Below are 114,543 nucleotides of genomic sequence, written 5' to 3'. Positions count from 1 at the left end.
ACCCAGCCAACGCGCTCACGGGCACCGGCGACGCCGTATCCGCGACGGTCACCGTCGTCGGCGCACCCCCCGCCTGGTCGCGCGTCTGCGTGACGATGAGCGGCTCGGCGCCCGGCGCGAAGCCGCCGTAGCCGGCGCCGCTCGTGTTGATCGCCACGCCCAGCACCGAGTGAAAGCGGCGCGAGTCACCGGGTCCGAAGTTCGGCCGCCGGCTGTTCGAGACCGTCAGGTTGCCCGTCGCGCCCGGCTCGTAGAACCACAGCGCGTTGCCGATGAGGTCCCCACCATGCGCCACGTACAGCCGCCCGTTGTGAAAGTCCATGCCCCGCGGCGTGCCCGAGACCCCCCCGGCGCTCCCCGCATCCACCGGGTCCGCGAAGACGTTCCAACTCGTGTACGGACTGCTGCGCCCCCACAGGCTCACCGCCCCGGTCTGTTCGATCACACCGGCCTCGGCGACCGCCGCGAGAACCCCGACGCCGCCCACCACGACCGACCTCCACGTCTTCCGGCGCATCACGTGCCTCCCATGCGGATTGCAGCCCCGCACACCTACCGGTTCAACTCTGACACGGGTTGCAGCCCACGCCATCAAGACCTCGTGAAGATCCCCCCCAACCTCGCCGCCACCGCGCCAGCGCGGCCTCCCGCCCGGCGCGAGCGTGCGCCGGGCCCCCGCCGCTACTATGCGGCCCATGAAGATCTACGAGTATCAGGCCCGCGATCTCCTCGCCCATTACGCCATCCCCGTCCCCGCCGGGCAGATGATCACATCCATCGAGGCCGCCCCGGGCGCGTTCAAGAGCGTCACCGACGCCCAGACGCCCCCCCTGGCCGTCGTCAAGGCCCAGGTGCACGCCGGCGGGCGCGGCAAGGCCGGGTTCGTCAAGCTCGTCAAGACCCCCGCCGAGGCCGAGGCCGCCGCACGCTTCATGCTCACCAACCGCATGCACAGCCCCCAGACCCCGCCCGAGGGCCTGGAGGTCAAGAAGCTCCTCGTCGCCCGCGCGGTCGACATCGCCCCCCGCGCCGGCGGCGGCACCGAAGAGTTCTACCTCGCCATCACCACCGATCGTCGCACCCGGCGCAACATCCTCATCGCCTCGCGCGAGGGCGGCGTCGAGATCGAGCAGGTCGCCCACGACCGCCCCGACGCCATCATCAAGGTCCCGCTCCACCCCGTCGCCGGCCTCGAGGGCTTCCAGGCGCGCACCGTCGCCTTTCGCCTCGGCTTCACCGGCAAACTCGCCGGCCAGGCGGCCGACATCATGCTCAAGCTCTCGCGCCTCTTCATCGAGAAGGACTGCACGCTCGCCGAGATCAACCCGCTGGTCATCACCGAAGGCCCGGCCGGCGCCGTCGTCGCCATCGACGCCAAGTTCTCCTTCGACGAGAACGGGATGTTCCGCCACAAGGACATCGCCGCCCTGCACGATCCCTCCGAGCAGAACGCCGCCGAACTCCGCGCCCAGAAGTTCGGGCTCTCCTATGTCGCGCTCGACGGCAACATCGGCTGCCTCGTCAACGGCGCGGGCCTTGCCATGGCCACCATGGACGTCATCAAGCTCCACGGGGGCGAGCCCGCGAACTTCCTCGACGTCGGGGGCGGCGCCAGCGAAGAAGCCGTCACCGAGGCCTTCGGCATCATCCTCTCCGACCCCGCCGTCAAGGGCATCATGGTCAACATCTTCGGCGGGATCATGAAGTGCGACATCATCGCGCAGGGGATCGTGAACGCCGCGACGAACTTCAAGAACCCCGACGGCACCACCGGCTTCAAGGTCCCCCTCGTCGTGCGCTTGGAGGGCACGAACGTCGACGCCGGCCGCACGCTGCTCGAGAACGCCCGCGCGAAGCTCCCCACGCTCCAGGCCGCCACCGACCTTACCGACGCCGCCAAGAAGGTCTGCGCCGCCGTCGCCTGAGCCCCCCTCCACGACCTGTGGGTTTGCGTCGGTCGGCTCCGCCGCCCCGGCGCACGCGCGGTACGGTCCCGCGGTGCTCGTGAAGACCGCAGTCGCGCTGCGGGCCCTTCGATCACAGCCGCTCCGCATAGCCTCGGCGCCGCGCGCCACCCGAAGACGATGACACAACAGATTGAGTTCCTGGACATGGCGGCAATGGCCGGGGCCATGCTCCTCGCCGGGCACGGGCAAGCCCACCGGGCGTGGATGCAAGCTCGCCGCGCGCGGGTCCCGCAAAACGAGAACGGGCCCGTCCTTCGGAGGACAGGCCCGGGTCTTGATCTGCGAACACGCGTTCAGTTCATCGACAGGCTGTCGAGGAACCGCTGCACCTCGGCCGGGTCGGGCTTGGGCGCGTGGTGCGCGTCGTGCTGGGCCATCTCGGCCTCCATGGCCTCCTGCTTGGCGAGCGCCTCGCGGTTGCCCAGGAAGTGCGCCTCGAGCTGCAGGCGGATCTTCTCCATCGCCTTGTTCTGGATCTGGCGCACGCGCTCCTTCGTGACGCCGATGATCTGCCCGACCTGCTCGAGCGTCATCGGCTTCTCGATCTCGCCGGCCTCCAGCCCGAAGCGATGCTCGATCACCGTGCGCTCGACGTCCGACAGGTCGGCGCGGTTCTCGAGCACGATCCGCTTCACCTCTTCGGCCGCGTCCTTCTCGAACGTCGACCGCTTCACCTCGAGGAAGTTGCTCCGCTCGAGCTTGGGGTCAAAGTCCGTGGGGAAGCGCTGGCGGTACTTGCTCAGCTTCATGCCCTGGCGCGAGAAGGCCTTGAGGATCGCCCGGCAGGCGTACGTGCTGAACTTGTACCCGCGCCCCGCGTCGAACTTGTCGACCGCGCGGAGCAGGGCCATGTTCCCCTCGGAGACCAGGTCGGCGAAGTCCACCTCGCTCATGCGCGTGCGCTTGGCCATCGCCAGCACCAGCGCCAGGTTCGTCTCCGCGATCTGCTCGCGGATGCGATCCGAGATGCGGTACCACTTGAGCATCTCGTGCGCCTGCTCGGGGTCCGGCACGCGCGATTCGCTCTTCCAGACGTCCTGCTGGATCGCCCAGATGCGGTACCGCGCGTAGTTGAACTGGTGGAACAGCACCTTCTCCTGCGCGCCCGTGAGGATCACCTGCTGGGCCGACTTCACCGTCCGCCCGCGGGCCGCCGAAAGATCGTCCATGACGGGGTGGTACCACGTCGTGTCCGGCTTGGGCACGTCGGGGGCCTCGTCGTAGATCTTCTTCTCCGCCTCATCCTCGTAGAACGCCGGGGAGTCGATGAAGTCCTGCTCGCAGGACATCACCTGCTGCAGGAGCTTCTCGTCCTCGGTGCTCAGCCGACGGCGAATGGGAGCCTTGGACCCGCCCTTGGAGGTCTCGATAGTTTCCGAGCCGACACCGACGCGCGTCCTGCGCCGGACCTGCTCGAGCGGGCTCAAAGTTCGTTTCGACATCGCCTGCCTCATCGTACGATCCTCATACCCTCGCGCCGTCCTGGACTGCCCTCACCCGGCGAGAGCCGCGAGCCTGCCGTCCCTTCTACGAACACCGAACACGCTCGGGTCAGTGGTTCAAGCGCGCCGGAGAGCATTCCCAAGGAAATTACGTACTTCATCACCGCCCAATCCGTGCGCCCATCCTTCCACCAAGCCATCCTACTGAAACCTTGCCAGCACCGCACCCCGCAAGGCGGACTACTCTGCTTTTCTTCCCGTCGCAGATGCCAGTCTTCCCACACGACCAAACATTTACCGTTTACCGCGGGTCGACTGCGATCCAAGAGAGAGTCATACGCTCCCAAGCCGTCGCAGTTTCATTGTCTAGAACGAATCTAAAGGAAATGAAAGGCGATACGACCACGGCACCGGATCCATCCGGCGGTTGAACGACAAACCATCAACCAGTACCGTACCCCACGCCGGGCTCCGCGCCCCGGACTCCGACTGTACCAGAAGTCTCCGTTCCAGCCAAGTCGCAGTTCACCTTTTCGCCGCGGGGGCCAGCCTATAGGGCCTTCCCTGAGGAAACACGCCATGCCGATCACCTTGCCCAACCTGCCGTACCCCACGGATGCCCTGGAGCCCCACATCGACGCCGCCACCATGACCGTGCACCACGGCAAGCACCATGCGGCGTATGTCACCAACGGCGCTAAGGCCCTCGAAGGAACGCCCCTCGCCGACGCCGACCCGGTCGACGTCATCCGCGATCTGTCCCGGGTTCCCGAGGACAAGCGCGGGGCGGCCCGGAACAACGTCGGCGGACACGTCAACCACGCCATGTTCTGGGAGATCATGGCCCCGGCCGGAAAGGGCGGCGGCGGGGCCCCCACGGGCGATCTCGCCGCGGCCATCTCCGACGCCTTCGGCTCGTTCGACGCCTTCAAGGAGAAGTTCGCCGCCGCCTGCACCGGACGCTTCGGCAGCGGCTGGGCCTGGCTCGTGGTCGACCCCTCCCGACGCCTCGCTATCTGCTCGACGCCCAACCAGGACAACCCGCTGATGGGAAAAAGCGTGGCCGGGTGCGAAGGCACGCCGATTCTCGGGCTGGACGTCTGGGAGCATGCGTACTACCTGAAGTACCAGAACCGCCGGGCGGACTACGTCGCCGCGTGGTGGAACGTCGTGAACTGGAACGCGGTGAGCGAGCGGTTCGCGCGGGCAAAGTAGCGGCACGATCGGGGTTCGCCCCCGACGCGGGGAGAATCCATGAAACGCAAACAAATCGCCCTCGTCGTCTGGCTCGCGCTGCCCGTGCTGGTTGTCGCGTTGCTGTGCTACGCCATCGCGGTGTCGCTCGACAGCCGCGACGAGCAGCGCGACCTCTTCCCGCCCAAGGGCGCGGGCGCGGGAGACACCGGGGGCGTGAACGCCGCGGGCGAGCTGCTCGCGGGGAACCCCGCGAACCACGGCACGCGCGAAGGGCGTGAGGCCGACGCGGCTGCGCCGGCATCCGAGCCCGATCTGGTGCACCCCGAGACGCTGCCGCAGGGGTTCGTCCTGATCGTCGAGGACGTATCGAAGCGCGCGACCGAATCGTCGCCGGTGTTCCTGGCCGGAACCATGAACGCGTGGAATCCCGGAGACGCGAAGTGGAAGTTGCAGGCGCAGAGCGACGGCCGCTGGCGGATCGTGGTCCCGGCTCTTGCCGACCAGAAACCCATCGAGTTCAAGTTCACGCGCGGCTCGTGGGCACTGGAGGAGCTGACCGAGGGCCTCACACCACCCGCGAACCGCACGCTTCCGAAGATCGACGCGTCCAAGCTCGCGCCCGGCGAGCGCCCGACCTTCGACTTCCGCGTGCCGGCGTGGGGCGATCAGAAGCCCGGCGCGGCGGCGAGCGCGCCGGAGGAGCCGGTGCGCGTCAAGGGCACGGTCCGCCGACTGCCGCTCGCCGGCGGGGTGGCGTCCGGCACGCGCGAGCTGCTGGTCTGGCTTCCCCCGGGCTACGACGATCCGCGGAACGCGGCGGTGAAGTACCCGGTGCTCTACCTGCACGACGGGCAGAATCTCTTCGAGAAGCCGGCGTCGGCCCCGGACGAGTGGCACGCGGACGAGACCGCGGACGAGTTGATCCGGCTCGGGCGGATGCGCCCGGTCATCATCGTCGGCGTGCCGCACGCGGGTGCGCAGCGCGTCTCGGAGTACCTGCCCGTAGCGGCGTTGGACGCCGGGACGCCCGCGCGGGGCGACGAGCATGTCGAATGGTTGGTGCGTGAGGTGCTCCCCCTGGTTGAACGGACGTTCCGGGTGAAGCCGGGAGCCGACGAGACGGGGATCGGGGGATCGTCCTTGGGCGCGGTGATCGCGCTGCACGCCGCCAGCAAGCATCCGGATCGGTTCGGCCTGGTGCTCGCCGAAAGCCCCTCGCTGGTCCTCGGCGCGCCCGGCGTCATGCGCGCCTGGGCCGAGTCGGTCGCGCCGCCGCGACGGGTGTTCCTCGGCGTGGGCACGGCGGAGACGGGCGACGCGCCGGCGTCCGCGGACCGCAACCGGGCGTACGTCCAGGCGGTGGAAGACCTGGACGCGCGATTCAAGAGGGCGGGGCTTGGGCCCGATCGGCGGCTGCTGATCGTGGCGCCGGGCGCGACACACACGGAGAGCGCCTGGGCCGCACGCCTGCCGATGGCGCTGTCGTTCCTGTTCCCCCCGCCGCTCGATTCGACGAAGTAGCCGCGCGCGGGGGCGTTCGTGCGACTGCCGACACTCAAGCCGTACCGCATGTTCGAGCAGTTCGACGGGCTGTCGGACGCCGAATGCGCCCGGATGATGATGGACGCGCGGATCAACTGGCCGTGGCTCACGGTGCGCTGGCCGATGGTTATCGGGCTGGCGTTCGTGGTGGGGTGGCCGACGCTGATCGGGCTGCTGTCATGGCCCGGCACGGCGGCGTACGCGCCGGGCCTGATGAAATGGGTGCCCCTTCCCCGCACCGCGGAGTGGATGATCGTGTTCCTGGTCGTGACCGGGGTGGGCGGGGCGGGGCTGGCGTGGGCGCTGTCGCGCGACGCGGGGATGTGGCTGGCGCTGAAGCGGACGCTGGAGCGGAGTTCGTGCCGCAAGTGCGGGCAGAGCCTGACCGGCGTCCCGGTGCAGACGATCGGGGCCGAACCCGACCCGGCGAAGCAGTTCGTGCGGTGCCCGGAGTGCGGGAAGAAGTGGGTGCTGCTGGACATCGGGCTGACGCCGCGCGATCTGGTCCCGTTCGAGCAGCGGGGCGTGCCGACGGACTTTGCGCGCAAGCGTCCGCGCGAGGCGTGGCGCGCGGGCGCCCGGTGAGGCAACCGCGCCGGGGGCGGGTGCGTACCGTGGATGCCGCCCGGATCGCGCGCGGGGGAACCGCAGGCCCCCGGGCGCGGCGAAGGGCGGACGGCGTTGGGATCAGGTCGCGGAAAGTCGGGTCGTCCCTCGCGGACGCCCCGGCGGGAGGTTACGCTTGTCGCAGACCGACACGGTCGTTTCAACAGGCTTGGCACCGGGGCCACGCGGAGCGGGCCCGGCGCCGCAGAGCGGGGGCGTCGCACCGATGAGCGTTGAAGCCGAGATTCAGACGTCCGCCCGGGATGTCGGGCACATCCAGATGGGGCGGAAGAAGAAGAGCGATCCGCACGCGACGCGCTGGGGCAAGTTCCTGCAGGCGTGCATCAAGTTCGAGGCCTCCGACCTCATCATGAAGTCGGACCAGCAGCCGAAGGTGCGGATGCGCGGCGCGCTGAAGGCCATGGACACCGAGCCGGTGTCGACCGAGGAGTTCTGGGGCATCGCGCAGGCGATCCTGAGCCAGGAGCAGGTCGACGACCTGCACAAGTTCGGCTCGGTCGACTTCGCGTACGACTACGACGACCACAACCGCTTCCGCGTGAACCTGTTCCAGGCGCGCGGACGCCTCAGCGTCGCGGCCCGCCTCATCACCAGCAAGATCCGCAAGTTCGAGGACCTGTACCTCCCGCCCATCATGAGCGAGATCGCGATGCAGCCCCAGGGCATCGTGCTGCTCAGCGGCGTGACCGGCTCGGGCAAGTCCACGACCATCGCCGCGATGCTCGACTACGTGAACGAGCGCAAGCCCGTGCACATCGTGACGATCGAGGACCCGATCGAGTACATCTTCACGGACAAGAAGGCGACGATCAACCAGCGCGAGATCGGCATCGACTGCCTCGACTTCAAGATCGCGCTGCGGGCACTCGTGCGAGAGAACCCCGACATCGTGCTCGTCGGCGAGATGCGCGACAACGAGACCTTCGAGGCCGCCCTCCACGCCGCCGAGACCGGGCACCTGGTCTACGGCACCATCCACGCCAGCAGCACGACGCAGACCTTCAGCCGCATCTACGGCCTGTTCGAGCAGGAGGAGGTCGAGGGCGTGCGCCGCATCCTGGGGTACCAGATGCGCGCGTTCGTGTACCAGAAGCTGCTCCCCACGCTGCGCCCGGAGATCGCCCGCATCCCGGGGCTCGAGATCCTCATCAACAACACCGTCGTGCGCAAGCACATCCTCGAGGCGCGCGAGGGCGAACTCCGCGAGTACCTCAAGAGCGTCGAAGCGCGACAGACGGGCATGAAGGACTTCAACCAGAGCCTGGTGGAACTGGTCGAGCAGGAGTACATCCACGTCCGCACGGCGATGGAGGCAACCCCCAACGCCGACGAACTGATGATGCGCCTCAAGAAGCTCGGCTGAGCACACGGCCACGCCTCGCGCTATCGGACGAACTTGCCGCGCACCGACCAGCCCGGGCGGCGGCGTCACACCGTCGCCCAACGGCGGCACGTGTCACGTACGCCACTCTTGCCGAAACCACGGGAATGTGCGATGCTTCACGCTATCGCCGGGGGTCGGGCCGCGCGGGATCGCGGATGGAGGCAGGCATGAACAGTGGTCGCATGATCGGGTGCGTGGCCGGGACGATGCTGGCGCTGGCGACGGCGGGCGCCGAGCCCGTGGGGCTGCTGTACAAGGCCGTCGTCGGGCACGCGCGAACGCAGGACACGCCCGCGCGTCGTGAACGCTCGATCGGGGTCGACGTGACGGGAGCGGCCCGCCTGGCCGTGGGCGACCAGGTCCGGTTCGATCTCTTCCCCGGCACGACGCTCACCGGCACGGTGCGCTCGGCGCGCGACGCGCACGGCTTTCGCGAGATCCACGGGCATCTGTCGGGCGACCCCGACGGGACGTTCCTGATCATCGCCGGGCGGGGCGTCGCGACCATGGAAGTGCGTTCGACGACGGCCGGCTCGTTCGAGGTGCGCCACACCAGCACGGGCGGGTACGTGGTGCGTGAACTGGACGACGCCGGCTGGAAGCCCTGCGGGTGCGGGCGCGAGCACGAGGTGGGGGGCGGGCCCGCGCCGGGCGGCCATCAGGGCCCGGGCGGGTACGAGGAGCGCGGGACGCCGGTGATCCGCGTGCTGGTCATGTACACGCCCCTGGCGCGCGACGACGAGGGCGGGGACGCGGCGATCGAGAGCCGCGTGGCGTTCGCGCTGAGCCAGGCGAACGCGGCGTACATCGCGAGCCAGGCGGACGTGCAGCTCGAACTCGCGTACACGGGCGTGATCGACTACGTGGAATCGGGGAGCGCGAGCACCGACCTGGGGCGCTGGCGGAGCACGACCGACGGGATCATGGACCGCGTGCACTGCATCCGCGACGCGGTGGGCGCCGACATGTGCGCGCTGCTGGTGAACAACTTCAACGCGTGCGGCATCGCGTACATCATGACGAACGTGGGGCCGGGCTTCCAGAGCAGCGCCTTCTCGGTGACGGACAAGGACTGCATCGGCGGGTACACGTTCGCGCACGAACTCGGGCACAACATGGGGTGCGCGCACGACCGGGACAACGCCGGGAATGCGGCGTACTCGTACGCGTACGGGTACCGCACGCCCGACGCGGTGTACCGGACGATCCTCGCCTACTCGCCCGGGACGCGCATCGGGCGGTTCTCGAACCCGAACATCTCGTTCAACGGGTACGTGTTGGGCAACCCGCTGGGGCAGGCCGATGAGACGTACAACGCGTTGGGGATCACGAACACGGCGCCCGTGATCGCCGCGTTCCGCACCGGCGGGGCGCTCTCGCCGGACTACAACGACGACGGGAACGTGGACCAGGACGACATTCTCTGCCTGGTGCAGGCGGTGGCCGGCGACCCGTCCTGCTCGGGCGGGGGCGATCCGGACTACACCCGGGACGGGAACGTGGACCAGGACGACGTTGCCCAGTTGACGCAGCTCGTAGCGGGCGCGTTCTGCCCCTAAGTCGGGCGGCGACGAGGAAGTCCGAACCCCCGGCGATTGGTCCGGGGGCGTCGGATCTGGTAGACTTTCACGCATTCTCCGGGGGGGTCCTCTCGGAACCGGTCGCATCCGCACGCGCGGGGGATCGGTAACGCTCCGACGGGCGCGAGCGGCGTCGGCGGAGCGGGGCCCACCGATGTGCCGACTTCACCCCGGCGCCACCCGCGCCGACAGGAACCGCCGATGTCCGTGCCGCTGCTGAGTCTCGCCGAGGCCTACACGCTCGTCTCGCCGTGGAAGCCCTTCCTGCTGCTGATCCCCTTCATTCCCTGGGCGATCGTGGTGTCGAAGGTGCTCGACAAGCACGCCGCCCGGTTCATCCTCCCGCGCCAGCAGTGGGGCGCGACGCACGTGATCGCCGGTCTGGTGGCGGTGATCGTGGCCATCAGCATCCCGATGAAGAGCGAGGCCGCCTTCTGGATCGGCTGGGGCAGCATGGTGCTCATCCTCATCGCCGATGTCGTGGCGTTCGCGCTGATCACGAACAAGGACGATCGAGTTCCCGAGCAGCACCGGCTGACGATCGACTTCTCGAAGTGGTCGGCGGCCCGCGAGGAAGCCGCGAAGAAGAAGCTGGCCGGTCGCGTCGAGCTGGTCATCAAGGGGCCCGACAAGCAGCTGGTGTCGGCGCCGCAGGCCGGCACGCCCGAGTTCGACACGCGCGTGCTGGCCGAGACCGCGCTGATCCGCGCGATCGACGCCCGCGCGTCGCAGGTGGACTTCGTGCCCGGGGGCGGCAAGGACAACGCGTACGCCGCCTCCCTGCTGGTCGACGCGGTCCGCACGCCCGCGGTGCTGATCGAGGCGCCGCAGACGAAGGACGGCCCGCCGCCGCCGCCGCCGGGCGTGCTGCCGGGCGCCGAGGCGGTCAAGATCATGGACTTCTGGCGCACCGCCGCCAAGTTCGACGTGAACGACCGTCGCAAGAAGCAGATGGCCGACGTGATGGTCGAGCGCGGGATGCAGAAACTGAAGGTCCGCGTGTCGTCGATCGGCGCGCAGGCCGGGCTGCGCACGACGCTGGTGCTCGACCCCGAGGGCCAGGTGCGGCGCAAGGTGGAGGCGCTGGGGCTGCTCGAGCCGCAGGTGGCGGCGCTCAAGGAACTGGTCGAGCAGGCGCAGGGGCTGGTGCTGATCACGAGCCCGCCGGACTCGGGGCGCACGACCACGCTGTACTCGGTGCTGAAGATGCACGACGCCTACACGCGGAACGTGCAGACGCTGGAGATCGAGCTGCAGGACACGCTCGAGGGCATCCGCCAGAACAAGTTCGAGCCGGCGGCCGACGGGCCGGATTTCGCCACGACCGTCCGCTCGATCCTGCGTCGTGATCCGGACGTGGTGGGCGTGGCGGAGATGCCCGACGCCGCGACGGCGAAGGAGGCCGCGAAGGTCGACGCCGAGCGCTGCCGCGTCTACCTCGCGTTCAAGGCGGACAACGCCCTGGCGGGCGTGCAGACGTACGTCAAGGCCGTGGGCGACCCGGAGGCGGCGTCGAAGACGCTGCGGGGCGTGATCGCGCAGCGCCTCGTGCGAAAGCTGTGCCAGAACTGCCGGGTGCCCTACACCCCGTCGGCCGACATGCTCAAGAAGCTCGGACTGCCCGCGGACAAGGTGAAGCAGTTGTTCAAGAAGGGCGGGCAGGTGCTGGTGAAGAACAAGCCCGAGGTCTGCCCCGCGTGCGCCGGGGTCGGGTACATCGGGCTCGAGGGCGCCTTCGAGATCTTCCCCATCGGCGAGGGCGAGCGGGCGCTCATCAAGGCGCAGGACTGGAACGGCCTTCGGATGGAGATGCGCAAGCGCAACCTGCCGACGGCCCAGCAGGCCGCGCTCCGCAAGGCGCTCGACGGGATCACCAGCGTCGAGGAAATCACGCGGGCCATGGCGGACGAAGCGAGCGCGCCGGCGCCCAAGCCCCCGCCGCCCGCGACGGGCGGCCCGCGCGTGCCGGCGGCGCCGGCGAAGTCATAGCGGGCGATTCGCGGGAGTCGGAACGGGCGGGTGCTTGGGACGGGGTCGGTCGGGTCGGTGTGCCGGGGAACAAGACGTATGGTCATCAGTCTTCTCAGCGTCGGGATTGTCCTGCTGATCGCGTACCTGTGGATGACGCGCGGGTTCTTCTCGGCGCTCATTCACTTCCTGAGCGTCATCATCGCCGGGGCGGTCGCCTTCGGGGTGTGGGAGCCGCTGGCGCAGTTCTTCCTCGGCATGGGCAGCGCCACGGGCTTCATCGCCGGCTCGGCGTGGGCGCTGGGCCTGGCGATCCCCTTCGCCGTCACGCTCGCGCTGACGCGGTTCATCCTCGACAAGATCATCCGCGCGAACGTCGACGTGCCCGGCGCGCTCAACATGGCCGGGGGCGGGCTGCTCGGCCTGGCGTCGGGCGTCATCTCGGCGGGCGTCTTCGTGATCGCATCGTCGAATCTGCGGTACGACATGCTCGGCAACCGCTCGTTCGCGTCCGACCCCTCGGGCAACGTGATCCGCGAGGGCGGGCTCTGGGTGCCGTTCGACGCCATGACCGTCGCCTTCTACTCGCACCTCTCCGAGACGGCGTTCCGCACGCCCCAGCCCATGGCGCAGTGGCGCCCCACGGCCCATGAGATCGGCAACGCCGCGCGCATGTCGCCCTTCGAGGGCAGCGGCCGCAACACCTTCCGCGAGGGCGATTTCGAGGTCAAGGCCCGCTTCACCGTCGGCAAGGGCGGGTCCAACTTCTCCTCCCTCCTCTCCGATCGCTGGAACACCACGCCCCAGAGCGTGACCGACCCCAGCGGCAACCCGTACCCCGCGGGCACGCACGTCGAGGGGTACGTCGTCAGCTTCCAGGCCGGCTCCAAGGAGAAGGACGGCCAGACCGCCGTCGGCAACGCCCAGGTCTCGCTCCTGCTGCGCAACGCGACCGGCGAGCACATGATGGTGTTCCCGTTCGCGGTGTCCGCCTCGGCCGACCCGCGCACGCCCGGGGCCGCCCGCTTCCGCTTCGACGGCGCGGACGTGTTCATCGCGTCCGTCGGCGGCGCGTCCGAGTCGCTCTTCGCGTTCGAGTTCCCCTGCCCGCCGGGCTACGAGCCCGTCGCGCTCTTCGCCAAGGGCATCCGCGTTCGGGTCGATTCGGGCCCGCTGGCGCAGGCCCGGTTCACCTTCAGCGGCCCGACCGACCGCGACGCGGGGCTGGGCTCGCTGGGCCTGGGCGACCTGGCGGAAGTAACGCAGACCACGGCGAGCAGCGGATCGACAACGCCCGCCCCCTCGCAAGGGCAGCAGATCGCCGGGCTCGACACCAGCGCGGTCGTCGCGGTGGGCGACGGGCGGGCGTACCAGGAAGGCCGCCTGCCCGAGGGCGTGTCCGCCTCGCTGCGCCTGCCGTGGAACCTGCTCATCCAGAAGGGGCAGCACGGCGGGCTGGAACTGAACGAAGACAACAACAAGAACCTGATCGTGGGCGGGGAGGCGCGCATCATCCTGAAGGAGATGCCGACGACTCTCACCGAGAAGCCCTTGAAGGTCGAGAACTTCCCGGCCGATGCCACGACAGTCCTGGTGCAGGTCGAGGTGAGCCCGAGCAGCCGCACGAGCATATTGGGCGGGGCCATCACCGCGGCCGAGAACATCCTGCCCCCGGTGCTCGTCGACACGCAGGGCGAGAAGTACCAGCCGATCGGGTACGTCTACACCGACGAGACCGAACTGCGGATGAAGTTCGAGCCCGGCGATCCGATCCGGTCGATGTCGCAGTTGCCCTCGCTCTCGCGCAGCCGCCCGGCCCAGCGGATGGTCCTGCTCTTCCGCGTCAGCCTGGGGCGCGAGGTGCGGTTCTTCGCGAAGGGCAACAAGGTCATCTACGAGTACAACCCGCCCTTCAAACTGAACCAGCGCCAGGAAAACCGCTGATCGGTTCCGGCCAGGCTTGAGTCCCCGTTCAAGGAGGAGGAGCGATGCGAATCCGGAAGCACGTGATCGCTGCGCTCGCCCTCGGCGGCCTGGCGTCTACCCACGCCTGGTCACAGCCGGCCTTCGACCCCGCCGTCGTCGTCGGCTCGCTCAACTCCGACCAGATCACCGAGGCCTCGGGCCTGGGCGCCTCGCAGCGCAACCCCGGCGTGCTCTGGACGCACAACGACTCGGGCGACTCGGCCCGGGTCTTCGCGATCGACACGATGGGCCGCCTCCTCGCGACGTACAACCTGCCGGGCGTGCTCGCGCTCGACTTCGAGGACATGTGCATGGGCCCGGCGCCCGGCGGCGCGTGGTACGTCTACGTCGGCGACATCGGCGACAACCTCGCCTTCCGCCCCAGCATCGCCGTGCACCGGTTCGTCGAGCCCGCCGTCTCGCTCTCGCAGTGGACGGCCCCTACCACGCAGGACGCGGTCGGGCGCGAGTCCATCACGCTGCTGTACCCGGACGGGGCCAAGAACGCCGAGGGGCTCGCGATCGACCCGGCAACGGGCGATCTGTTCGTCTTTACGAAGCAGTCGGGCACCACGCGGGTGTACCGGGGCGAGGCCGCCGCGCTCGTGAACGGCGCCACCGTCACGATGTCGCTCGTCGCGACGTTCCCGCTGAACCTCGCGACCGCCGCCGACATCGCGCCCGACGGCTCGTTGATCATCGCCAAGAACCTGACGTCCGCTCTGGTGTGGTCGAGGTCTCCCGGGCAGACCGTGGGCCAGGCGATGAGCATCGCCGGCACGCCCGCGCCCGTGCTCGTAGGAGAGCGCCAGGGCGAGGCCGTCACGTTCGCGCACGACCTTTCGGGGTACTACGGCGTGGGCGAACGCCTGAACGCGCAGGTCTGGTTCTGCGCGCGGGTCATCTCGTGCGACCCGGACATGAACGGCGACGGCAACGTCGATCAGGACGACATCGAGTGCCTCGTGCAGGCCATCTCGGGCACCCCCGCCTGCCTCGCCCCCGGCGCAGATGCCGACTTCACCGGCGACGGCAACGTCGATCAGGGCGACGTCGAGGCGCTCCAGCAGGTCGTCGGCGGCCAGCCCTGCCCGTAAACGAACGGCACTGGGCACTGGGGCGGAGTTCGGGACGGCGAACGAGAACGAGAACGGGAAGCCGATTCCCCTCACGCGCCGATGTACTTCGCGTATGTCGCCCGGGCCTTGGCCGCGTCGCGCGTACCCCGCACGATCGCCCGCGCATCCTCGAACAGCGTGAACTCGACGCCCTCGATCCTCGCACGCACCATGAACGGCGTCGCCCGCACCTCGCCCAGGGGCGAAAGACGGCGTGCGATCGCGGCGAGGTCGATACGTCCCGCGCTGCGGGGTGAGATCTGCACGCTGTCCTGGCCGCAGAGCACCGCGTCGTCCGCGACGGCGCTGTCGAGGAACTCGAACCGCCCGTGCACGCACGTCTCGCACTCGGGATCACGCTCGGGCAGGCGCATGGTGCGCACCTCGCCCGTCCACACGTCGAGGCTCCGCACGAGCGGGGGTGGCGGCACCGCACCGGCCAGCACGCGGATCGCGTCGCCCGCCTGCATCGCGCCCGCGACCGCCGCGGCCGGGCCGAGCACGCCCGCCGTCTCGCACGTGGGCTGCGAGCCCGGGGCCGGCGCCGGGCCAAAGACGCATCGCAGGCACGCGCCGCCGGGCGCGAACGTCGCCACGCGCGCCCCCGTGCCGATGACGCCCGCGTAGCACAGCGCGATCCCCTCTCGCACGCACAGGTCGTTCAGCAGGTACCGCGTCTCGAAGTTGTCGGTGCAGTCGAGCACCACGCCCGGCCGCGTCGGGGCGAGCAGCAGTTCCGCCGCGTTCGCGGGCGTCACATCCCCCACCACGGCCCGCACGCGCACCTCGGCGTTCACCTCGCGCAGGCGCCGCTCGGCGGCGATCGCCTTGGGCAGCCCTTCGGACGCGTCGCGCTCGGTGAAGAGCGTCTGGCGGTGCAGGTTGCCTCGCTCGACGAGATCGCGGTCGATGAGCGTGACCGTGCCGACCCCGGCCCGCGCGAGCAGATCGGCCGCGGTGCAGCCGAGCGCGCCCACCCCCACCACCGCGGCGTGGGCGCCGAGCAGCCGCTCCTGCCCGGCGTCGCCGAACTCGGGGAGAATCCGCTGGCGTGCGTAGCGGTCGGTCACGCGGCAACGGTAGGGGCGGCCATGAAAAAACCCCCGCCGGAGGCGGGGGTCGAGAGTCGAGCGTGAATAAGCCGCAGAACGGCGCTTGGGTCCGTCAGTTCGCGAAGTGGGCGAACGCGCGGTTGGCCTCGGCCATGCGGTGGGTCTGGTCGCGGGTGGCCATCGCCTTGCCCTCGCCCCGGGCGGCGCCGTAGAGCTCGTCGGCGAGGCGCTGCGAGATCGGACGCCCGCGCTCGCTGCGCACCGCCTCGAGCAGCCAGCGGAACGCGAGCGACTGCTGACGCGTGCGGCTCACCTGCATCGGCACCTGGTAGTTGGCGCCGCCGATGCGCTTGCTGCGCACCTCGACGAAGGGCTTCACGTTGTCGATCGCGCGGTGGAAGACCTCGATGGCCTCCTTCGGCGCGTTCGGGTCGGTTTCCTTGGCCAGGCGTCCCTGGATGATCTCGAACGCGTCGTACACCACGCGCTGCGCCACGGACTTCTTGCCGTCCTGCATCACGCAGTTCACGAAGCGGGACAGCGTGCGATCTCCGAACCGGGGGTCCGGGCGGAGCTGTTCTTCGGCGGCGGTGAAACGCTTGCGACCCATGGGAACTCCTTCGGCTGGCGCGGCGTCGCCGCGTGTCGTTCACCCATCGGGCCCGGTCAAGGCCCGAAGGGTTACTGCCGGTGCTATGCGCCGGGCGGCGACGGTGCCGCCCGCGACGCGGGGAAAGACTCAGGACTTCTTGGAGCGCTTCGCGCCGTACTTCGACCGGCCCTGCTTGCGTCCTTCGACGCCCAGGCAGTCGAGCGTGCCGCGAACGATGTGGTAGCGCACGCCCGGGAGGTCGCGCACGCGTCCGCCGCGGACGAGGACGATCGAGTGCTCCTGCAGGTTGTGCCCTTCGCCGCCGATGTACGCCGTCACTTCACGCCCGTTCGAGAGGCGGACGCGGGCGATCTTGCGCAGCGCCGAGTTGGGCTTCTTGGGCGTGGTCGTGCGCACGATGAGGCACACCCCGCGCCGCGAGGGGCTGCCCGTCAGGTCCTTGACCTTCGACTTGCGCGGCAGGGGGCGGCGGGGGTTTCGGACCAGTTGGTTGATCGTCGGCATGCGCAGTTCGTTCCGCGGGCAAAGGGACCCGTCCCGGGAACGCCCGGACACGGGAGGGAAGTGTAGACCTCGCCCGACGCGGGGCAAGTGCGCCGAGCGCCCGGCGCCGTCCCGCCGGCCCCTATCCTCCGCCATGACCCCCAGCACGACCCCCGAGACCCCCCCGCTCTCGTTCCGCGCCTTCCAGAGCCTCATCCGCGACCGCTACTACCCCACGGACTCGGCCCGCGGCACGCCCGGCACGTTCATGTGGTTCATCGAGGAAGTCGGCGAGCTGGCGACCGCCCTGCAAGACAACGCCCCCGGGCGCACCCCCACCCCCGCCCAGCGGGCCAACCTCGACGAGGAGTTCGCCGATGTCATCGCCTGGCTCACCACGCTGGCGAACGTGAACGGCGTCGACCTGGAGCACGCCCTGCGCAAGTACACGCAGGCGGGCGTCGAGGGCGTGAAGCACTAATCGCGGGGTGCGCGGGGCGCCGTCGCCCGCTCCGGCCCGGACGCGTTGGGTGCCGGGGTCGGCTCGGGATGGGCGCGCTTCTCGGTGGGGTCGGCGTACGCGGTTCGCGGCACGCCGGTCACGACGCGGAGCTTGAGCCAGATGAGCAGCGCGAAGCCGCCCATGAGCATCACGGAGAGCAGGATCGTCTGACGGCGTCGGGCGAACTTCATGGATGCCTCCGGCTTAGCCGCCCTCGCCGGCCGTCTCGTTGCCAGCGCCGCCGCCACCACCACCGCCACCACCACCGCCACCACCACCGCCACCACCGCCGCCCGCACCACCGCCGCCGCTGCCGCCTTCGGCGATGAGTTGCACGGTGACGCGCCCGGTGTAGGCCTCGATACGGATGCGGAACGTCTGGCGCGAGCCGGTGATGTCGACCCAGCCCTCGTCGGCGGGAACGCCCGTGCCGGCGCCGGTGACGGGCCCGCCGAGGGTGTCGAAGACGAGCGTGTTGCCCGGGAGGTTGATCTCCGAGAACTCGGCCATGCCGAAGGTGTCGATGTTGATGCGCCGTTCGTCGATGCGGTTGAGGTCTTCGTCGATGGTCGAGCCGACGACGTCCACGATGGTGTAGCGCTGGTCGGTCGTGGACGAGTGGAAGACCATCGCGCGTTCACGCTGGAAGGCGATGGCGTCCGACTGCGCGACGGTGATGTCCGAGATGACGGTGCGGACGGCGCCCTGCACGCGCAGCACGTCCGTCGAGGCGAACGAGGGGACGATGAGCGCCCCCGCGATGCCCAGCACGGTCACGACCACCAGCACCTCGACGAGCGTGTAGCCAGGGCGTGGACGGGCGAACATCGCGACTCCTCTCCTCCCACGCCGGTCAGGGCTTCTCGCCCGATTCCTGCACGCGCACGGGGGGCATCTCGACGACCTTCACGTTCAGCACGCGCGACATCGCCGCGTCCAGCCGGTCCAGACGCGCGGATATGCCGCGCAGTTCGGCGATCATGATCTTGCGCTGCTCGGCGGCGTTGGTGAGCCCGGTCGCTTCTTCCGGGGGCAACGCCGAGGCCGCCCCCGGCTGCGCGTGCGCGTCGGCGACGAGGTCGGACGGGCCCCGCCCCAGCGTGATCGCGCCCAGCAGCACGACGATCAGCGTGAGCATGATGTTGGTGTAGGTCCGAGCGCCGCCGGAAGCCGCCTGCCGCGTGGTCATGTGATTCCTCCGCAATGGGGACGGCTGGTACATCGGCGGTCGGGCGGGGCGTGAATAGTCGCACGCGCGGAAAGGAGTGTCCGAGAACCCCGGGTGACGGATCAGGGGCGGGGGAAGGCGGCGTCGCTCGCGTCGTACCCGCCGGCCCAGACCTGCCCGCTCGTGGGGTCCCAGATCCAGCCGTAGGTCGTCTGGAAGGCCGTGTCGGCGGAGTTGCGGATGATGATGGTCCGGGCGTTGGCCCCGCCCACCCACATGTTCGCGGGCGGCTGGGCGAAGTAGGGCGGGGTGGTCGTGAGCAGTTCGCCCCACGTCCCGTTGCCCGCGGTGATGGACGGGTACACGTTGCCGGCACGCACGTAGTAGATCGCCAGCGCCTTGCGGATCCGGTTGAGCTGTTCCTTCGTGCTGGTTTCCTGGGCCTGCCCGGTGGCGTTCGCGAACTGCGGCACGACGATCGCCGCGAGGATGCCCAGGATCACGACCACGATGAGGATCTCGACGAGCGTGAAGGCGCGTCGGCGACGAATGACAGCGAGCATCGGATCCTCCCCAGGGCACGCGAGACCACCTTCCGCGCGCCGACCGTCGAAGCGCCCGCGCCGCCTCTCGGCGGCGGGGGCGATGATCAAGCAGAGACAACGTCCCGGGTGTTACGGCGTGCCGGGGGTGATGACGTCGTTGACTTCGTCGTAGTACGTGGCGCCGAGCTCGCCGTTGGTGATGTCGTAGTGCCAGCCGGCGTTCGCCGTGGCGGTCGCGCTGAGGGTCGTCTGGAAGCCGTTCGGCGCGGCGGGGTTGCGCGGGGCCTGCTTGATGTACCCGTCGCTGAGGTCGCCGTCGCCGTTCGGGTCGATGAGCTGGTCCCAGCCGTTGGCCACGAGATCGGGGTAGGCGTTCGTGCGAGCCTTGTAGAGCTCGATCTGGTTCTGCAGGCTCTTGATCTGAGCGCGCAGGTTGCCCTGCTGGGCGTCCTCGGTCGCGTTGGTGAACTGGGGCACCACGATCGCCGCCAGGATGCCGAGGATCACGACCACGATCAGGATTTCCACGAGCGTAAAGGCCTTCTTCGTCCGCTTGCGCATGCGCACACACTCCTTGCCGGAACAACCGTGACCGCCGGAGCGACGTTGCGCCGGCTCACCTGACACAGGCCCGCTCTCCGAGCGTCCCACGCCGCCACCCCGGTTCCTGGCGGTGGTGACGGGATCAAGCATCGGATTGGCCGGCGCCGGAGCGCACCGCGAGCGCTCGCGCCGACCGCGCGAGCGCACGTCTGCGCGGGCGGCACGGCTCTTCCGGACGCCATCCGGACGTTCGCCACGGAAGGACGCCGGTTATCAGCAGCGCTTCGCCCGCAGCGCACCGCGCGCAACGAACACCGCCCCGCGAGAACGCGGGGCGGGTGGATGGTGCGGCGTGTCGGTGTTCCGATAAAGGGTGGCGGCTAGCGCCCGCCGAGGATCAGCGGGCGGATCTGCGTGTTCGAGACGCCCAGCGACCCGAGCAGGGCCGCCGCGGCGACCGCCTCGTCCTCGGCGCCCGACGATGCCACCTCGAGGATGCGCGTCAGATGACGCTGCTCGAGCAGGTTACCGAACTGGCGCGCCGACTGCGAGGTCTTCTCGAGCAGGGCGACCCGCTCGGACCCGGAGGCGTCGAGCGCCGCGTCCGCGAGCGCGCGCTGGCAGCGCTCCTGCCCGATGCGCGAGAGGATCTCGGCGACGTCGAGGCGCGACTCGCCCCCGTCGGCGAGCGCGCCGACGAGCGGCAACGCCGCGTCCGCGACGTTCAGCACCGGGTTGTTCGAGACCGCCAGGTCGCGCAGCACGCCAAGGCTCCGGGCCCGATACGCCCGGGCTTCCTCGTCGGTGATCGGGCCGCCGGTGCTGATGTTCGCGAGTTCCGTGATCGCCGCGGCGACCGCGTCATCGCCCCGCCCGCTCACGCGGACCGCCACGCCCGAGTTCACGTCGTACCGGTTCCGCAGGGCGCTGTAGGCGTCCGCGCCGGTGATGCCCAGCACGGGCGTCGCTGCCAGCTTCGTCGTGCCCTTCACCGCCTCGACCAACTGCGGGAACCGCTCGGCGTTGAGCCCGACGCTCACCACCATGTCCACGGCCGGGGCCTCGGCGATCGGCGCCTCGAGATCGGCCAGCGACCGCCCCTGGGGCATGACGGAATAGCCGAGGCGCTCGAGCACGCGCCGGACATTCTGGTACGACTCGGCGTCCTGCGCGATCACCGCGGCGTGCCGCACCGCCGCCTCGCGCACCGTGGAAGCCAGCACCGGCACCACCCGATCCGAGCCCGCGAAGACCGCGTCGGGCTGGCTGGCGCCGATGGCCAGCGCCGCCTCGTACTGCACGCGGCGGTTGGGGTACGTCAGCGCCTCGATGAGCGGGGTGCGCCCGGCGAGGCCGGCGCCCGCCGACTTTCCGCCGGCCGTGCGTTCCACCGCCGCCAGCGCCCGGCGCGCCAGCGGGGTATCACGATCGTCGATCGCCCGGGCCAGCACGCGCGTCGCGACGTCAGCGCCGCCCGCCACGCCGTAGTACTCGGCCCCGCGCCGCGCGTTCGTGCCGCTCGTGGCGTACGCCGGGTTCACGTACCCCTCGGGCGAGTCGATCTCGCGCGAGAAGTTCGCCGCCACCCACAGCGCCAGCGTGTCCGCCGAGCCGGGGTCCGCCTCCAGGCGCATGGCCCGCTCGGCCAGGCGCATCGCGACGGCCTCGTGGTACACGGGCGTCACGATCGCGGTCATCGCCAGCCCGCCCTCGCCGTCGAACGACCACAGCAGCTGGTGCGACTCGCCGGGGAAGCTCACGGTCTCGGGCTTCTCGTCGTAGTAGGCCTCGCCCAACTCGGTGTAGAGCTGCGCGACGCTCAGCCCGTTCGTCCCGCCCAGGCGCTCGATCGCGCGGTTGCACGCGCTCCGCACCGGCTCGGACTGCGTGGTCGACGCCACGTCCGCCAGCACCGGCAGGCTGCTGCGCCACGGGATCACCCCCAGCACGTCCGCGATCTGCTCCTGGTGCACCGGGGGCAGTTCGGGCAGCACCGCGCTCAGCGGCATGATCGCCTGACGACCCAGCTCGATCATCACCTGGCGCACCTCGGCCCGGCGCGCGGGGTTCTCGCGGCTCAGCAACGCCGCCAGCAACTGCGGCATGGCGTACTCCCCCGCCGCCAGCAGGCGCTGACGCGCCAGCAGCTTCCCGCGCAGCGTGCTGTCCGTCAGGTCCTTGATGCTCGTCTCGATCTCCTGCGGGTCGCGCGCCCGGGCCACGCGCCCGCTCTGGTACGCCTGCATCATCCGGGCGGCGACGTCCTGCAACTGCTGCACGCGGATCGCCCGCTGCCACGCGTCCTCGGCCCGCGACGGGTCCTCGCTGCGCTCGACGAAGTCGACGAACGCCCGATCGTCGAGGTTCAGGTCCAGGATCTGGCGGGCCATCGCCTCCGCCAGGTCGTACCGCTGGATCCGCACATAGTGGATGAAGTCCGCCAGCAGACGCTGACGATCCGCCTCCTGCGCGCGGGCCTCGGCGCCCGACGCCGCCTGCCCGCCCGGCTGCGCGTGCGCAACGCCGGCGGCGAGGAGCAGCGACAGAATCGCGACCCGATAATGACTACGGACCAGCCCGCCCGCGCGGGCACGGAGACCTTCGGCGTGCTTCACAGAACGACTCCTCGGTCACGCGTGCCGCGACCGTTGCGCCGGACGAACACCCGCCGGGCCTCTCCGCCCTGACGGACACCGCCCGTTGTAGTGCAGCGAACACTGTACCGGGGCGGGGCGGGGGGCGTCAACCGGGCGCCCCCGAACCGCTCCGCCCTCCCCGGGCCCGTCCTTCGCGCGCCGGCTCCGCCCGCCTGCCCGAACAGGCCCCGCGTCCGAACAACGCCCCGCGCCCGGTCCCGTAACGCGAACTACGCGCGTCATCGCCCGCACGGCTGAACCACCCGGGCGGAGACGCCGATCCCTCAGTCGCGAGTGGCCCCCTGGCCTGGGCGACCGGGGACCATGCTTCGGCCCACCCCCCATGCGTTCCGAGAGGTGAGACATGCCGTTCGACAAGGAAGTCCTGACCACCGGCGAGGTCGCGAAGATCTGCAACGTCGCGCCCCGGACGGTGTCCAAGTGGTTCGACTCGGGCGCGCTCAAGGGCTACCGCATCCCGGGCTCACGCGATCGGCGTATCCCCTCGGGCGAGCTCATGAAGTTCATGCGCGCCCACGGCATCCCGCTGGAGGGAGTCAACTCCGGACGCACCCGCGTCCTCATCGTCGACGGCGAGCGAGAGGTCGTCGACACCCTTGAGAAGATCCTCACCGACCAGACCAGCTACGACATCCACACCGCCACCTCCGCCTTCGCCGCCGGCATGGAGTGCGAGAAGTTCAAGCCCCACGTCCTGCTCCTCGACCTCCACCTCGGCTCGGACAGCGACGCCAAGGCCTTCGCCGACAACGTCCGGCGCAACGAGCACCTGCAGTTCACCAAGATCGTCGCCATGAGCGGACGCCTCACCGACGGGCAGAGCCAGTCGCTCCGCTCCAGCGGCTTCGACGGGTTCCTCAAGAAGCCCTTCCAAGTCCGCCAGGTGGTCGAGGCGATCGAGGCCGCGACGAACCTGGTGGCGTGAACGCATGCCGCCGACATCGGGCTTCCCGATGTCGACGCGTGGAACACGACGATTCTGAGAACACCAAGATCACTGACTTCCGAAGACGGAAGTCAGTGGCACGGTATCTCAACCCGCGAACGCGATCATGTTACTATTATGTATGGCAGATCGGTGCCACCTGCCGGCTCCGATGCGAGTTCGCATGACGAGTTCCCTCCGCGTAGTTGGCGAGATTGCCAACACGCAGAGAATGCAGAAATCGGAACTTGCGTGCAAGGGCAATTCGGGTCGCAGAAAAATTGTGGATAACTTACTTCGCGCGAGTATTCGCAGTGCGTAACCGTCTGTGCAACAGGAGTATAGATACAATTGCAGTCGTCAGAACGCCGGAGCTCGGCACGACTGCGGCAATCCTAATTGATGAAAACTCAATATTGCTGCCCGGCGAACCTGCGGAAATTCCGTACATGCGGTCGGATTCACTGGCTGCGGCAAGGGTACCACCCGCAGCCGAGCCGTCAGCGTATCGAAACCATCCCACCTGTGGAATCTGCAGGACACTCTCCGTCCACTCCCTCGCCCCGCCCGCGACGTCGGTGAGCCCCCAGGGGGACTGCACGCCGGGGTAGGTGAGGAGCGGGATGTCGTACTGCGCGAAGTTCGGCAGCGAGAACCCCGCGTTGGCCGTATTACTTTCGCTGCCGCCCGGCCAGCCGGCCGGCGGGCCGTACTGGTACGGCGTGTCGCTTGCGTTGCTGTACTGCCACCAGCCGCCGTTGTTAGGATTGGCCGGGTCCCAGTGCGCGGCCTTCATCCACTCGTCCAGCGTCGGGATCCAATAGCGCGCGTCCGGGTGGCGCGTGAGCTGATCGGTGAACGTGCCGTCCGGGTTGTCGCCGAAGGTGCTGGTGTCGTACGCGCCGTCGGCCAGTGCCGCCACGGACGTGGACATGTTGTTGTGCATCCAGTTGGCGAAGCGGGCGGCGGTGCGCCACTCGATGCCGTAGACCGGGCGGTTGCCCGCGTCGGGCGCGTTCGCGACTCGGTACCTGGTTCCCGGGCCTGTGTACGAGGTGTCGACGACCGCGCCCCAGACCACGGGCAGCGGGAGGATCGAGTTCGGCACGGGGTCGGGCCGCGCTTTGAAGGTGTTGATGAACGCGACCCACTGCGCGGTGGTGAGCTCGCCCTTGGCGATGCGGTACTCGTAGCCGACCGAGCCGCGTCCTGTAACGTGGCCGAACGGGTCGGGGCCGTTGTACGCCGGGTTGCCTGGCGAGCCGATGGTGACGAACTCGATGCCCGAGGGGTCGGGCTGGGCCGCGGCAGGGGCAGCGCACAGCGCCGCGAGAACCCGACCAAAGACCGAAATCCAGCACGTCGCGCGCAGCGTCATCGGCAGACCTCCCGGGGGGACACTCCGAGTGTGACACGATCTGCGGGCGCGGCAAGGGGAACGCGGCCTATGTGCCACCGACATCGGCTGCCGATGTCGGTGCTCCGGGCGTGACGAGTGCGGACCGGACAGGAGCACTGACTTCCGAAGACGGAAGTCAGTGGCACGGCCAGCGAAGTGGAAGTAGCCCCCTCCGGCTCGAAGGCTCGCCGGCACCGCCGTGGGCGAGGACCGGTGCGGGCTGTCGGTGGCGCTTCGGGCTCGTCGGGCTTCGGAATTGTTACAGCAGCGGGTTCTTCGCGCCGTGCACGTACTCGCGCGTCGGGCTCAGGTTCGGCATCGGGTTGAAGAACACGTCGCTGTAGAGTTCGGCCTCGAGGTCGGGGATCGGGCTGTTCTCCGCGAACTCGATCGCCGCCCGCACCTGCTCCTTCACGTCGGCCTGCAGGTCCATGAACCCCTGCTCGGTCAGCACGGGCGAGCCGTCGGCGTTCTTGCGGACGCTCATGAGCACGTGCGCCATGCGGTCGATCGAGTCCTTGCTCTTGAACTGGTCGACCTCGTCCTTCGTGCGGTACTTCTGCGGGTCCGACATCGAGTGCCCGAGGTAGCGGTACGTCTTGAGGTCGACGAAGGCCGGCTTCTGGTTCTCGCGGCACCAATCCGCGAGGGGCTTGAACTCGTCGTAGAGGTCGATGACGTCGAAGCCGTCGATGATCTCGCCCCGCATGCCGTACGCCGCGGCCTTCTTGGTGAGGTCTTCGGCCATCGTTGTGCCGCGAGCGATGGCGGTGCCCATCGAGTAGCCGTTGTTCTCGACGATGTAGATGACGGGCAGGTTCCACAGGGCGGCCAGGTTCATGGACTCGTGCAGCACGCCCTGGTTCAGCGCGCCGTCGCCCAGGTACGTGAGGCACACCTTCTTCTTCGGGGCCTGGTCGGGCGTCACGCCCGGGTTCGGCAGCGGGCGCCTCAGCACTTCCCACTCATAGCGAGCGGCGAAGGCCAGGCCCGTGCCCAGCGCGGTCTGCGCACCCACGATGCCGTGCCCGCCGAAGAGCCAGTTCGGCTTGTCGAACATGTGCATCGACCCGCCCTTGCCCTTGGCGCAGCCCGTCGCCTTGCCGTACATCTCGGCCATGCACGCGCCGGCGTCCATGCCCCGGGCCAGCGCGTGCCCGTGGTCGCGGTACGCGGTGACGACCGGGTCGTCGTGGTTCACGCTCGCGATGGTGCCGACGGCGAGCGCCTCCTGCCCGATGTACAGGTGGCAGAACCCGCCGATCTTCGCCTGCTGGTAGGCCTGCGCGCAGCGGTTCTCGAACTCGCGGATCAGGATCATGTCGCGCAGCCACTTCACGAGCGTCGCCGCGGGCAGCGCGTCGCTCGGGCGCCCGCCCGACTCCGGGCGGGTGCGGGGCGCGTGGTTCGTGGTCATGGACTTCTCCGCGGCTGCATGGGACATGCGTGCTCTCGGGGGCGCCGGGCCAAGAGCCCGGGCGGGTGTGTTCGGACGACGGTCGGTGCCGAGTACCGGTCATGCTAGGCGTCGGCTGTTCGCACCGGCAGGTCGAGTGCGCCCGGGCGTCACGTCAGCCAGCGCCCGCCGTCCACCCGCACGATCTCGCCCGTGACGTACGTCGCCTCGAGCGCCAGCCAGCGCACCACGCGGGCGGCGTCCTCGGGCGTGCCCGCCCGCCCCAGCGGGATCCGGCGCAGGTACTTCGCCTGCGTGTCCGGGTCGGCGTCTGCCCCGCCCTCGGGCCACGCCACGACGCCCGGCGCCACGCCGTTCACGCGCACGTCGGGCGCCAGGTCCCGGGCGAGGCTGTAGATCATCTCGGCGAGGGCGGCCTTGGACATCGAGTACGCCGAGAAGTTGCGCCGAGGGCGCCCCATCGAGTGGATATCCGCGAACGCGATGACGCTGCCCCCGCCGTTCAGGCCCGACGCGCGCAGGAGCGGCGCGAACCCCGCCGTCAGGATGAGCGGGGCCGCCGCGTTCACCCGGTACTGGCGCGTGATGCCCTCCGGGGTGAGTTCGTCGATGGGCGAAGGCTCGTACACCGACGCGTTGTGCACGAGAATGTCGAGCGCGTGCATCATCTCCGCGCGCTCGGCGGCGAACGCCCCCACCGCCGTGAGGTCCGACAGATCGAGGCGGTGGAACGAGACGACGGTTCCCATCGCGGCCAGTTCGCGGGCGAGTTCGCGCGCGTCGTCCTCGCTGGAGTGGTACGTGAACACGATGTCGCACCCGGCCCGGGCGAGTTCGAGCGCGCACGCGCGCCCGACGCGACGGGCCGCGCCGGTGATGAGCGCCACGGGCCGGCGCGCCGCGCCCGCACTCGCCTGCGGCTCGGGGGCGACCCGCGTCGGGCTCTCGGGCTCGTCGGGAGGGGGCGAGCCCGCTCGGCGCCCGGCCTCGGCCCAGGGGTCCGGGCGGGGCTTCTTCGCGTCCTCGCGTCGACGCTGCGCCTCGCGCTTGAGCTCGCGTTCGCGCGACCGTCGGCGCTGCAACGCCACGCTCAGCAGCGCCACCACCGCCAGCAGCCCCACCAGCGCCACGACCATCGACCAGAACGCGACGGTCTGGGCGTCCTGACGCGAGAGCGCGGGCGGCGGGGTGCCGGGTTGAACGGTCGTCGCGAGCACGGAGCGCCACTATACCGGGTACCCCGGCGCGGGCGCCCCAGGCTACCGACGCCGGGTCAGTCGAATGCTCACGTCGTGCGACGCGTCGCGCGTGCCGTTCGCGATGGACCGCCATTCCTGGAGCACGGTATCCGGCCCCGTGAAGACGAGCGTCATCTCGCCCATGTACGCCGTCTCCGGCGAATCAAGGTTGGTGACCGAGTCATGCGCGAAGGCGATCTGGTCGGCGCGCAGCTCGCGCGCCCGCATCCGGGGCTGGTTGCCCATGGCGCAGTAGTGGGTCAGCAACAGCGTGGGGCCGTCCATGTGGTAAATGTTCGTCATCTCGTGCGCCCCGCCCGGGAACATCACCTCGCGCACGATGGTCCCGTTCGAACTCACGGTAAAGGTCGCGGCGACGTGACGCTCGCCCTTCTCGTCGACCATTTCCCACGTGCCCTCGAGCGTCTTGACGCGCTCGAACATGGCCTTCGCGGCGTGAGACGGCGCGCCGACGGCCGCCGAACGGTCCGACCGGGTCCCCGCGGCACACCCAACGCCGACCAACGCCGCCGCACTCACCGCCACAACACCGAAACACACGCTGCGCATCTGGGAGTTCCTCCGCTGGCGCGCCGGGCGCCGGCACGAGCGTACCTCGCCGCGCTACTCGCCGCCATTCGGGGCGGGCGGCGCCGGCTCGCCCGGCGCAGCGCCCGGGCCGGTCGCGGGCGGCAGGAGCGGGCCATTGGGTGCGATCAGTTCGACCGGCGTCCCGTTCTGGGGCTCGAAGCGCATGGACTGGACCAGCCATTGCCCGCCCGCGACGCGCGTGGCGGAGTACACCAGCTTCCCCTTCCCCAGGGGACCGCGCAGCGCGATGCTCAGGTTGGCCGTCTGCGTCGCTCCGGAGAACGCGACGTTGCCCGTCGCCATGAACCCCTGCTCGACCGGCGTTCCCAGCACGGCGGTGACGCGCGGGTCGGAGCTGGCCTGCGCCAGCGCGGGCTGCACCGACGAGTGCGATCGCAGGGCCGCGATCCCCACGTACACCATGCCCCCGATGCACCCCCCGAGCAGCACGACCAGCAGCACCACTGCCCCGGCGATGAGCGCCACGATGTGGCGCATCACCCAACTCTGACCGGGGGCGCGCGGGTCGGCGGGGTTCGTCGGGGTCGGGGTCGTGATGGCGTGTCCTCCGGCGTCGCGCGCGGCGCGCGGGGGGAGCGTACCGCATCCGGAGGCTTCGGTACACTGGCGCCGCACGCCGCCGACGGCGGCACAGGGGAACGCGCATGGACACGGACTTTGACGCGCTCGTGGAGGCCTCGCGCCAGGGCCAGAACAAGATGCACGAGCAGGCGCTCTGGAAGGCCGCCATGAACCTGCCGACGTGGTACTTCGTTGCGCGGGGCGCGGGCGAAGACGCCGAGCCGCTGCTGGGAGCCCTGGAGGGGAAGGGCTCGCTTCTGATCTTCACCGACGAGGACCGTGCGGCGGACTTCGCCAAGCGCCGGCTGATGCGCGCGAGCGACGTCCGCGGGGCGTCGCGCGATCCGGCGAGCGTGGAAGGGCAGGTGCTGAACATGGACGTGCCCGACGCGGTGGAATATGCCAAGGACTTGGCGAAGGCCGGCGTCGAGTGGGCCTTGTTCAACTCCGGCGGGTACGCCTTCCAGACCAGCCTGATCGACCTGGGCGACAAGTTCACCCGCTACGCCGCCGGGCGCTAGCGCGGGCGTAACGCACCGGCGCGACGGGCGTACGAATCCTCGTGCATCCGGCTGCATGGAGAATCCGGGGTCTGAGCGCGGTGGTCGTGGCGGGTTCGGCGTGGGCCGCCCTCGCCGGCCCGGTCGAGCGGTCCATCATCGACGCGGAGGCCCGCTGGGTGGTGCACCTGGATCTCGAGGCCGCCATGCGGTCCGAACCGGGCAAGGTGCTGCTGGAACTCGCCCGCGACGGACGCGTGCCCGCGCGAGATCGCTTCGTCCGCGAGATGGGCTTCGACCCCTTCGCCGAGGGGCGCGGGCTCACCGTCTACGGGCGTTCGTTCGACGAGGACGGCGGGGTGGCGATTCTGACGGCGTCGGCCGAGGCGGACCGCGCCCGCGCGAGCATGCACGCCGCCGGGCTGGGCGAGCATGCCACGCAGGCCGTCGGCAGCGTCGAGGTCCACTCGTGGTCGCACGACGATGAACGCCTGTACGCCGCGGTCGTGCCGGGCGGGCGTCCGGACGAACGGCGCGTGCTCTTCACCGGTTCCATGGACGCGATGCGCCGCGCCCTGCGGGTCATCACCACCGACCTGCCCGCGCTCGACGCGCAGTTCCCCATCCCCGAGGGACCGGGCACCATCCTCGCCGTCGCGGCCGATGGCTTCGGGAGCGAATCCGACCCCGCGCCCGCCCCCGGGTCCGAGAACGCCACCGCCGGCGCCGCCTCGCCCTCGGGCGGGCCGAGCGCGCTCGTGCTGCGCGGCGTCCGCACCATGCAGGCACGCCTCTCCGAAGAAACGGGCGAAGCGGGGCGCGAGATCCGCGGCGAACTGCTCTTCCGTGCGGTGTCGCCGGAGCGCGCGGTCCAGATGCGCCGCATGCTCGACGGGACGATCGCCGCGCTGGAGATGACCGGCGAGGACAGCCCGGACATGGCCGCCCTCGCCGCGGCCGCCGCGTCGGTGCAGGTCGCCTCCTCGGGCACCAGCGTGACGGTCCGGGCGTCGCACGACGCCTCGCAGGCCGCGGCGCTCGTACGGTTGATGATGCTGATGCAAGGCCCGCGCGAGCCGGCGCGGGAGGCGGGGAAGGAGCCCGGGAATGCACCCACGCCCTGACGATGCCGCCAGCCAACCCTTCGCGGGTCTTCGGGTCCTGACGCCCGAGACCCTCGCGGTGCGCGCGGCGTCGGGCGACGCCGAGGGGCGCGCGTGCTTCGCCCGCCTCGTCGCGCTCTACGAGTCGCGCCTGTTCACCTTCCTCGTCCGCCGGGGCGAGTCCACGCAGGACGCCGAGGAACTCACGCAGGAAGCCTTCCTCCGCGCCTGGGAGCGCCTGCGCTCGTACGACCCGCGCTGGAAGTTCTCCACCTGGCTGTACACCATCGCGCTGCGCCAGGCGATCTCGCGCCGCCGACGCTCCGCACCCCGCCGCCTTCCCGAGACGTACGACACCCCCGCGCCCGCGCCGGCGCCGGACACCTCCGAGCACCGTTCCATGGGCGCCAAGCTCTGGGCACTCGCGGCGGAGCATCTGACCGCCGAGCAGCACACCGCGCTGTGGCTGCGCTACGCCGAGAACATGGACATCCCCGAGATCGCCCGCGTGATGCGCAAGTCGCGCGTCGCGGTGCGCGTCTGCCTCTACCGCGCCCGGCAGCACCTCGCCGGGCTGACGCCCGAGGCCCCGGCGCCCCAGGCGGGCACCCGGCGCGTCCGCCCGCCCCGCAAGTCGGGCCTGCACGCCATCGCGCAGCCCGGCCTCGTCGGGGGTGTCGCATGAACGACATCGTGGACGCGCTAACGACATCGCGCCAGCTCGACGACCGGCGGTCCGCCGGCGAGGCCGGCTCGGTCCCCACCGGGCACGCCCGCGTGCACCGCGCCCTCTCCGATCACGGGGCGACGCCCTGGCTCGAGGCTCCCTCCGCCCTGCGCGAACGGATCCTCGCGCGCACGACCGCGCCGCCCCGCGAGCCCGGCTTCGCACGCCACGCGCTGTTCGGCGCGCTCGCGGCGGCGGTCGTCCTCGGCGCGGGCATCGCCGTCATCGTCATGACCAGCCCCGCGACCCCTCCCGCCACCGGTGCGCCCCCGCGCATCGCGCAGGACGCCCCCGGTCCGGCGGCGCTGGTGCGCCTGCCTTCGAGCGTGGCGCCGATCACCGAGTCCGTTCCCGCGCCGCTGCTCGAAGAAGCCGAGAACATCCGCGTCGACACGCGCCGGGCCGTGGCCGCCGTCTTCGGGCGCCTGCCGGGCGGCTGGACCCGCTGACTACATCGCGAAAGCCCAGACGCTCCACGCCGCGACGTGCAGCAGCGCGAACATCCACGTCCGCAGCACGAACGCCGGCTTGCGGTTCTTGTGGCGGACGAGGCGGAAGGCCAGCATCGCGCCCGGCCACCCTCCCAGCAGCGACAACGCGTGCAACCAGCGCTCGGGCACGCGGCGCGCGCCGGCCATCGCCAGACGCTTGTCGACGGCAAACACGCCCAGCGTCACCAGCGACAGCACGCCGTACACACTTGCAACGATCCACACATGCACGCCCGAGCGTACGTCCTCCGACGCGACGTACGAAATCATGTAGGATGCGCCGATGCGGTTATACATCGCGCGCCACGCGGATGCCCTGCCCCCCGCTTCGGGGGAAGGCGATCTTTCCAGGCCGCTCAGCGCGTGGGGCGTGCAGCAGGCGCACGGGCTCGCGCGTGCATTGGGCGCGGCAGAGTCGCCGGTCGACGTGCGGCCAACGCAGATCGTGCACAGCCCGGCGCGGCGCGCCGCCGAGACCGCGCGGCCCGCGTGCGAGGCGCTGGGCGCCGTGCCGCACGTGGACGACCGCCTCGTGCCCAACACGACCGTGAGCGCGGTGCGCGAGGTCATCCGCGAACTGGTCTCGTCGGGCGCGCCGTGCGCGCTGGTGGTCGGACATAACCCGTGCCTCTCGGATTTCGTACGAGCGATCGACCCCGCGGCGGCGTCGTTGCAGCCCGCGGATGTGGCGGTGTTCACGGTCGACCCGGGGGGCGCGTTGTCGTCGGTCGGGCGCCTGCGCGGAAGTACCCTCGCCGAAGACGCGTAGCACCAATGTCCCACGTCCCGGGCCGGGACGGGTTGCACGTTGGGCGTGCGTTCGGTATCGTTGCGGCGCGAGCGATGAGGCCACACGTTTCATGAGGCCCGTCGACCCGCGCGGAGAACTCACATGAACGGTCGGACGCTGACGGCGGTGGTCATGGTGTCGTGCGGGCTGGCGGGTTTGGCGCTGCAGGGCTGCGCGTCGGGCAGCAAGAAGGCCAAGGCCCCGATGAGCGAAGAGGCGATGATGGCCGCCATGATGCAGGCCGCCACGCCCGGCCCGATGCACGAGCGCCTCGCGAGCACGCAGGGCACGTGGGAAGGCACCATGACGTGGTGGATGGCGCCCGACGCGCCCCCGAGCACGTCGAAGACCAAGACCGTCATCACGCCCATCATGGGCGGGCGCTACACCCAGGCCGACACCAGCAGCATGATGGACATGGGCGGCGGGCAGACGATGCCCTTCACGGGCATGGGGCTCTACGGCTACAACAACACCGACAAGCAGTTCGAGTCCATCTGGATCGACAGCATGGGCACCAGCATGATAAAGTTCACGGGCGAGATGAAGCCCGACGGCTCGATCGTCTGGTTCGGGAAGTTCACCGACCCCACCACCGGCAACGAGACCTGGATGCGCGAGGTCGAGCGCATGGAAGGCCCCAACACCATGGTGCTCGAGTTCTGGGGGCCCCGCCCCGACGGCAAGGGCGAGTACCGCAGCGGCGAGATCCGTTCTACCCGCCGCTGATCTACCCGCCGCTGATCCACGCGCCGCTGATCCACGCGCCCGCCGGCGCGTTTCCCCGCCCGCACGCACGGGGCCCCCGATCGCCGGGGGCCCCGTCTTCGTTCCGCACGGCGCGATCAGCGCACGCCGATCCCCGTCCGCTTCACGGTGTCGATGTCGCGGCACGAGCGGACGGTGAGCACCGCCGTCGCGCACTCGCGCCGCCCGACGCGCGGGCCGTCCGTCGCCACGAACGTGGCGCTCGACCCGCCCTCGCAGTGCCCGCGCAGCGGCGCGCACCACTCACGCCCGTCGACGAACACGCGCAGGTTGATCTCCTCGATGCGCGGCAGCCCGCGCGCGTCGCAGGTGTCGAGCACGACCTTCGCCGCCAGACGCCCGCACGACTGACGCTCCAGCACGATCCGCGCCACGACCTCGCGCCCGTCCAGGTGCAGCACGTCCGCGCGATGCTCGAACCGCGGGTGCTCGCGCCGGTGCGGCAGCCGGGGCGCGGGCCCACACTCTCGCGCCGGGACGCCCACCCGGATCGCCGCACGTCCCACGTCCACACGCACCCGCAGGCCCGTGTCCGGGCGGTGCAGACCGAACGCGGCCTGCGCGCACACCAACCCCGCCGCCACACAGGCGACCTTTCCGGCTTCCATGACCAGGCTCCTTCTCCGCCTCTTCCCGCCGGGCTTCACGCGTCCCGGGTCGGGGGCGGGCACCTGTTGAGACGCGATTCTCAGTCCGCGGTTCCCGCCCCGCCCGCGTGACCCTACGCTTCCCGCACATGCCATCCGGTGCGCCCAATCACTCCGAGTACGTCCTTGGCACCAGCAGCGACGAGGCCGTCCGCCTCGGGCTCCAGCACCGGCTCTGGTCCGGGTGCACCCACGCGCTCTGGGAGCGCGCGGGCATCCAGCCCGGGCTTACGGTGCTCGACCTGGGCTGCGGCCCGGGGCACGCGTCGCTCGACCTCGCACAGATCGTCGGCCCCACGGGGCGCGTGATCGCCATCGACGAATCCGCGACGTTCCTCAAGCAACTGCACGACCAGGCCGTCGCGCGCCGCGCGTTCTCCATCGAGCGCGTGCTCGGCGACGTCCAGGACCTCATGAACGTGCTGTCCGAGGACAAGGGCCTCATCGATGTCGCCTACGCCCGGTGGGTCTTCTGCTTCCTCGCGCACCCCGAGCGTGTGGTCGAGGGCCTCGCATCCCTCATCAAGCCCGGCGGGCGCGTCGCGGTGCAGGACTACTTCAACTACGAACGCTCGCTCACGCTCGCGCCGCGGCGCGAGGCGTTCACGAAAGTCATCAACGCCGTCGGCGCCTCCTGGCGCGCCCGCGGCGGCGACACCGACGTCATGGCCCGCCTGCCGGGCCTGTTCCTCAAGCACGGCTTCGACGTCGTCGACCTGAACGTCGTCCAGCGCCTCGCCCGCCCGGGCACGCCCATGTGGCACTGGCCCAACTCGTTCTGGCAGACGTACGTGCCGCGCCTCGTGGAGACGGGGTTCATCACCGCCGAGGACGAGCGGGCCTTCAGCCAGGCCTGGGCCGAGGCGAGCCAGGATCCCGGCTGCTTCGCCCAACTACCGCCGGTGTACGAGCTCGTCGTCCGCCGACGCTGAACCACGCCGCCGGGGGGCGATAACGCCGAGTTCGCCCGCACCCTGTTCGAATTGCAAACCCGCCGGAATGCGGTAGCCTGTTTGCCGGGCTCCGACAGGGGCCGGTGGGAGGCTTGGAATGTCCAGGAAACTCGGATGGGCCGCGATCGTGGCGGCGACCTGTGTGTTCGTGTCCGGGGCGGCCGCGCAGCCCGTAACGACGGCGTTCACGTACCAGGGGCAACTCAAGCTCGACGGCGTCGTTGCCAATGGCTCCTACGACTTCGTCTTCACGCTCTTCGAAACAGAGTCCGGCCCCAACCCCGCGGGCGTCGAGCTGTGCGCGGACAACGTGCCGGTCGTCGACGGCCGGTTCACCGTCACGCTCCCGGGCGGGTCGTTCACGGGGAATCGGCGCTGGCTGGACATCCAGGTGCGAGACGGCGCCGCGGGCGACTGCACGAACCTCGCAGGGTTCACGCCCCTCTCGCCGCGCCAGGAGATCCTCGCCACGCCGTACGCCTCCTACGCGCTCAACGCCGGAAGCTCCACCAGCGCTGTGCTCTTCGGGGGGCAGCCGCCGTCCTTCTATCAGAACGCGTCGAATCTCACGTCCGGCACCGTGCCGGACACCCGTCTCTCCACCAACGTCCCGCGCCTCAGCGTCGCCAACACCTTCACCGCGAACGTCACGGCACCGGCGTTCAGCGGCAGCGGCGCCAGCCTCACCGCGCTGAACGCCACAAACGTATCCACGGGCACGCTGGCCGACGCCCGCCTCTCCACCAACATCCCCCGCCTGAACGCCGCGTCGAGCATCTTCAGCGGCTCCATCACCGCGACGTCCTTCGCCGGCGCGGGCTCGGCCATCACCGCCCTCAACGCCACAAACGTGTCCACGGGCACCCTCGCCGACGCCCGCCTCTCCACCAACATCCCGCGCCTGAACGGCACCAACTTCTTCACGGGCGCCAACGCGTTCACGGACAGCGTGGGCGTGGGCACGAGCGTACCGGAAGCCTCCCTGCACGTCCGCAGCAGCGACTCGCTGGGCACCATCATCGTGACCCCGGGCGTCGCCGACACCCAGAGCCAGCTCGTGATGGCCGAGAACACCAGCGTCAGCAACGCGTACATCCTCCGCTACAACGGCACGACCAACAATCTCGAGTTCCGCGGGCGGGCCGCGGACGTCGAGACCGCCGCGCTGCTCACCGTCAACCGCGACTCGGCGACGGCCACGCTCGGCAACGCGACCGAGCCCGGCCGGCTAAACATCAACGGCGGCGACGTGGCCCTGTCCGTCAGCTCCTCCGGTGTCGGCGACTCCACCGTTGTCCTCCCGCCGGATTCCATCGGTTCGTCGGAAACCGTCAACGAACCTGGGGTTCGATCGGAAGCGAACGTCACGTCCTTTGGGCTCGCCGAGGATGTCTCAACGACCGTGGAGACCGTCACGATCAATGCCCCCACGGCCGGCTTTGTCGTGCTCATCGGGACGGTCGAGTTCGAGAACTGCGACGTTCTGAACGCGACGGTCTTCGCCTTCGCGTCCGCGAGTTCAACCGTGAGCGCTACCGCCGGGCAGTCCCACCGAATCATCACGGGCTGCGCCCCGGCGACGGTGACCACGCACAACGTCGTCTCCGTCGGCGCCGGGAGCACCACCTTCTATCTTCGCGTCCTGTCCTTCAACGCCAACGTCTCCGTGATCGACCGGCGTCTCACCGCGATGTTCTTCCCCACGCAGTACTGAGCCTTCCCGGGCCGCTCCGAGCCGCGATCACCAGAGACCGCTCTCAGCGCCCCCGTGGCGCGACCTGCGCGGGGTGTGATGAGTTACCGGGCAATGCGTCCCGTCGCCGCCGCGGGCGGGCGCAATGAGCTCCGTACTGACGCCGCGAGCGAACTGCGTCGACCGCGTACAGCCGGCTCTTGGCCGGCGTACCCCGGAAAATCCTGTACAATGCGCCGTTGCCGTTGCATGCCTGCAGCGGTTATCGGGCATGTGCGCCGAGTTCTCCCGGCATTTTGGGAAGGATCGCACAACCAGGCGCCTCTCTATGCGAACAGTTGGTGCCGCCCGAACGACTCGGGCGGCCTGTTCGCGTCCGCCGCTCGTGCTTTGTTCGTGTCCGAGCGTCCGTCCGCACCACTCTGGAGAGAGAGACATGCGTAATTCTGTTGTGTCGGTGATCGTTCTGTCCGTCTGCGCCGGGGCCGCCAGCGCGCAGCTCAGCACGTCGTACATCCCCGCGCCCGCCGGCGGGTACAGCGACCGCATCCCCAGCCTGAACGAGGGCTTCGAGACGTTCGCGCCGGGCCCGATCAGCGGGCAGAACGGCTGGACCACGTTCGCCGCGAACGGGGCCGCCCCGGTGATCTCCTCCGCGAACCCCGCCAGCGGCAGCCAGCACTTGCTGCTCAGCGCCGGCCCCGGCTCCACCGGGTCGTTCAACGGCGCGTTCAGCCCGGACTTCGGCGACTTCAGCAACGATTTCTCGTCCGTCAGCGTTGACGTGCTCATCTCGAACACGGGCGACCAGGACGCCGCGATCATCGGCCAGGCGCCCAGCCAGGCGCTCCTCACCTGGCGCGCGCTGCTGAACTTCCAGGGCAACATCCTCGTGCTCGACGACGTCGGCGCGGGCCTCGCGTTCGTCGACACCGGCGCCGACTGGACCCCCGGCCAGTACTTCAACTTCCGCGTCGACACCAACCCCGCCGCCGACACCATCAACTACTACTACAACAACTCGCTCATCTACTCCAGCGTCTCGGGCGTCTTCGCCGCCACCGCCGTCGAGCAGGTCATCCTCTTCGGCGACAACTTCTTCAGCTCGTCGTCGTTCACCGCGTACGACAACCTGACGATCGTCCCCGCCCCCGGCGCCGCGGCCCTGCTCGGCCTGGGCGGCCTCCTCGTCGCGCGTCGTCGGCGCTAAGTCTCGCGGCGTCCGACGCTCTACGACCATCTGCACGCCTGACCGGGCCCGGCGGCCTCCCGCCGGGCTTTTTCACGCGCGCACACGCCATGGCGGGCAGACGCCCCTCGCCCGAGATCGCACGCCGGCAAAGCCGCCGGCAGTCATGGCACGCCGTGGCGCCCAGGATCGCTTGTGCGTTCGCCCCATTTCTGAGAAAATCCAATGCGTCCAGGTACCAGATTGAAGGGAGGGAAACCAATGGTGCGACTGACTTTCGTGTTGTGTCTCGCCGCCGCATCCGCCGCATTCGCCCAATCGCTGACCACCGCGTTTACGTATCAGGGAACGTTGCGCGACGCCGGGCAGCCCGCCGGCGGCTCGTACGACTTGCGTTTCCGGCTCTTCGACTCGGCGACCGACGGACTGCAGCAGGGCGCGACGTTGTGCACGAATGACGCCCCGGTCGTGCAAGGGCAGTTCGCGAGCGTGCTGGACTTCGGTGCGCAGTACCCGGGCGCGCGGAGATGGCTCCAGATCGAAGTACGCCCCGACGTCGGGACCGGATGCGCGGACGACACCGGCTGGACCATCCTGACGCCGCGTCAGGAGCTCACGCTCACGCCCTACGCCGCACGGGCGCTCTCGGCCGGCGTTGCCGACGACGCGTCGAATCTGAACGGTGAGCCGGGTTCTTCTATCAGGACGCATCGAATCTCTCGTCGGGCGTTCTCCCGGGTGGTCGCCTCGCCGGCACATACTCGGGAGCAGTAACGTTCTCGAACGCCTCAAACGTGTTCACCGGATCGGGCGCCGGCCTGCAGAACCTGAGCGCGGCCAACGTCACGAGCGGGACACTCCCGCTCTCGCGGGGCGGCACCGGCGCCAACCTGTCGCAAACCGGCGGCACCGGGCGGTTCTTGAAGCAACTCGGCGCGGGCGCACCGGTCACCGTCGCCCCTATTCTGTCGTCAGAACTTCCCGCGTTCGGAGGCGACGTAACCGGTCAGATCAACGCGCTCACGGTCAACGGGCTGCGGGGCGTTTCGGTGTCCTCCACGCCGCCTTCCGATAATCAGGCGCTCGTGTTTCAGGGTGTATGGACGCCGACCACGCTTGCCGTCGGCGGCGACGTTGCCGGCGCACTTTCCACAACGACCGTCGTCGGACTTCGCGGCCGCCCGGTGTCGCCAACCGCACCTTTGACCGGTCAAACGCTTGTCTGGAGCGGCGCCGCATGGACACCCAGCACTGTGACGCTCGCGGGCGACGTGACCGGCGTCGCGGGCGCCACGACGGTGGACCGCCTGCAGGGCCGCGCACTCGCGAGCACCGCCCCCACCACCAACCAGGTGATCGCCTGGAACGGGTCGGCCTGGGCCCCGGCGAACGGGGTGCGCGCCCCCGCCGGCAAGACCCGGATCATCTTCGGCGTGTACACCTCGGCGCAAACCTCCGGGCCCGGGTACTCGGTCTCGAACCCCTCCACCGGGGTGTACACGATCACGTTCTCGCCCCAGTTCGCGGGCCCGCCGACGGTGGTGGCGACCGCGGTCGCGGGGGTGGGCTCGCGCAACGCGGGCGTGGGCGCCGCGCCGAGCGCGACCACGGCGACGGTGCAAACGCACGACAACGTGACCGACGCCCTCGAGAGCAGCATCTGGTACTTCATCGCGGTGGGGCCGGACTGATTCGTTCTGGGGCGGTCGCGGCTCGCTTCCTATCATCCCCGCGAATGCCCGATCCTTCCCCGCACATCCGCAACTTCTCGATCATCGCGCACATCGATCACGGGAAGAGCACGCTCGCCGACCGCCTGCTCCAGGCGACCAACGCCGTCTCGCCCCGCGAGGCCAAGGAGCAGATCCTCGACTCGATGGACCTCGAGCGCGAACGGGGCATCACGATCAAGGCGTCCGCCGTCACCGTCTGGCACCGGCACAAGCCCGGCGCCAAGGCCGACGACCTCGAGAACGAGTACGAGACTCCCGTGGACGACGCCGGCCTGCACACGCCCCGCAAGGGCGAGAAGGCCGAGGCCCACGGCGATCTCTACATGATGAACTTCATCGACACGCCCGGGCACGTCGATTTCAACTACGAGGTCTCGCGCGCCCTCAAGGCGTGCGAGGGCGCGATCCTCGTGGTCGACAGCACCCAGGGCGTGCAGGCCCAGACGCTCGTGAACGCGTACCTCGCGGTGAACGAGAACCTCACGATCATCCCGGTGATCAACAAGATCGACCTGCCCGGCGCGAGGCCCGTCGACGTCGCCATGGAGATCGAGCAGACGCTGGGCTTCAAGGCCGAGGACTGCCTGCTGGTGTCGGCCAAGACCGGCCAGGGCATCCCGGAACTGCTGGCATCGATCTGCGAGAAGATGCCCGCGCCCCGCCCCCCGGTGACGGAACACCTCCGCGGGCTGATCTTCGACGCCGTCTACGACGACTACCGCGGCGTGATCGTGTACTCGCGTATCTTCGACGGCACGCTGCGCGTGGGCGACAAGATCCGCATGATCGGCACGCAGCGCACGTTCCTGGTCAGCGACCTGGGCAAGATGACCCCCAAGCCGGTGCGCGTCAAGGAGCTCGGCCCCGGCGAGACCGGCTACGTCGTCGCCGCGATCCGCACGCTGAAGGACGTCCGCATCGGCGACACCATCACGCTCGAGCACTCGCCCGCGACCGAGGCCCTCCCCGGCTACCAGCCCCCGCGCCAGATGGTGTTCTGCGACTTCTACCCCGCGACCAAGGAGGACGGGGAGTCCAGCGATTTCGAGGACCTCCGCGAGGCCGTCGAGAAGCTCTCGCTCAACGACTCGTCGTTCACCTTCCAGCCCGTGCACAGCGAGGCGCTCGGCTTCGGCTATCGATGCGGGTTCCTGGGCCTGCTGCACATGGACATCATCCAGGAACGCCTGGAGCGCGAGGGCGGCGTCGAGGTCGTGCAGACCGCCCCCACCGTGTCCTACCAGATCGTCTGTCGCGCGGGCACCGACGACATCGTCTCTCCCGCCGGCCAGGTGCTCAAGAAGGTCACGCCCGACATGCCCCACTACGCACAGGTGCCCCCCGGGCACGTGCTGCTCGAGGTGCACAACCCCGCCGAACTCCCCAACCCCTCCATCATCGTCGAGGTGCGCGAGCCCATCTGCCGCCTCGAGCTCATGATCCCCAAGGACAAGATCGGCGACATCATGAAGCTCGTCCTCGACCGGCGCGGCGTGTACAAGAACCAGTCCTTCGTCTCCAACACCCGCGACCTCCTCCAGTTCGAGATCCCCCTCGCCGAGATCATCTACGACTTCTTCGACAAGATGAAGGGCCTCACCAGCGGCTACGGCACCATGGACTACGAGGTCATCGGCTACCGCACCGACACGCTCGTCCGCATGGACATCCTCGTGAACGGCGAGGCCGTCGAGGCCCTGTCCGTCATCGTCCACCGCGAGAAGGCCGAGCACCGCGGGCGCGGGCTGTGCGCCAAGCTGCGCGAGCAGATCCCCCGCCACCAGTTCGAGATCCCCGTCCAGGCCGCCATCGGCGGGAAGGTCATCGCCCGCGAGACCATCAAGGCCTACCGCAAGGACGTGCTGGCGAAGTGCTACGGCGGGGACGTCTCGCGCAAGCGCAAGCTCCTCGACAAGCAGAAGGAAGGCAAGAAGCGAATGAAGAACATCGGCGCGGTCACCATCCCCCAGGAGGCCTTCATGGCCGTCCTGGATACGGGGGATTGAGCCTGTATTTATGACCAGGAATGCGCAGTCCGAGAGATTCTCCGCCCGAATCAAACGGGTGATATCTCGACAGGATCTAATTATGCATTACGATAGACATTGCACAGATCAGGCAACTTGGACCGAAGACCGACTATCTGATCTTCCTGACAGCGAAAATGCCAAGTTTGAAAGAAAGGCCGGCGCACTTCTTGATGATCTCGACTTTAGAAGCAAACTTGCAAAGGCAGTTTCGGCGTTTGCCAACTCTGGCGGCGGACAACTGATCATTGGACAAACCGACATTGGCAAGTTTGACGGCGTCGAGGAGTTCAGATCAGGCACACGGACTCGCACATCACACTGGCTAGAACAAGTACTGCCGAAGCTCGTAGAGCATCCACTGTCTCATTTTCAGATCTCCGAAGTGATCCGCTCGACTAAAGAGGATTCACGTATACCTCTCGGAAGAGTAGTTCTCATCATTGATATTCCGGACAGCCCACTGGCACCGCACCAGAGCGTTTACGACCATAAATATTACCACCGTCGCGGCGGGCGGTCCGAACCGGCATCTCATTTCTATCTAGAGCTACTGAGGAATCGGTTGATTGCGCCACGATTACAGGCCACTCCTATGAATTTGGCCGTTCGCAGAGCATTTACTTCAGCCAAAGGGCTGTTCGTCCAGACATGTCTAGAGTTTGAGATCCGAAATATAGGACGCGTTGCTGCGTACAAGTGGGCATTCGAGTGGGGATTCACGCCCCCGACTGAACTACGCGACAAGTATGTAATTAGCCTCGCTGAAATGCCAGAGGGCACAGATCGATCCAGCTCTATTCGCGTCGACGACACAATATTGCCCGGCTTCGCACTAACAGAAAGCAGACACTTTGGGCTTTATCTTGCCGACACAAATACTTCGAGGGACGACTTGTTGGTCCAGTTGCACACACTCATCCCCGATGATTTTATGATATCTGTTAGATTAGCCACCGAAGTATCGCCCGGGGAGCGTATTTTGTTGCCCCTTTGGGGGAACATTTCACGAGATAATGCTGTTGCATCAATCACAGCAGCCATTTATGCGAATCGGTGATTTTCTAGATTGTTATTCAGAACTCTGCTGCGTCGAGGTCGCGATGGCATGACCGCGTACCTCATCAACATCTTCTACAGCAAAGAAGACGACGGCTACATCGCCGACATTCCGGACCTCAAGTACTGCTCGGCCTGGGGCAAGACTCCGGAAGACGCCGTGCGCGAGGTGCTGGTCGCGCAGAAGGCGTGGCTGGCGTCAGCGAAGGCGGACGGGCGCAAGGTGCCCAAGCCCCGGTACCGCCCGGCGATCTACGCCGCCGCGTCGTAAGCGCCAGCCGGCAGGTCGGTTGCCCTCCCCCGCTTGCGGGCGATCGCGGCGCGCGGTAGCGTGTCGGCGCGGGTGGGAGGTGCCCCGAGGGGCACGACCCGCTTCGGAGAACTGGCCATGCCGGTGTACTGCGTCAAACTCGTGAAGACTTCGAGCCCCAAGTTCATGCACAACGCCGGGAAGGCCGGCACCTTGCCGAAGTGGTCGTACGAGTACTACGACGAGGAAGAGCCCACGAAGAAGGGCTCGTTCGACATCAACATGACGCGCAACATGGCGGGCGACGAGAACAAGCAGTCCAAGCAGATGAACGACGCCGCCATCGCGCTCGTGAAGAGCAAGCACAGCGGCGTGAGCGTGAAGATCGTGAAGTAGCCCGCGATCCGTCGCCGCACGAAGAAGCCCATTGCCGAGCCGTTCGATCCCGCGGCGTGCCGCGTGCGTCGAGCGGCTTTTCTCTGCGCACGCCGCACTGCTCCCCGCGTCGCCCGCGCGGCTTCGCGCGATCTTGACGCCCGCGCGACAATATCGGGCACGCACCGGCGTTCACCATCCCGTCACGCAACGCCCCGTCGGGGAGGTTTCCGGACCTTCGCGAGGCCGCCGGGGCGCTGCTCGAACAGAGGATGGTGCAGCATGCAACGGAATCGGATCGCATCGGTCGCACTCGCGCTCGCCGCCTTCGCCGGCGCGGCGGAGGCCCAGCCCTTCAACGTCCGCTCGTGGTACGCGGAGGGCCAGGTGTTCGTCGTCTGGCAGTTCACCGCGCCGCCGGCCGCCCCGACGGACACCGTCGAGGTCTACGCCTCCGTCGCGGCGCAGGTCAACGTCGCGAACATGGACCGGGTCGGACGGCTCTTCTACCCCGAGTACACCGGCGCACGCCTCACGGAGTTGAACCCGGCCGCCCGGCTCCTCCTGCCCACGCCCGCGGGCGGCACGTACCGCCTCGCGCCCGACGAGGGCGCCTTCGCGTACACGCCCCGGTCCAGCGGCAACCTGTTCTTCGCGGTGGTCGACACCGGTTCGACGACGGTGAACGCCGGCAACAGCACCGCCGCCGCCTTCATGTACGACCCCGTCGGCGACGCCATCCGCCCGCACCCGCAGTTCGACGGCTTCACGCCGGGCGGCTTCCCGTACACCGCGTTCGTCGTGTGGGCCGAAGGACGCGACGACCACACAAACGCCCGGCCCGACATCCCCGTGCTCGCGAACGCCGCCAAGAACGGCGTGCCGCACGTCTTCGCCGTGGCGCGCCCCATCGTCGCCCCGCCCAACCAGGACCTGTCGTGCGTCTTTGCGATGCACGGCGGCGGGGGCGAGTACGAGCTGTTCCTCCCGGGCGTTCCCGCGCGGGCGCCCATCTCGCTGCCGCTCACCGACGGCATCGTCGTCGCGCCCGACGACTCGTTCTACGCCAACATCGAGGGCAGCCTCGTCCGCTCGAACACCTCGTGGCTCGGCTACGTCACCTCGGTTGATCCCTTCGACTCGCTCCCGCGCGTCCCGCCGCTCGACGGCGAGACCGTCGTGAACTTCACCCAGCGGCGCGTGCACTGGATCCTCGACTGGCTTCTCAGCCCGCAATCCCCCTACGACCTCGACCCCACCCGCGTCGCCATGATCGGGCACAGCGGCGGCGGTCGCGGCACGTCGCACCTCACCCGCCTCCGCCCCGAGCGGTTCTGCGCCGCCGTCTGCTACACCCCGGCCCTCAACCTGCCCTCGGGCAGCACCGGCGACGAGAACTTCCTCCGCGGCACCAACGACCAGAACCTCGCGAGCAATGTCCTCGGGCCCGACGGCGATCCCGTCCGCGTCGTTGACTTCTTCACCGCGTCCACCCGCATCTCCGCGACGCAGCGCGACTTCCCCTTCACCCGCATGTACTTCGGCAAGCGCGACGTCGCCACCGCCGCCGCCTGGAACTCCTCCATGCGCGACATCCTCGACGACATCAACGACTCGCGCTGCGGCACCATGATCGCCTGGGACGAACGCGAGCACGGCATCGAACTCTGGACCACCGAGCAGCCCACCCCCGGCCCCGACATCGGCCAGTGGGTCGCCCCCGTCCGCACCGTGCGCCCGTCGGCCCAGTACCTCGTCGACACCTACCGCGCCAACCAGTCCTACCCCGGCTTCTTCAACGCCGACCACGACCCCGCCACGCCCCTCTCGCGCCAGCCCGACCCCGGCAACGGCAACCCGAACCTCGGCGACCCCTGGGGCACGTGGGAGGGCTATTTCGAGTGGACCGGCGTCACCGACACCCCCACCACCTGGGGCGCCACCCTCTACGCCACCGGACTCTCGGGCGTCGCCATCGACAACGCCCCGGTCCCGCGCATCAAGACAGACGTCATCCCGCGCAAGGTCGCACAGTTCCGCCCCATCGAGGGCACGCCCGTCGACTGGACGGTGACGGACATCGCGTCCGGCGCGGTCGTGCAGAGCGGCGTCGTGCCGGCCGAGAGCGAGGGCGTGGTCGCTGTCCCGGGCGTGCTCGTGCCGCGGGATCCCACCCGCGTGCGACTCTCGCTCGCGATCCCCTGCCTTGATCTCGTCTCGCCCCCGAGCGACACGTTCGTGTGCACCGGCTCGCAGCTCGTGCTGGATGTCGGCGTCGCGGGCGACAGTGCGGGGCTGACCTACCAGTGGCGTCGCAACGCCGCGCCCGTCAACCCCGCCGACAACCCCACCGCCCTGACGCGCACGCTCGTCGTCGACGCCGCCACCCAGGGTGATTCGGGCATCTACACCTGCCGCGTGGCGAACGCCTGCGGCAACTTCACGACCAGCCCCGTCACCGTCGTCGTCTCGTGCTGCCCGGACCTCAACGGCGACGGCAACGTCGATCAGGACGACATCGCCTACCTCACCGACGTCATCGGCGGGGGATCGAACCCCACCGGCATCGACCCGGACTTCAACACCGACGGCAACACCGACCAGGACGACATCGCGTCGCTGACCGATGTCGTCGCCGGCGGCCCGTGCCCGTAATGACCGCGACACGCCTCGCAGGTTCCTCGCCGCCGCCGGGCTCGCCCGGCGGCGGTGCCATTCCTGCGGTGAAAATCGTGGTTGCGGAACATTCCCCAGACGGGTATGCTCTTCGTGCTGTCGGTGCCCGGGCGGCCTGAACGCCTCTCGGGTGAAAAGGGAAGCGTGGTGAAAATCCACCGCGGACGCGCCGCCGTAACGGGTGAAGACGCGGGTCACGGGGCTGGCTTCGGCCGGCCTCAGCCACTGGGTTGAGCGAGGTACGAGACCTCGACCACCCCGGGAAGGCGACCCGCCGAGCCCGAAGCCGGAAGACCTGCCGATGGCTGTGTGCTGTTGGGCCCTCGCGGGCCCGGGGCCGGTTTCACCGGCTTTGGGCAAGGGCGCCGGCGGAGCGGTTCGGCGTCTGTCCCTGCGCCGGGCCACCCCCGTCTATTCCGCGAGCGGCTCGTACCTTCGGCAGGGATCATCCCGCGCGATTCGGGATGACGCCGCGGTCGCGGATGGAGTGCGGAGTGCGGTACTTCGGAGTTTCGAGCGGGCGCCCGGCCGCCGGATGTGCGCCGGCTGCCCGCCCGAGCACGCTGGTGCGGGCGGTTGCGTCGATGGTCCTCACCACGAGCGCGCTGCCCGCGTGGGCGCGGATGGGGGAGCCAGACCCCTACGCCGATCACGTGGTCGGCTTCGTTTCCGGCGCCGGCGCCGTTCCCGGGTACAACTTCCCCGCGCGCGCCCTGGGCGCGCCCGAGCGGTTCACGGGTGAGGAGCTCGGCTTCCCCGGCGCCATCACGCCCTTCAACCCGGCCTTCGGCTCCGACGAGATCGTCTCCATCGGCGCGGGCGGGCAGCTCGTCCTCGAGTTCGACGAGCCCATCGTCGACGACCCAAACAACCCCTTCGGCCTCGATCTCATCGTGTTTGGTAACGCCGGATTCATCGACGCCGCCTTCCCCGCGGGCCAGGTCCGCCCCGACGGCGCCCTCTTCGGCGTCGGCGTCGCGCCCGTCGTCCAGGTCTCAAACGACTTCATCGACTGGCGCACCCTCGGCCCAGGCGCCGACGCCCTCTTCCCCACGCTCGGCTTCCTCGACCTCACCGACGCCTACGCCCCTGCCCCCGGGCAGGTGCTCACCGATTTCACCCGCCCGGTCGATCCCACCTTCGACCCCCGCGGGCGCACGTTCGCCGAACTCATCGCCGGGTACGCCGGCTCCGGCGGCGGCACCGGCTTCGATCTCGCCGGGTCGGGCCTTGCCTCCGCCCGCTACGTCCGCATCATCAACGTCTCCACGTCTCCCGCGGCGTTCGAGATCGACGCGATCTCCGACGTCTCGCCCATCCCGTCCCCGTCCTCCGCGATTCTCCTCGGCGTGCTCCCGCTCTTGCGCGGGCGACGCCGCGGGCTCTGAAGTTGGAGAGTGAGCACGCGCGCCCCGTCGAAAGGCGTGGCACGCGGTTGTGCGTACACACGGCGGAAGAGTTAGGGCGGCCTCGAGCGCTGCTGCCGCAGCGCTCTGGGCTTTCTCCGGGCACGCGGGCGCGCAATCGGGCGCGTCCGACGCGTGGCCCGGGCTGGCCGGAGGCCCGTCCCGCGCCGCGCTCGTTCATCGCCCCGCGCCGCCCCTCACGCCCCGACGCTGGACCGCTTCTGCCGACGACACGGGCTCGCCGGTCTGGTTCATCCCGAACGCCGGCATGGTCGTCGCGGGCGAGGGTCAGGCAAGCCTCGTCATCGGCGTCGGGCGCGTCTCGCGCCCCGGCGAGCCTCCGGGCGCGCCGTACGCGCTCGCCTTCGCGGCCGACACGGGCGAGCCGCGATGGTCAACCCCCATCGACGCGCCCTCGCTTGATTCCTTCAGCACCCCCGCGATCGATGCGGCGCGGGCGCTGGTCGTCATCGCCTCCGGCTCGGAAGTCGCCGCCCTGCGCCTGAACGACGGCGTCGTCCTTTGGAAGACCCAACTCCCGCGCCCCGTTGTCAACGCATCGCCGCTCGTTGTGGACGAAGGCCCCGGCACGGCCCGCGTGTTCATCACCGACTACGACGGCTTCGGCGACGCCGCCTCGCTCCACTGCCTCCGCCTCGACGACCTCAACGAGCACGGCGAGCCCCAGACCCCCGGCGAACTCCTCTGGAGCGCGCCCATCGGCGCATCATCCGGCAACACGCCCGCGTACCTCCCGCTCGCACGCGGCGGCGTCGGCCTGGTCTACGTCTCGACCCCCGGCGAAGAGGGCGAGGGCCCGGGCATCGTGCGCGCGTTCCCCGCCTTCGCCGATGGCCAGCCCTGCCCCGCCTGGTCCTTCCAGAACGTGCTCGACGCCGGCTTCTTCGGCGGGCTCAGCATCCGCGAGCCCGACGCGCCGGGCGAGCACCCGCACGTCTTCGCCGCCTCGTACGCCTTTTTCGGCGGCCTCACCAACTCCAACCTCGTCAAGCTCGACGCCTGCTCGGGCACGCTCGTCTGGTCCGCGCCCGCGAGCCGCACCTCCGCCATTCCCGCATTGCTGCCCGGCGGGCGCATCCTGCTCTCGGGCGGCATTTCCGGCTTCGGCAGCGTGCCATCGGTGCGCCTGTACGCCGACGCCGGCGCGACCGTCGCCACCGTCTGGGACTCCGCGCTCGACTCGTGGGTCGATGCCGATCACGACGGCACGATCGATCCCGGCGAGTACCTGCGCGTCGGCGGCTGGTCGAACCAGCCCGTCGTCTTCGAGTTCGCCGGATCGACGCTCGCCGCGTGCGGCGTGCCCGGCACCGGCGCCGCCAACACCCATCCGTCCGATCTGCTCCTGCTCGACCTCTCGGAGCACCCCTCCGCCCCGTCGTTCGTGCGCGCCTCGCACCCGGGCATCGGCGCGTCGCCCGCCGCGGGCGGGCTCATGCTCTTCGCCACCGGCGCGGGCGGGCTGGGCGCGCTGGGCATCCCGGCGGGCACGCTCGACCTCAACGCCGACGGCTCGTCCACGATCGACGACCTGTACGCGTGGGAGACGGGCCTTGGCATGCGCGATCTCGACGCCAGCGGCGTGACGGACGCCGCCGACCGCGCCTGGCTCATCACCCGCGTCCGACTTCCCGTCCGCACCCCCGCCGCCCCGGTGACGCCATGACGCGACGCGCCTTCTCGCTCATCGAGGCGCTCGTGTGCACCGCGATCATCGCGCTGCTGCTGGCCATCCTGCTCCCCACGCTCCGCGGGGCGCGGGAGGCCGGACGGGCCGCGGCGTGCCTCTCGAACACGCGCCAGCTCGTCACCGCCTGGACCGCCTACGCCAACGACTTCCGCGACCGCGCCATGCCGCTCGCCTACTGGAGCGAGGCCGACATCGGCTCGGGCAACCCCGTCTACTGGTGGGGCGCCGTGGGCGGGCCGCTGCAGGAAGTCCGCTACGAGCGGGGATTCATCGCCCCCTACATGGGCGCCGAGCTCGCGCGCAACTCCGTCTTCGAATGCCCCTCGCAGCCCTGGGGCTCGTACCGCCCGCAAGGGGGATTCGCGCAGCCCACGAGCACGTACGGCTACAACGGGTATTACTTGTGCCCCTCGCGCACACCCGGATGGGCGGATCAGATCAGCCGGCGCCCCTGGCGACGCCTCTTCGAGATCCAGCGGCCCGCCGACCTGTTCGTCTTCGCGGACGCGCTCCTCCCCACCACGCAGCCGCGCAACACCGCGCTGCTCGACCCGCCCTTGTTGTTCGACGGCGCCGGGTGGACCCGCAACGACTATCCGACGACCGCGTTCCGTCATGCGCGAGGACCGTCGAAGCCGGGAAGCTCCAACACCGCACGAGCCGATGGAAGTGTCGTCGGTGTGCGGGCGATCCCCCAGTGGATCCGCGTCACCACCCACGCGGTGGGATCGGTGGGCGAGACAAACGACCCGCACTATGTCCCCGACGCCGCGGAGTGGCGCTAGCGATGTACGACCCCTCCCCGATCCTGGTGACCAAGTGCGTCTGCCACGACGTGCTCTTCGCCGAGCTGCTCGAACGCATCCTCCAGGGCGCCGGACTCGCCGAGCTGCAGCTCGAGACCGGCTGCGGCACGTCGTGCCGCCTGTGCCTGCCGTACGTCGCGCGGCTCGTCGAGACGCGCGAGGCGGCCCAGCCCCTCATGAACGAGTCCGACACCCGGCGCTGGACGGCGCGGGCGCGCGCGTTGGCCCCCGGCACCGCGGGGCAGACCCCCAGCGACCGCCCGAGCCTCGCCTAGCGCGTCCGAACGCCGCGGCGTCGGTCGCCGCGGCGGCAATCCCGCCCCCCGGGGCGCCCGCACCGGGGGACGGGGCAAGGTCAGACCTGCTTGTTCGCCGGCGACGACCCCGTGATGACATCGCGCAGGTTCGCGGTGTTCACCTCGATGGGCGCCTGCCCCAGCGTGTCGTTGCGATCGGCCCCGAGCGCCTCCGCCGCGGCCTTCGCCTCCGCCAGCATCATCATCTCGTCCTCGCTCTCGTCCTCGATCGTGACGAGCGGCTTGACGCGGATCTCCTGGTACGGACGGAAGCCCGTGCCCGCGGGGATCAGGTGCCCCAGCAGCACGTTCTCCTTGAGGCCCACGAGCGTGTCCATCGCACCGCGGAGCGACGCCTCCGTCAGCACCTTGGTCGACTCCTGGAACGACGCGCCCGACAGGAATGAATCGCTCGAGAGCGCCGCCTTGGTGATGCCCAGCAGCAGCGTGCGCCCGGTCGCGGGCTTCGCACGCCGCGCCTTGGCGCCCTCCTTGCCCGCGGCCTCGGCCCGGGCGTTGGCTTCCTTGATCTGGTCGCGGTGCACGAGCTCGCCCATCTTGAGCTCCGTGCCACCCACCTCGCTGATGCGGAAGTACTTCTCGATCTCGCGGTTCTTCTGCTTGAAGGTGTACTTGTCGACCACCTCCTGCGGGAGCAGGTCGGTGTCGCCCGGGCTCTCGACCTTCACCTTGCGCAGCATCTGGCTCAGGATCAGCTCGATGTGCTTGTCGTTGATGCCCACGCCCTGCGCGCGGTACACGTTCTGCACCTCGTCGAGCATGTACGTCCAGAGCGATTCCTCGCCCTTGATCCGCAGGATGTCGTGGGGAACCAGCGGGCCCTCCGTCAGCGGGTCGCCCGCCGTCACGTAGTCGCCCGTGTGCACGAGCAGCTGCTTGTCGCTCGGCACATGGTGGTCCTTCTCGATCCCCGCCTCCGACACGACGCGGATCGTCATCTTGCCCTTGCGCTTGTCGGAGAAGATCTCGACCTTGCCCGAGATCTCGGCCATGACGGCCGGGTCCTTGGGCTTGCGGGCCTCGAAGATCTCCGTCACGCGGGGCAGACCACCCACGATGTCCTGGCTGGCCTGCGCCTGCTTGGGCTGGCGGGCGAGCATCTGCCCGGCCCGGATCTCCTGCCCGTCCTCGACCTCCAGTCGTGCCCGCGCGGGCAGGTAGTGGAAGTCCAGGATCGCCCCGCTCGCGTCCACGATGTTGATCGCCGGGTGCAGGTCGCCCTTGTGCTCGATGATCACCTTCGCGCGCTGCCCCTGCCCGGCGTCCTCGAGGCGGAAGGTCTCCTTCTCCTCGATGTCGACGTAGCGGACGATGCCCTCCTTCTCGGCCAGGATCGGCGTGCGGTGCGGATCCCAGCGGACGATCGTCTGCCCCTTGCGGATCTCGTCCCCGTGGGCCGCGTACATGTACGCGCCGTACGGGACCTTGAACTTCTCGAGCTCGCGCCCCTTGTCGTCGAGGATCGCCAGCTCGCCGTTGCGCTTCAGCGCCACGACGCAGTCGTGCCCGTCGTCGTCCTTCGACGGCACCGGGTTCACGTCGCGCAGCTCGAGCGTGCCGGCGTTCATCGCGTCGTACTTGGTCTGCTCCGACGAACGCTGCCCCACGCCGCCCGTGTGGAACGTGCGCATCGTGAGCTGCGTGCCCGGCTCGCCGATCGACTGCGCCGCGATGATGCCCACGGCCATCCCCGGCTCCACCAGGTTGCCCGTGCTCATGTCCATCCCGTAGTCGAGCACCGAGCACCCGTACTTGCTCTCGCTGGTGAGCGGGGAGCGGACCATGACGGCGTCGATCCCCAGGTTCTCGATGCGGGCCGCCGCCTCGATCGAGATCATCTCGTTCTCGTTGACGATCACCTCGTCGGTCTTGGGGTTCACGATCGGGTTCACCGTCACGCGGCCAACGATCTGGTCGCGCAGCGGGACGTCGACCTGCTCGCCCTTGTACAGGGCGCGCTTCACGATCCCGCGACGGCTCCCGCAGTCGATCTCGCCGATGATCACCGACTGCGCGATGTCGCACAGCTTGCGCGTGAGGTACCCCGAGTCGGCCGTCTTGAGCGCCGTGTCCGCCAGACCCTTGCGGGCGCCGTGCGTGCTCGAGAAGTACTCGAGGATGTTCAGCCCCTCGCGGAAGTTCGCCCGGATCGGCGTCTCGATGATCTCCCCGCTCGGCTTGGCCATCAGCCCGCGCATCCCCGCCAGCTGCTGCATCTGCGTGATGTTGCCGCGCGCACCCGAGTCGATCATCAGGTACACCGGGTTCAGGTACGAGCGCCCTTCCTTCGAGCCCACCGGCGTCTCACGACCGTCCTCCCCGCGACGATCGCTCTTGAGCGTCTCCACCAGCTCCTTCTGCACCTGCTCGCGGCAGTGCGTCCAGATGTCGATCAGCTGGTTGTACCGTTCGCGCGCCGTGATGATGCCCTTGTCGAAGCTCTTCTCGACGCGGTCGGCCTTCTTCTGCGACTCCTCGATCAGCGGCATCTTCTTCTCGGGGATCCGCAGGTCCGTGATCCCGAACGACAGCCCCGCCAGCGTGCTCTGCTTGAACCCCATCTCCTTCAGCCGGTCCAGCAGGTCGATCGTCGCCGCCCGACCCACGATCGCGTAGCAGTCGTCGATCACGCGGGCGCACCCCTTCTTGCCCAGGGCGCAGTTGTAGAACGGCATCCCCGGCGCCAGCACGTCCGCGAACAGGCACCGCCCCGCCGTCGTCACGATCCGCTTGTTCGCCGGCATCGGCTTGGTCGGGTCCGTCTGCTTCTCCACCATCTCCTCGAACCCGTCGATCCGCACCACGATCTTGTCGTGCGGGCCGATCTTCCGCTGGTCCAGCGCCAGGATCGCCTCCATCCGGTCCTTGAAGCTCGGCAGCTCCTCGATCGGCTTGGGGTCCGGCGCCATGAACGTGATGAAGTACACCCCCATCACGATGTCCTGCGACGCCGAGATGATCGGCTTCCCGTTCGCCGGCGAGAAGATGTTGTGCGTCGAGAGCATCAGGATGTGCGCCTCGGCCTGCGCTTCCACGCTCAGGGGCAGGTGCACCGCCATCTGGTCGCCGTCGAAGTCCGCGTTGAACCCGCCGCACACCAGCGGGTGGATGCGGATGGCGTTGCCCTCCACCAGCACCGGCTCGAACGCCTGGATGCCCATCCGGTGCAGCGTCGGCGCCCGGTTCAGCAGCACGGGGTGCTGGTAGATGACCTCTTCCAGGATGTCCCACACCGCCGGGTCACGCCGCTCGAGCATGCGCTTGGCGCTCTTGATCGTGTCCGCCAGCCCGTGCTCCTTCAGCTTGCGGATGATGAACGGCTGGTACAGCTCCAGCGCGATCTTCTTCGGCAGCCCGCACTGGTTCAGCTTGAGCTCCGGGCCCACGACGATCACCGAGCGCGCCGAGTAGTCCACGCGCTTGCCCAGCAGGTTCTCGCGGAAGCGCCCCTGCTTGCCCTTGATCATGTCCGTCAGGCTCTTGAGAGGCCGGTTGGACGACCCGAGCACCGGGCGGCGGCAGCGGTTGTTGTCGAACAGCGCGTCCACCGCCTGCTGCAGCATCCGCTTCTCGTTGCGGATGATGACCTCGGGCGCGTTGAGGTCCATCAGCTTCTTCAGCCGGTTGTTCCGGTTGATGATGCGCCGGTAGAGATCGTTCAGGTCGCTGGTCGCGAAGTTGCCCGACTCCAGCAGCACCAGCGGGCGCAGGTCCGGCGGGATCACCGGGACCACGTCCATCACCAGCCACGTCGGGTCGTTCTCGCTCCCGCGGATCTGCTCGATGAGCTTGAGGCGCTTGGCCAGGTCCTTGATCTTCTGCTTGCTCTTGGTCGCGGCGAGGTCGTTGCGGATGCCCGCCGCCTCCGCCGCCAGGTCCAGGCGCTCGAGCAGCTCGCGGATCGCGTCGGCGCCCATGAGCGCCTTGAACGCGTTGCCGTACTTGTCCTGGGCGGCGCGGAAGTCGTCCTCGGTCAGGATCTGCTTGAACTTCAGTTCGGTGTCGCCCGCGTCGGTCACGACGTAGTCCTGGTAGTAGATGACCTTCTCGAGGTCGCTGGTCTTCATGCCCAGGAGCGTGCCCAGGCGGCTGGGCATGCTCTTGAAGAACCAGATGTGCACCACGGGGCTCGCGAGGTTGATGTGCCCCATGCGCTTGCGCCGCACGCGCGAGTGCGTGACCTTCACCCCGCAGCGGTCGCAGATGATGCCCTTGTACTTCGTCCCGCGGTACTTCCCGCAGGCGCACTCGTAGTCGCGCTCGGGCCCGAAGATGCGCTCGCAGAACAGCCCGTCCTTCTCGGGGCGGTACGTGCGGTAGTTGATCGTCTCGGGCTTCTTCACCTCGCCGTACGACCACGCCCGGATGTCGTTGGGCGACGCCAGGGTGATCTTCACGGCGGAATAGTCGTTCACGCGGTCGTACACGGTCTCGGCCATCGCTGAACACTCCAGACTGTCAACGGCGATTCACTCGCCGCGTGAAAAGGATCCAGACCAACCCACCCCCCAGCACCACGGGACCGATCGCGTCGGGCCAGGACCATGTTCCCGACGCGAGTTCCACGCCGTTCGCGACGAGCACGCCCAGCGTTGCCGCCGCCAGGCACATCGTCGCCGCCGCCCGATCCGCCCGCGCCTTCGCGTCCACGGTGTCGTCACGCACGTTCATGCGCCCCACTCCGTGCGAAGGCCCTTACAGCAGGCTCCCGCCCTCCACCTTCTTCTTCTCCAGGGTCACGTTCAACCCCAGCCCCTTGAGCTCGTTGCACAGCACGTCGAACGCGACGGGCATGCCCGCCTCGAGCTTGTTGGTGCCCTTCACCATGCTCTCGTAGATCTTCGTGCGCCCTTCGACGTCGTCGCTCTTCACCGTCAGCAGTTCCTGCAGGATGTACGCCGCCCCGTACGCCTCGAGCGCCCACACTTCCATCTCGCCGAAGCGCTGCCCGCCGGTGCGGGCCTTCCCGCCCAGGGGCTGCTGCGTGATGAGCGAGTACGGGCCCGTGGCACGCGCGTGGATCTTGTCGTCCACGAGGTGGTGCAGCTTCAGCAGGTACATGCTGCCCACCGTCGTCTTCTGGTTGAACGCCTCGCCGGTGCGCCCGTCGAAGAGCTGGATCTTCCCGCCCCGCGGCATGCGCGCGAGCAGTTCCTTGGGGTGCGGGGGCTGCCCGAGCTTCTCGCACTCGGCCAGGCGCGCCGTCACGTGCTCGTTCGCCCGCTCCACCTCGGCGTGCACCTCGTCCTCGGTCGCCCCGTCGAAGACCGGCGTGAGCGCCTGGAACCCCAGCACCTTCGCCGCCCACCCCAGGTGCGTCTCGAGGATCTGCCCGACGTTCATGCGGCTGGGCACGCCCAGCGGGTTCAGCAGCACCTCGACGCTCGTGCCGTCCTCCATGAACGGCATCTCTTCCTCGGGAACGATGCGGGCGATCACGCCCTTGTTCCCGTGGCGTCCGGCCATCTTGTCGCCCACCGACAGGTGGCGCTTGGTCGCCAGGTAGACCTTCACCATCTCGAGCACGCCCGTGGGCAGCTCGTCGCCTCGCTTCATGTGGGCCGTCTTGCGCGCCTTCTCCGTGCCGATCGCCATCACGCGCGGCCAGAACTGGCGGTACAGCACCTCGCCCTTCTCGCGGGCCTCCTTGCTGCCCTTCACCCACTTCAGGTCGAACGTGCGGATCTGCTCGAGGATGACCTCGGGGATGTCGCTCGCGCCCACCTTCTGGCGGGTGTTGGGATCGACCATCGGCGTGCCGACCGCGTCGTTGATGGCGTTGCACATCTGCTTGAACAGCGAGATCTGCTTCGCGTCCATCTCCGCCTCGTACGCCGAGATGTCCTTCTTGAGCTGCTTCTTCTGCTCCTCGTTCATGTGCAGGCGACGGCTGAACTTGCGCGCGCCGATCACCACGCCCTCCACGCCCGCGGGCACCTCCAGCGAGTCGTTCTTCACGTCCTCGCCCGCCCGACCGAAGATCGCGTGCAGCAGCTTCTCTTCCGGGGTCAGCTCCGTCTTGCTCTTGGGGCTCACCTTGCCCACCAGGATGTCGCCCGGGCCCACGCGCGCCCCGATGCGGATGATCCCCGACTCGTCGAGGTTCCGCAGCATCTTCTCGCTGACGTTCGGGATGTCGCGCGTGAACTCCTCGCGCCCAAGCTTCGTCTCGCGGATCTCCACGTCGAACGAGTCGATGTGGATGCTCGTGAACACGTCCTCCTTCACCAGACGCTCGTTGATCACGATCGCGTCCTCGAAGTTGTACCCGTCGAACGTGTTGAACGCGACCAGCACGTTCTTGCCGATGGCCAGCTCGCCCATCTTCGTCGACGCGCCGTCGGCCAGGACCTGCCCCTTCTCCACCACCTGCCCGAGCTTCACCACGGGCTTCTGGTTCAGGCACGTCCGCTCGTTCAGACCCACGAACTTCCGCAGCACGTACTCGTCCGCGTTGTCGATGATGATCCGCTCGCTGTCGACCGCCGTCACCGTCCCGGCGTTCTTCGCCTTCACCACCATCCCGCTGTTGTGCCCGACCGCCTTCTCGATGCCCGTGCCCACCAGCGGGGGCGTCACCTTGATCAGCGGCACGGCCTGACGCTGCATGTTCGAGCCCATCAGCGCGCGGTTCGCGTCGTCGTGCTCCAGGAACGGGATCAACGCCGCCGAGATGCCCACGATCTGCTTGGGCGAGATGTCCAGGTAGTCCGCCTGCGAGGAATCCACCTGCGCCAGCTCGCCGTTCACCCGCGCCAGGATCGATCCCTTCTTGAGGCGTCCGCTCGCCTCCAGCGCGTCCGCCGGCGCCAGCACCGCGCGCATTTCCTCGTCGGCGCGCAGGTACAGGATCTTGCCGGTGGGCTTGCCTTCCTTCACCTCGCGGTAGGGCGTGCGCAGGAACCCGTACTCGTCGATCGACGCGTAGATGCCCAGCGACGCGATCAGGCCGATGTTCGTGCCTTCGGGCGTCTCGATCGGGCAGATGCGCCCGTAGTGCGAGATGTGCACGTCGCGCACCTCGAACCCGGCGCGCTTGCGGTTGAGGCCGCCCGGCCCCAGCGCCGACAGCCGGCGCTCGTGCACCAGGCTCGACAGCGGGTTGGTCTGGTCCACGACCTGGCTCAGCTCGCTGCGCCCGAAGAAGAAGTCGATCGCCGACGAGATCGACTTCGTGTTCACCAGGTCCGCGATCTTCACCAGCTCCTCGGGGTCCTTGACGCTCATGCGCTCCTGCACCGTCCGGCGCAGCTTCAGGAACCCCTTGCGCAGCTCTTCCACCGCCAGCTCGTCCAGCGTCCGCAGACGCCGGTTGCCCAGGTGGTCGATGTCGTCGACCACCGCCAGCGGACGCCCCGTCTTGGGGTCCGTACGGCCGCTGCGCAGGTCCAGCAGGTACTGGATCACCCGCAGGAAGTCCTCGCCCCGGATGAACATGAGGTCCTCGGGCGTGTCGAGGTCGAACTTGCGGTTGATCCGGAAGCGACCCACGCGCCCCAGCCGGTAGCGGTTCTCGTCGAAGAACTTCTCGATGAACAGCGCCTTGGCCTTCTCGATCTGCGGCGGGTTGCCCGGGCGCAGCTTCGTGTAGATCCGCAGCAGGGCACGCTCGTAGTCCGTCGCGTTCGCGAACGCGTCGGAGTGCTTGTTCTCGACGTCGCGCTTCTCTTCTTCCACCGCGATCGTGTTCAGGATGAGCGCGTCGGACGGGTTCTCGATCACCCGCACCTTCTTGAGGTCGCTGGCCTGCACCGCCTCGGCCGCGTCGCCGAGCTGGCGCCCGACGTGGACGATCACCTCGCCGGTCTCCGGGTTCACGATGTCCGCGGCGGCCCAGTGCTCGGCCTTCGCCTGGTCGGCCCGGATCTCCGAGACCTCGTAGAAGAGGCTCAGGAGCGCGTCGGTCCCGGCGATGGACTCATCGAGGCAGCGCAGGAACGTGGTCGCGGCGATCTTCGTGCTCTGGTCGATCCGCATCGCCAGCACGTCCTTCTTCGTGACCTCCAGCTCGATCCACGAGCCGCGCTCGGGGATGACGCGGGTGGAGTGCAGCGGGCGGTCGCCCTCGCTGGTCAGGATCGAGAAGTCCACGCCCGGCGAGCGGTGCAGCTGGCTGACGATGACGCGCTCGGCGCCGTTCACGATGAACTCGCCGCCGCCCATCATGATGGGGAACTCGCCCAGGTAGATCTGCTCTTCGGGCAGTTCGGGCTTGCCCTCGCGCTTCAGGCGCACGCCGACCCGGAAGGGACGCCCGTAGGTGAGGCGCAGTTCGCGGCATTCGTCGGGGGTGTACCGGGGCTCCTCGAGCGCGTAGGTGATGTACTCGAGCTTCATCGTCCCGTCGTAGCTCTCGATCGGGAAGATCTCGCGCAGCAGCGACTCGAGCCCGAGGGTGGGGTCGCGCTCTTCGGGCGCCTGCTCGAACTGCAGGAACCGCTGATAGCCGTCCTCCTGCACCTTGGTCAGGTTGGGGACCTCGAGCGCGTCGCCGCGCTTCGCGAAAACTCGGATCGTGCTCTGAGAAGACGAAGACATCGCCGTCATCGGTACCTCGCGATGCAGACAGTGCTACCCCACCCCCGGTCGGTGTCTCCGCCGGGAAGGAGGGGAAGTCGGTGCTATAAATTCAAGTCGTGAACAGGTGTACCCACAGGCGCCCCGTGCCGCGTCGAACCGATAAGTGTACCCGCGCGCGCCCCCGTTGGCAAGTGGCGCGCCCAGACCCCGCCCCGCCTGTCAACTGGCGGTCAGAATGAAAAAAGGGCCCGCGGCGGCGCGGGCCCTCCTGGTAGACCGGGAACGGCGGCTTAGGCCAGTTCGGCCGTCGCGCCGTTTTCCTGCAGGGTCTTGAGGAGCTTCTCGGCGTCCTCCTTCGACAGGCCCTGCTTGATGGGCTTGCCGGGGACGTCGACCAGCGCCTTGGCCTCCGCCAGGCCCAGGCCCGTGGCTTCGCGGACGACCTTGATGACCTGGATCTTCTTGTCGCCCGCGGCCTTGAGGATGACGTCGAACGAGGTCTTCTCCTCGGCCTTGGGAGCAGCCGCGGCCCCGCCGCCGCCGGCCGCCGCCATCATCACGGCCCCGCCCGCGGCGGCCTCGATGCCGTACTTCTCCTTCATGTACTTGCCGAGGTCAACGGCCTCCTTCAGCGTGAGGGCCGCGAGTTCGTCGCCGAGTTTCGTCACCTTCGCGTCAAAGTCCGACATGGTCCAACCCTTTCTCTCGCCCGGGCACGACGCCCGGGCCGGTCCATTCGCCGCGCTCAGTGGGGCCGAACCATTCGGCCTTTACCCCCTCGAAGGGGCCAGTGAGCGTCGGATGTGGTCTTGCGTGCCCGCCCGAGATCAGCCGGCCTTGGCGATCGTCTCGCCCTTCTCCAGCTTGCCTTCGATCGCCTTGATGATCCCCGCGATGGCGCTGCCGGGGCCCTGCACCTGGCCCACGAGCTTGCGTGCCGGGCTCACGATGAGCGTGACAACCTGGCCGATGGCCTCGTCGCGCGTGGGGAACTTGCTCAGCTCCTCGACGCCGGCCTTGCCCTTGAAGAGCATCCCGTCGAGCACGGCGCCCTTGAGCTCGATCGCCGGGTTCTTGCCCAGGACCGCGATGAGCTCGCGCGCCACCTCGACGACGGACTGCCCGCCGTAGGCGATCGCGTTCGACCCGGTCATGAGCTCCGCGAGCGGCGCGAGGTTCGTACCCTCGAACGTCTTGCGGGCCAGCGCGTTCTGGACGACGATGACGCGGATCTGCTTCTGGGCCAGCCCGGCCCGCAGCTTCGTCGTGTCGATGCCCTTCAGCCCGCGCAGGCTGATCAGCGTCGCGTCGGGAAACTCGTCGCGCCCGCCGGCGATGCGGTTCTTGTAGTCCCGCATGATGATGTTCTTGACCGTCTTCGACATGATCGCTTACTCCGCAACGGCCTTGGCCGACACGAACTTCACCTGCACACCGGGCGTCATCGCGCCGCTGATCGTCACCTTCTTCACGAACTCGCCCTTCACCGTCGCGGGGCGCGTCCGTTCGATCGCCTGCATGAAGAACTCGAGGTTCTGCACCAGCGCCTGGTCGGCGAAGCTCAGCTTCCCGATGATCGAGTGGATGTTGCCCGCCTTGTCGGCGCGGTACTCGACCTTGCCGGCCGAATATTCCTTGACGGCCTTGGGGACGTCGGTCGTCACCGTGCCCGCCTTGGGCGTGGGCATCAGCCCCTTGGGGCCCAGCACCTTGCCCAGCTTCGACACGATGCGCATCATGTCCGGGCTCGCGATCGCCACGTCGAAGTCGAAGAACCCCTTCTCCACCTCGGCGACCAGTTCCTCGCCCCCGGCCTTGATCGCCCCGGCCGCCATCGCCGCCGCCGACACGTCGCTCGTGCAGAACGCGATCACGCGCTTGCTCTTGCCGATGCCCGCGGGCAGGCTGATCGCGCCGCGGATGTTCTGATCCGCCTGCGCGGGGTCGATGTTCAGGTGCATGCAGACGTTCACCGTCTGATCGAACTTCGGGCCCTTGAACTTCTTCAGCGCCGTGATGGCCTCCGGCGCGGGGATCGCCTGCGTCGGGATCAACGCCTCGTTCGCCTTGGCTCGCTTGGACACTCGTGCGGGCATGGGTCGCGTTCTCCGGGGCGGGCTTTGCCGCCCTCACGTCCTTCTTTGTGCTCCGGCCGTCCTCAGGCCACCGTCACGCCCATCGATCGGGCGGTTCCCTCGATGATCCGCATGGCGGCCTCGAGCGAGTGCGCGTTCAGGTCCTGCATCTTCTCCTGCGCGATCTTCTCGACCTGCGCCCGGGTGATCTTGCCGACCTTGTTCTTGTTCGGGACGCCCGAGCCCTTGGGGATGCCCGCCGCGTCGATGATCATCGCCGACGCCGGGGAGCTCTTCACCTCGAACTCGAACGACTTGTCCGAGTACACCGTGACGATGCACCCGACCGTCTTGCCCTTGACGTGCTGCGTCGCCGCGTTGAACTTCTGGATGAACTGGCCCGGGTTGACACCCTTGGAGCCCAGCACGGGGCCCAGCGGCGGGGCCGGCGTTGCGGCGCCACCCGTGGCCATGATCTTGAATACGTTGACGACTTCGCGCTTGCCCATCGGTTCAACCTCCCACCGGCCCCTCGGGTCTTCCCCGTCCGCCCGCCTCCCGGGCGACGGGACGCGGGCAGGGCTTGGTAGTTCATACGGCCTGAGATGTCCCCGCAGCGCTCTCGCGCCGCCCGGGGCCCCAACTCTAGACACCGACCCGCGTCAAGGCAATCGCGTCCATCTCACCCGAACGCCTTCCCGGCGATCCGCGCCGCCGCGGCGCCGACGGCCCGCGCCGCTCCTCGTCAAAAGCCGCACGGTCCGCTAAGTCTCGCGCACGCGCCTCCCGTTTGCTTGCCGCCGTCGCGCCGGCGCGCATGTTCCTCTCGCCGGTCGTGCGGCGTGTCGCCGTGCTCCACGATCCGGACTCGTCTCACTTCGATCGTGGGGAAAGGGAGAACTGTCCATGCGCGCTGTCCCGTCCGTCGTTTCCGTGCTCGCCCTGGTCGCGGGCGCCTCCGTCGCCGCCGCCGACGTCCGCGTCGTGCACGCCTCGCCCGATGCCCCCAACGTCGACGTGTTCGTCAACGGCACGCCCGGCATCGACATGCCCGCGATCAGCAACCTCGCCTTCACCCAGGCGACTCCCTACATCGCGCTGCCCACGGCCATGTACAACTTCCAGGTCACGCCCACCGGCGCCCCCGCCCCCGTCGTCATCAACGCCAACGCGATGATCGACGCGAACACCGACTACACCATCGCCGCCATCGGGTTCCTCTCCGGCATCCAGCCCCTCGTGCTCGTGGACGACAACACCATCAACCCCGGGGCGGCCCGTGTCCGCTTCGTCCACGCCTCGCCCGACGTCCCCACCGTCGACATCTTCGCCGCCGGCGGCGTGAACCCCCTGTTCGACGCCGTCTCGTTCGGCACCAGCGGCGGGTACATCGAGGTGCCCGCGGGCTCGTACGACCTCGAGGTGCGCCTCGACGCCGGCGGCGCGACCGCGCTGAGCGTCCCCGGCGTGGGCCTCTCGGCCGGCACCGTGTACACCATCTGGGCCATGGGCTCGCTCCAGGGCGGGAACGTCCAGGCCGTCGTCACCGTCGACGCCGTGCCCGCCCCCGGGGCCGCGGCCCTGGCGGCGATGGGCGGGCTCGTGGCGATGCGCCGTCGCCGCCGCGCCTGAGCACCGGCGCACGTCGCGCTGGCCATCCTCACACTGCTGACCCTCTGCACGAGACGAGCCCCCGCCCCAACAAGGCGGGGGCTTGTCGTATTGGGAGACGCGGGCCCGCGCCGGCCTACCTTGCGGGCGATGAAACTCGCGGTCTTCATTCCCACGCGGTACGAGTCGCGCTACAGCCTGCTGGCGGCGATGGGCGGGCAGATCGGGGACGCGTTCGCGCGTGCCGGGGCGATCGTGAACCCGACGGGCGACGTGCGGGCGTCGGGCGCGGTGTACCTGTTCCTGAACTTTGCGCAGAACCTCGACACGCTGAAGCGGTGGGCGGGCGTGGATGCGGCGGGCCGCCCGCGGGCGCGCACGGCGATGATCCAGTTCTTCGTCGATCACCCGTTCGCGCTGAGTGTGGGGCAGCTCGACCAGCTCGCGACGCTCCCCCACTACCGCCTGCTGCTGCCGTGCGTCGACGACACCCACCTGCTCCGCCTGCGCTGGGCGAACCTGCGCCCCGTGCGCTGCCTGCACGGCGTGCCGCCCGAGTCGCTCGTGGCGCCCGAGCTCATTGAGCCCGGGCACGCCGCGGGCGGGCGCGACACGGACCTGCTCATCGCCGGGTCGATCCACACGCCCGCCGAGCTCGACGCGCTGCGTACGCCGATCCCCGAATCGCTCCGCCCCGGCGCGGACGCGATGGTCCGGTTCATGCTCGAGCGCCCGCTCGCGTCGTTCGGGCAGTCGTTCGAGTTGTGCATGCCCTCGGGCGTGTACGCGAGCGACCACTGGCTGTTCATGCAGCGCGTGTGGCGGTACGTGACGGCGTCGCTGAACCGCGAACGGCGCGTGCGCCTCGTGCGCGCCATGCAGGGCGTTGAGACCAGCGTCGTCGGCCCGCCCGCGTGGGGTGAGGTGTGCGATGGGACGATCCGCTACGAGGGCGAGGTCGCGTACGCCGACCTGCCGGAGCGCCTGGCGCGCGCCCGCGTGCACATCGCGTGGGGGCCGACGCAGTTCGTGCACAGTTTCAGCGAGCGCCTGCTGCTGGGGCTCGGCGCGGGGTGCGCGTGCGTCGCCGACGATCGGGCGCTGGTCCGCGCCGAGTTCGCGGAGTGTGCGCGCCTCTACGACGCGGCCGACCCGGCGCAGGCCCGCGCGCAGGTCGACGCGCTGCTCGCCGATCGGACGCTGGCGACAACGCTCGCCCGTCGCGGGCGCGACACCGTCGCGCAGCGCCACCTGTGGGACCATCGCCTGGGCGCGATCCTCGCCGGCGCCGAGGACGCGATGAAGGCGATCGCCGAGCCGCCCCCCGCGCCCGGGGCCTAGGGCTCCCCGCCGGTCAGCACGCGCAGGTCCGGCCAGTAGCGGCTCTGGCGCAGGGTCCGCTCGATCTCGGACCGAAACGCAGCGGTGCTCTCGGCGGAGATGCCCGGCGAGCCCTCGTCGTACACCCGCCACGCGACCCGCGGGTGCCCTTCGTACAGCCAGCGCACGGTCTCCAGGAACGCGGGCTGACCGGAGCTGGCCGATTCTTCGCGGGCGAGGTCGATGCTCGCGCGGACGGCGTCCTCGCCGGGCTCGGGCGTGCGCATGAGGTGCGGCGCCAGGCGGAACGCGCCGTCGCGCCAGAGCAGGACGACGTCGGGGCGCGCGCTCGCGGCGTAACTCGCGTTCCAGTAGTTCCAGATCGGATCGGTGCCCCGGAAGACGACCAGGCCGTGCTGCTCGTCGAGCTCGAACCGCCCGGGGTCCGGCGCGTCGATGGAGGCGAGTTCGCGGGGCGCGTCGCCGAGTTGGATCACGATGTACGTCCAGCAGCAGTGCGCGCCGCCCGAGTACCCCTCGACGACGAGGTCGGGCACGCCGTCATTCGTCACGTCGCGCGCGAGGGCGGGGGGCGCGTCGTTCCCGAACCCGACGCGGTGATCCTGGATATCGGCGACGATGGCGTCGGCGTGCCGCACGACGAGCCGCTCGCCCCAGCCCTCGGGGTCAAAGGGACGGTACCGGGTGATCGTGCAAGCGCCGATCGTGTGCGAGGCCCGCACGCGCCACTCGGGCATGACGGCGTAGAACGCCCGCCGCACGTGGCGCCAGCCCATCGTCGCCCCGGCGCCGGCGACGAGCAGCAGCAGCCCGAGCACCACCCACTTCCAACGCACGCGCCGGCGCGGCACAAGCTCGCGCTCGCCCGCGTGTACGCGCCCGCACTCCGGGCACGTCAGCCCCACGCCCGCCCCGAGGTCGTACCCGCACGCGCGGCAGGCGCGCCCCGCGCGACGGCGCCCGACGAGCCCGACCACGAGCAACGCCACGCCCGCGAGCACGAGCAGCGCGCCGACGACGATCACGAGCAGGGGCGTGCCGCCGGTCCCCATCGCCTGGACCCTCCGAAAAGAACACGCCCCGGACAGAAGTGTCCGGGGCGCGGGTAGTTCATCGCGGGCGGGGCGGTCAGCGGGGCACTCAGCCGCTGATGCCGGTGACCTTCACCATGGTGTAGGGCTGGCGGTGCCCGGTCTTCTTCTGCCAGGTCTTCTTGTCGCGGAACTTCTGGATGTGGACCTTGTCGCCCTTCACCATGGGCTCGACGACCTCGGCGGTCACCTTGGCCCCGGCGACGTACGGGCGGCCGATCTTCGCGGTGCCGCCGATCTCGCCGACGACCAGCACCTTGTCGAACGTCACGGCGTCGCCCACCTTGGCCTGCCCCTCGGACAGGAGATCGGCGAGGAACTCGTCCCCGGAAACGACCTTGCGCTGCGAGCCGGATTCTTCGATGATCGCGTACATGGGTACCCTCGTCCCGTCGAGCGGGAGGGGAGTGTAGGCGGGGTCCCCGCGTTTTCCAGCCCGCGCGTCCGACCAACCGGGCGCGTGCTAGATCCACCCGAGGCGGCGGAGATCGCCCGTCGGGTCATCGAACGAACACGACCCGAACGAGAGGGCGAAGCGCTCGCGGGCGGCGGCGATCTGGCCGGTTTCCAGGCCGTGCCCTTTCCAACTCACCACGCCGTCGAGCCAGGCGAAGTGTGAGGGGTCGTCGTCCGTGAGCACCTCGGCGGTTTCGGAATCGTTCATTCCCTTGATGCGGATGAAGGCCGCCGCGAGGAACAGGTTGACGAAGCCGTACATCCCGCAGGTCTGGCTGCCCGGCTCGTACGTCAGGGGGTACGTGCCGCGGAGAGGGTGGTGCAGGCCGGCCGTCGCCTTGAAGGGCACCTCGGCCGCGACGCAGGCGGCCAGGAACGCGACGACCTCGCGGGGCGTGGGGAACGCGGAGGGGATGACCCCGCCGGTGCGGATCTTGGCGGCGGCTCGCTCGCCGGCGAGGGCCGCCACGAACCCGCGACAGTCGGTCGGCGTGCCCGCGACCCCCGCGGGCACCTCGAAGAACGGGAGGAGTTCTTCGGGCATCTCGTCGAGCCAGGCGTCGATGTCGGCGGCCTGGGCGACCTTGATCTCCACGCAGTCGATGATCGCCCGCCCGCCCTCGTCGGCGTCGTGGCGCGAGTTGAACGACGCGATGGCGTCGAGCGTCTCATCGGGCGTGCCCTCCGCCAGCACCGACAGACGCCAGGGCTCCGACACGCCCGCGTGCTCGCGGTAGCCGCTGGTCGCGAGCGTTCCGGGCAGCAGTTGGGCCCCCGCCGCGTCGAACTCGCCCAGGCGCGAGACGGGGCACACGAACCGCCCGAGCATCCAGGCGTCCTCGCTCATGCGTGCGCGGTTGTACGCCTCGGCGCTGTGCGCCATGGACAGCTTGGCGGGCGGGAAAAGCCCGGCGTAATCCACGATGCCGGTGAGCAGCGTGCGGAGGGATTCGGTCATGCGACGCTCTCGGTGAGGGGTGTTCGGTGTGGCGGGGCGGGGGCCCGGACCTACTTCGCCAGTCTAGCCACCAGGCGCCAGACGTCGTGCGGCTCGAGGCTGCGCCCTGTGCGGGCGTTGAACTGCTGCACGATGGCGTCGAAGCGCGGGTCGTAGAGCAGGCGATCGCGCTGGCCCAGCGTGCCCACGGCGTCAATCACCAGCCGGGCCAGCGTCTGCTCGTCCTCGTCGAGCACTTTCACGGGCTCGCTCGCGCCCCGCCCCAGCCGAGGGAGCTTGCCGGCCTTGCGCAAGTTCTGGAGGCGGTGCAGCACGTCGCGACGCGTCGGCGCGGCGCCGGCCGACCCGCCGGCGACCGCGCCGTACAGGGCCTCGAACTCGGGCGTGTACGCGAGATCGTCGAGCGTGCGCCCGGCGCGCTCGTACGCCGCCACGAGCAGCCGGTCGAACTCCGCGTCGCCGAGTGCGGCGTGCTTGGCGGCGAGGGGCTCGAACAGGCCGTCGTTCACGGGCTCTCCGGTGCGGGCGGATTGGACGGCGTCACAGGCTTGGCGGTCGGCGGGACTCGTCGGACGAACCGCATGAAGGACTTCCCACCAGACCACTCGGCGATCCAGAGCTGGCTGCTGGGGCGCTGCTCGCCCTCGGCCTTGGGCCCGCGCTGGCTCGTCCACATCATGAGTTTGCCGTCGGGGCTGAACGCCGGCAGCACGTCCGCGCCGGGCGCGTGCGTGACGCGGATGTGGTAAAGATCCTCCGGCGCGGCCTTCCCCTCGCGCAGGTGCCCGAACTGCACGGGGATCGCGAACACTTCGTAGTTCTGGTGCCCCACCTCGCTGGTGGCGTACACCAGGAACTCGCCCGACGGGTGCCAGTACGGGCACCAGTTCACATGCTCGTTACGCGTGAGCGGATACTCCGCCGCGATGCCAACCGGCACCGGCACGCCGTCGGGCCCGGCCTCGAACTTCAGTTCGGCGACGTACAACTGCAGCAGGTCGTCGCCCGCGCGGTCCGACCGGTAGGCGATCCACTTGCCATCGGGGGAGAAGAACGGCCCGCCGTCGTAGCCGGGGGCGGTCACGATGGCGTGGTGGGCCGTCGTCTTCGTGTCGTAGACATAGATGTTCGCGTCGGCCCGCCCCATCTGCTGCTCGGCTTCCACGTGGGCGTAGAGCACGAAGCGCCCCGTCGGGTCGTACGAGCATTCGGCGTCGTAGTTGGGCAGGCTGAACAGCGGGCGGGGCGATTCGGACGGCTCGGACGGCACGCGAGCCGGGCGCTTGGCGTCGCCCGCGCCGGGGGCGCGCACGCCGCCCGTCACCATGAAGGGCTCGGCGCGGACGATCTCCATCTCGGCGGGGAACATCCACTTGTAGTTGCGCGTGCCGACCTGGAAGCCGGACTTCTGCTCGTCGGCGGGGCGGACGATGGTCGAGCCGAAGATGACCTCACCGGGGTTGGTGGGGTGGAACCAGCCGCAGGTGTTGGCGCTGCCGGCGGGGCTGATGCGCGTCACCTGCTCGAGCCCGGCGACCAGCCCGTTCTGACGACGCAGTTTCGCGACGTACATGGCGTAGAACGGGTCGGGCTCGGCACCCGGCGCCGGCGCGGGGATCGCCTGGAAGATGACCCACTCGCCGTCGGGCGAGAAGTACGCCTCGCCCGCGCGCACGAACTGCTCGCGGAAGGTGAGTTGCACCGGGTTGCGAAGCAGCGGCGCCTCGGCCTCGCGCCAGTCGGTTTCCGGCTGGGCCACGCACGCGGACGCAACGATTGCCAGGATGAGCATGGCTTCATTGTTGGCGGGGCGGGAGGGTCACGCCGCGAGGTAGAACCGCCGTCGGGCGAACGGAGCCTGGAAAGGCCCGTCCCAGCGAGAGGCCCTCGCTCGCGCTTCGGGCTCGTACGAGACGGCGCGTTCACACCGCGCGGTCTCACCAGTCCGCGGCTTTCCACCGGCGTTGCACCTCCGCGTGCTCGTACGCGCGCCCGCACTCCGGGCACGCCCCGATCTCGGGCAGCCCCGACAGGTCGTACACGCAGTGCCAGCAGGCGCGCCCATCGGACGCGTCCACCACGCGCTTCGCGCGGCCACGCGCCCGGCGGTACACCACCGTCAGCACGAAGATCACCACGAACTGCGGCAGGAAAAACACCAGCGGGCCCGCCCAACCGCCCGGGCCCGGCCAGATCCACACCCACACGGGAACCGGCAGCACCGTCAGCAGCCACCACCACCGCAGCCGCCGCACGAACGGGGGCTGGCGGTACTTCTTTCCGTAGTCCGGGTCCGCGGACGGGTCGACACCGGGCGCGGCAGGCGCACCGGGCGTTCCGGGCGCGGCGTCGCTCGCGCCGGCGGGACGGGGCTGGTCTGTCTCCGTCACGAGTTCACCGCCCCTGCGCACGCTCGTACAGCGATGGCACGTCGATCACGCGGGCGCCCGCGCCGTCGCACACGCTCATCTTCGCGCCCGACCACAGCGACGCCCCGCCGAACAGCCCGTCCTTGCGCAGCGCGTAGAACTTCAGGTCGAACGTGGGCTCGCGCACGTCGCCCCGCACACGCCACAGGCGCTTTTCCTTCGTGCGATCCACCACGTAGCGACACATCGCGAGGCAGGCCTCTTCGGGCGACAGCCCGTCGCCCATCAGGTCCACGATCCGGGCCGCGGCGAGCGTCACGATGTTCGCCTCGCCCCGCCCGGTGCTGCCCGCTGCCCCGATGTCGTTGTCGCAGTAGTTGCCCGCGCCGATGATCGGCGAATCGCCCACGCGACCGGGGATCTTCCAGTTCAGCCCGCTCGTGCTCGTGCAGCTCGCGATGTCGCCCTTGGCGGTGAGCGCCGAGCAGTGCACCGTGCCCGTCACTTCCCTGATGAAGTCCTGACCCGGGGCGCGGGTGCGGGGCCGGCCTTGAGCCGGCGAGTCGTCGCGGATGTCCGGCCCGTCGTTGGTCCGAGGAACGGGAGCGGCGGGCGCCTGCTGCCCGGGCAGCAGGTCCCAGGTCTTGCCCACCGGCGCGTCGCGCTCGTCGTCGTTCAGGTAGTCGTCGTCCCGGCTCATGTTCTGGCGCCAGTTGAGGTACTCGGCCCGCGCGTGCTCGGTGAGCAGTTCCTCGTGCGCGAAGCCCATCGACCGCGCGTAGCGGTACGCCCCCTCGCCCACGAGCAGGCAGTGGTCGGTGCGCCGGAGCACCATGAGCGCGACCATCGCGACGTTCTTGATGTTCCGCACGCTCGCGACCGCCCCGCTCTTGTGCGTCGGCCCGTGCATCACCGACGCGTCGAGCTCGACCACGCCGTCGGCGTTGGGCAGCCCGCCGTAGCCGACCGAATCGTCGTTGGGGTCGTCCTCGACGATGCGCACGCCCTGCACGATCGCGTCGGCGGGGTCGTAGCCCTCGTTCAGCAGGTCCATCGCGCGGCGGGTCGCGGGCAGGCCGTTGAGCGACGCGATGACCACCGGGCCGGCGGCGTGAAACCGCGGGCGCGCCTCGGGGCGGGCGCCCGCGCGGGGACCGGGGCGTTCGGCCCCTGACGCCGCACCCATCGCGCCCGCAGCCGCCACCGATGCGCCCAGAAACGCCCGCCGGGAGAGTGTGCTCATGCCATCGGTATACCGCGCGGCGCCCGCGGCGTCGAGGGTCGCCCGCCTACAGCACGCGCGTGCTGCGGGGGTAACTGCCCAGCACGGTCAGGTCGCGGCAGTGTTTGCGGGCGTTTACGAGCGCCTTGGCAACGCGCGGGTCGGTCTCGTGCCCCTCGGCGTCCACGAAGAACGTGTACTGCCAGTTGCGCCGGCCGCCGGGGCGCTTGTCGATGTGCGTGAGGTTGACGCCGGCCTTCTGGAAGGCGCTCAGCACGCTCACCAGCGCGCCGGGCTTGTTCATCGTGCTGAACATGACGCTGGTCTTGTCATCGCCCGTGCGCAGGGCGCATTGGCGGCTGATGACATAGAAACGCGTGATGTTGCCGGGGTTGTCTTCGATGCGCCGGAAGAGCACGTTCACGCCGTAGAGCTCGCCCGCGAGCGTGCTGCCGATCGCCGCGACGCCCGGGCCCTCGCGCGTCTCGTCCTGCCCGCTCTCCTCGGCCACCATCTGCACGCCCTTGCTCGAGCTCGACACGGGCACGAGTTCGGCCTGTGGGTACTGCGTCGCGAGCCAGGCGCGGCACTGGGCGAAGACCTCGGGCCTGGAGTAGATCTTCCGGATCGACGAGGGCTTGCAGTTCGCCAGCAGCGTGTGGTGCACCGCGAGCTGCGCCTCTGCGTAGACGCGCACGTCGCCCGCGAACTGCGTGAAGCAGTCGAGGGTCTCGGTGATCCCGCCGTGGATCGAGTTCTCGATCGGCACGAGCCCGTGGTCGACGTGCCCGCGCACGACCTCCTCGAACACGCCCCGCACGGCGCGGAGGTCTTCGAAGTCGACCGACGACCCGAAGTGGCGGACCGCGACCAGGTGCGAGAACGAGCCCGCGGGCCCGAGGTACCCGATGCGCATGGGCTGCTCGAGCACGAACGAGCCGGACATGAGCTCGCGGTAGATGGCCTCGATGGTGCGGGGCGGGAGCGGGCCGGCGTTGAGGGCCAGCACCTTTGAGAGCACCTGGGCCTCGCGGTGCGGGGCGTAGACGGGGATGCCGCTGGTGCGCTTGACCTTGCCGACCTCGACGACCAGGCGCGAGCGCTCGTTCAGCAGGGCGACGAGGCGCCGGTCGAGGTCGTCGATCGAGGCGCGCAGCGGCGCGAGCGCGTCGGCGGCGGCGCGGGGCGTGGATGTCGCGCGCGTCGGGTCGGGGCGCCGCCCGCGCCCCCGAGGGGAGGACGACGCGGGCGCGGGTGCACGGTTCGGTCGGGGCATGCGGAGCTTGTATCGGCCCGACGGGGCCCCGGGGTTACGACTCGTCCGCGTCGCGGTCGCGCGAGGCCCGCTCGACCTTGCGCCGCTCGGCCTCGCTCAGCAGCTTCTTGCGCAGGCGCACGCTCGTCGGGGTGATCTCGACCAGTTCGTCGTCCTCGATGTACTCCATGGCGTACTCGAGGGTGATCTTCCGCGGGGCCTTCAGCACGACCGTCTTGTCCTTGCTCGCCGCCCGCATGTTGTCCAGGTGCTTGAGGCGCGTGATGTTCACCGTCAGGTCGTTGTCGCGGTTGTGCTCGCCCACGATCTGCCCGGTGTAGACCTTCTCGCCGGGCTCGACGAACAGCACGCCCCGGTCGGCCAGCAGCTCGCACGCGTGCGTCGTGACGGCGCCGGTCTCGATGCTCGCGAGCACGCCGGCCTTGCGGTGCGGGATCTCGCCCGACACGGGGTCAAACCGCAGGAACGAGTGGTGCATGATCGCCTGGCCCTGCGTCGCGGTCATCATGCGCGAGCGCAGCCCGATCAGGCTGCGCGAGGGGATCTCGAAGCGCATGTGCGCCACGCCCTCGCCCCGCGTGTCCATCTTCTTCAGTTCGCCCTTACGCCCGCCGACGAGCTCCATCACCGAGCCCACCGTCTCCTGCGGGGCGTCGACGACCAGTTCCTCGATCGGCTCGCACAGCACCCCGTCGATCGTCTTCGTCACGACCTCGGGCTTGCCGACGGCCAGCTCGAACCCCTCGCGCCGCATCGTCTCGATGAGGATCCCCAGGCTCAGCACCCCGCGCGCCGAGACCATGAACTCGTCCGCCGTCCGCCCGCTCTCCACGCGCATCGCCACGTTGCGCTGCAGTTCCTTCGTCAGGCGTTCGCGGATCTGGCGGCTCGTCACGAACTCGCCCTCCAGCCCCGCGAACGGCGAGTCGTTGATCTTGAAGAGCATCGTCATGGTCGGCTCTTCGACCTTGAGCGCGGGGAGGGCCTTGGGGCTCTCGGGGTCCGCGACCGTGTCGCCGATGTCGACGCTCTCCAGCCCGACGATCGCGCACAGGTCGCCGGCCTCGACCGCGACCGCCTCCTGACGCTTGAGCCCCGAGAACTGCAGGAGCTGCCCGACCTTCGAGGGCACGGTCGCGCCGTCGCGCTTGAGCACCACCACGCTCTGGGCGGCCTTCACCGACCCGCTGAACACCCGCCCGATGCCGATGCGCCCGACGTACTCGTTGTAGTCGATGTTGGTGATGAGCACCTGCAGCGGGCCGCTGGTGTCGGCCGGGGGCGCGGGGATCTCCTTCACGATCGCCTCGAAGACGTCGCGGAGCGAGTCGGGCTTCTGCGCGGGCACGGGCCACTCGCGGGTCGCCCACCCGTTCTTCCCGCTCGCGTAGATGACGGGGAAGTCGAGCGCGTGCTCCTCGGCACCCAGTTCGACCAGGAGGTCGAAGACCTCGTGCACGACGTCCTGGACGCGCTGGTCGGGGCGGTCGACCTTGTTCACGATCACCACCGGGCGCAGTCCGATCTCCAGCGCCTTGCCCAGCACGAACTTGGTCTGGGGCATGACGCCCTCGGACGAGTCCACGAGCAGGCAGACCCCGTCGGCCATGCGCAGCACGCGCTCGACCTCGCCCCCGAAGTCGGCGTGCCCGGGCGTATCGATGATGTTGATGCGGTACTCGGTGCCGTCGGCCGCGTGGTAGTTCACGGCGCAGTTCTTCGAGAGGATGGTGATGCCGCGCTCGCGTTCGAGCGGGTTGCTGTCCATGATCAGCCCGTGCTGCCCGCCCTCGAGCTTCTCGAGCTCGCCCGCGCGGAAGTTCCCGCTCTGCTTGAGCAGGTTGTCGACCAGCGTCGTCTTGCCATGGTCGACGTGCGCGATGATCGCCACATTGCGGATGCGATGGTTCCGGGGCGTGGCGTCGGCCTGGGGGGTCGGGCTCTGGGTCGCGCTCGTCATGGCGGTCCTGGTCGATTGCCGCCCGGCGCGGGGTCGCACCCACCGTGGTGCGGTCGCCGCGAGAGCGGTTCGGTTCTGTTCGGGCATCCGGAAATGCGCGTCGGCACCCGCCCGCCGGTCCCGCGGGCGAGTGCCCGGGGCGAGCAAAGCCCGACCGGGCCCACTCTATGCGCCACGAACGCGCGAATCCCCCGGTCCGACGCGCACGCGGCGTTTTTCGGACCTCCCCCCGCGTCAACTTAGCACGCCGGTAACGCCCGCACCGCCTGCGCCGACGCCCGACGAGCCCCCCGTGCGGGCTTTGCTTGGCGCGCCCGCGCGAGGCGTCATGTTCTCCCGGTCGGGGCACCCAGCCCCGGAACTGCGTGGCGGACAACTCAAGACCGGAGAGAGAACATGAGACTCGCACTCGCCGGACTCGCCGGCATCCTTGCGCTCGCGCCCACTGCGCTCGCGCAGCAGACCACCCTGTACTCCAACACCTTCGAGAGCGGCACGCTCGGGCCCGAATGGAGCAGCGCCTCTCGACTCGACGCCGCACCCGCCTTCTCCATCTTCAACGGGCGCTATTCCGGTCACTCCACAACCCTCACCCTCGCCCAGCCCCCCGCCGGTCAGCCCGGCGGACGCAGCGGCTCCAGCGGCGGCGGCTCTGGCGGCGGTGGCGGTGGCGGTGGCGGCGGCGGTGGCGGCGGCGGCGGCGGCGGCGGCGGCGGCTCCTTCGTCGAGTACACCCTTTCCTTCGACCTCTACGTCATCGATTCCTGGGACGGCATCGACACCATCTACGGCCCGGACACCGTCCGACTCGCCGTCAACGGGCAGACTCTTCTTCGAGACACCTTCACCAACCACGCCGGCAGCGTCCAGTCGTTCCACTCCCCCACCGTCGGCCCGGCGCCCCTGGGCTACGACAGCCGCTGGAACGACTCGATCTACCGGACCATCACCCGCACCTTTACCGTTGAACCCGGGGCGCCCATCGTCATCACGTGGGCCGACGAGAATCTCCAGGGCATCAACGACGAGTCCTGGGGCATCGACAACGTGCGCGTCAGCTACCAGACCATTCCCACCCCGGGCGCGGTGTGTCTTCTCGGTGCCTCGTCGCTCGCTCTACTCCGGCGCCGGCGGTAGTGCCCGCTCCGCCTCGGCCAGCGCTGCCTCGGAAACCCGCACCGACACGCGCCCGCGTACCAGCCCATCGCCCGCGCGCTCGAGGTTCGATTCGAAGCGTTCGATCCAGCGGAAGACCCGCAGCGCATCGCTGGGAGCATCGGGCGCGGGCGCACGGTCGCGGCGGAGCAGCGTCGTGAGCCGCGCCGGGTGAATCAGCAAGCGGAACTGCCCCGGGTCCGCCGCGTCCGGGGCCTCGCTCAGGCGCATCGCGAGCGCCTTGGCCGCTTCGCCCGCGCCGAGCTCGTCGCCCCGCGAGGTGCGGATGTTCAGGACCCACCACCCGGCGACCCCGCCCGGCGGCTTGGCGAACGTCCAGGCGATCGACCCGCCCGCACGCCCCAGCCCGCTGAGCACCGGGCCGCCTTCGCCCGACAGCGACAGCACCCGCACGCTCTCCAGCGGCGCGGGGGGCAGTCGCAGGTGCTCGTCTCCCGCCAGCGAGACGCCCCAGCCGTCGACCAGCGGCGCGTACGCGTCGACGTCCGGCGTCGGCACCGCGACGCTGATCGACAACGCGGACCCGCCCGCTTCATCCCGCCCGCGCAGCTCGTGCACCGCCACCAGCGCGATCCCGTCGATGCGCTGCTCGAGCGAGGGGGGCAGGCGCATCATCCCCAGCAGCGAGAGCAGCAGGGTGGACCGCACGCGCTCGCCGACCAGTTCGGCGTCCAGGTCCAGCGGCTGCTCGCGGGGCGAGCCGGCGACCAGCAGGGTGGCGTCCTGGGCGAGCAACTCGACCGCCTCTCCGGGCCACGCGGGGCGCTCGTCGGGGGCCCCGGCGGGCGGGGCCGCCCGCCCGGGAAGCAGCATGTCGCGGGTCGCCACGATGGCCCCGCGCACGTCCGCGCCATCGAAACTGACCGACGCGACGAGGAACCGCTCGCCCTCCGCCCCCATCCGGCGCGACAGCACGGCGACATCGCCCTCGGGCAGTTGTCCGAGGTGGGCGAACGCGCGCGACGCGCCGAGCGTGCCCGTCCCGTCGGGGCCGGCGGGATCGTCGCCCGTCTCGCCGGTGCGCAGCGCGGGGAGCAGGCTGTCGAACAGCCGCTCGCTTCCCTTCGGACAGATGAGCACGCGGGCCCGCGTCTCGGCGCCGGGGAACATCCAGGTCGAGACGTCGAACGCGCCGTTCTCGAGCGCGAGGATGGGCAGCCGGCGCTCGAGCCCGCGCGGAGCCGGGCGGAGCCGCTCGCGCAGCAGGCGCTCCGTTTCGCCCGAGATCTCGCAGAAGAGCGCGTGCTCGGCCCGTTCGTCGTCGACGCCGCGCATGGCGTAGACGATCTGCGAGCCGAAGACCTCGTCGCGGGCCGCCTGCGGGGTCATGCCCAGCGCCCGCGCGATGCCGCCCCAGGCGTCGACGCTGCGGCTCCAGGTGCCGAGTTCATCGACGAAGGCGGCGGCGCCGCGGAAGGCGGGCGTGCGGGCCGCGCTCCGCAGGTCTCCCGCGGCCGCGACGAACTCAACAGACCCGGGCATGGCCCGGAGCAGCGCGGGATCGGGACCGGCGAGCACGGCGCCCGACGCCGCGAAGATGCACAAGGCGCCCGCGACCCGCGGCGCCCGCCCACGAACTGTCCGCGTCATCGACATGCCGCGCCCCCGCCGCCCCATCCGCTCGCGCCCCATGCGCCTAGGGCCGCCGCCCGCACGTGGTGTGCGGGCAACGCTCGGGGCACGGGCCTTCACCGGGCACGGCCTCGGCACGCGTGGGGCGGGACGGGAAGAGTTTCAAGAGGGGAAGCGACGGCGGCTCCTTCGCGCCTACCGCGTCCCAGGCAAAGTCGAGCCCCGCCTGCGTGCCCGCAAAGACGCGCTGCGTCGGGCGGGCGGCGAGCCCGACCGGCGTCACGTCGAGCACGGTGAGCGACGCCGACGCGGACCCGACGGGCACGTGCGCATCGAAGCGCGACGCGACGTCGTACTCGCGCGTGCTGCCGAGCGAGAAGACGTCGGGCGCGGGCATCGGCCCCCGCCCGCTCAACGCCACCATCTGACCGACCGGACGCGTCAACTCCTCGCGCAGCGTGCCCAGCGCCTGGGCGAGGGACTGCGCCGAGGTCGCGAGGTCCGCGCGTCCGGCCTCGACCAGGTGAGACACCGGCGCCTCGTGGGGCGGCGGCGCTTGCGGGGCGAGGCGCTGCACCAGGGCGTAGGCGCCGAAGGCGCCCAGCACGCCGCAGCAGACCGCCGCCCGCGCCGCCGAGATCCGCCGACGCTCGCGCGGGCCGACGAACGCGCTCTCGTGCTCCATCGCCGCCAGCACGCGCGAACGCATGTCGGGCGCCGCCGGCATCACGCTCAGGTGGGCCACCGCATCGCGCATGCGCCGGAGCGACGCGTCGATGTCGTGGCCCGCGTGGCGCGCGTCCTTCTTCAGGCGACGGGCCTCGTGCAGTTCGCCCTCGCTCTCGGCGTCCAAGATTCGGTTCACCACGCGGTCGACCTCGCGGGCCGAGCGGCGGGCACGCGCGTCGTCGCTGTCGCCGTCTCGCCCCGGCGCGGGATGGTTCGGGCGATGGCTCATCGCATCGCCTCCGCGTCACGCGGCTTCACGAGCACCACCACCTCGGCCGCGTCGCGCTCGAGCGCCTCGCGCAGCTTCACCCGCCCGCGGTGCAGGTGGCTCTTGACCGTGCCCTCGGGCATGCGCAGATGCTCGGCGATGAGCCAGATGGGCCACTCGTGCTGGTGGAAGAGCACGATCACCTCGCGCTGCTCCATCGAGAGCGTGAGCAGCGCCTTCTGCACCGCGTCCTTGCACGTCGTCTGGCGCTCCGACGCTTCGATCTCCGTCCCCACCGCGCGCCCATGCCCGGACGCCTCGCCCACGCGATCGCTGTCGCTGGCGGGCTTGCGCTTCTCGATCGCGTTCAAGAACACCCGGCGTGCGATCGTGAACAGCCACGTGGAGAAGCGGAAGCGCGTGTCGAACCGGTCGAGGTTCAGCAGCACCCGAACGAACGCCTCCTGCACCACGTCTTCGGCCACGTCGTGCCGCCCGCTGAGCCGCAGGATGTACGCGTACACCCCCTGCTGGTGGGCCCGGATCAGCGTGTCGCTCGCGGCACGGTCTCCCGCCGCCGCGTTCGCGATCAGCCGTTGCTCCTGCGATCTGGTCATGCCGAACGACACGCGAGATCCTCCCGGCGAGGGGGCCCGCAGGAGTGTACCGAACGGGCCGCCGGGCGGTTGCAGATTTGTCGCGGTGCGCTCAGTGCCCGCACCCGGCGAACGAGCACGTCGCGCCCTCCGGCATGCCCTCGCGCGGGTACGCCGCCAGGCGGGGCGTTCCCGCGTGGGGGTAGGCGGTGCTCAGGCGGCGGAGCACGTTCTGGCGGAACTCGGCCTCGCGCAGCGTGTATTCGGGGTTGCCCTGGCTGAACGAGAACTCCGCGGCGATCTTCGCGCGGAGGTCTTGTGCCCGGCGGGCCGGGTCCGGGTGGGTCGAGAGGATCTCCGGGGGCGACTGCCCCCCCGCCGCCTCGGCGAGGATCTCCATGACCTGCACCGCGCCCATGGGGTCGTACTTGACGCCGACCATGTACTCGGCGCCCAGGGAATCAGACTCGGACTCCTGGCGCCGGTCGTAGCGCATGAGGAACAACTGCGTGCCCTGCCCGGCGAGCTGGGTGATGAGCGGGCCGCTCTCGCTCCCGCTGAGGACCGACGAGGCGACTTCTAGGCCCATCTGGGCCGCGGCCGTGCGCGAGACGCGCTCGTTCCCGTGCCGCGCCGTCACGTGCCCGATCTCGTGCCCGAGCACCGCGGCGAGCTGGGCCTCGTTGGTCATCTTCTGCATGAGCCCGCGCGACATGAACACCTTGCCCCCCGGGAGCGCGAAGGCGTTGATCACGTCGCTGTCGAGCACGGTGAACTCCCACGCGAGGGCGCGCATCTCCGGGTCGCGCTCGAGGGCGGGCACGAGCAGGCGGTTGCCCACCTGCGTCACGTACGCCCTGATCTCGCCTCGCGCGATCTCGCCCCCCATCTCCGCGAGCATTTGGGGCTTGGCCTCGGCCCCGAGCTGCGCCTCCTGCTCCAGCGAGAGCAGCAGGAACTGCGAGCGCCCGGTGGTCGTGTTCTTCTGGCATCCGCCCGCGCCGATCGCGACGCACATCGCGGCCAGCACCAGCACAAAGAGTCTCGCAGCGTGCATGGGTTCCTCCGATTTTCGTGCATCCACCCGGGGGGAGCGCGCAAAGTCTACGATTGCCATATGCCCGAAGCGCCGGGACACGCCGCGCCGCCGGTCGAAGGCTGGCGCGACGCCGAGCTCGCCAACCCGCACGCCCACGCCGACAAGAGCGCGAAGGTCCGCGCCATGTTCGGCGCGATCGCACGCTCGTACGACCTCAACAACGCCGTCCACTCCCTCGGGCAGGACCGGCGCTGGCGGAACTTCGCCGTCCGCCAGGCCGCCGTCAGACCCGGCGACGTCGTCCTCGACGTGGCCTGCGGCACGGGCGCCCTCACCCGCGCGTTCGCCGCCCGCTCTCCCGCCTCGCTCGTCATCGGCGCCGACTACACCCGCGCGATGCTCGACATCGCCGCTCGCGACAGGCCCGACGCGCGCACCACCTATATCGAAGCCGACGCCATGCGCCTGCCCATGGCCGACGCCAGCGTCGACGTCGTCTCCATCGCCTTCGGCATCCGCAACGTGCAGGACCCCCGCCGCGCACTCGGCGAGTTCGCCCGCGTGCTGCGCCCCGGGGGGCGGCTGGTGGTGCTCGAGTTCGACCGCCCCCGCAACGCCGTCGTCCGCTGGTTTAATGACCTCTACTGCGGGCGCGTCATGCCCCGCACCGCGACCTGGCTCAGCGGCGACCGGTCGGGCGCCTACCGCTACCTCCCGGCCTCGGTCGGCGCCTTCATGTCGCGCGAGCAGATGGTGGATGCCATTCGCCAAGCCGGGTGCACGGATGTCACCGCGACTCCCCTCAGTTGGGGGATTTGCGTGTGTTACCGGGCCATCCGCGGGAACTGATTCGGTTATCCGGACTCACACGCACCCCCGCGCGTTCTCGGACCCGCGCCCCGCTGCGTCCGTGAACTCCTGCGCGGCACCCGCAATCTCGACGCGTCGAACCCGCGCCGCCGATACCCAAGCCCGGATGAGCAGGGCGTGAGGTCGCCCTCATGAACAGCGGCGGAGTCCGCGGCACGAAGTCCGCCCGAACTACTGGTGACCGGCCGGTCGCCGACGGGCATAGGGGATACGCGATGAGCCGTGACTTGCTGCAGGCACGATTTCTGGAAGCCCTGGTCGGGGGCGATCGCCCCGCCGCCCGGGACGTGGTGGCAGAACTGGCCGCCCGCGGCGCGAACGCGTCGCAGGTGATCTCCGAGCTCTTCTGGCCCGCGCACGAGACGATCGAGAAGTTGTACAAGGGCGATCAGATGACCTCGCTCGCGTACCACCTCTCGACGCGCCTCCTGCGCATGCTCGTCGATCAGACCGGCGCCGCGCTGAACCGCGCCTCGCCCCGCGGCGAAACGATCTTCTGCGCCTGCGGGCCCAGCCAGGGCGAAGAACTCGCGGCCCAGATGGCCTGCGACCTCCTCGAGGCCGACGGCTTTGACGTCACCTTCGCCGGCGGCGGCGTGCCGGGTGACGAGATCCTCTGCCGCGTGCAGGAAACGCAGCCGAACTACCTGGTGATGTTCGCGTCGGCCGCGAGCGACCTGCCCGAGATCCGCCGGATCATCGACACGCTGCGCGAGATCGGCGCGTGCCGCAAGACCAAGATGGTCGTCGGCGGCGGGGTGTTCAACCGCGCGGACGGGCTGGCCGAGGAGATCGGCATCGACCTGTGGTGCTACAGCCCGGCGGACCTGGTCGACCTGCTGACCCTGCCCCCGGAGCCCGCGCACGTGCCGACACCCATCCCCGTGCCGGCCGCGGCCCGCGCCGCCTCGAAGGTCACGCCCCGCAAGACAAGAGCGGCCGCCTGATCACAACGCCGCGTGCGCCCATGGCGCCGGCGGCAACACACGAGCACTCATCTCTCGCCCGGAGGGCGCTGGGCCGCACGCCCGGCGCCCTCTTTGCGTTTGGCGCCTGATACGAGCCCGAAGCGCAAGCGAGGGTCCTTCCCTCCGGTACGAGCCCGTTGCGCCAGCGGGGGTCGTCTCCGCCTCATGCGCCGCGGGCCCGGGAACGCGACAGGCGGACACTCGCCGCGCTGCGGCGCGCCGGGTGGCAGGTACTGGTCGGGTGGGAGTGTCAAACGCGGGACATGGCTCGCTTGTCGGATCATCACTCGCGCAAAGTGTCGGTCGGCGAACAGAGTTAGAATACTCGCATGGCCAAGTCCGCTCGTGGCACAAGTGAGGTGGAAACGCAGGAAGCCCCAGGCTTCCAAGTGACTCTGACCTTTGACGGCGAGCTCGCCGACCGAGGCGAACTGCCCGCTGCGGAACTTGGTGCCGCGCTCCAAGGCTGGGACCGCTTTCTTCAACTCGCGTACTACTCGCAAGAGACATCAGTCCTCGAACTCCCCAAATCGGGCACGTCGTTCCGCGTCGAGTTTCACGTCCGCAAGATCAGCAAGGGCTCGTTCCTCGTTGACGCGACCCTGTGGTTCGGCGTGGCAGCCGTGGGCGGAATCATCGGGAACCGCGCGGATGCCATAGCCAATAAACTCTGGGAGTGGTCGAGCAAGATCATCAAGGCGCATATCAAGGCCAAGCGGGAGAAGAAAACGCTCGACGGCGTGGTTGCGGAGCTGGAAACTCTCGCCAAGGCAGAATCGGTGCGCGTGAGCAAGAACCGCGAGGACTCGGAAGACTTCGCCACGGCAGTGAATACGGCCTTGACTAACGCGACGGTGCCACTGGATTCATCCGCTGCCAAAGAAGTCTTGGCGTTGAAGGGGCAAGCCGTAGACATCGTGATCGACCAGAATGGCCGCGCTGCCATCCGCGCCCCGTTCGATCCGCCTGCACTTGATCCCGAGGCCGACCCAGTAATCGACGCTCCCGTGAAGTTCATCAGAATCAACAAGAAAACTGGTTACGGGCTTTTTCAGTTTGTGCGACCCCAAGACGAATCTCAACTGGGCCAACAGCGGTTCCACTGCGAGGACAAGGCCATTCGCCGCAGAGCGAATCAATACACGGGGTCATTTCACGAGGACATTCCGCTGAAAGTCAGAATGCAGCGAAAAGCCTACGAGACCAGCCGGCACGGCCATTACTGGCTGATTGTCGGTACCGGCGCGCCGGACGTGGCCGACCAAGGTTTGTTTGGTCCACATGACGGCGCGAAGAAGGGCAAGAAACGGAAGAAGAAGTGATTGAGTCCGCGAAGCGGGGTTTACTCAGCCACCGTCGCCCCGCATGCTGCGACGGTTGCACTAGTCACCTCCGACCACGGCACCTTTTCCCCGCGCGTGCTCACCCACCGCAGGGCGTAATACGCGGTCTCGCCCGCTTCGGCGCTGGGGAAATCCTTTCGCAGATTGCCGCGTGAACTCGCGACAGGCACGTTGAGACTACCCCCGGCTGCGGCGCCCCCAAGGCAAGACCCTCGCTTGCGCGTCGGGCTCGTACAGCAAGACCCTCGCTTGCGCGTCGGGCTCGTACGCGGGCACGGAAGGCAAGCCCCTCGCTAGCGCGTCGGGCTCGGAGGGGAACACTCTCGCTGGCGCGTCGGGCTCGGAGCGCGTCGGGCTCGCAGATCCGTCGGCTACAGCACTTCGACGCGGCGGTGGTCGTCGACGGGGTACGAGATGCCGATGGCGACGAGGAGGTCGGTGAGGCCGCGGGCGTCGTCGGGGGTGAAGGCGCCGAGGTCGAAGCTGTCGGCGTCGAGGACGCCCCAGATGGTGCCGTCGGCGAGGACGACGGGGACGACGAGTTCGGATTGGTCGCGGGGGTCGCAGGCGACGTAGTTGGGCCCGAGGGAGCGGACATCGGGGACGACGAAGCAGCGCGCGTCGCGCCAGCCGCGCCCGCACAGGCCGTGGAGGCCGATGGGCGAGCAGGCGGGCTTGGGTTCACGGGCGACGAGCGACATCTCGCCGGCGTGCGGGCCGTGGACGTAGAAGCCGATCCAGGAGATGCCGGAGGACCAGAGGGCGCCCCAGGCGATGTCGAGGAAGCGGCGGAGGCGGTCGGCGAACTCCGGGGCGTGCGCGGAGACCGGCGCGGGCGGGGCCGCGGGGTCGAGGGCGTGCCGGCGCAGGATGGCGGCGTAGTCGCGGGCGAGCGTCGCGTGCGAGGGGGCGGCGTCGCCGCTCGCGCCCGCCGGGGCGGGCGCGTTGGTCGCGGGGGTGGTCATGCCGGGTCCGCGGGGCGTCAGAGCGTGGCGGAGGTGTACGGCAGGAGCGCCATGTAGCGGGCGCGCTTGATGGCCTGGGCGACCATGCGCTGCTCGGCGGCGGAGGTGCTGAGGCGCTTGCGTCCCAGGATCTTGCCGTTGGGGCTCATGAGCTTGCGGAGCGTCTCGACGTCCTTCCAATCGACGAACGTGTCGCCGGTCTCGGAGATGTGCGCGACGCGGATCTTCTGGGTGTTGCCGAAGCGGGGGAACTTGCTCATTCAGGTCCGTCCTGGGCGTGAGGCCCGGGGCTGCGGGGCGACGGGCTCCGCAGGTCCGGGCGACGGAAACGTGCCGGGCGGGATGATAGGCGGGCTACTTCATCGATTCGCGGTCGACGGCCAGCGAGCCCGGGCCGACCACGGCAACGTACATCGCCATGGCGAACAGGACGGCGTTGCGGGCCAGGTGGCACGGGCCGATCGCCCCCGAGCAGGGAATCTCGAACTTGCCGAAGCAAGAGCAGTGGACGTCGAGGTCGCGGGCGAGGACGGAGAGCATGCCGCCGATGAAGGCCAGGAGCATGCCCCCGAGGACCACCGCCCCCGCGCGGGCCCACCAGCCGAGGATGAGCGCGACGCCCGCGAGGACCTCGAGCCAGGGGACGACAAAGGCCGTGAGCGTGGCGAGGTGGTCGGGCAGGATCTTGAAGGCCATGACGCCCTGCACGAAGAGCTGCGGGTTGCGGAGCTTGACGATCGCGGCGAAGACGAACAGCCCGCCGAGCAGCACGCGCACCACCAGCGCGAGGCCTCCCCACACGATGCTCGGGCTCTTGGTCTTCACGGGCGTTGCGTCCTGCGTTCGCCGTCGCGGGCCGGCGGAAGAGTGGGTCACATGGCGGGCTTGCCGGTGGCGACGGGGTGCCCGGCGGCCTTCCAGGCCGGGTAGCCGTCGGCCATCACGTGGCAGCGGGTGAAGCCCAACTGCTGGAGGAGAACGACGACGTTGTGCGAGGCGTCGCACTGCCCACCGCCGCAGTACACGACGACGGGTGCGGCCTTGTCCATGAAGTTCAGCGCGTCGGGGATGGCGCCGTTCATGAACACCTCGGAGGGCATCCAGAACGCCCCCTCGACGTGCCCGGCCTCGTACTCGTTGGCGAGGCGGGCGTCGATGAACGGAGCGCCCGCGGCGAACAGCGCGGCCGCGGAGGCGAGATCGATGTCGAGGCCCAGCGGCGCGGGCTGCGTGGGTGCGCCCGCGGCGGGCGTGCTCCCCGCGGCGGGCGTCGCAGGATCGGCGGGGCGTTCGCCGTTGGTTGTGACGGGCGGGTTCGGCAGCACCGGCGGAGCGGGCGGCGCGGGTCGGAGCGTCACCGGCGTGACGACGGAGTGCACCGCGCCGGCGAGCACGCCGACGAATCCCAGTGCGAACGCGCGTTGGATGATGGTGCCCAGGGGCATGGGTGAGGCTGCCGAGAAAACAGGGACGGCGTGCGGTTGCACGGCGCCCCCAAGGGTGATGGTGAGTTTACCGCGGGCCGCCGGGCATCAGCAGGCTGGGCTGCTCGTCCCAGACGGTGCGGGGCTTGGGCGCGGGGGCGTTGGCCACGGGAGCGCGGACATAGCCGTAGTAGGTGATCTTGAACTCCTTCTCGTCGGGCAGGTCGGTGGTGAGGACCAGGGTGCCGGCGGCCGGCCCGCCCGCGCCCGGCGCGGTGCCGGCGAGGTTGAGCGTGTAGGCGGGGGCGGCCCCGGCGGGGACCTGATCATCGCGGACGTCAAGCTTCGCGAACAGGGGCGAGGGGCCCTGGGGCTGTTCCTCGACCTTCAGGATCTTGAACGGCTTGCCGTTGCGGCTCTTGAGCGAGACGGCCGACATGATCGCCTGGCCGGGCTGGAGGGCTCCGAGCTGCAGACGCGCCGGGTTCGCGAGCACGTCGCCGATCACCTCGCCCTGGACGGTGAAGTTCACCTGGCGGCCCGCCTCGCTCGTGCGGAGCGAGACGCCCCCGGCGATCGGCCCGACCGGCGCGTTGGGCTTCACCGAGATCTCGACGGGGTACTGCCACACGGTGCGGCCGTTGACCACAGTCTCGACGCCCGGGAGGACCTTCGAATCCACCAGCGCGATGTTGGGCGTCGCGCCCTCGATGCGGATGTCCTTCGAACGCGACGTGACCGTCACCGTCATCGTCTTGCCGCGCCCCTTGGCCACCTCGCCCAGCGCGACCATCGCCGGCTCCACCACCACCAGCGGGTTCACGTCGCTCTTCACGTTCAGCACCACCGTGCGGTTCGAATCGTCGTTCGTGGTGACGGTGACGGTCGTGTGCTGCGGCCCGCGCCGGTGGTGCGGGTTGTACTGCACCTTGATCTCGCCCGATTCGCCGGGCTGGTACACCTTCTTGTCCAGCGCGGGAACCGTGCACCCGCACGAACCCTGCGTGCTCACGATCTCGACAGGGCCCGTGCCCCGGTTCGTGAACTTGAAGACGGCCTCGACCGGCTTGTCGTCGCTGATCTCGCCGAACTCGTGCGTCGTCTGGTCGAACTCGATCTTCCCGCCCGTCGAGGGAACCGCGGGCACGTCGCCCTTCATCGGCACCTTGGCGCCGGGGGCGACCGGCGAGAGCGCGGGCGGGAGCGACGGCTTCACGGGCTGGTCCTGCGCGATCGACACGGACGCAAGCCCGCACACGGCACCGCAGACGGCGACAAGGACCATGCTGGAACGCGACACCATCTTGTGAACTCCTCTGGATGACTCCGCGACGCGGAAGGTGAACTCGGCCGCGCCCGCACACTCCGGACGGCCCGGCTCATTCTTCCCCGTCGGCGGGGCGGCGCTCGCCGGGTTTCTGAGTATCGGCGGGCACCCCGGGGTGAGGCCCGGGCTAGGCCCGGCGGGCCCCGGCCGGACTCCGTATTGTCCGGGATGCTCCGCCTGGGATGCCTGGAACTCGCGACCAACCTGCTGCTGGCGCCGATCGCCGGGTACTGCGACCTGGCGTTCCGAACGGTCTGCCGCGAATGGGGCGGAGTGGGCCTGGCGTGCACGGATCTACTGAGCCCGCAAGGACTTCTGCGCGGCACCGCCACCAGCCTGGACCTCGCCAAGACCAACGACTTCGACAAGCCCGTCGGCATGCAGCTCTACGGCAGCGACCCCGAGATCATGGCCCAGGGCGCCCGCTGGGCCGTCGAGCACGGGGCCACCCTCGTCGACATCAACATGGGCTGCCCGGTGGACAAGGTGACCAAGAAAGACGGCGGGAGCAAACTGCTGACCGACCTGGCCCGGGCGGTCGCGGTCGCGGCCCGGGTCGTGCGAGAACTGGAACGCTGCCCGGTGAGCGCGGACGAATGGAAGAAGCGACAAGGCACCGGGCTACAGGCCGCAGGGAGCAGGCACGAGGCATCGGGCATTGGGGATTCGGCGTTCGGGGAAGGCGTGGCGAGCGGTGCGCATGCTGCGGGCGTGCGGGCGAACGGGGTGCGGGCACAAGACGCGCGGGCCGATGACGCGAGTGCCGCGGAACGTGGACCGGTGGTGGTGCCGCTGACGTGCAAGATGCGCCTGTGCTGGAGCACCGCGGACTACGAGGCGGGGCAGGCGTGCTCGCCCCACCTGGCGCGCATGCTCGCGGACGTCGGCGTCGTCGGCGTGACGGTGCACGGGCGGACGACCGAGATGAAGTTCGGCGGGCAGGCGCAGCTCCCGGGCATCGCGCGCGTGGTCGAGGCCGTCAACGGGCGGATCCCGGTGATCGGCAACGGCGACGTGCGCCGCGGCGCGGACGCGGCACGGATGATCCGCGAGACCGGCTGCCAGGGCGTCATGATCGGGCGCGGGGCGCTGAGCGCGCCGTGGGTGTTTCGCGAGGCGTGGGCGGCGGTGCGGGGAGTCGAACCGCCCCCCGAGCCGACCGAGGCGCAGAAGCTCGCGACCATCCGCCGGTTCTTCGACCTGATGCGCGAGCATCGCGACGATCGGTACGCGATGTTCCAGATCAACCGGCGCGTGTCGTGGTTCGCGAAGACACTGCAGCGCGACCTGGGCAGCGGCAAGATGGAGAGCATCAAGCCCTTCAAGGAAGCGATGCGCCACGCCGCGACCCCCGCGGAGGTCTACGACGCGCTCGACCGGTTCGCGGCGGGAGAACTGCGCTCGGGCGTGGCCGACGCGGCGGAGATCGAGGCCTGACCCGCCGGGGCCGCCCCGCTACACCACGGGTGAGATGTCCGGCGCGTGCGGCTGCCCGCAGTACAGGCAGGTGCGGTGGCGCTGCATCAGCGTGCGCGAGCACTTGACGCACTGATACGGGCCGTCGGTGCGGCTCACGCGTCCGTCGAGCACGCCGTCGCGCAGGTCAACCTCCTGCACCTTGGCCTCGATCTCCTCCTGCGACAGCCCGAGGCGCGCGACGACCAGTTCCCACATCGCGGCGTTGATGAGCGCGAGGCGATCGACGCGGTCCTGCACGCGCGTGACGTCGCGCTCGAGGTCGCTCGTCGAGCGCGCAAGATCGCCCCGCACGTCGTCGATGCTGCGCTGCTGGTACAGATTCCAGACGAAGTCGTGCATGGCGCCTCCCGGGCGCCAGTCTACCGGACGCTCTGGCCCGCGCGCTCGACCCCGGGGACGGCGGTGCTGGCGGCGAGCGCGACCTCGGTCCTCGCGCTCTTGGGGAGCATGAACGACATGCTCATCATGAGCGCGTTCTTGAACCGGGCGCCCGCCGGGGCCCGCCCGGTCTCGATGACGGCCTTGTACAGCGCCAGGATCGCGGGCCAACTGGTGGTGACGCTCTTGAGGGTGCGGGTCTCGCCCTCGAATCGCGAGTGCGTGATCGTGACGCGCGTGACGCCGCCCTGCTCGGTCAGCCGCCATTCGACGAGCGTGGGCGCGTCCTGCTCCATCGAGAATCGGAAGGTGTGGACGAGGCGGCGCGGGGCGTCGACCTCGAGGACCTCGCCGAGCACGAACGTGTGCGTGCCGCGCTTGTTGCGGTAGGAAAGCACCGCCCCGGGGGCGATGGGGCCGTGCAGGTACGTGCCGAACATCGCGTGATGCGGGGAGCCGGAGCGGGTGATCTCGTCCCACACGCGTTGCGCGCCGGCCTTGATGTCGATGCTGAAGACCTTCTCGATCATGGTCGCCCCCGGAGTTCGCCCCGCCGGACATCGGCACGCGCCGTGCCCGCCGGGCGCGATGGTGTGCGCTCGGTTCCGACGCCCTCGGCAGCGTCGCGGATGGAGGTGAGTGCGGCGGCCCAGGCGCCCTCGTACCGGCTCACCCAGCGTTCGTAGATCAGGCGGATCGGGACAGGATTGAGGTAGTTCGTGCGGACGCGCCCCGTCTTCTTCGACACCACCAGTCGGGCTCGGCCGAGCACGCGCAGGTGCTGCATCACCGCGAAGCGAGACAGGCCCGGGAAGAGCATCACCAGTTCGCCCGTGGGGCGGGGCCCGTCGCGCAGCGCGTCGAGAATGTCGCGCCGCACGTCGCTCGCCAGCGCGCGGAAGACACGATCGACCCCCCGCTCCGCAGAGCGGGACGCGGCGGTCGGGGCGGATGGTTCGGCCGGAAACACGTGATAAAAATATCACGTGTTTCGCTCCCCGTCAAGCCCGCCTTCGCCGGGGCGACGTCACCGGGCCCCGCGGACCTCGCCGCGACCTCCCCGCGGCGCATCCGCGCGAGAATCACTAAACTGCGTGCATGACCACCACAGACGTGTTTTCCGCGGCGCTTCAGCGGCTTGACCTCGGGGCCGCCCACGCGAAGGTGCACCCTGAAACCCTGCTGCGCCTGCGCAGCCCCCGCCAGATGCTCGAGGTGTCGATCCCCGTGCGGATGGACGACGGGGCCCTGCGCCTCTTCACCGGGTATCGGTGCAAGTACGACGACACGCGCGGGCCGGCGAAGGGCGGCATCCGCTTCCACCAGGACGTCTCGCCCGAAGAGGTGAAGGCCCTGGCGTTCTGGATGACCTTCAAGTGCGCGTGCGTCGGGCTGCCGTTCGGCGGGGGCAAGGGCGGGGTGATCGTCGACCCGCACACGCTGTCGACGGCGGAACTGGAGCGGCTGAGCCGCGGGTACATGCGGGCGATCGCGTTCGCGGTGGGGGTTGACGTCGACGTGCCCGCGCCGGACGTGAACACGGGCCCGATGATCATGGCGTGGATGGCCGACGAGTACGCCGGGGTGACGGGCAAGCGCGAGCCCGGCGTGATCACCGGCAAGCCCGTCGCGGTGGGCGGGTCACTCGGGCGAGACGACGCGACCGCGCGGGGCGGGTACTACGTGCTGAAGGAACTGGAGAAGCGCCTGGGCTGGGTGGGCGGCAAGGCCGAGCGCGTGGCGATCCAGGGCTTCGGCAACGCGGGCGACAACATGGCGCGCCTCTGCCACGCCGACCCGGCGTACAAGGTCGTCGCCGTGAGCGACCACACGGGCGGACGGTACAACCCCGACGGGCTCGACATCCCGCGCCTGGCGAGCCACAAGGAGAAAACGCACAAGCTGCTGCCGACGGCCGAGTGCGGCGCCGGCACGCGCGAGATCACCAACGCGCAGCTCCTCGAACTCGACGTCGACCTGCTCGTGCCCGCCGCGATCGAGAATGTCATCACCGAGGACAACGCGGGGCGCGTGCGTGCCAAGGCGATCCTCGAGCTCGCCAACGGGCCGTGCACGCCCGAGGCGGATGTCATCCTCAAGAAGAACGGCGTGCGCGTCGTGCCCGACATCCTCGCGAACGCCGGGGGCGTCACGGTGTCGTACTTCGAGTGGACGCAGAACAAGAGCGGGTTCTACTGGGACCTCCCGCGCATCCACGACGAACTCCGCAAGAAGATGAGCAGCGAGTTCGCCGAGGTCTTCGAGCTCGCGGAAGAGAAAGACATCAGCATGCGGACCGCCGCGTACGCCCACGCGCTGCAGCGCCTCGCGCCGGCCCTCGAGAGCACCGGCACCCGACGCGTCTACGCGAAGGAGTAAGGAAGGCACCGGGGACTGGGCACTGGGAACTGGTGAAGACCAAGAGCAAGAAGAAGAAGAAGAAGAAGAAGCAGAAGAGGCGGGAGAGGGAGCAGAACGCACTGCGACCGAACTAGAACGAGGCCTCGCTGGTCACGCGCACGCGCTCGCCGCTGTCGGGGTCGTTGAACTCCAGCATCGCGGCGTGCAGGCAGAGCCGGGCGGGCGGTTCAAGCCCGGGCCGTGCGTGTGCGGACGTCTCCGGCGCGGGCACGCCGTACAGCGGGTCGCCCAGCACGGGCGAGCCCAGCCCGACGCGCGGCGCCGGGGGCGGCTGGATCATCGCGCGGGGGGCAGCGCGATCGGGATCGCGCGCGGGCCAGTGGGTCTGCCCGCCGAACGCCGCGTGCACGCGGATCTGGTGCGTGCGCCCCGTGAGCGGCTCGAACTCCACGCGCGCCGTGCCGGCGTCGAGCACGCGGTACCGCGTGAGCGACGGGCGCCCCTGCTCAAAGTCCACCACCTGGTACGGACGCCGCTCGACATCGAGCCGGATCGGCACCTCGATCGCGCCGGCGGGGTGTTCTGGACAGCGCTCCAGACGCGCCACGTAGCTCTTCACGACGGTGCGCCGCTCGAACTGCGCGGAGAGCTCGCGCTGCGCATGCTCCGTCAGGCCCACCACGATGAGCCCGCTCGTGTCCATGTCGAGGCGGTGGACGATCAGCGGCCCGCCCGCGCGCGGGAACATCGCACGCACCCGCGACGCCACGCAGTCGTCCTTGCCCGGCCCGATGCCCGGCACCGACAGCAGGCCCGAGGGCTTGTCCACGACGACGAACGCGTCGCGCTCCAGGACGATCCGCAGCGGGTCGGTCACGGGGCGAGGGTACGGCCCCGCGGCACGCGGGTACGCTGTGCCCATGAGCACCGACGCCCCGCGACCGCACGCCGCCTCCCCCACCATCGACGCCACGCACGACCCCAAGCTGCGGTCGTGGGTGGAATCCGCGAACGACCCCGCGACGGACTTTCCCATCCAGAACCTCCCGCTCGCGGCGTACGAAGCCTCGCACGACAACCACACGCACACGCACCTCGCGACGCTGATCGGCGACGAAGTACTCGACATCTCGATGCTGGTCGAGAGCGGGCTCATCGGGCGCGATAAGAACGAGGAGGCGCTGGCGCGGGCGATCACCATGCCGCACGCCTTCGGGCTGCTGCGCGCCCCGGCACTGCGCCGCCAGCTCCGCGAGGCACTGCAGCGATTCCTGCGCGAGGACAGCATGGGCGGGCAGTCGCTGCGGCGCGTGCGCCAGAAGGCCCTGCGCCCGCGGCGCGAGACACGCCTCGCCGAGCCCGTCGCCATCTTCAACTACACCGACTTCTACGCGTCCATCCACCACGCTTCGACCGTCGGCGCGATGTTCCGCCCCGACAACCCGCTGCTGCCCAACTACAAGTGGGTGCCCATCGGCTACCACGGGCGCGCGTCCTCGATCGTCGCCTCCGGCACGCCGATCCCGCGCCCCCACGGGCAGACGTTCAAGGACGGCGAAGCCTCCCCCACCTTCGGCCCCTGCCAGATGCTCGACTACGAACTCGAGGTCGGCTGCATCATCGGCCCGGGCAACCCGCTCGGACGCCCGGTGTCGGTGGCGGAGGCGCGCCACCTCATCGCCGGGTACTGCCTCGTGAACGACTGGTCGGCGCGCGACGTGCAGAAGTGGGAATACCAGCCGCTGGGCCCGTTCCTCGCGAAGAACTTCGCGACGACGATCTCCGAGTGCATGGTCTTTCCCGAGGCGCTCGAGCCCTTCCGCTGCGCCGCGTACACGAGGCCCGAGGGCGACCCGCAGCCGCTGGAATACCTGCGCGACGACGCCGACACCGCGTTCGGCGGACTCGACCTGCACCTGGAAGCCCAGCTCCAGACAGCGGAGATGGCGAAGCGTGGCCTGTCGCCTGTTACCTTGAGCACAGGCCGCACCTTCCGAGAGATGTACTGGACGTTCCAGCAGATGATCGCGCATCACACGAGCAACGGGTGCAACCTCCAGCCCGGCGACCTGCTCGCCAGCGGCACGGTCAGCGGGCCAGAGCCCTCGACCCGCGGCTGCCTGCTCGAACTCACGTGGGACGGCACGGGCAAACCACGCCGCCCCATCAGCCTGCCCAGCGGCGAAACCCGCACCTTCCTGCAGGACGGCGACACGGTGATCCTCCGCGCCTGGGCCGAACGCGAGGGCTTCCGACGCATCGGTTTCGGCGAATGCCGCGGGACGATTGTCGGGTGACGTGCCACTGACATCGGCTCGGCGATGTCAGTGCTCGCTCCGTGCGCATTCGCACTGACTTCCGCAAACGGAAGTCAGTGGCACGGTCACAATCGTTCCACGCGGCTGGCATTGTCCGAGGCCCGTGGTATGTTCAGTGCATGAATCGAGAGAGGTACAGCGGCGGCGTGCGGGCGGTAGTCGTGGCCATGGCCGCCGCGGGCGTGTTCTCGGGCGTGGCCTGCGGACAGGCCTTCTACCTCACCGGTCTGGCACCGGGCACAGAGGGCGGACGGACGTACGGCCTGTCGGCCGACGGCACGATCGCGGCCGGGTGGAGCTCTCGCGCCAACTTCACCCCGGGGTACGTCTGGACCGCCGACACCGGCCGCTACGACTTCGGGCTTGAACCCGGGCTCCCCTCTCTCACCATCACGGCGGGGCTCTCGGGCGACGGCCGCGCGGTCGTCGGGACAGCGGGCGATCTCAACCAGCGACGGGCATTCCGCTGGAGCGGCCCGGGCACGTACCAGACCCTCGGCTCGTTCGGCTACCCGGCAACTTACGCCCAGGCGGTCAACCACGACGGCTCCATCATCGTCGGGCGGGGCGAGTTCGGTACCGGCGGGTTCATCGGCCAGGCTTTCCGCTGGACCAGCGCCACTGGCATGGTCGGGCTTGGGTTCACCCGACCCGGCCACGGGTTCAGCGAGGCCGCCGCCATCAGCCGCGATGGGTCCACCATCGTCGGCACAAGCCGCGGCGGGTCGGATTATCGGGCCTTCACCTGGACGCAAGGGACGGGGATGCTGGAGTTGCCAGGTTTGCCAGGCACCACGAACGTCGCGCTCGGAGTGAGCGCGGACGGGGCATATGTAGTTGGTGCGTCGGGAGATGGATTCCTACCGGTTGTGTGGCAAGCCGGGCAACTGAGGCAGCTTGAACTTTCCGGTCCGTACTTCACCGGCGCTGCGAACTGCGTGAATGACGCTGGCGATGTCATCGGCGGATACGTCGCGGGCCCACCCGGACAAACGCAGTACGCAGCGGTCTGGACGCCCGAGTGGGGTATGGAGCTGCTGTCCGACTACCTCGCGTTCCACGGCGTGCAGGTCCCCGCCGGGCTCACCCTGACCACCTGCTCCGCCATCAGTGCCGATGGGATGACCTTCGCGGGGTGGACTGAGCGCCCTAACGGGGGGCTTGAGGGGTACGTCGCCGTGATTCCGTGCCCGGCGAGCGTCGCGTTGCTCTTTCCACTGCTCCTCAGCAGCCTCAACCGACGTCGCATCGCCCCCTAACGCCCGGCACGGCAGGTTCTTGCGCGAGAGCCCAAGATTCTGTCCGAATCATCGCACTGGCTGGCGATCGACGGTGGTAAACCGAGTCTCATCATTGGAGTTCTCGCGATGCGCATCATGGCCGCAGTATTCGCACTCATCGCGTTCTCGACGTGTGTCCTCGCCCAGACTCGGGTCATTCCGCGAGCATGGATGTGGCAGGACCAGCCTGTCTCAATCCCCGCGACCTCGCAGTTCACGACCATCAACGGAATCATTGTGAACGAAATCTCGCAGGGAGACTACACGCCCGCCGCGGCCGCGGACGCGCTTGCCCAGAAGATCCACGCCAACCTTTCCGCCGGAAACATCGCGAGCGATTCCGTCTGCATCATGATCCGCGGCTTCGGGCATGACAATTTGTATAGCGAGACGACGAGCGGACCCAACGCCACCCACAACGCCACAAGATTCTTCTGCGAAATCGATCGTTTGCCAGGAATGACGGATCAGCAGTTCCCGAGCCAGAATAGCTCAGACGTCAGCGACCGCACATATCGGCACCCATTTCTCTCGAACGCGACGACGACAGGGCCGTTGCACGAATGGACGGAGGACTTCGTGGCCGCGTTCGAGGCGATCTGCGATAACCCGAACCACCCGTACAACCAGAACCCGCCGCTCCCAGACCCGCGCGAGGTGTCGTATCGGGTGTACATGGACGTGGAAGCGTGGATTGCCCACTACGGTGGGCCAAACGCGGTCTATATGCTCAGCCGTCTGTACTCCTACGGCAACACGGCGGGCAATCCGGACATCTGGAACGCGTGGAAGGTACCGGGGTCGTCTGGGTGGGCAGCTCCCTCCGACTCTGAGATTGTGAACCCCAGTACGACCGCCGGATTTGCATCGACGACAGGCCAGACGCTGGCGCAGATGTACGCGGATGCTCGAGCGGCACAGGCTGCCAACGGGGTCACGCAGTGGCCGACAATCCTCACCGGCTCCGGTGGGCTGTTGGCATCTCAACGCGCTGATATTGGGCAGAACCGCCCGTTCATGCAGTGGTGGTACCATGTGACGAAGAACGCGGAGGTTGCCGTGCCGGAGACATCGCTCTTCAGCGTACTACGCGGCGCTGGCTGGCAGGTCATCACCTCGAACTACGACGCGGCACGGTACGACGGCCAAATTGCCAATACAGGGTGGTTCGTGGACGAAGGGCAATCGAACACCGCCTCGGATATGCTGCCGCGAGGCTGGATCGACCGCCAGGCGGCCCCGCCCGTGGAGGAAGAAGCCATTATGAGCGACGTGAACTACGATGACATCGTTACGGATGGCGACTTCAACCAGTTCATGGACGCATTTGCCGCAGAAGTTGCTGCTGCGGACCTTGACCTGAATGGTGTGGTGGACCTTTCGGATGCCGAGATCTTCATCGACTCGTACGTGAATCCCACGCCGTAAACGCGTCACACACCCCGGAACAGCGCCGCACAGGCGGTGTGCCCGTGGAGGAACGCGCCTTGGTCGATTGGGCCGATCTCGCCGGCGGCGAAGAAACCCGCGAGCGGCGGGCCGGCGTGCTCGGGCGCGCTGATATCGAACCCCACGCGTGCGCGGCTCTCTCCGCCCGGGTGCGGCAGGAAGGCGCGGACGATCGCACCCGCGTCGTGGTTCGGGGTTTCGAAGAGACGCCGCCCGCGCCCCGTGCATGTCACGAGCAGGACTCCCGCGGGCGGGGCGTGGAGTTTCTGCGCGTCGAGCAGCAGCGCGAGGTCCTCGTGGGCCGTGCGCGCGTCGCGCATGTGCAGGCGCACGGTCTGGCCGACGTGCACCTGATCGGCGAGGGCGACGGCCCCGTGGTTCTGATCCACGCCCAGCACGTTGCGGATGAGGAAGTCGCCCCGCCCGAAGTGCTGCTTGAACTCATTGACGACGCGCCCGACGAAGAGGCCCGCCTTCAGGCCGGCCCGCTCATCTTCCGAGAGTTCGCCGATGACGTCGGACACCACCTGCAGCGCGGGCTTGCCGCCGAGCTCGAAGATGATGTTCCGGCGCGCCTTGGTGACGACGAACGTGGGGCCGAACGGGCGGCATCCCTGCGAGACCATGGCGTCGATGCGGACGGGCCCGCGGATGGCGACGCCCACGCCGCCCCGCGATTCGACGCGGGCGTCGATCGCCATCGCGTTCCCGCCGGGGTCGTTCGCGGCCGACGCGAGCCCGCCCAGGATCGGCGGGTTCCCGCACCCCTTGAGCGCCTCGGTCATGGCGGGCAGCAATCGCACGAGCGGCACGGAGAACGGGTCGGCGAAGAGCAGCACGCCCCGCAGGTCGTCGGCCGCGCCGAGGGTGGTGACGATGCGCTCGCGGGCGGCGTCGGGCTCGTCGTCGCCGATCAGGTCGTCGGTGCGAAAGGGCGTGAGCGTGGCGCCGGGCAGGCGTGCGGCGAGGATCGACACGCCGGACGATTCTTCGAGTTCCGTGCCGCCCCCGATGACCCCCGCCGCGGTGACGCCCAACAGCACGCCCGGGCGCAGGCGCGATCGCACGCCGGCGGTGATGGCCTCGGCCTGGGGCACAAGGTCGCGCGAGATGAAGACGAGGGCGAGGTCGCACGTGCCGGCGAGGGCGTGCACGCACTCTTCGGCGCTCCGGGCCGCGAGGACGCCCGCGTCCTCGCCCGCCGCCAGGCTGCACGCGAACAGGGGCGAGGTCGATGAGCCGATCCGCGAGACCACGGGTGACTGTAGCGGCGGGGCGGGCGAGATCAGGGCGTGCCGGGCGCGGCGGGCTGGTTCGGCGCGGCCTGCAGCGTGTCGACCGTCACCGGGGTGATGACGTTGAGCTGCAGCGAGCGGTCGAGCTGGGCCTCGCCGATGACGCCGACGACCTGCCCGAGCATGGCGTCGAGGTTGAACTCGGCGCTCTTGCGGAGGTAGCCGAGCGTGCGCGGCGCCGTCGCGCCGACGGACACGATTCGGTACATCTGCGGGAGGTCGCGCCCGTCGTAGACCAGGCTCGGCTGCAACTGCCCGACGATCGTGTAGTAGCGCGTGCGGGCGATCTCGGCGAGCTGCTCGGAGATGCGGACCTTGGCGGCGTCGAGGCGGGCCCGGGCCTCTTCCTGCTGGCGAAGCCGGTCGCGGTAGTCACGCCGGATGCGCAGGGCCTCCAGGCGGCCTTCCAACTGCCGGCGCTGCCCGGCGCGGTCCGGCGAGACCTGCTCGATCGCGCGTTCGATCTCCACCATCAGTTCGTCGAACTCACCCTCCAGCACCGGCTGCGCCCACACGCGCTTGAACGACGCGTCGAGACGCTCGATGGTGCCGACCGGGCGTTCGTCCGCGGGCGCCGGGGTCGTGGGCGCGGCGGTGCCGGGCGCCGGGGTGCCGGGCTGCTCGGACGCGTCGGCGGGAACAACCGGCTCTGGGGCCGCAGGGTCGCGGCGCTGCACGATCTCGGCCGGCTCGCCCGAGGCGGGCGGCGCGTCGGACGGGACGGTTTCCGGCGTCGCGCCCGGTGCGGGCGGAACCGCGGGTGGCTGTCCCGAACCAGGCTGTCCCGAACCAGGCTGGCCCGAACCAGGCTGGCCCGACGGGGGCTGGGCCGCGGGGGTCGACCCGGCCGGGGCGCCGGGCAATGACGGGAGCGATACACCGGGCTTGGCGCGGTACGTCGCGACTTCGGCGTCGGTCGCCCGGCGCATGAGGCGCGACGGCACAAAGCCCCGCGCGCTCGCCGGCGCCTGCACGCGGTAGGCGGCGATCGACCCGGACGCGTCCTTCACCTCTTCGACGATGGTCAGCGTCGTGCCCGCGGGCAGTTCCTTGTCGAGCAGCGTCTTGTACGACCCGTCGTAGCCGGCGGCGGCGTTGTGCGCCCGCAGGCGGCTGGGCGTCGTCAGCGTCGCCGTCGTGCCCTGCACGCCCACCTCGACCGCGCGCACGAAGGCGCTCAGGCCCGGCGGGTACGACACGCGCGACCAGCGCTCGCTCTCGGCGTCGACCACCACCAGCATGCCGGGCGAGATCTCGCCCACGCGGTAGAACCGGTCGCTGTCGTTGCAGTGGATCGGGACCTTGTCGCCCGCGGGGACGGCGTAGTACGGGGTGACGTCCTGCACCTGCGCACACGCGACGGCGCAGATCGCAACGCTCGCAACGATCGGGATGAATCGAGACACGCCGAGCATGGATGTGTTCCTTCCGGAGCGGCGACGAACCCGAGGGGGCGTGGGCAAGGTCCGTCCGGCCCGAGTGGCCTCCCCGCGGCCCGACAGGATACGCGGACGGAAGCGACTTTGACCGCCCGGCCCGAGCCCGCTACGTTGTGTGTCGGCGCTTGCCGGTGGGCCCACCCCGGGCGAAAATCGGAAGCGACGCCCGGGCAGGATGTTACGGCGATGTCGCCGCCCCGCCGGCTTGTTCCCACTGCGGACGCGCGATGAGACGACCACGCTTACGCCTTGTCGTGCTTGCCCTGTGCCTGGCGGCTGGAGGCTGTCGCACCTCGCCCCTCGCGCGCGAGAGCGAACGCCTCGTGCGCGAGAGTGCGATCAGCGCGACCGAGCACGAACTGCGTGCCGCCCGGCGCGCGCCCGCGCCGCGCGTCGTGCGGCGCGATGACTCGGACCGCGAACTGGGCATCCGCGCCGAGTTCCTGCCCGAGTTGGAGCGCATGGCCGGGCCCGCGTCCTACGACTGGAGTTCGCTCTCGCTCGGCGAGGACCTGCTCGGCGCGCCCTCCGACGAGGTCGGTGTCTCGCTGCAGTCGGTGGTCCGCACGACGGTGGAGCACAACATCGCCGTCCAGTTCGCACGATTGGGCGTGGGCGTGAGCGAGGCGCAGGTGCAGGCGGCCGAGGCCGCGTTCGATTGGACCTTCTTCGCGAGTTCGTCCTGGAACAGCGTGAACTCGCCGCAGGTCTCCAGTGCGTTCAGCGGATCGACCAGCCCGGTGACGAGCAACGCGGCCGAGACGCTCTCGGGCGGCGCCGGGCTGCGCCGGCCGCTGGTCGGGGGCGGGCGGTTTACCGCGCAGCTCGACAACTCGTACATCGACAACAACACGCCCGGGCAGGTCAACCGCCCGAACCCGGCGGTGCAGCAGGCGTTCCTGCTCCAGTGGGACCAGCCCCTGCTGCGCAACGCCGGCAGCGAGGTGGCGCTCGCCGAGATCCGCGTGGCGCGCAACTCGGAACGCACCGCGGTGCAGACGCTGCGGCGTGACCTGATCCGCGTCGTGACCGAAGCCGAGCGCACGTACTGGGACCTCGTCCGCTCGATGTACGACGTGCTGATCTTGCAGCGCCTGCTGGACCGGGGGATCGAGGTTCGCCGCCAGCTCGAGCAGCGCCTGCCGCTGGACGCGAACCAGGCGCAGATCGCCAGCGCGCGGGCGCGCGTGGAGGCGCGCCGTGCGGACCTGCAGCGGGCGCGCACGCAGGTGCGCGTGCTGAGCGACCGCCTGAAGCAGCTCATGAACGCGCCCGACGTGCCCGTGGGGTCCGAGGTCATCGTGCTTCCGGTGGATCGTCCGATCGACCAGCCGGTGCAGTTCAGCCTGCTCGAGAGCCTGCGCCAGGCCGTCGCGAACCGCCCGGAGGTGCAGCAGGCGGTGATCGCCATCGATGACGCGTCGATCCGTCAGATCGTGGCTCGCAACGCCCGCCTTCCGGATCTCACCATGCGCCTGCAGGCCCGCTGGTCGGCGCTCGACCAGGACCTGGGCAGCACCTCGGCCGATCTCTTCAGCGGCAACTTCATCGACTATCTCGCCGGGCTGAACTTCGAGCAGGCGATCGGCAACCGGCGCGCCGAGGCCGACTACAGGCGCCGCCGCCTGGAACGCATGCAGACCGTGCTCGCCTACCGAAACTCGGTGCAGTCCGCGGCCGTCGAGGTCAAGTCGGCCCTCAACCGCGTCAATCTCAACTACACCCTGATCGCGCAGACGCGTCAGAGCCGCCTCGCCGCCGCCGAGGTCCTCCGCGTGCTCCAGGTCGAGAAGGACTTCCGCCAGGGCTTCACCGTCGAACGCCTCGACCTCGAACTCAACCGTCAGGAGTCCCTCGCCGCCGCCGAGCGCGACGAGGTCCAGGCCCTCATCGAGTACAACCAGACGATCGCGGAGCTCTTCCAGGCGATCGGCACGGCCCTGGAACGGAACAACATCCGCGTGGTCGTCCCCACCACCGAAGACGCCCTCGAGGACTGGAGCCAGAGCCTGCTGCGGGAGTAACCTCTGCGGTCTGCAGCGCCTCTTCACCCCCCGGCCGCGACAGGGATCCCCCGCGTGACGATCGTTCCCGACATCCACGCGTGCGTCGACCGCCTCCGCGCGGGCGGGCTCGTCGCGTTTCCCACCGAGACCGTCTACGGCCTGGGGGCCGACGCCCTCAACGAGCGCGCCGTGCGCCGCGTCTTCGAGCTCAAGGGCCGCCCCGCCAACAACCCGCTGATCGTCCATGTCTCCGGCCCCGCCATGGCGCGCGAGGTCGTCCGCGCCTGGCCACCCGGGGCCGAGCGCCTGGCGGAGGCGTTCTGGCCCGGCCCCCTCTCGATCGTCCTCCAGCGCGCCCCGCAAGTGCCCGCCATCGTCAGCGCTGGGGGCGACACCATCGCCGTCCGCTGCCCCGACCACCCGCTCACCCTCGCGCTGCTCCGCGCCTTCGGGGGCCCGCTCGTCGGCCCGAGCGCCAACCTCTCCGGCAGGGTCTCCCCCACCGCCGCTTCGCACGTGCGCGACGCGTTCCCGGGCGACGAAGTTCTCGTGCTCGACGGCGGGGAATGCCGCGTCGGCATCGAGTCCACGGTGCTCTCGCTCGTCGGAGGCCCAGCGCGCGTGCTGCGTCCGGGCGTGCTGGGGGCCGAGCAGATCGCGGGCACGCTCGGGGCGGGCGTGTCGTACGAAGCGCCGGCCGACGCCGCCCCCGACGGGTCCGCCGATGCGGGCGCCCCGCTGGCCTCGCCGGGCCTGCTGGCGAGCCATTACGCGCCCGCGCGCCGGGCCGTGCTCACCGACGCCCCGGGCATCCAGCGCCTCGTGCGCGAAGGGCACGGGCTGGTCGTCGCGCTCGCGATCTCGGACCTGTCGCTCCCGCAGCCGCACGAGGTCATCCCCATGCCGGAGTTCGCGGAGGACTACGCGCACGCGATGTACACGGCCCTGCGCATGGCCGACACTCCGCGCACCGGCGTCATCGCCATCGAGCGCCCGCCCGAGGGCGACACGCCCGAAGACCGCGCGATCTGGCGGGCCGTGCTCGACCGCCTCACCCGCGCGGCGGGTGTTCGCTAGGGGCGGGTGGACGCAGCGTGCTCGACCATCAGCGCCCAAAGGCCACGCACCTTCAGGCCGCCGATGTCGCCGATGGTGGGCTCATCGGGCTCGAGGAGGTGTACCTCGCCCCCGTGCGGGCTCCACAGCGTGATGTCTACGTGCGCATGGACGGGTTCGGCGCCGATCTTCGTCGCGACGAACGCGCGGAACGCCTCGGTCATCGGCCCCGAGATTGAGACGGCGCCGTCGCCCTCTCCGGCGGTCCGGGCGCGGCTCACGCACGCCGAGACGATCCGGCTGATGGGCACACCCGCCCCCGACGCGTCGCGCCCGGCACCTGGGGCTTCCCGGCCCGCGGCCCGCGCGTCCATGATGCGCCGCGCCGTGGCGTCGTCCGCCTCGACGGATGCGCTCGCACGCCCGAGGTCCGTCGCGGTCGAGACACCCGCTCGCACCGCGAGCGAGAACCGCCACGCGCCGTCTTCACGCCGCATTACCACGACATGCGTCGCGTCGGCGCGGAGGTCCGGCCCGCCGCTCGCGTCGGGCGCGCTCGGCGCGGTGACGAGCAGACGGGGCAGTCCGGCCATCGACCTGAGCTCGTGCTCAGGCTGGCTGCGCCGTCGCTGGCGCCGGTCGCCCACGGGGCCCGCCTTGGGGTCGTGCACGTAGCACATCGCTCGATCGGCGCGAACGTCGATATCCACGACGCGCGAGAACTGGAGCGTGAACGGGTTCATGGGCATCCGCGAGGTTGCGTCCAGCCATTCAACGCCAAGGTCCCTTGTCGCCGCCTCGAAGCCCGCGATGTCATCCGCCTTCGAGAGATCGATCGACGCGCCCTGACCCACGACCGACAAGCGAAGCATGAGCCGCAACTCGGTGGTGCCGAGCCGGTACATCTGAGGCAGGTCGGATGCGACGCACGCCTGCGAGTATCGCAGCAGCGCCAGCTCGACGTCGCCGCGCTCGTCAGCCTGGGCACGCGCCGCCGGCGGGCTGAACACGAGGAGCAGCATGAGCGGCACGATCACCACACCCCAGCGCGTCGAATGGCTCATGGTCGGTCCCTCCGAGTTCTCCACATGCTACCAACTGCCGGGGCGTGGGTTGCGGAGCCGCCGCCAAAGCGTCATCATGGGTGCACTATGACCGATGCCGCCCATCGTCATCCGCCCACCCGCCGCGCCTTCAGCCTGTCGGAGCTGCTCGCGCTGGTGCTCTGTGTACCGGTGATCGGGGCGCTCGGGTCCGTGCGGGCCGAGCGCACGGCGGCCTCCAACCGCGTGCTGAAGGATTCCACACAGGTCCGGGGGATCGGCCAGGGGTTGATCCTCTGGGCGCAGAACAACAACGATCAGTACGTCATGCCGGGCGCGATTGATCACCAGAACACGACGCTTCCCGCCGATGTCACCAAGGACCTGCCCCGGAACATCGCGTCGGTGTTGATCTTCGCCGGCCTTGTGGGTCCTGATCTGTTCGTGAGCCCCTGCGAACCGAACCGCTCGATCGTTCCCCACGACGGGTACGCGTATAGCGCCCCGCCGCTCGCGGCCGCGCCGGACAAGCGCCTGGCGCTGTGGGATCCCTCGTTCCGCGCCTACCCCTTCGACGAGGACGGCCCCGAGCGCCCAGAACAGGCAACCGGCGGGCTCTCCTACGCCTTTACCGCCTACGCGGGCGGACGCCGAAGCAAGTGGTCCAACACGTTCCAGGCCACTGAGGCCGTTGTAGGCTGGCGAGGTCCGGCGTACGACCCGCAGGGCCAGACGGAACTCACGGGGTGGGTCTTGGCGCCACGGGCCGATGCCGGCCGGCGCGGGGCCGGAAGCCTGCGCACGCTTTTTCCCGCGCAACGGGGCGGGCGGTGGAGCGGCAACGTGGCCTTCAACGACAACCACGTCGAACTCGTCTCGCGCCCCGATCCGGAGACCCTGGCGTTCACGTTTTCGTCGCTTCCGGCAGGACGCAAGACGCAGTTCGACAATCTGTTCGTCAACGAGAACGACCGGACGCGTCGCCCCGACGCCGAGGACCTGGTCGACACCGCATCCGCCAACACCAATAACTACCTCGCGACGTGGGGGCGTGGCACGGCGAACCGCCAAGGCGGCCGTCAGTCGCTTGCCGACCTCGCCGGCGGGCTGTGGTGGGACTGAACCGGCCTAGGCCTTTGCCGGCACCAGGCCCAGGGCCTTGCGCAGTTCGGCGATCTGCCCGAGGTGCCACCCCTCGTGCCACGCCGCCTTCAGCACCGCGTCCAGCTTGTCGGTGCAAAACCCGTGCGAGTCGGTCTCGCACGGCGCGAGCAGCCCGGCGGGCGATTCCGCCCGGACGGCCTCGCGCAGGCGCCGCGCCGCCTGGTCGTACAGACCCTTCACCTCCGCGTACGGCGGGTAGGCGTTCGGATCGTTCACCGGCTTGCTCTTCGAGCCGAACATCTGCTCGTGCGCGTCGGTCGTGCCGACCGGACGCCCGTCGATCAGGCTCGCGAACCAGAGGTTGCTGATCGCCAGGTGCCCCAGGTTCCACAGCGCGTGGTTCGACGTGGGCATCGGCTGCGCGGTCGCGTTGCTCTGGTTGAACGGCTCGGCGTACTTCGTCGTCACGCCCACCGCGAAGTCGAAGAACCCCGCCGCGCGATCCACCAGCACCGACGCACCGGGGGCACCGCCGGGCTTTGATCCGCCCCGCGCCCCGCCCGCCGCCTTGCCCGCGCGCGCCTTGCCCGCCGCTTTGGACCCGCGGGACGCCGCCTTCGCCGACGGACGGGCGGCCTTCGCCGCCGGACGCTTCGCTGCTGCCTTCTTCTTCGACGCCTTCTTGCTCATGGTGATCCTCCGGGGCGGCCATCGTAGCCGAAACCGGGCCTCGGGCGCGCCGCGTCTACGCTTCCACCCCTCTCGCCCCACCGGCGGAGACCCGGAGATGACCTCGAATGGCGACTCGCGTGAGCGTGGCGTTGGCGGCGGGAGACGGCATCGGGCCCGAGATCGTGGACGCGACCCTCGACCTCTTCAAAGAGGCCGGCGTGCTCAACTTCATCGACTTCCGACCCGTCGAGATGGGCGCGAGCGTCTTCGCCAAGGGCAACACCCGCGGCATGACCGAAGACGCCGTCCGCGCCGTCGAAGACTGTGGCATCCTCTTCAAAGGCCCGATGGAAACCCCCAAGGGCGGCGGGGGCAAGTCCATCAACGTCACCGCGCGCAAGCTCTGGAACGCCTACGCCAACCTCCGCGTCTTCAAGTCTCTCCCGGGCGTCGAGACCGTCTACTCCAAGGCCGGCCTCGCCATCGACATGGCCATCGTCCGCGAGAACATCGAAGATACCTACGGCGGGGTCGAGCACCGCCTCTCGAACGACATGATCCAGTGCAAGCGCCTCATCTCGGCCCCCGGCTGCGATCAGGTCTCGCGCTTCGCCTTCCAGACCGCCCGCAAGATGGGTCTTACAACGATCCACTGCGGGCACAAGGCGAACATCATGAAGATGACCGACGGGCTCTTCCTCGACCGCTTCCGCCAGGCGTCGAAGGACTTCCCCGAGATCCAGGCCGGCGATGTCATCGTCGACGCGCTGTGCATGAACCTTGTTGTAAAGCCCCAGCAGTACCAGATGGTCGTGCTCCCGAACCTGCAGGGCGACATCGTGAGCGACCTGTGCGCCGGGCTCGTCGGCGGGCTGGGCTTCGCCCCCAGCGCCAACATCGGTCATCACATCTCCATCTTCGAAGCGGTCCACGGCACCGCGCCCGACATCGCCGGCAAGGGCATCGCCAACCCCACCAGCATCATCCTCTCGGGTCTCATGATGCTCCGGCACTTGTGCCTCGGGCGCGAGGCCGCGGTCATCGAGAACGCGCTGCTCGCCACCCTCGAATCGGGCGTGCGCACCGGCGATTTCGGCGACAAGTCCCGCCCCGCCGTCGGCACGCGCGAGTTCACCAACGCCATCAAGAAGAACCTCGGTGCCACGCCCAAGACCGTCCCCGCCGTGCCCGTCCCCGACGTCAGCGACACGTGCTTCGTCCGCCCGGCGCGCCCCACGGGCCAGCAGGTCATCCGCACCTTCAAGAACGTCGTGACGCAGGTCGTCGGCTGCGACATCTACCTGGACTCGCCCCTCGCCCCCATGAGCCTCGCGGAAGAAATGCAACGCGCCTGCACCGACACGCCGTTCAAACTCACGCTCATCTCCAACCGCGGCACACAAGTGTGGCCCACCGGCAGCGTCTTCACCGAGTGCGTCGATTACTACCGCGTCCGCTTCGAACTGAAGGAAACCGTCACGCCCGGCACCTTCGGCCAGAGCCGCGCCATCGCACTCCTCGACCGCATCGCCGAGAGTTTCACAGTCTGTTCGTACGAACTCCTCCGGACCTTCGACGGCGTGAAGGGGTACAGCCTGGCGCAGGGGCAGTAGTCGCTCGCCGAGCGCAGCGCTGCGCCCGCCCGCCGCACCGCCGTAGACTCGGTCGCGTGACGTCCGAACCACCACTCCCCGGCCCACTCCCCGGCCCGCCCACAGCATCGCGGCCCGAGTCGCACCCCGGCCCGCCCGCAGAATCACCCGCGACGCCGCGTACCGAACCGCCGACGCCGCGCTTCGTCGCCGGCCTCACGCCCCCCACCACACCGGGGCCGCTCTCATCCGCACCCCGCAAGCCGGCGTGGCCGGTGCTCGTGGGCGTGCTGCTGTTCGTTCTCGGCGTTGCTGGCGTGCTCTTCGCGCTGATCGCGCTCGCGTACGTGCCGCTGGCCGTGTGGATCGAGCCGAACCTTCCGCCCGGCGGGCGCGACGACCTCGCCGGGTCCCTTCGACACCTCCGCGGACTCGACACCATCTGCGAACTCGGCGCGCTGGGGCTGGGGGCATGGGCGATCGTGCTCGGGCGTCGCCTGTGGAAGCACACGCCCGGCGCACCCCGGGCCGCGCTGCGCTGGTGCCTCGCCAAGATCGCGCTCGAAGTGCTCAACGCCGTGCTCATGTACGCCCAGGCCAGCGCGCACTTCGCCACGCGCAGCGACCTTCCCGCGGCCGGTCAGACATGGGCCTCGCTCAGCATGGCCCTGTGGAGCGCCGCGATCGGCCTCGCGCTGCCCGTGCTCATCGCGCTGTGGCTCATCACCCCGGCCGCGCGCCGAACGTCCCCGCGCGCGACGCCGGCCACCGCGCCCACCCGGGCGACGCCCGCCGGTCAGTCGCGGTAGCGCTGGTGACAGTCGCGGCACGAGGCCGCGATGAACTTGAACTCGGCCGAGATCGCCGCGCCCGCCTCCGCGCCGACCGGCGCCGGGCGCCCGCCCGCGCGCGACGCCGTGACCTTCGCCAGCATGTCCTCGACGCGCATCGCACGCCGCGAATCGGCCTGCATCCACGCCACGAACTCCGCCCCGTGCTTCGTCGACTCGGGATCGGCCGCCAGCACGCGGAAGAGATCCGCCAGCCGCCCGGCCTCCGCCGCCGGCACCAGGTCCGGGTGGTTCGTCGGCGCCCGCCACCCGGCCTTCTCGATCGCCTTCAGGTGCTCGAACACCGTGTCGATCTCGACCATGCCCCGCACGAAGCTCGGCGGGGGGGAGACTTCCGGGAAGTTCGGATCGATCAGGTCGATCTCCGCCTCGGGTATCACGTCCGCGCTCGATACGCAGAAGTACAGCCCCTTGTACTCCGGCGCCGTGCCCGAGACCCTCATCCGCGCGACCATCTCCTCGGGCGTGGCCCAGCCGAGCGACACCGCCGCCGCACCCGCCGCCCCCGCGCTGCGGTGCTTGCCGTGGTGGCAGTGCACGTACACCGGCCCCTCGCGCAGGGCGTCGCGCGTCGCCCGGGCCAACTCGCGCTTCCGGTCTTCTTCGAAGCCGTCGTACCCGATCGGCAGGTGGATGTACCGCAGGCCCTTCGCGCGGGCGCGCTCCACCTCCGGCTCGGCGCCGTCCACGCTGATGATCGTGCGCACGCCCATCGCGCGCAGCGACTCGAACCCCGCGTCGCCCTCGGGCACGCTCCCGCTGTAGTACCCCTCGTGGTACGCAACGACGTTGTGCAGCCCCGCGTAGTCGCGCGGCGTGGTGTCCGAAAGCGTCGGAACCTCGACGGCCCCCGCGTGCACCCCCGGCGCGTCGCGCGCCGCGCGGGCCTCACGCCGCGCCCCCACGCACGCGACGAGCGCGGCGCCCGCCACGAACAGCAGCATGATGACACCCGCCGTTCGACCAACCATGCCGCTCAAGCCCCTGGTTGTTCTCCCCGTACCCGGACGACCAGTCTTCCGTGTACCCGCGACCACGCCGCCGGTTGCGGGCCTCGGCGACAAATCCGCGCCGAACGACCCGCAAAGGACTGTACCCATGACACTTGCACGCCGCGCCGCCACAACACCCCGCGCACGCCCGCGCGCACTACCGTCTGGCTCATCACCCGCCCGGCCCCCACTCCTCGCGAGGCCTGCATGCAGTCCTTCGAACAGCTCGGCACGTTCTACCTGGGGCGCACATTCGACCTCGAGGCGCGACGTCGTTCCGACGATCTCGTCCTCTACGACGCCAAAGACCTCGTGACGCACGCGGTCGTCGTCGGCATGACCGGCAGCGGCAAGACCGGGCTGTGCATCAACCTCATCGAAGAAGCCGCCATCGACGGCGTGCCCGTCATCGCCATCGACCCCAAGGGCGACCTCGCGAACCTCCTGCTCGCCTTCCCCGAGCTTCGCCCCGAGGACTTCCGCCCCTGGATCAACGAGGACGACGCCGCCCGCAAGGGCCTCTCGCCCGATGCCTACGCCGCGGCACAGGCCGACCTGTGGCGCACCGGGCTGGCGGCGTGGGGACAGGGGCCCGACCGCATCGCCCGTCTCCGCGCCGCCGCCGAGTTCGCCGTCTACACGCCCGGCAGCTCGGCCGGGCTCCCGGTCTCGGTGCTGCGCACGCTCGATCCGCCCGAGGGCGAGGTCGAGCCTGAACTGCTGCGCGAACGCATCGGTGCCACCGCCACCAGCCTGCTCGCGCTCGTGGGCATCACCGCCGACCCGATCACCAGCCGCGAGCACATCCTGCTCTCGACGATCATCCAGCACGCGTGGGCGCACGGGCGCTCGCTCGACCTGCCGACGCTCATCGGGCACATCCAGCACCCGCCGGTGACGCGCGTGGGCGTGATGGAGCTCGAGGCCTTCTACCCGGGCGCCGACCGCTTCGCGCTCGCGATGGCGCTCAACGCCCTGCTCGCCTCTCCCGGGTTCGCCTCGTGGATGGAGGGCGACCCGCTCGACATCTCCAAGATCCTCTGGACCCCCAGCGGCAAGCCCCGCGTCGCGATCTTCTCCATCGCCCATCTCTCCGACCCAGAACGCATGTTCTTCGTCACGCTCCTGCTCTCGCACGTCCTCTCGTGGACGCGCGCGCAGAGCGGCACCACCAGCCTGCGCGCCATCCTCTACATGGACGAGATCGCCGGCTACGTCCCGCCCGTCGCCGAGCCCCCCAGCAAGCGCCCGCTCCTCACCCTCATGAAGCAGGCCCGCGCCTACGGCGTCGGCGTCGTGCTCGCCACCCAGAACCCCGTCGATCTCGACTACAAAGGGCTCTCCAACGCCGGCACATGGTTCATCGGCCGCCTCCAGACCGAGCGCGACAAGGCCCGCGTGCTCGACGGGCTCGAGGGGGCCGTCGGCGCGGGCGGCGGGGCCTTCGACCGCGCCGCGGTCGACCGCACGCTCTCCCAGTTGGGCGCGCGCGTCTTCCTCATGAACAACGTCCACGAGGACCACCCCGTCGTCTTCGAGACGCGCTGGGCGATGTCCTACCTCCGCGGCCCGCTCACGCGCTCGCAACTCCGCGCACTCCGCGACGCCCGCGCTCCCCGCCCAGAACCCACCCCTGTCACCCCCGGCGCGCCCGCCCCGCCGCCGGCGTCAACGCCGACGAACCCCGCCGTGGCGCCCACCCCGGCGTCGCCGGGCGCGAGTGCGCCGCCCGCCCCACGACCCGTGCTGGACCCCGCCATCGCGCAGTTCTTCCTGCCGGCGCGCGCCGACGGCCCGCCCGGCGCGCGCCTGGTCTACACGCCGATGCTGCTCGCGAGCGCCACCGTCTCGTTCACCGATGCCAAGGCCCAGGTCGACACCGCACGGGCGCACGCGTTCCTCGTGCCCTTGGGCGCCGGGCCCGCCGCCGTGCTCTGGGACAAGGCCGCGCCGTACACCCAGCCGCCCGTCGAACTCGACGCCCATCCCATCGCGGGCGGCGTGTTCGATCCGCTGCCCGCCGACGCCGCCAAGCCGCGCGCGTACGACGCGTGGCGGAAGGAATTCGTCGACTTCGCCGCCCGATCATGCCGCCTCGACCTGCTGCGGGCGGCGCCGGTGGGGCTGCTCTCGCGCCCCGACGAACCGGAGCGCGAGTTCCGCCTTCGGGTGACGATCGCCGCGCGCGAGCGGCGCGACGCGCTCGCCGAGAAACTGCGCGCGAAGTACGCGCCGAAACTCGCGACGCTGCAGGATCGCCTCCGGCGCGCCCGCCAGCAGGTCGACGCGCAGCAGCACCAGGCGCGCGAGGCCCGCGCGGGCGCCGCCGTGTCGTTCGGCAGCGTGCTCCTGGGCGCACTCCTGGGGCGAAAGACCCTGAGCCAGGCGAACATCGGGCGCGCCGCCGGCGCGATGCGGGGCGTGGGCCGCTCGGCGCGCGAGCGCGCCGATGTCGAGCGTGCCGAGGAAACCGTCGAGGCGGTGCAGGCCCGGATCGTCGCGCTCGAGCAGGAACTCGCGGGCGAACTCGACGCCTCCGCCGCGCGCTTCTCGCCGGACGCCGAGCCACTCGAGACCGTGACCATCCGCCCGAAGAAGGCCGGCGTGCAGGTGCGGTCGCTCGTGCTCGCGTGGGCGCCGTACTGGGAATCGGCCGGCGCTCGCACCCCGGCGTTCGCGCCGCGGCAGTAACGCCGCCCGCCGGGCAGCCCGTGCCCGAGGATCGCGATCAGCGCCCAACGCGGCGCTCACTGCCCCAGCGCCCGCAGCACGACCGTCGCGTACGCCGCACGCGGCAGCGTGAACGACAGCGTCCGCTTGAGCCTCCGGGGCGTCAGGTCGTCGGGCGTAGGCTCGCTCATCGCGAACCCCGCCGCGCGGGCCACGAGCGCGCGATCAACGCCCCCGAACGCCGGACGCCGCATCCCCGGGATACGCAGCTCGCTCATTGTCAGCCCCGCCTCCGCCACGCTGCGCGTCAGCGCCCCGCCCCACGCATCGCGCGCCTCCACGCCCGGCGCGGGCATGGGCATGTGCACGCCCGCCAGCGCACGCAGCCGATCGGCCGGCGCAAACACCATCTCGCCGAACTCGTCGGCCGTCACGAGGGCGCGGTCCCCCGCGCTCGCGCGGGCGAGCGTGCGCGCCGCCGTGTTCCACAGGTGCGACTGGAACGCGTCCACGCTCATCTCGCGCACGATCGCCGGCAGCGCCTCGAACGCCTGCGCGAAGGTGCCCCCCGACGCGAGCACCTCGACGGGCCGTCGCTCGGGCGAGCGGGGCAGTTCCGCCGCCAACGCCGCCCATTCGCCCCAGCGCGACGCGAGCGCGCGCGTGAGCGTTCGACGCGCGCCGCTGTCCTTCCGCGCGGGCGTGCCGATGAGCAGGCGCAGCGCGCCCTCGAAATCACCCCGCACGAGCGCCGCCCCGGCGAAGCCCCCGCCATGCCGCGCCGACCCGAAGCGCTGCGCACCGAAGTAGTTCACGATCGCGAGCGCATCGCCATCCACGAGCAGGTGCGCCCGCCGGTCCATCTCCGCGGACGCCGCCGCGGACAGATCGCGCACCACGATGGTGAAGCGGTTGCCCGCGATATCCGCGGCACGCACATCGCGTCCGAGCCACCCGACGAACGCCGCGCTCCACCCGGGCCCTTCGAGCAGCGGCGCCGGCTCGTCGCGCGCGCGCCACACGAGCGACACGACCTGGCTCGTCACCGCGTGCTTGTCCTTGAGCCCCGCGTGCGAGACCGCCCCGACATTTCCCGCCGCCGCACGCAGCCGCGCCACCGCCTCGGGCGTTGTGAGCGATTCCTTGCGCAGCAGGTACAGCGCACGGTCGCCTGCCCGGCGCTGCGACCGGACCGACGCGCGCGCCGCGGGATCCATCTCTTCCGTGACGACGAAATCGCCCGGTGTGCGCCGGATGGTCATGACGCGTGCAGGCTACGCCCCAGGGCCAGAATGAGGCGGGCAAAAAAAGACGAACCCGGCCTCGACGGGCGAGCGGCTATTCACGCTCCGTCGAGGCTCGGGTTCGGGTGTCGGTACAGTCCTTATCCGACAACCAGAGTATATCAGCGCCGACGGATGCGCACAAGCGTGCCGGCGAGGCCGAGCAGCGCCAGGGCACCCGGGGTGGGCACCGGCTGGAACCCGTACTGGAGGTGGTCCAGTTCCAGGCCGCCCATCGTCCCGCGGATCGTGATCCGGGAGATCCCGGACTCGTAGTACGCGCCGTAGAAGTGGTCTTCCTCGGTCGAGCCGGTGAAGAGCTCATCGGCGTGGGCGCCCTCGACCACACCCAGCGAGACGCCGTTCGCATCGAACGCCTCGAAAAAGATGGGGTTGTGCCCGTCGGTCCAGACGATGCCGGCCCAGTTGGGCAGCGCCCCGCCGAAGATCGGCGAGAACGTGAACGACACGCCGGTCGCGCCGTTCGCGACGAACCAGGAGTGCCCGCCCGCGCAGGTGCCGTCGACGAAGCCGTCGTCGCCGTCCACCGAATCAACCCAGAACGACCCGGTCAGCACCTGACCGGTCGACGCCGTGACACCCGGGGTGTTCAGCTGGCCGTCCTCGAAGTTCTCCACGTAGACCTGGGGCCCGATCTGCGTCAGCGGGCTGCTCGCCACGCTGCTGTAAAGGCTGGGGCCGACCATGCCCGCCATCGCCGTCCCGGCGAGGCCGCACACCGCTCCTGCAAGAATGACGCACTTCATCGAAAGTTCTCCTCTCCGGCCGCTCCGCCGGTGGATCCCACCCGATGACAACGTGCAACAAGAATCGCTCGTGGCGACCAAAATGGCGCGCCAAAGTGCTGTTTTTGCTGCCTGTTACGGCTACTCCGCGTCCGTCCCAAGGGTTACGAACACCCGCCCGCGCTCCGAGAACGCCCGAAGATAGGTTTCCGTTCGGTGAGAGCGCCGCCCCGGTCCGGCTAGCCGATGATCCGCCGCCGCCGCGCCACGTAGTCCCACAGCACGAACCGATCGAGGTCTGTGCCGCCGGTGAAGAAGACCCGCCCCGAGGTCGATTCCACCAGCCGGTGCGCGAACTGCACGTCGTCTGAATCCTGGCTCCAGCTCGGCAGCAGGAAGATGTTGATGGTGATCCCCTCGCGGGCGCACTGGGCCGCCTCGCGCATCGTCGCCTGCTCGGTGCGCGGGTCCGGCGGGTACAGGAGGTACAGGATCGAGTCCTCGAAGTGCGCGGTGGGCAGCCCGTCGGTGATGAGCACGATCTGCCGGTTGGGCGTGTCCTGCACCGCCAGGGTCTGGCGCGCAAGGCGAAGCGCGTGCTGGATGTTCGTGAAGTGCTGGGGGAGCGAGCGTTCGCTCGTGCCCGGGTCCGAGAGGTCGGCCTTGAGACGCACGACCGGCGCGCCGATCGAGACGGGCTTGGGCATCAGCGTCGGCAGTTCGGCGACCGGACGCCGCTTCGCGATGCTGTACATCTCGAAGAACGCGAGAAAGTCACCCGGGTATTCCGTGCGGATCAGCCCGTCGAGCGCCAGCGCCATGCGCTTGGCGTTCACGTACTGCCCGGCATAGCGCATCGAGCCCGACATATCCAGCAGCACCGCCGTCGCGCACTTGGGCGAGTTGCGCGTGATGTGGATCTCGACATCGTCGAGGTTCGGGCGGAACGCCCGCCCCGGGCGATGGCGTGCGGCGGCGTTGGCGATCGTGCGGGGCACGTCCAGCGCCGACACCGGATCGCCGAACTCGTACGCGCGCGTCCGCTCCAGCTCCACCACGCCCTCGCCCTGGGCGACCGCGCCGTGGCGCCCGCTGCGGGCGGCCTGGAGATCCGCGAAGATCTCGCGCAGCAGCTTCTTCTGGAAGATCGAGTACGCGCGGGGCGTCAGCTGGTACCCCTCGCGCGTGAACTCCAGCCCCTGCGCCCGCGCCCGCTCGCGGATCGCGTCGCGCACCATCTCCGCGAGCTGGTTGAACTGCTCCATCTGCCCGGGGTCGAGGAACTCCGCGAGGTCCTCGGCGTCGATGATCCCTACCTGCGCGTTCTTCTCGGCCTGGCGGATCTGCTCCAGCAGCGTGTCGATCGCGTCGAGTTCCTCCTTCACGCGCAGCGCGCCGGGCACGTCGAGCGCCTCGCGCCCCGTGAACGCGTGCTTCGCGATCATCTCCTCGATCTGGTAGACCTCCGCCAGACGCTCCATCGTGCGCAGCAGGTCGAGCGCGAAGGGCGAGCGTTCGTCCTTCTGCGCGTACCACAGGCGCTCCAGATCGCCGAGCTGCTCCTCGCGCACCGCGCGCCGGAACGCGTCGCGGAACTTCGCGGGCGGGTCGGCGCCCTCCGAGGCGTCGCGCGCGCCGGCGCGCGCCTCGTCGCGCGCCGGCGCGGGGTCGTACCGCGCCAGGATCTTGCGCTTGCGCTCTTCCAGCATCGCGCGGATCGACTCCAGGCTCGGGCCCAGCGTCGGGATCATCGACGGGTCCAGGCGCACGGCGTTCGCGAGTTCCTCGTCCGTCAGGTGGCGCAGCGAGCCGTACGTCAGCAGGTGTTCGAACGCCGCAGACGCCATGTCGGGCGGCGGCTGCGTCGGCGACGGGAAGCTCGTCGGGTCGTAGCGCTGGTACGAGTGCACGATGCCGCCGAGCGCTCCGGGGGGCGTGGCGGGGCGGGGCGTGCCGGGCGTGTCCATGGGCCTGCGCGTCCTTCCTTTTCTCAACCCTCTCGCGGCGCCCTACGCGGCGCCCTGTCGCGCCCGATGCCGCGCGGGGCGGGCGCTCACGTCTCGTACCGCACGCGTCCGTGGCGCGTCGCGCGGCTGATCTTGTCGCTCGCGTACAACCCCGCGAGCACGAACTCCACGCACGACGCCCGCACGCCCGGGTCGCCCGCCGCGTTCACCTCGAACGCCTTCTCCCACACCGCGGGCACGCGCTTCACGACCGCCTCGTACGCGCGGCTCTCGAGCAGGTCCCCCACCTCGATCTTCACGCCCTTCGCGAACACGCCCCCGATCTCGTCCAGCCCGTAGTCTGTCACATACTCCTGGAACACGTCGCGGATCGCCTGCGCGCAGATCGCCTCGAGCGCCTGCGACTCGGTCATTTGGTGGCTGCCCATCAGGTCGAGCTCGACCTTGCCCAGGCTCGACGACGTGAAATGCGCCAGGTCGCTGATCCGCGGGACGCTGGGCTTTTCTCCCAGCATGATCCCCCGACGCCGCGCGTTCGCGAGCATGGTGCGGTAGTTCGCGATCGAGAGGCGGGCGCTGACGCCGGACTGATGGTCGATGTACTTGCTCGCACGCGCCACGACCGAGATCTGCTCGCAGATCTCCTTCATGAAGCGCGGGACCAGCAGCGGGTACTCGCCGTCGAGGGCGAACTCGTCGCCCGCGAGCGCCTCGCGCTCCATGATCTCGATGCCCAGGTCGCGCGTGCGCGGGTAGTGCGTCTGGATCGTCGCGCCGATGCGGTCCTTGAGCTGCGGGATCACCTTGCCCGAGCGGTTGTACGTCGTCGGGTTCGCGCTGAAGAGCACCAGCACGTCGAGATCGAACGAGATCGGGTACCCGCGGATCTGCACGTCGCGCTCTTCGAGGATGTTGAACAGCCCGGTCTGCACCAGGTCGTCCAGGTCCGGCAGCTCGTTCATCGCGAAGATGCCCCGGTGCATGCGCGGCACGAGCCCGAAGTGCAGCGCCTCCTCCGCGCTCATGCTCGTGCCCGAGAGCATCTTCGCCGGGTCGATCTCGCCGATCAGGTCGGCGAACTTCGTGCCCGGCGCCAGACGCTCGGCGTACCGCTTCGCCCGGGGCCACCACGCGATCGGCGAGGCGTCGCCCTGCATCTCGACCATCTCGCGCCCCGCCCGCGTGATCGGGCGGAACGGGTCCTCGTGCACCGGGCTGCCCGGCACGTCGAGGTACGGCACCTCCGGGTCGAGAAAATCGGCCAGACGACGCATCAGGCGGCTCTTGCCCTGCCCCTTCTCGCCCAGGAACAGCATGTCGTGCCCCGCGAGCACCGCGTTCACCACCTCGGGGATCACCGTCTCGTCGTACCCGACAATGCCCGGGAACAGCGGCTCGCCCGCGCGCAACGCCCGCGTCAGGTTCTCGCGGACCTCGGCCTTCACCGGGCGCGAGCGATACCCGGCGGACTTCAAGGCCCCAAGCGTGGACGGACGCGTCGCGCTCATCATGATCCTCCCACAACCGTACCCATCGGTACTCGACCCCCACCCCCCGGGTTCGGGAACGGTTCGCGGCTCGGGTCGGTACGCTGTCGTATGCGCGTGCGCAACGTGGTACCCCGGGTGCTGCCGAACACTCGTCCCCCCGACCACCCGCTCGGCACGCTCGGCGTGCTGATCGCCTGCTTGCTCGCGCACACCGCGATAGCGGCCAACGTGTTCGATGTCGGCGGCAAGG

Annotated in this window: 105 protein-coding genes and 1 riboswitch (2 of these 106 running past the window's edge); of the genes, 49 read left to right on the top strand and 56 right to left on the bottom strand. The window is 69.9% G+C overall.

Annotated elements, in window-relative coordinates:
- Nucleotides 1-517, bottom strand: the start of a protein-coding gene (locus SFY69_12870) for a hypothetical protein (protein ID MDX2132936.1). Its footprint begins 524 nt before the window's first position; only the first 517 of its 1,041 coding nucleotides appear in the window; the start codon lies at nt 515-517; the stop codon falls past the left edge of the window.
- A 178-nt stretch (nt 518-695) separates the two neighbouring features.
- Between SFY69_12870 and sucC the strand changes: the two genes are divergently transcribed.
- A complete protein-coding gene (gene sucC / locus SFY69_12865; protein ID MDX2132935.1) occupies nt 696-1,925 on the top strand; it encodes an ADP-forming succinate--CoA ligase subunit beta in 1,230 nt (409 codons plus the stop codon).
- Nucleotides 1,926-2,260: 335 nt separating this feature from the next.
- On the opposite strand, the gene SFY69_12860 is transcribed toward sucC, so the two are convergent.
- Entirely contained in the window at nt 2,261-3,409 is a 1,149-nt protein-coding gene (locus SFY69_12860; protein ID MDX2132934.1) for a sigma-70 family RNA polymerase sigma factor, read from the bottom strand.
- Nucleotides 3,410-3,988: 579 nt separating this feature from the next.
- On the opposite strand from SFY69_12860, the gene SFY69_12855 reads away from it, so the two are divergent.
- The 8 genes from SFY69_12855 to SFY69_12820 all read left to right on the top strand — a co-directional run bounded on the left by SFY69_12855 (nt 3,989) and on the right by SFY69_12820 (nt 14,769).
- A complete protein-coding gene (locus tag SFY69_12855) occupies nt 3,989-4,624 on the top strand; it encodes a superoxide dismutase (GenBank protein MDX2132933.1) in 636 nt (211 codons plus the stop codon).
- Nucleotides 4,625-4,663: 39 nt separating this feature from the next.
- Complete coding sequence (locus tag SFY69_12850) at nt 4,664-6,127, top strand: alpha/beta hydrolase-fold protein (protein ID MDX2132932.1); 1,464 nt, start codon at nt 4,664-4,666, stop codon at nt 6,125-6,127.
- A gap of 18 nt (nt 6,128-6,145) precedes the next feature.
- Nucleotides 6,146-6,733, top strand: coding sequence for a hypothetical protein (locus tag SFY69_12845; GenBank protein ID MDX2132931.1), 588 nt, complete (start codon nt 6,146-6,148; stop codon nt 6,731-6,733).
- Nucleotides 6,734-6,980: 247 nt separating this feature from the next.
- Nucleotides 6,981-8,138, top strand: coding sequence for a PilT/PilU family type 4a pilus ATPase (locus SFY69_12840; GenBank protein MDX2132930.1), 1,158 nt, complete (start codon nt 6,981-6,983; stop codon nt 8,136-8,138).
- A 188-nt stretch (nt 8,139-8,326) separates the two neighbouring features.
- Nucleotides 8,327-9,718, top strand: a complete 1,392-nt coding sequence (locus SFY69_12835; protein MDX2132929.1) for a M12 family metallo-peptidase — start codon at nt 8,327-8,329, stop codon at nt 9,716-9,718.
- 222 nt (nt 9,719-9,940) lie between these two features.
- Entirely contained in the window at nt 9,941-11,728 is a 1,788-nt protein-coding gene (locus SFY69_12830) for an ATPase, T2SS/T4P/T4SS family (protein ID MDX2132928.1), read from the top strand.
- A gap of 78 nt (nt 11,729-11,806) precedes the next feature.
- Nucleotides 11,807-13,651, top strand: a complete 1,845-nt coding sequence (locus tag SFY69_12825) for a CvpA family protein (protein MDX2132927.1) — start codon at nt 11,807-11,809, stop codon at nt 13,649-13,651.
- Nucleotides 13,652-13,695: 44 nt separating this feature from the next.
- Nucleotides 13,696-14,769: a dockerin type I domain-containing protein gene (locus tag SFY69_12820; GenBank protein MDX2132926.1), complete on the top strand. Its 1,074-nt coding sequence runs from the start codon at nt 13,696-13,698 to the stop codon at nt 14,767-14,769.
- 71 nt (nt 14,770-14,840) lie between these two features.
- Here the strand turns inward: SFY69_12820 and SFY69_12815 are convergent, their stop codons facing one another.
- The 3 genes from SFY69_12815 to rpsL all read right to left on the bottom strand — a co-directional run bounded on the left by SFY69_12815 (nt 14,841) and on the right by rpsL (nt 16,959).
- Complete coding sequence (locus SFY69_12815) at nt 14,841-15,860, bottom strand: ThiF family adenylyltransferase (protein ID MDX2132925.1); 1,020 nt, start codon at nt 15,858-15,860, stop codon at nt 14,841-14,843.
- Nucleotides 15,861-15,954: 94 nt separating this feature from the next.
- Complete coding sequence (gene rpsG / locus SFY69_12810) at nt 15,955-16,452, bottom strand: 30S ribosomal protein S7 (GenBank protein MDX2132924.1); 498 nt, start codon at nt 16,450-16,452, stop codon at nt 15,955-15,957.
- Between the two features lie 129 nt (nt 16,453-16,581).
- A complete protein-coding gene (gene rpsL / locus SFY69_12805) occupies nt 16,582-16,959 on the bottom strand; it encodes a 30S ribosomal protein S12 (protein ID MDX2132923.1) in 378 nt (125 codons plus the stop codon).
- Between the two features lie 133 nt (nt 16,960-17,092).
- Between rpsL and SFY69_12800 the strand changes: the two genes are divergently transcribed.
- A complete protein-coding gene (locus tag SFY69_12800) occupies nt 17,093-17,419 on the top strand; it encodes a MazG nucleotide pyrophosphohydrolase domain-containing protein (GenBank protein MDX2132922.1) in 327 nt (108 codons plus the stop codon).
- On the opposite strand, the gene SFY69_12795 is transcribed toward SFY69_12800, so the two are convergent.
- The 6 genes from SFY69_12795 to SFY69_12770 form a co-directional block, all read right to left on the bottom strand.
- On the bottom strand, nt 17,416-17,631 hold the full coding sequence (locus SFY69_12795) for a hypothetical protein (protein ID MDX2132921.1): 216 nt from the start codon (nt 17,629-17,631) through the stop codon (nt 17,416-17,418). The two genes, SFY69_12800 and SFY69_12795, sit on opposite strands and share 4 nt — an antisense overlap.
- Before the next feature lie 13 nt (nt 17,632-17,644).
- The gene (locus tag SFY69_12790) at nt 17,645-18,268 is read right to left on the bottom strand and encodes a prepilin-type N-terminal cleavage/methylation domain-containing protein (protein ID MDX2132920.1); all 624 of its coding nucleotides are present in this window, start codon (nt 18,266-18,268) and stop codon (nt 17,645-17,647) included.
- 25 nt (nt 18,269-18,293) lie between these two features.
- Nucleotides 18,294-18,629 carry a hypothetical protein gene (locus SFY69_12785; GenBank protein MDX2132919.1) on the bottom strand — a complete coding sequence of 112 codons (336 nt, stop codon included), beginning with the start codon at nt 18,627-18,629 and terminating at the stop codon, nt 18,294-18,296.
- 101 nt (nt 18,630-18,730) lie between these two features.
- Nucleotides 18,731-19,171, bottom strand: a complete 441-nt coding sequence (locus tag SFY69_12780) for a type II secretion system protein (protein MDX2132918.1) — start codon at nt 19,169-19,171, stop codon at nt 18,731-18,733.
- Nucleotides 19,172-19,282: 111 nt separating this feature from the next.
- On the bottom strand, nt 19,283-19,714 hold the full coding sequence (locus SFY69_12775) for a type II secretion system protein (GenBank protein MDX2132917.1): 432 nt from the start codon (nt 19,712-19,714) through the stop codon (nt 19,283-19,285).
- Between the two features lie 362 nt (nt 19,715-20,076).
- Nucleotides 20,077-22,311, bottom strand: coding sequence for a hypothetical protein (locus SFY69_12770; protein MDX2132916.1), 2,235 nt, complete (start codon nt 22,309-22,311; stop codon nt 20,077-20,079).
- Nucleotides 22,312-22,696: 385 nt separating this feature from the next.
- Here SFY69_12770 and SFY69_12765 point away from each other — a divergent pair, with 385 nt between their 5' ends.
- A complete protein-coding gene (locus SFY69_12765) occupies nt 22,697-23,278 on the top strand; it encodes a response regulator (protein MDX2132915.1) in 582 nt (193 codons plus the stop codon).
- 292 nt (nt 23,279-23,570) lie between these two features.
- Here SFY69_12765 and SFY69_12760 read toward each other — a convergent pair whose 3' ends face one another.
- The 5 genes from SFY69_12760 to SFY69_12740 all read right to left on the bottom strand — a co-directional run bounded on the left by SFY69_12760 (nt 23,571) and on the right by SFY69_12740 (nt 28,421).
- Nucleotides 23,571-24,656, bottom strand: coding sequence for an SUMF1/EgtB/PvdO family nonheme iron enzyme (locus SFY69_12760; protein MDX2132914.1), 1,086 nt, complete (start codon nt 24,654-24,656; stop codon nt 23,571-23,573).
- Nucleotides 24,657-24,936: 280 nt separating this feature from the next.
- Nucleotides 24,937-26,094, bottom strand: coding sequence for a pyruvate dehydrogenase (acetyl-transferring) E1 component subunit alpha (pdhA, locus tag SFY69_12755; GenBank protein MDX2132913.1), 1,158 nt, complete (start codon nt 26,092-26,094; stop codon nt 24,937-24,939).
- Nucleotides 26,095-26,243: 149 nt separating this feature from the next.
- Nucleotides 26,244-27,311 carry an SDR family oxidoreductase gene (locus SFY69_12750; GenBank protein ID MDX2132912.1) on the bottom strand — a complete coding sequence of 356 codons (1,068 nt, stop codon included), beginning with the start codon at nt 27,309-27,311 and terminating at the stop codon, nt 26,244-26,246.
- 42 nt (nt 27,312-27,353) lie between these two features.
- Nucleotides 27,354-27,776 (bottom strand): hypothetical protein, encoded by a 423-nt coding sequence (locus tag SFY69_12745; protein ID MDX2132911.1) that lies wholly within the window; start codon nt 27,774-27,776, stop codon nt 27,354-27,356.
- Between the two features lie 180 nt (nt 27,777-27,956).
- On the bottom strand, nt 27,957-28,421 hold the full coding sequence (locus SFY69_12740; GenBank protein ID MDX2132910.1) for a cytochrome c oxidase assembly factor Coa1 family protein: 465 nt from the start codon (nt 28,419-28,421) through the stop codon (nt 27,957-27,959).
- A 167-nt stretch (nt 28,422-28,588) separates the two neighbouring features.
- On the opposite strand from SFY69_12740, the gene SFY69_12735 reads away from it, so the two are divergent.
- The 4 genes from SFY69_12735 to SFY69_12720 are packed head-to-tail and all read left to right on the top strand — an operon-like array spanning nt 28,589 to nt 31,284.
- On the top strand, nt 28,589-29,026 hold the full coding sequence (locus SFY69_12735; protein ID MDX2132909.1) for a hypothetical protein: 438 nt from the start codon (nt 28,589-28,591) through the stop codon (nt 29,024-29,026).
- Between the two features lie 41 nt (nt 29,027-29,067).
- The gene (locus SFY69_12730; GenBank protein MDX2132908.1) at nt 29,068-30,129 is read left to right on the top strand and encodes a hypothetical protein; all 1,062 of its coding nucleotides are present in this window, start codon (nt 29,068-29,070) and stop codon (nt 30,127-30,129) included.
- The gene (locus tag SFY69_12725) at nt 30,113-30,793 is read left to right on the top strand and encodes a sigma-70 family RNA polymerase sigma factor (GenBank protein ID MDX2132907.1); all 681 of its coding nucleotides are present in this window, start codon (nt 30,113-30,115) and stop codon (nt 30,791-30,793) included. The genes SFY69_12730 and SFY69_12725 overlap by 17 nt, the downstream gene beginning before the upstream one ends.
- Entirely contained in the window at nt 30,790-31,284 is a 495-nt protein-coding gene (locus SFY69_12720) for a hypothetical protein (GenBank protein ID MDX2132906.1), read from the top strand. Before SFY69_12725 ends, SFY69_12720 begins: the two co-directional genes overlap by 4 nt.
- Here the strand turns inward: SFY69_12720 and SFY69_12715 are convergent, their stop codons facing one another.
- Nucleotides 31,285-31,557, bottom strand: a complete 273-nt coding sequence (locus SFY69_12715) for a DUF1294 domain-containing protein (protein ID MDX2132905.1) — start codon at nt 31,555-31,557, stop codon at nt 31,285-31,287.
- Between the two features lie 52 nt (nt 31,558-31,609).
- Here SFY69_12715 and SFY69_12710 point away from each other — a divergent pair, with 52 nt between their 5' ends.
- The gene (locus SFY69_12710) at nt 31,610-32,095 is read left to right on the top strand and encodes a histidine phosphatase family protein (GenBank protein MDX2132904.1); all 486 of its coding nucleotides are present in this window, start codon (nt 31,610-31,612) and stop codon (nt 32,093-32,095) included.
- Between the two features lie 123 nt (nt 32,096-32,218).
- Nucleotides 32,219-32,845, top strand: coding sequence for a DUF1579 family protein (locus SFY69_12705; GenBank protein ID MDX2132903.1), 627 nt, complete (start codon nt 32,219-32,221; stop codon nt 32,843-32,845).
- 116 nt (nt 32,846-32,961) lie between these two features.
- On the opposite strand, the gene SFY69_12700 is transcribed toward SFY69_12705, so the two are convergent.
- Nucleotides 32,962-33,492 carry a hypothetical protein gene (locus tag SFY69_12700; GenBank protein MDX2132902.1) on the bottom strand — a complete coding sequence of 177 codons (531 nt, stop codon included), beginning with the start codon at nt 33,490-33,492 and terminating at the stop codon, nt 32,962-32,964.
- 128 nt (nt 33,493-33,620) lie between these two features.
- Here SFY69_12700 and SFY69_12695 point away from each other — a divergent pair, with 128 nt between their 5' ends.
- The 14 genes from SFY69_12695 (at nt 33,621) to SFY69_12630 (ending at nt 49,684) form a co-directional block, all read left to right on the top strand.
- Complete coding sequence (locus tag SFY69_12695; protein MDX2132901.1) at nt 33,621-34,463, top strand: methyltransferase domain-containing protein; 843 nt, start codon at nt 33,621-33,623, stop codon at nt 34,461-34,463.
- Nucleotides 34,464-34,581: 118 nt separating this feature from the next.
- A complete protein-coding gene (locus SFY69_12690) occupies nt 34,582-36,198 on the top strand; it encodes a hypothetical protein (protein ID MDX2132900.1) in 1,617 nt (538 codons plus the stop codon).
- Nucleotides 36,199-36,613: 415 nt separating this feature from the next.
- On the top strand, nt 36,614-37,387 hold the full coding sequence (locus SFY69_12685; protein MDX2132899.1) for a hypothetical protein: 774 nt from the start codon (nt 36,614-36,616) through the stop codon (nt 37,385-37,387).
- Between the two features lie 240 nt (nt 37,388-37,627).
- Nucleotides 37,628-38,140 (top strand): hypothetical protein, encoded by a 513-nt coding sequence (locus SFY69_12680; GenBank protein MDX2132898.1) that lies wholly within the window; start codon nt 37,628-37,630, stop codon nt 38,138-38,140.
- A gap of 20 nt (nt 38,141-38,160) precedes the next feature.
- Entirely contained in the window at nt 38,161-39,057 is an 897-nt protein-coding gene (locus SFY69_12675) for a hypothetical protein (protein ID MDX2132897.1), read from the top strand.
- Nucleotides 39,058-39,101: 44 nt separating this feature from the next.
- The gene (locus SFY69_12670; GenBank protein ID MDX2132896.1) at nt 39,102-41,105 is read left to right on the top strand and encodes a GTP-binding protein; all 2,004 of its coding nucleotides are present in this window, start codon (nt 39,102-39,104) and stop codon (nt 41,103-41,105) included.
- A gap of 82 nt (nt 41,106-41,187) precedes the next feature.
- Nucleotides 41,188-42,186, top strand: a complete 999-nt coding sequence (locus SFY69_12665) for an ATP-binding protein (protein MDX2132895.1) — start codon at nt 41,188-41,190, stop codon at nt 42,184-42,186.
- A 48-nt stretch (nt 42,187-42,234) separates the two neighbouring features.
- The gene (locus SFY69_12660; protein ID MDX2132894.1) at nt 42,235-42,456 is read left to right on the top strand and encodes a type II toxin-antitoxin system HicB family antitoxin; all 222 of its coding nucleotides are present in this window, start codon (nt 42,235-42,237) and stop codon (nt 42,454-42,456) included.
- 117 nt (nt 42,457-42,573) lie between these two features.
- Complete coding sequence (locus SFY69_12655) at nt 42,574-42,831, top strand: hypothetical protein (GenBank protein MDX2132893.1); 258 nt, start codon at nt 42,574-42,576, stop codon at nt 42,829-42,831.
- 261 nt (nt 42,832-43,092) lie between these two features.
- Entirely contained in the window at nt 43,093-45,465 is a 2,373-nt protein-coding gene (locus SFY69_12650) for an immunoglobulin domain-containing protein (GenBank protein ID MDX2132892.1), read from the top strand.
- 104 nt (nt 45,466-45,569) lie between these two features.
- A riboswitch (cobalamin riboswitch) is annotated at nt 45,570-45,804 on the top strand.
- A gap of 266 nt (nt 45,805-46,070) precedes the next feature.
- On the top strand, nt 46,071-46,874 hold the full coding sequence (locus SFY69_12645) for a hypothetical protein (GenBank protein MDX2132891.1): 804 nt from the start codon (nt 46,071-46,073) through the stop codon (nt 46,872-46,874).
- Between the two features lie 49 nt (nt 46,875-46,923).
- Nucleotides 46,924-48,579, top strand: coding sequence for a PQQ-binding-like beta-propeller repeat protein (locus SFY69_12640; GenBank protein MDX2132890.1), 1,656 nt, complete (start codon nt 46,924-46,926; stop codon nt 48,577-48,579).
- A complete protein-coding gene (locus SFY69_12635; GenBank protein MDX2132889.1) occupies nt 48,576-49,388 on the top strand; it encodes a DUF1559 domain-containing protein in 813 nt (270 codons plus the stop codon). The genes SFY69_12640 and SFY69_12635 overlap by 4 nt, the downstream gene beginning before the upstream one ends.
- 2 nt (nt 49,389-49,390) lie before the next feature.
- Nucleotides 49,391-49,684 carry a hypothetical protein gene (locus tag SFY69_12630; protein MDX2132888.1) on the top strand — a complete coding sequence of 98 codons (294 nt, stop codon included), beginning with the start codon at nt 49,391-49,393 and terminating at the stop codon, nt 49,682-49,684.
- 80 nt (nt 49,685-49,764) lie between these two features.
- On the opposite strand, the gene rpoC is transcribed toward SFY69_12630, so the two are convergent.
- The 7 genes from rpoC to rplK form a co-directional block, all read right to left on the bottom strand.
- Nucleotides 49,765-54,165, bottom strand: coding sequence for a DNA-directed RNA polymerase subunit beta' (rpoC, locus tag SFY69_12625; protein ID MDX2132887.1), 4,401 nt, complete (start codon nt 54,163-54,165; stop codon nt 49,765-49,767).
- A gap of 19 nt (nt 54,166-54,184) precedes the next feature.
- Nucleotides 54,185-54,397, bottom strand: a complete 213-nt coding sequence (locus SFY69_12620) for a hypothetical protein (protein MDX2132886.1) — start codon at nt 54,395-54,397, stop codon at nt 54,185-54,187.
- 24 nt (nt 54,398-54,421) lie between these two features.
- On the bottom strand, nt 54,422-58,264 hold the full coding sequence (rpoB, locus tag SFY69_12615) for a DNA-directed RNA polymerase subunit beta (GenBank protein ID MDX2132885.1): 3,843 nt from the start codon (nt 58,262-58,264) through the stop codon (nt 54,422-54,424).
- 272 nt (nt 58,265-58,536) lie between these two features.
- Nucleotides 58,537-58,935 carry a 50S ribosomal protein L7/L12 gene (gene rplL / locus SFY69_12610; protein ID MDX2132884.1) on the bottom strand — a complete coding sequence of 133 codons (399 nt, stop codon included), beginning with the start codon at nt 58,933-58,935 and terminating at the stop codon, nt 58,537-58,539.
- A 138-nt stretch (nt 58,936-59,073) separates the two neighbouring features.
- Nucleotides 59,074-59,631, bottom strand: coding sequence for a 50S ribosomal protein L10 (gene rplJ / locus SFY69_12605; GenBank protein ID MDX2132883.1), 558 nt, complete (start codon nt 59,629-59,631; stop codon nt 59,074-59,076).
- Nucleotides 59,632-59,637: 6 nt separating this feature from the next.
- Complete coding sequence (gene rplA, locus SFY69_12600) at nt 59,638-60,342, bottom strand: 50S ribosomal protein L1 (GenBank protein ID MDX2132882.1); 705 nt, start codon at nt 60,340-60,342, stop codon at nt 59,638-59,640.
- A gap of 62 nt (nt 60,343-60,404) precedes the next feature.
- On the bottom strand, nt 60,405-60,830 hold the full coding sequence (gene rplK / locus SFY69_12595) for a 50S ribosomal protein L11 (protein ID MDX2132881.1): 426 nt from the start codon (nt 60,828-60,830) through the stop codon (nt 60,405-60,407).
- A gap of 397 nt (nt 60,831-61,227) precedes the next feature.
- Here rplK and SFY69_12590 point away from each other — a divergent pair, with 397 nt between their 5' ends.
- Together SFY69_12590 and SFY69_12585 are read left to right on the top strand one after the other, a co-directional pair.
- A complete protein-coding gene (locus SFY69_12590) occupies nt 61,228-61,953 on the top strand; it encodes a DUF4397 domain-containing protein (GenBank protein ID MDX2132880.1) in 726 nt (241 codons plus the stop codon).
- A gap of 129 nt (nt 61,954-62,082) precedes the next feature.
- Nucleotides 62,083-63,273: a glycosyltransferase gene (locus SFY69_12585; protein ID MDX2132879.1), complete on the top strand. Its 1,191-nt coding sequence runs from the start codon at nt 62,083-62,085 to the stop codon at nt 63,271-63,273.
- On the opposite strand, the gene SFY69_12580 is transcribed toward SFY69_12585, so the two are convergent.
- From SFY69_12580 to typA, 9 genes are all read right to left on the bottom strand, one after another.
- Complete coding sequence (locus SFY69_12580) at nt 63,270-64,325, bottom strand: hypothetical protein (protein MDX2132878.1); 1,056 nt, start codon at nt 64,323-64,325, stop codon at nt 63,270-63,272. The two genes, SFY69_12585 and SFY69_12580, sit on opposite strands and share 4 nt — an antisense overlap.
- Nucleotides 64,326-64,413: 88 nt before the next feature.
- Nucleotides 64,414-64,740, bottom strand: coding sequence for a 50S ribosomal protein L21 (gene rplU / locus SFY69_12575; GenBank protein ID MDX2132877.1), 327 nt, complete (start codon nt 64,738-64,740; stop codon nt 64,414-64,416).
- 87 nt (nt 64,741-64,827) lie between these two features.
- Nucleotides 64,828-65,778 (bottom strand): hypothetical protein, encoded by a 951-nt coding sequence (locus tag SFY69_12570; GenBank protein ID MDX2132876.1) that lies wholly within the window; start codon nt 65,776-65,778, stop codon nt 64,828-64,830.
- 50 nt (nt 65,779-65,828) lie between these two features.
- On the bottom strand, nt 65,829-66,287 hold the full coding sequence (locus SFY69_12565) for a hypothetical protein (protein ID MDX2132875.1): 459 nt from the start codon (nt 66,285-66,287) through the stop codon (nt 65,829-65,831).
- A complete protein-coding gene (locus tag SFY69_12560) occupies nt 66,284-67,570 on the bottom strand; it encodes a hypothetical protein (protein MDX2132874.1) in 1,287 nt (428 codons plus the stop codon). Before SFY69_12560 ends, SFY69_12565 begins: the two co-directional genes overlap by 4 nt.
- Nucleotides 67,571-67,715: 145 nt before the next feature.
- Nucleotides 67,716-68,168, bottom strand: a complete 453-nt coding sequence (locus SFY69_12555; protein MDX2132873.1) for a hypothetical protein — start codon at nt 68,166-68,168, stop codon at nt 67,716-67,718.
- A gap of 4 nt (nt 68,169-68,172) precedes the next feature.
- Complete coding sequence (locus SFY69_12550) at nt 68,173-69,390, bottom strand: N(4)-(beta-N-acetylglucosaminyl)-L-asparaginase (GenBank protein ID MDX2132872.1); 1,218 nt, start codon at nt 69,388-69,390, stop codon at nt 68,173-68,175.
- Nucleotides 69,391-69,436: 46 nt separating this feature from the next.
- Complete coding sequence (pheA, locus tag SFY69_12545) at nt 69,437-70,645, bottom strand: prephenate dehydratase (GenBank protein MDX2132871.1); 1,209 nt, start codon at nt 70,643-70,645, stop codon at nt 69,437-69,439.
- Nucleotides 70,646-70,679: 34 nt separating this feature from the next.
- Entirely contained in the window at nt 70,680-72,605 is a 1,926-nt protein-coding gene (typA, locus tag SFY69_12540) for a translational GTPase TypA (GenBank protein ID MDX2132870.1), read from the bottom strand.
- A 396-nt stretch (nt 72,606-73,001) separates the two neighbouring features.
- Between typA and SFY69_12535 the strand changes: the two genes are divergently transcribed.
- The gene (locus SFY69_12535; protein MDX2132869.1) at nt 73,002-73,742 is read left to right on the top strand and encodes a hypothetical protein; all 741 of its coding nucleotides are present in this window, start codon (nt 73,002-73,004) and stop codon (nt 73,740-73,742) included.
- Here the strand turns inward: SFY69_12535 and SFY69_12530 are convergent.
- The 4 genes from SFY69_12530 to SFY69_12515 all read right to left on the bottom strand — a co-directional run bounded on the left by SFY69_12530 (nt 73,722) and on the right by SFY69_12515 (nt 77,943).
- Nucleotides 73,722-75,377: a hypothetical protein gene (locus SFY69_12530; protein MDX2132868.1), complete on the bottom strand. Its 1,656-nt coding sequence runs from the start codon at nt 75,375-75,377 to the stop codon at nt 73,722-73,724. The genes SFY69_12535 and SFY69_12530 overlap by 21 nt on opposite strands.
- Before the next feature lie 40 nt (nt 75,378-75,417).
- Nucleotides 75,418-76,311: a hypothetical protein gene (locus SFY69_12525; protein ID MDX2132867.1), complete on the bottom strand. Its 894-nt coding sequence runs from the start codon at nt 76,309-76,311 to the stop codon at nt 75,418-75,420.
- On the bottom strand, nt 76,308-76,907 hold the full coding sequence (locus SFY69_12520; GenBank protein ID MDX2132866.1) for an RNA polymerase sigma factor: 600 nt from the start codon (nt 76,905-76,907) through the stop codon (nt 76,308-76,310). Before SFY69_12520 ends, SFY69_12525 begins: the two co-directional genes overlap by 4 nt.
- Before the next feature lie 91 nt (nt 76,908-76,998).
- Nucleotides 76,999-77,943 carry a M48 family metallopeptidase gene (locus SFY69_12515; GenBank protein MDX2132865.1) on the bottom strand — a complete coding sequence of 315 codons (945 nt, stop codon included), beginning with the start codon at nt 77,941-77,943 and terminating at the stop codon, nt 76,999-77,001.
- Between the two features lie 60 nt (nt 77,944-78,003).
- On the opposite strand from SFY69_12515, the gene ubiE reads away from it, so the two are divergent.
- The 3 genes from ubiE to SFY69_12500 all read left to right on the top strand — a co-directional run bounded on the left by ubiE (nt 78,004) and on the right by SFY69_12500 (nt 81,085).
- Nucleotides 78,004-78,774, top strand: coding sequence for a bifunctional demethylmenaquinone methyltransferase/2-methoxy-6-polyprenyl-1,4-benzoquinol methylase UbiE (ubiE, locus tag SFY69_12510; protein MDX2132864.1), 771 nt, complete (start codon nt 78,004-78,006; stop codon nt 78,772-78,774).
- Between the two features lie 236 nt (nt 78,775-79,010).
- Nucleotides 79,011-79,742, top strand: coding sequence for a cobalamin-dependent protein (locus SFY69_12505; GenBank protein MDX2132863.1), 732 nt, complete (start codon nt 79,011-79,013; stop codon nt 79,740-79,742).
- 350 nt (nt 79,743-80,092) lie between these two features.
- Nucleotides 80,093-81,085, top strand: a complete 993-nt coding sequence (locus SFY69_12500; GenBank protein MDX2132862.1) for a hypothetical protein — start codon at nt 80,093-80,095, stop codon at nt 81,083-81,085.
- 392 nt (nt 81,086-81,477) lie between these two features.
- Here SFY69_12500 and SFY69_12495 read toward each other — a convergent pair whose 3' ends face one another.
- From SFY69_12495 to SFY69_12475, 5 genes are all read right to left on the bottom strand, one after another.
- Entirely contained in the window at nt 81,478-82,071 is a 594-nt protein-coding gene (locus SFY69_12495) for a GAF domain-containing protein (protein ID MDX2132861.1), read from the bottom strand.
- A gap of 17 nt (nt 82,072-82,088) precedes the next feature.
- A complete protein-coding gene (rpsR, locus tag SFY69_12490) occupies nt 82,089-82,331 on the bottom strand; it encodes a 30S ribosomal protein S18 (GenBank protein MDX2132860.1) in 243 nt (80 codons plus the stop codon).
- 94 nt (nt 82,332-82,425) lie between these two features.
- Nucleotides 82,426-82,896, bottom strand: coding sequence for a MauE/DoxX family redox-associated membrane protein (locus SFY69_12485; protein ID MDX2132859.1), 471 nt, complete (start codon nt 82,894-82,896; stop codon nt 82,426-82,428).
- Nucleotides 82,897-82,943: 47 nt separating this feature from the next.
- Nucleotides 82,944-83,516: a rhodanese-like domain-containing protein gene (locus tag SFY69_12480; protein MDX2132858.1), complete on the bottom strand. Its 573-nt coding sequence runs from the start codon at nt 83,514-83,516 to the stop codon at nt 82,944-82,946.
- Nucleotides 83,517-83,583: 67 nt separating this feature from the next.
- Nucleotides 83,584-84,798: a DUF1573 domain-containing protein gene (locus SFY69_12475; GenBank protein MDX2132857.1), complete on the bottom strand. Its 1,215-nt coding sequence runs from the start codon at nt 84,796-84,798 to the stop codon at nt 83,584-83,586.
- A gap of 192 nt (nt 84,799-84,990) precedes the next feature.
- Here SFY69_12475 and SFY69_12470 point away from each other — a divergent pair, with 192 nt between their 5' ends.
- Nucleotides 84,991-86,259: a tRNA-dihydrouridine synthase gene (locus SFY69_12470; GenBank protein MDX2132856.1), complete on the top strand. Its 1,269-nt coding sequence runs from the start codon at nt 84,991-84,993 to the stop codon at nt 86,257-86,259.
- An 18-nt stretch (nt 86,260-86,277) separates the two neighbouring features.
- Here SFY69_12470 and SFY69_12465 read toward each other — a convergent pair whose 3' ends face one another.
- From SFY69_12465 to SFY69_12455, 3 genes are read right to left on the bottom strand one after another with little or no spacing between them, the layout of a single operon-like run.
- On the bottom strand, nt 86,278-86,640 hold the full coding sequence (locus SFY69_12465) for a hypothetical protein (GenBank protein ID MDX2132855.1): 363 nt from the start codon (nt 86,638-86,640) through the stop codon (nt 86,278-86,280).
- A gap of 20 nt (nt 86,641-86,660) precedes the next feature.
- Complete coding sequence (locus SFY69_12460; protein MDX2132854.1) at nt 86,661-87,209, bottom strand: SRPBCC domain-containing protein; 549 nt, start codon at nt 87,207-87,209, stop codon at nt 86,661-86,663.
- Nucleotides 87,206-87,649, bottom strand: coding sequence for a helix-turn-helix domain-containing protein (locus SFY69_12455; protein ID MDX2132853.1), 444 nt, complete (start codon nt 87,647-87,649; stop codon nt 87,206-87,208). Before SFY69_12455 ends, SFY69_12460 begins: the two co-directional genes overlap by 4 nt.
- A gap of 128 nt (nt 87,650-87,777) precedes the next feature.
- Between SFY69_12455 and SFY69_12450 the strand changes: the two genes are divergently transcribed.
- Nucleotides 87,778-89,058: a Glu/Leu/Phe/Val dehydrogenase gene (locus SFY69_12450; protein ID MDX2132852.1), complete on the top strand. Its 1,281-nt coding sequence runs from the start codon at nt 87,778-87,780 to the stop codon at nt 89,056-89,058.
- Nucleotides 89,059-89,170: 112 nt separating this feature from the next.
- Here the strand turns inward: SFY69_12450 and SFY69_12445 are convergent, their stop codons facing one another.
- Complete coding sequence (locus SFY69_12445; GenBank protein ID MDX2132851.1) at nt 89,171-89,917, bottom strand: RluA family pseudouridine synthase; 747 nt, start codon at nt 89,915-89,917, stop codon at nt 89,171-89,173.
- Nucleotides 89,918-89,960: 43 nt separating this feature from the next.
- On the opposite strand from SFY69_12445, the gene fahA reads away from it, so the two are divergent.
- The 3 genes from fahA to SFY69_12430 all read left to right on the top strand — a co-directional run bounded on the left by fahA (nt 89,961) and on the right by SFY69_12430 (nt 94,066).
- Nucleotides 89,961-91,337, top strand: a complete 1,377-nt coding sequence (gene fahA / locus SFY69_12440) for a fumarylacetoacetase (GenBank protein ID MDX2132850.1) — start codon at nt 89,961-89,963, stop codon at nt 91,335-91,337.
- Nucleotides 91,338-91,477: 140 nt separating this feature from the next.
- On the top strand, nt 91,478-92,617 hold the full coding sequence (locus tag SFY69_12435; protein ID MDX2132849.1) for a hypothetical protein: 1,140 nt from the start codon (nt 91,478-91,480) through the stop codon (nt 92,615-92,617).
- Nucleotides 92,618-92,725: 108 nt separating this feature from the next.
- Nucleotides 92,726-94,066, top strand: a complete 1,341-nt coding sequence (locus SFY69_12430) for a hypothetical protein (protein MDX2132848.1) — start codon at nt 92,726-92,728, stop codon at nt 94,064-94,066.
- A gap of 5 nt (nt 94,067-94,071) precedes the next feature.
- Here SFY69_12430 and SFY69_12425 read toward each other — a convergent pair whose 3' ends face one another.
- Together SFY69_12425 and SFY69_12420 are read right to left on the bottom strand one after the other, a co-directional pair.
- Nucleotides 94,072-95,343: an FIST N-terminal domain-containing protein gene (locus SFY69_12425; protein MDX2132847.1), complete on the bottom strand. Its 1,272-nt coding sequence runs from the start codon at nt 95,341-95,343 to the stop codon at nt 94,072-94,074.
- Between the two features lie 29 nt (nt 95,344-95,372).
- Nucleotides 95,373-96,797 carry a hypothetical protein gene (locus tag SFY69_12420; protein MDX2132846.1) on the bottom strand — a complete coding sequence of 475 codons (1,425 nt, stop codon included), beginning with the start codon at nt 96,795-96,797 and terminating at the stop codon, nt 95,373-95,375.
- Between the two features lie 278 nt (nt 96,798-97,075).
- Here SFY69_12420 and SFY69_12415 point away from each other — a divergent pair, with 278 nt between their 5' ends.
- Both SFY69_12415 and SFY69_12410 read left to right on the top strand, forming a co-directional pair.
- Entirely contained in the window at nt 97,076-98,845 is a 1,770-nt protein-coding gene (locus tag SFY69_12415; protein ID MDX2132845.1) for a TolC family protein, read from the top strand.
- A 54-nt stretch (nt 98,846-98,899) separates the two neighbouring features.
- Nucleotides 98,900-99,904, top strand: coding sequence for an L-threonylcarbamoyladenylate synthase (locus SFY69_12410; GenBank protein ID MDX2132844.1), 1,005 nt, complete (start codon nt 98,900-98,902; stop codon nt 99,902-99,904).
- On the opposite strand, the gene SFY69_12405 is transcribed toward SFY69_12410, so the two are convergent.
- Nucleotides 99,901-100,947: a hypothetical protein gene (locus tag SFY69_12405; protein MDX2132843.1), complete on the bottom strand. Its 1,047-nt coding sequence runs from the start codon at nt 100,945-100,947 to the stop codon at nt 99,901-99,903. The genes SFY69_12410 and SFY69_12405 overlap by 4 nt on opposite strands.
- Before the next feature lie 87 nt (nt 100,948-101,034).
- Between SFY69_12405 and SFY69_12400 the strand changes: the two genes are divergently transcribed.
- The gene (locus SFY69_12400) at nt 101,035-102,048 is read left to right on the top strand and encodes a hypothetical protein (GenBank protein ID MDX2132842.1); all 1,014 of its coding nucleotides are present in this window, start codon (nt 101,035-101,037) and stop codon (nt 102,046-102,048) included.
- Between the two features lie 6 nt (nt 102,049-102,054).
- Here SFY69_12400 and SFY69_12395 read toward each other — a convergent pair whose 3' ends face one another.
- Nucleotides 102,055-102,720, bottom strand: coding sequence for a DinB family protein (locus SFY69_12395; protein ID MDX2132841.1), 666 nt, complete (start codon nt 102,718-102,720; stop codon nt 102,055-102,057).
- A 107-nt stretch (nt 102,721-102,827) separates the two neighbouring features.
- Between SFY69_12395 and SFY69_12390 the strand changes: the two genes are divergently transcribed.
- Both SFY69_12390 and SFY69_12385 read left to right on the top strand, forming a co-directional pair.
- Nucleotides 102,828-104,315, top strand: coding sequence for an isocitrate/isopropylmalate family dehydrogenase (locus SFY69_12390; protein MDX2132840.1), 1,488 nt, complete (start codon nt 102,828-102,830; stop codon nt 104,313-104,315).
- Between the two features lie 266 nt (nt 104,316-104,581).
- Nucleotides 104,582-105,103, top strand: coding sequence for a hypothetical protein (locus SFY69_12385; protein MDX2132839.1), 522 nt, complete (start codon nt 104,582-104,584; stop codon nt 105,101-105,103).
- On the opposite strand, the gene SFY69_12380 is transcribed toward SFY69_12385, so the two are convergent.
- Entirely contained in the window at nt 105,091-106,116 is a 1,026-nt protein-coding gene (locus SFY69_12380; protein ID MDX2132838.1) for a hypothetical protein, read from the bottom strand. The genes SFY69_12385 and SFY69_12380 overlap by 13 nt on opposite strands.
- Before the next feature lie 228 nt (nt 106,117-106,344).
- On the opposite strand from SFY69_12380, the gene SFY69_12375 reads away from it, so the two are divergent.
- The gene (locus tag SFY69_12375) at nt 106,345-108,828 is read left to right on the top strand and encodes a DUF87 domain-containing protein (GenBank protein MDX2132837.1); all 2,484 of its coding nucleotides are present in this window, start codon (nt 106,345-106,347) and stop codon (nt 108,826-108,828) included.
- Nucleotides 108,829-108,884: 56 nt separating this feature from the next.
- Here the strand turns inward: SFY69_12375 and truD are convergent, their stop codons facing one another.
- From truD to SFY69_12355, 4 genes are all read right to left on the bottom strand, one after another.
- Nucleotides 108,885-110,069 carry a tRNA pseudouridine(13) synthase TruD gene (gene truD / locus SFY69_12370; GenBank protein ID MDX2132836.1) on the bottom strand — a complete coding sequence of 395 codons (1,185 nt, stop codon included), beginning with the start codon at nt 110,067-110,069 and terminating at the stop codon, nt 108,885-108,887.
- Nucleotides 110,070-110,212: 143 nt separating this feature from the next.
- Nucleotides 110,213-110,857 (bottom strand): hypothetical protein, encoded by a 645-nt coding sequence (locus SFY69_12365; protein MDX2132835.1) that lies wholly within the window; start codon nt 110,855-110,857, stop codon nt 110,213-110,215.
- Nucleotides 110,858-111,075: 218 nt separating this feature from the next.
- Nucleotides 111,076-112,803, bottom strand: a complete 1,728-nt coding sequence (locus SFY69_12360; GenBank protein MDX2132834.1) for a hypothetical protein — start codon at nt 112,801-112,803, stop codon at nt 111,076-111,078.
- Nucleotides 112,804-112,889: 86 nt separating this feature from the next.
- Entirely contained in the window at nt 112,890-114,311 is a 1,422-nt protein-coding gene (locus tag SFY69_12355; protein ID MDX2132833.1) for a magnesium chelatase, read from the bottom strand.
- Between the two features lie 90 nt (nt 114,312-114,401).
- Between SFY69_12355 and SFY69_12350 the strand changes: the two genes are divergently transcribed.
- A protein-coding gene (locus tag SFY69_12350; protein ID MDX2132832.1) for a hypothetical protein crosses the window boundary here: on the top strand, nt 114,402-114,543 show its 5' end (the start). The gene runs 1,319 nt beyond the window's last position; 142 of the gene's 1,461 nt are visible here — the first part of the coding sequence; the start codon lies at nt 114,402-114,404; its stop codon lies off the right edge, out of view.

The sequence above is a fragment of the Planctomycetota bacterium genome, assembly GCA_033763975.1.
Lineage (GTDB): Bacteria > Planctomycetota > Phycisphaerae > Phycisphaerales > UBA1924 > RI-211.
The sequence above is the reverse complement of the archived record's forward strand: the minus strand, read 5'-3'. Positions and strand labels throughout refer to the sequence as shown.

Bases quoted from the DNA above. Each gene is read 5' to 3' on its own strand.
- SFY69_12585 (MDX2132879.1), top strand. From the start codon at position 62,083: ATGAAACTCGCGGTCTTCATTCCCACGCGGTACGAGTCGCGCTACAGC.
- rplK (MDX2132881.1), bottom strand. From the start codon at position 60,830: ATGGGCAAGCGCGAAGTCGTCAACGTATTCAAGATCATGGCCACGGGT.
- SFY69_12665 (MDX2132895.1), top strand. From the start codon at position 41,188: ATGCATTACGATAGACATTGCACAGATCAGGCAACTTGGACCGAAGAC.
- SFY69_12775 (MDX2132917.1), bottom strand. From the start codon at position 19,714: ATGCGCAAGCGGACGAAGAAGGCCTTTACGCTCGTGGAAATCCTGATC.
- SFY69_12560 (MDX2132874.1), bottom strand. From the start codon at position 67,570: ATGCTCATCCTGGCAATCGTTGCGTCCGCGTGCGTGGCCCAGCCGGAA.
- SFY69_12465 (MDX2132855.1), bottom strand. From the start codon at position 86,640: ATGCACGACTTCGTCTGGAATCTGTACCAGCAGCGCAGCATCGACGAC.
- SFY69_12735 (MDX2132909.1), top strand. From the start codon at position 28,589: ATGGACACGGACTTTGACGCGCTCGTGGAGGCCTCGCGCCAGGGCCAG.
- SFY69_12470 (MDX2132856.1), top strand. From the start codon at position 84,991: ATGCTCCGCCTGGGATGCCTGGAACTCGCGACCAACCTGCTGCTGGCG.
- fahA (MDX2132850.1), top strand. From the start codon at position 89,961: ATGAGCACCGACGCCCCGCGACCGCACGCCGCCTCCCCCACCATCGAC.
- ubiE (MDX2132864.1), top strand. From the start codon at position 78,004: ATGCCCGAAGCGCCGGGACACGCCGCGCCGCCGGTCGAAGGCTGGCGC.
- SFY69_12520 (MDX2132866.1), bottom strand. From the start codon at position 76,907: ATGACCAGATCGCAGGAGCAACGGCTGATCGCGAACGCGGCGGCGGGA.
- rpoC (MDX2132887.1), bottom strand. From the start codon at position 54,165: ATGGCCGAGACCGTGTACGACCGCGTGAACGACTATTCCGCCGTGAAG.
- SFY69_12835 (MDX2132929.1), top strand. From the start codon at position 8,327: ATGAACAGTGGTCGCATGATCGGGTGCGTGGCCGGGACGATGCTGGCG.
- SFY69_12430 (MDX2132848.1), top strand. From the start codon at position 92,726: ATGCGCATCATGGCCGCAGTATTCGCACTCATCGCGTTCTCGACGTGT.
- SFY69_12830 (MDX2132928.1), top strand. From the start codon at position 9,941: ATGTCCGTGCCGCTGCTGAGTCTCGCCGAGGCCTACACGCTCGTCTCG.
- SFY69_12850 (MDX2132932.1), top strand. From the start codon at position 4,664: ATGAAACGCAAACAAATCGCCCTCGTCGTCTGGCTCGCGCTGCCCGTG.
- pdhA (MDX2132913.1), bottom strand. From the start codon at position 26,094: ATGACCACGAACCACGCGCCCCGCACCCGCCCGGAGTCGGGCGGGCGC.
- SFY69_12785 (MDX2132919.1), bottom strand. From the start codon at position 18,629: ATGACCACGCGGCAGGCGGCTTCCGGCGGCGCTCGGACCTACACCAAC.
- SFY69_12825 (MDX2132927.1), top strand. From the start codon at position 11,807: ATGGTCATCAGTCTTCTCAGCGTCGGGATTGTCCTGCTGATCGCGTAC.
- SFY69_12695 (MDX2132901.1), top strand. From the start codon at position 33,621: ATGCCATCCGGTGCGCCCAATCACTCCGAGTACGTCCTTGGCACCAGC.
- SFY69_12530 (MDX2132868.1), bottom strand. From the start codon at position 75,377: ATGTCGATGACGCGGACAGTTCGTGGGCGGGCGCCGCGGGTCGCGGGC.
- typA (MDX2132870.1), bottom strand. From the start codon at position 72,605: ATGACGAGCGCGACCCAGAGCCCGACCCCCCAGGCCGACGCCACGCCC.
- SFY69_12660 (MDX2132894.1), top strand. From the start codon at position 42,235: ATGACCGCGTACCTCATCAACATCTTCTACAGCAAAGAAGACGACGGC.
- SFY69_12650 (MDX2132892.1), top strand. From the start codon at position 43,093: ATGCAACGGAATCGGATCGCATCGGTCGCACTCGCGCTCGCCGCCTTC.
- SFY69_12765 (MDX2132915.1), top strand. From the start codon at position 22,697: ATGCCGTTCGACAAGGAAGTCCTGACCACCGGCGAGGTCGCGAAGATC.
- SFY69_12395 (MDX2132841.1), bottom strand. From the start codon at position 102,720: ATGAGCAAGAAGGCGTCGAAGAAGAAGGCAGCAGCGAAGCGTCCGGCG.
- SFY69_12790 (MDX2132920.1), bottom strand. From the start codon at position 18,268: ATGTTCGCCCGTCCACGCCCTGGCTACACGCTCGTCGAGGTGCTGGTG.
- SFY69_12390 (MDX2132840.1), top strand. From the start codon at position 102,828: ATGGCGACTCGCGTGAGCGTGGCGTTGGCGGCGGGAGACGGCATCGGG.
- SFY69_12580 (MDX2132878.1), bottom strand. From the start codon at position 64,325: ATGGGGACCGGCGGCACGCCCCTGCTCGTGATCGTCGTCGGCGCGCTG.
- SFY69_12685 (MDX2132899.1), top strand. From the start codon at position 36,614: ATGCGTAATTCTGTTGTGTCGGTGATCGTTCTGTCCGTCTGCGCCGGG.
- SFY69_12365 (MDX2132835.1), bottom strand. From the start codon at position 110,857: ATGAAGTGCGTCATTCTTGCAGGAGCGGTGTGCGGCCTCGCCGGGACG.
- SFY69_12570 (MDX2132876.1), bottom strand. From the start codon at position 65,778: ATGACCGAATCCCTCCGCACGCTGCTCACCGGCATCGTGGATTACGCC.
- SFY69_12700 (MDX2132902.1), bottom strand. From the start codon at position 33,492: ATGGAAGCCGGAAAGGTCGCCTGTGTGGCGGCGGGGTTGGTGTGCGCG.
- SFY69_12590 (MDX2132880.1), top strand. From the start codon at position 61,228: ATGCGCGCTGTCCCGTCCGTCGTTTCCGTGCTCGCCCTGGTCGCGGGC.
- SFY69_12435 (MDX2132849.1), top strand. From the start codon at position 91,478: ATGAATCGAGAGAGGTACAGCGGCGGCGTGCGGGCGGTAGTCGTGGCC.
- SFY69_12705 (MDX2132903.1), top strand. From the start codon at position 32,219: ATGAACGGTCGGACGCTGACGGCGGTGGTCATGGTGTCGTGCGGGCTG.
- SFY69_12420 (MDX2132846.1), bottom strand. From the start codon at position 96,797: ATGCTCGGCGTGTCTCGATTCATCCCGATCGTTGCGAGCGTTGCGATC.
- SFY69_12405 (MDX2132843.1), bottom strand. From the start codon at position 100,947: ATGAGCCATTCGACGCGCTGGGGTGTGGTGATCGTGCCGCTCATGCTG.
- SFY69_12710 (MDX2132904.1), top strand. From the start codon at position 31,610: ATGCGGTTATACATCGCGCGCCACGCGGATGCCCTGCCCCCCGCTTCG.
- SFY69_12725 (MDX2132907.1), top strand. From the start codon at position 30,113: ATGCACCCACGCCCTGACGATGCCGCCAGCCAACCCTTCGCGGGTCTT.
- SFY69_12375 (MDX2132837.1), top strand. From the start codon at position 106,345: ATGCAGTCCTTCGAACAGCTCGGCACGTTCTACCTGGGGCGCACATTC.
- rplA (MDX2132882.1), bottom strand. From the start codon at position 60,342: ATGCCCGCACGAGTGTCCAAGCGAGCCAAGGCGAACGAGGCGTTGATC.
- SFY69_12360 (MDX2132834.1), bottom strand. From the start codon at position 112,803: ATGGACACGCCCGGCACGCCCCGCCCCGCCACGCCCCCCGGAGCGCTC.
- SFY69_12630 (MDX2132888.1), top strand. From the start codon at position 49,391: ATGTACGACCCCTCCCCGATCCTGGTGACCAAGTGCGTCTGCCACGAC.
- SFY69_12780 (MDX2132918.1), bottom strand. From the start codon at position 19,171: ATGCTCGCTGTCATTCGTCGCCGACGCGCCTTCACGCTCGTCGAGATC.
- truD (MDX2132836.1), bottom strand. From the start codon at position 110,069: ATGACCATCCGGCGCACACCGGGCGATTTCGTCGTCACGGAAGAGATG.
- SFY69_12480 (MDX2132858.1), bottom strand. From the start codon at position 83,516: ATGCCCCTGGGCACCATCATCCAACGCGCGTTCGCACTGGGATTCGTC.
- rpsR (MDX2132860.1), bottom strand. From the start codon at position 82,331: ATGAGCAAGTTCCCCCGCTTCGGCAACACCCAGAAGATCCGCGTCGCG.
- rpoB (MDX2132885.1), bottom strand. From the start codon at position 58,264: ATGTCTTCGTCTTCTCAGAGCACGATCCGAGTTTTCGCGAAGCGCGGC.
- pheA (MDX2132871.1), bottom strand. From the start codon at position 70,645: ATGCCCCGACCGAACCGTGCACCCGCGCCCGCGTCGTCCTCCCCTCGG.
- SFY69_12495 (MDX2132861.1), bottom strand. From the start codon at position 82,071: ATGACCACCCCCGCGACCAACGCGCCCGCCCCGGCGGGCGCGAGCGGC.
- SFY69_12820 (MDX2132926.1), top strand. From the start codon at position 13,696: ATGCGAATCCGGAAGCACGTGATCGCTGCGCTCGCCCTCGGCGGCCTG.
- SFY69_12680 (MDX2132898.1), top strand. From the start codon at position 37,628: ATGGTGCGACTGACTTTCGTGTTGTGTCTCGCCGCCGCATCCGCCGCA.
- SFY69_12855 (MDX2132933.1), top strand. From the start codon at position 3,989: ATGCCGATCACCTTGCCCAACCTGCCGTACCCCACGGATGCCCTGGAG.
- SFY69_12745 (MDX2132911.1), bottom strand. From the start codon at position 27,776: ATGTTCGAGCGCGTCAAGACGCTCGAGGGCACGTGGGAAATGGTCGAC.
- SFY69_12670 (MDX2132896.1), top strand. From the start codon at position 39,102: ATGCCCGATCCTTCCCCGCACATCCGCAACTTCTCGATCATCGCGCAC.
- sucC (MDX2132935.1), top strand. From the start codon at position 696: ATGAAGATCTACGAGTATCAGGCCCGCGATCTCCTCGCCCATTACGCC.
- SFY69_12620 (MDX2132886.1), bottom strand. From the start codon at position 54,397: ATGAACGTGCGTGACGACACCGTGGACGCGAAGGCGCGGGCGGATCGG.
- SFY69_12720 (MDX2132906.1), top strand. From the start codon at position 30,790: ATGAACGACATCGTGGACGCGCTAACGACATCGCGCCAGCTCGACGAC.
- SFY69_12860 (MDX2132934.1), bottom strand. From the start codon at position 3,409: ATGTCGAAACGAACTTTGAGCCCGCTCGAGCAGGTCCGGCGCAGGACG.
- SFY69_12690 (MDX2132900.1), top strand. From the start codon at position 34,582: ATGTCCAGGAAACTCGGATGGGCCGCGATCGTGGCGGCGACCTGTGTG.
- SFY69_12800 (MDX2132922.1), top strand. From the start codon at position 17,093: ATGACCCCCAGCACGACCCCCGAGACCCCCCCGCTCTCGTTCCGCGCC.
- SFY69_12355 (MDX2132833.1), bottom strand. From the start codon at position 114,311: ATGAGCGCGACGCGTCCGTCCACGCTTGGGGCCTTGAAGTCCGCCGGG.
- SFY69_12840 (MDX2132930.1), top strand. From the start codon at position 6,981: ATGAGCGTTGAAGCCGAGATTCAGACGTCCGCCCGGGATGTCGGGCAC.
- rplU (MDX2132877.1), bottom strand. From the start codon at position 64,740: ATGTACGCGATCATCGAAGAATCCGGCTCGCAGCGCAAGGTCGTTTCC.
- rpsG (MDX2132924.1), bottom strand. From the start codon at position 16,452: ATGGGTCGCAAGCGTTTCACCGCCGCCGAAGAACAGCTCCGCCCGGAC.
- SFY69_12515 (MDX2132865.1), bottom strand. From the start codon at position 77,943: ATGCACGCTGCGAGACTCTTTGTGCTGGTGCTGGCCGCGATGTGCGTC.
- SFY69_12500 (MDX2132862.1), top strand. From the start codon at position 80,093: ATGGCCAAGTCCGCTCGTGGCACAAGTGAGGTGGAAACGCAGGAAGCC.
- SFY69_12525 (MDX2132867.1), bottom strand. From the start codon at position 76,311: ATGAGCCATCGCCCGAACCATCCCGCGCCGGGGCGAGACGGCGACAGC.
- SFY69_12795 (MDX2132921.1), bottom strand. From the start codon at position 17,631: ATGAAGTTCGCCCGACGCCGTCAGACGATCCTGCTCTCCGTGATGCTC.
- SFY69_12635 (MDX2132889.1), top strand. From the start codon at position 48,576: ATGACGCGACGCGCCTTCTCGCTCATCGAGGCGCTCGTGTGCACCGCG.
- SFY69_12535 (MDX2132869.1), top strand. From the start codon at position 73,002: ATGAGACTCGCACTCGCCGGACTCGCCGGCATCCTTGCGCTCGCGCCC.
- rplJ (MDX2132883.1), bottom strand. From the start codon at position 59,631: ATGTCGAAGACGGTCAAGAACATCATCATGCGGGACTACAAGAACCGC.
- SFY69_12475 (MDX2132857.1), bottom strand. From the start codon at position 84,798: ATGGTGTCGCGTTCCAGCATGGTCCTTGTCGCCGTCTGCGGTGCCGTG.
- rplL (MDX2132884.1), bottom strand. From the start codon at position 58,935: ATGTCGGACTTTGACGCGAAGGTGACGAAACTCGGCGACGAACTCGCG.
- SFY69_12505 (MDX2132863.1), top strand. From the start codon at position 79,011: ATGAGCCGTGACTTGCTGCAGGCACGATTTCTGGAAGCCCTGGTCGGG.
- SFY69_12450 (MDX2132852.1), top strand. From the start codon at position 87,778: ATGACCACCACAGACGTGTTTTCCGCGGCGCTTCAGCGGCTTGACCTC.
- rpsL (MDX2132923.1), bottom strand. From the start codon at position 16,959: ATGCCGACGATCAACCAACTGGTCCGAAACCCCCGCCGCCCCCTGCCG.
- SFY69_12380 (MDX2132838.1), bottom strand. From the start codon at position 106,116: ATGGTTGGTCGAACGGCGGGTGTCATCATGCTGCTGTTCGTGGCGGGC.
- SFY69_12760 (MDX2132914.1), bottom strand. From the start codon at position 24,656: ATGACGCTGCGCGCGACGTGCTGGATTTCGGTCTTTGGTCGGGTTCTC.
- SFY69_12740 (MDX2132910.1), bottom strand. From the start codon at position 28,421: ATGCGCCACATCGTGGCGCTCATCGCCGGGGCAGTGGTGCTGCTGGTC.
- SFY69_12655 (MDX2132893.1), top strand. From the start codon at position 42,574: ATGCCGGTGTACTGCGTCAAACTCGTGAAGACTTCGAGCCCCAAGTTC.
- SFY69_12550 (MDX2132872.1), bottom strand. From the start codon at position 69,390: ATGAGCACACTCTCCCGGCGGGCGTTTCTGGGCGCATCGGTGGCGGCT.
- SFY69_12645 (MDX2132891.1), top strand. From the start codon at position 46,071: ATGGTCCTCACCACGAGCGCGCTGCCCGCGTGGGCGCGGATGGGGGAG.
- SFY69_12460 (MDX2132854.1), bottom strand. From the start codon at position 87,209: ATGATCGAGAAGGTCTTCAGCATCGACATCAAGGCCGGCGCGCAACGC.
- SFY69_12400 (MDX2132842.1), top strand. From the start codon at position 101,035: ATGACCGATGCCGCCCATCGTCATCCGCCCACCCGCCGCGCCTTCAGC.